This is a genomic window from Pseudomonas sp. PICF141 (assembly GCF_002286815.1).
GTDB lineage: Bacteria > Pseudomonadota > Gammaproteobacteria > Pseudomonadales > Pseudomonadaceae > Aquipseudomonas.
In genome coordinates this window covers 112,721-228,063 of the sequence record NZ_MUNM01000050.1, presented here as the reverse complement: position 1 = coordinate 228,063, position 115,343 = coordinate 112,721, and the positions used below count along the sequence as shown (strand labels likewise).

The following is a 115,343-nucleotide window of genomic DNA, read 5'->3' as shown; positions in this document are numbered from 1 at the left end:
AGGGCTTCTCTTATAGTCGGATCTGCAACCTCGACAACGCTGGCAGAGGCTTGGGCAGGTTCGGCACGATAGCAAATTGTTCAAAAAAGCACATAGAAGCGCGTATTTGACGGTCAAAATGAGAACCGGATGGTCGTCTCGGAGTCTACCGATCGATATACTCGCAACATTGCAACGGTTTGTAAGGGTTGCTGTGCGAAACCGTCGTTGGCACCTGTCAGCCGATTTCGCAGAGTTTCCCTTTAGGCGCCTTAAGAAAAACGTGACGAACGCAGTATGTTCGGGGCTGAATCGTTTTTCCAAGGCTCCAGTGCGCAGGCACTTGCGCGCGGAGCCGTAAGACGGCTATTCAACCTGAAGTACCAATGAAGAGTCACGGGTCAGAGGCACCCCCGGCATGATAGAGCTCGAACAAGAAGATCCAATCCCGCAAGGCGACCTGGCCCTGCAAATCACCGCGCTTCCGCGCGAAACCAACGGCTTTGGCGATATTTTCGGCGGCTGGCTGGTGGCGCAGATGGATTTGGCTGGCACCGCAATGGCCAGCAAGGTGGCGGGTGGTCGCGTGGCCACCGTGGCAATCGATCGCATGGCGTTTCTGGTGCCGGTAGCGGTGGGCGCGCAGCTGTCCTTCTATACCCAGGCCCTGGAAATCGGCCGTAGCTCGATCCAGATGATGGTTGAAGTCTGGAGCGATGACCCACTGTCCAGCGAATGGCGTAAAGTGACCGAAGCCGTGTTCGTGTTCGTCGCCATCGACGGTAGCGGCCGCACTCGCTCGGTTCCGCCTCGGGCCCGTTAAACCGGAGCTTGTAAAAACGGCGCGTTAAACCCCGCGACCGTTTTGCGGTCCATTGAGTCATTGTTCCTGATTGAGAGTTGTCCCATGAGCACGCCCAACGTTGAAGCCGTGAAACTGGATGAACTGAACTGCTGGCGCATCCGCCACGGTCAGGCCGAATTGCTGGTGGCCCAACAAGGTGCGCACATTCTCAGTTATCAAGTGGACGGCCAGCCGCCGCTGATCTGGCTGAACGACAAGGCTGTGTTCAAGGCTGGCAAAAGCATCCGCGCCGGCGTGCCGGTGTGCTGGCCGTGGTTCGGCAACCTGGCGCGCAACCCGCAGAGTGTCCAGGCCATGCGCGTCAGCCAGGAACCGCCGACCGCCCATGGTCTGGTGCGGGCGATGGACTGGGAGCTGCTCGGCATCGAAACCGAGGGCGAAAGCCTGAAGGCGGAATTCAATCTGCCCTACCCCGAAGGCGGCCTGCCAGGCTGGCCACATCAGGTGGACTTGAAGTTGAGCATTCGTCTGGATGAGCAGTTGCACATCAGCCTGACGAGCCAGAACAAGGGCGCTGAACACGTCACCATCAGCCAGGCCCTGCATAGCTATTTCGCGGTCAGCGATGTGCGCAACGTGCATGTCGAAGGGCTGGATGGCTTGAGCTATATCGAAACCCTGGACGACTGGAAAACCGTCACCCAGACCGGTGATTTGCGTTTTAACGGTGAAACCGACCGCATCTATCTCAATACCCCGCCAACGCTGAGTATCGTTGACCCGCATTGGGAACGACGCATCGAACTGACCAGCAGCGGTTCGCGTTCGGCAGTGATCTGGAACCCCTGGATCGATCGCGCGGCAGCGTTCAGCGATATGGCTGACGATGGCTGGCAGCGCATGCTGTGCATTGAAACGGCCAATGTGATGGACGATGTGGTGACGCTGGCACCGGGGGCGAGTCATACCCTGGGCGTCAGTATCGGCACCAAACCGCTCTAGCCATACCGCAATACAAAATGTGGGAGCCAGCCTGCTGGCGATAGCGGTCCGTCAGCTACTTTCAAGTTGACTGACACGACGCCATCGCCAGCAGGCTGGCTCCCACAGTTATTTTCGTTGGCTGCTAGAGATCAGACTCCTGCACCACCCGCACCTGCGCTGCATCCAGAGCATACGCCGCATCCGCCAGGTCATTGTTGACCGTCTCGATCTTCAACGTGCCGGTCACCCACAGCGGCGTGTAGATATCGTTCAGCTTCAAGCCTTTTGGATAACGCACCAGCACCAGTTGGTTTGGCGGCGGTGGTGGCACGTGGATGCAAGCGCCTGGATAGGGCACGAGGAAGAACAACGTGCTGTGGCCCTTGGTGTCGGATTCCAACGGTACCGGATAACCGCCAATGCGAATGTGCTTGTCGTTCATCGACGGCACGGTTTTGGTCGAGTACATCACCGCCGGCAAGCCCTTGCTCTGCTTCATGCCACCCTTTTGGGTAAAGGTGCCGTTGGCTTCCGGTGAGTTGTGATCGATTTCGGGCATGGCCTCGAGGGCCTTCTGGTCCGACTTGGGCATCAGTTCAAGCCAGTCGGTTTCCGGCAGTTCGCCGGCATGGACCAAACCACTGCCCAGGAAGAGAAGAGTCAACAGAAGACGGCGCATGAAAGGGCTCGGCAAAAGAAAGGACGGGGTAGCGCGAGCATTCTAGCCCTCTGCGGCGATGGCGCGCAGAGGGCTTTATCACTTCAATGAGTTCTTTTTTTGATCAGGCCGTAGATCACCAGCAAAACCACCGCGCCCACCAGCGCACCGATGAAACCTGCGCCTTCGCCAGCGCGGTAAATGCCTAGGGCCTGGCCGCCGTAAGTAGCCGCCAGCGAACCGCCGATACCGAGCAGGATGGTCATGATCCAGCCCATGCTGTCATCGCCCGGTTTCAAAAACCGAGCCAGCAGGCCGACAATCAAACCAATAAAGATGGTTCCGATAATTCCCATGGCATTTCCCTCTGAATGATTTGGATATGCCGAAAGCCTAGACAGACTTTTGCATCCTGCCATCAGAGAACGGCGGCCCCTGAAGGTTCCGCCGCCGTCACATGAAACTATTCGGCGATGAGCGCTTCGACTTTGAGGATCTGCGCAGCCAACGCCTCGCGGTCTGCACAGCGCAGAGTGGCGTGACCGACCTTGCGACCGACCTTGAAAGCCTTGCCGTAGTGATGCAAATGGCAATCGTCGATCGCCATCACTTTTTCTACTGGTGGCACCACACCGATGAAGTTGAGCATCGCGCTCTCACCCACCTTGGCCGTCGAACCCAGCGGCAGACCGGCAACGGCCCGCAGGTGGTTTTCGAACTGGCTGCACTCGGCGCCTTCGGTGGTCCAGTGCCCGGAGTTGTGTACGCGCGGGGCGATTTCGTTGGCCTTGAGGCCACCGTCGACTTCGAAGAACTCGAACGCCATCACGCCGACGTACTCCAGCTGCTTGAGTACGCGACTGGAGTAATCTTCAGCCAACGCTTGCAGCGGGTGATCGGTGCTGGCCACGGACAGCTTGAGAATGCCGCTGTCGTGGGTGTTGTGAACCAGTGGGTAGAACCTGGTTTCGCCATCGCGAGCGCGCACTGCGATCAGCGAGACTTCGCCAGTGAACGGCACAAAACCTTCCAGCAGGCAGCCAACGCTGCCCAGCTCGGCGAAGGTGCCGACCACGTCTTCAGGCTTGCGCAGGACTTTCTGGCCCTTGCCGTCGTAACCCAGGGTGCGGGTTTTCAGCACGGCGGGCAGACCGATCGAAGCCACGGCGGCGTCCAGGTCGGCTTGCGACTGGATGTCGGCGAACGCGGGGGTCGGAATCCCCAGGTCCTTGAACATGCTCTTTTCGAACCAGCGGTCACGTGCGATGCGCAGGGCTTCGGCGCTTGGGTAAACCGGAACGAATTGCGACAGGAATGCCACGGTTTCGGCCGGCACGCTTTCGAACTCGAAGGTCACCAGGTCGACTTCATCGGCCAATTGACGCAGGTGATCCTGATCGCCGTAATCGGCACGCAGGTGTTCGCCCAACGCGGCTGCGCAAGCATCTGGCGCCGGGTCGAGGAAAGCGAAATTCATGCCCAGCGGAGTGCCCGCCAGCGCCAACATGCGGCCTAACTGGCCGCCACCGATTACACCGATTTTCATCGTCAACAACCTCAGGCGATGCGTGGGTCTGGATTGTCCAGGACGCTGTCTGTCTGCTCAGCGCGGAATTTCTTCAACACGGTATGAAATTGCGGATGCCTGGCGCCCAGGATGCTCGCCGAGAGCAATGCTGCGTTGATCGCGCCGGCTTTGCCGATGGCCAGGGTGGCAACCGGAATGCCTGCTGGCATTTGCACGATGGACAGCAGCGAATCGACGCCCGAGAGCATCGACGACTGTACGGGGACGCCCAGCACCGGCAGGTGGGTCTTGGCCGCACACATGCCTGGCAGGTGGGCCGCGCCGCCGGCACCGGCGATGATCACCTCGATGCCACGGGCCTCGGCCTCTTCGGCATACTGGAACAGCAGGTCCGGGGTGCGGTGGGCGGAGACCACTTTCACCTCGTAAGGGATGCCGAGCTTTTCCAGCATATCGGCGGTGTGGCTAAGGGTGGACCAATCGGACTTGGAGCCCATGATCACGCCAACCAGTGCACTCATCGTCGTGCCTCTTCTCTCTGGGCGCCCGCGGGCGCGTCAAAAAACAACAAGCCACGCAGAAATGCGTGGCTTGATTGTACGAAAAATGGCCGGACGAACCGGCCGAAGGCCGCGCAGTATACCTCAATGAAGCAGATAAACAGCCCCCGATGCGACCATCTGTCATACGGCGCAACGTGCCGGTTTTATTGACCTCAAGGTCAATCAAATCCACCACAAATCCCTGTGGGAGCTGGCTCGCCTGCGATGAGGCCGGTATAGCAAACAATGATGCTGCCTGACACGCCGCAATCGCGGGCAAGCCCGCTCCCACAGGGTTCTTCGTTGTATTCAAGAACCGGTGGTGGTTTGGGCCGCGCCACCTTCAAGCTTGCGCCAGAGCAACCGCACATTGGCCTTGCGCACCAAAGCGCAGCGGTACAGACGGATCTCCAGTGGCACGTGCCATTGCGGGCCACCGCAGACGACTAACTCACCGCGAGCCAGTTCGGCGCGCACGCTCAGTTGCGGTACCCAGGCGATGCCCAACCCCTCCAGCGCCATGCTTTTCAGGCTGTCGGCCATGGCGGTTTCGTAAATAGTGGTAAACCTGAGGGCGCGCTGGCGCAACAGCATGTTGACCGAGCGCCCGAGAAACGCACCGGCGCTGTAAGCCAACAGTGGCACGCTGGTTTCGCCTTCCAGGTCGAACAACGGCTTGCCGTCGGCATCGGCGGCGCAGACCGGGAGCATTTCGGTATCTCCCAGATGCAGCGAGGGGAAAATCTCCGGGTCCATTTGCATCGCCGAGTCCGGGTCATAGAACGCCAACATCAAATCGCAGCCGCCTTCACGCAATGCATGCACCGCATCGCCAACGTTAGTGGCCACCAGTCGCGTGGCGATGTTCAGCCCCTCGTTACGCAACTGCGCGATCCAGCGCGGGAAGAAACCCAGCGCCAGGGAGTGAGCGGCGGCAACCTGCATCACTTCGCCCTGCCCGCCTTCCAGGTGATGAAGGTGGCGCAGCACTTCACCCAGCTGTTCGACCACGGTTCGCGCGGTAACCAGAAACAGCTGCCCCGCCGCTGTCAGCTCGACCGGCGTGCGGGAGCGATTCACCAGGGTCAGCCCCAGCGCGGCTTCGAGGCTGCGGATTCGGCGACTGAACGCCGGCTGGGTCACGAAGCGTCTTTCTGCCGCTTGGGAAAAACTGCGGGTGGCGGCCAGAGCGCTAAAGTCCTCGAGCCATTTACTTTCCAGATTCATCACACCCTCCGCACACGCACCAAATTGGGTCACACGCTCGCCGCACACGCGGCGTCACACGGGCATTATGCCGAATGTGCATAGGCTAGTGTTTAACAGCATTGGCCCAAAATTCATCACAAGCCTAGCATTTGCAGTGTTCCGGCACAGACCGGGTCCATATCGAGATGATTTCTATCATGTCCTCCGCTGCATCTTTCCGCACAGAAAAAGACCTGCTTGGCGTACTCGAAGTACCTGCTCAAGCGTATTACGGCATCCAGACCCTGCGAGCGGTGAACAATTTCCGCCTCTCTGGCGTTCCGATTTCGCATTACCCGAAACTGGTTGTCGGTCTGGCAATGGTCAAGCAGGCCGCCGCTGACGCCAACCGCGAGTTGGGTCACCTGAGCGAAGCCAAGCACGCTGCTATCAGCGAAGCCTGTGCCCGATTGATCCGCGGTGATTTCCACGAAGAATTCGTGGTGGACATGATTCAAGGCGGCGCTGGCACTTCGACCAACATGAATGCCAACGAAGTCATCGCCAACATCGCGCTGGAGGCCATGGGCCACAGCAAAGGCGAATACCAGTACCTGCACCCGAACAACGACGTCAACATGGCGCAGTCGACCAACGACGCCTACCCGACCGCAATCCGCCTAGGCCTGCTGCTGGGTCACGACGCGCTGCTGGCCAGCCTCGACAGCCTGATCCAGTCGTTTGCCGCCAAAGGTGAAGAGTTCAGCCACGTTTTGAAGATGGGTCGTACCCAGCTGCAAGACGCCGTGCCAATGACCCTGGGCCAGGAATTCCGCGCCTTCGCCACCACATTGGGCGAAGACCTTGCACGCCTGAAGACCCTGGCGCCAGAGCTGCTGACCGAAGTGAACCTGGGCGGCACCGCAATCGGCACCGGCATCAACGCCGACCCGCGCTACCAGCACCTGGCCGTGCAACGCCTGGCGACCATCAGCGGTCACCCACTGGTTCCAGCCGCCGACCTGATCGAAGCCACCTCCGACATGGGCGCCTTCGTGCTGTTCTCCGGCATGCTCAAGCGCACCGCGGTCAAGCTGTCGAAGATCTGCAACGACCTGCGTCTGCTGTCCAGCGGCCCGCGCACCGGCATCAACGAAATCAATCTGCCAGCGCGTCAGCCAGGCAGCTCGATCATGCCAGGCAAGGTCAACCCGGTTATCCCGGAAGCCGTGAACCAGGTCGCGTTCCAGATCATCGGCAACGACCTGGCCTTGACCATCGCAGCCGAAGGCGGCCAGTTGCAACTGAACGTGATGGAGCCGCTGATCGCCTTCAAGATCTTCGACTCGATCCGCCTGCTGCAGCGCGCCATGGACATGCTGCGCGAGCACTGCATCGTCGGCATCACTGCCAACGAAGAGCGCTGCCGTGAACTGGTCGAACACTCGATCGGCCTGGTCACCGCGCTGAACCCGTACATCGGCTATGAAAACGCCACCCGCATTGCCCGTATCGCGCTTGAAAGCGGCCGCGGCGTGCTGGAACTGGTGCGCGAAGAAGGCTTGCTCGACGAAGAAATGCTCGCCGACATCCTGCGCCCGGAAAACATGATTGCTCCGCGTCTGGTGCCTTTGAAGGCTTAACCGAACGCAGGCTCTTTTGAAGAGCACGCTCACCAGGTCGAGGGACTAGACACCTCTCACCTTTTGAGGGCTTGGGGACTTACTCCCTCAAGCCCTTTTTTTTAACTCTTTGGCAGGAAAAACGTCTTTTGTGGGAGCGAGCCTGTTCGCGATAAACGATAACGCGGTGCCTTTGACTGGACCGCAGCGCCTGCATCGCGAGCAGGCTCGCTCCCCCATGAGCCTGACTCGAAAAGTCGGGTATTTAAAAGCTTCGTTTCGTCGCTTGCACCACAATCGTGCAGACGGACGGCACTCTCCTAGGTATAGTGCCGGCCCTCTTCGCGTGAGCGGTCGTCGGTAACGAGGCCCAAACCCATGCGAAACCCGAACTAATAACAACCCGCGATATGGAACCGGAACGAACCTCGATCCACCTGTTATGCCATGCGAAAGCCGGTGTAACTCGATGTGTCCGGCCATCCAGTATTTGCACACACAAAAAATAGCGAGGAATAATCCATGCTCGAAGTCATCAACGACTTCCTCTCAGGGAAAGTACTGATCGTGCTCATTGTCGGGCTCGGTAGCTACTTCACGATCCGCTCGCGTTTCGTTCAGTTCCGCCATTTCTTCCACATGTTCGCGGTGTTCCGCGATAGCCTCAAAAGCAGCGCTGGCCAGCTCAGCTCGTTCCAGGCCCTGATGCTCAGCCTCGCCGGTCGCGTCGGTGCCGGTAACATCGCCGGTGTCGGCATCGCTGTGACCCTCGGTGGCCCCGGTGCCGTGTTCTGGATGTGGGTAACCGCGCTGGTCGGCATGTCCAGCAGCTTCTTCGAATGCTCCCTCGGCCAGCTCTACAAGCGCTGCGACTCCGAAGGCCAGTTCCGTGGCGGCCCGTCCTTTTACATTCAGCACGGCCTGCAGAAACGCTGGCTGGGCATGATCATGGCGTTCCTGCTGTTGATCACCTTCGGCTTTGCCTTCAACGGCCTGCAAGCCCACGCCGTGACCCACTCGCTGAACAACGCCTTCGGCTTCGACACCACTTACACCGGGCTGGCACTGGCGGTATTGCTGGGCCTGGTGTTCATCGGCGGTATCAAGCGGATCGCCAAAGTCGCTGACCTGCTGGTACCGGTGAAAACCCTGGCGTACATCGGCGTGACCCTCTACGTGATCGTGCTGCAGTTCGACCACGTTCCGGGCATGTTGATGACCATCGTCAAAAGCGCCTTCGGTCTGGACCAGGCGTTCGGCGGCCTGATCGGCAGCGCCATCGTCATGGGCGTGAAGCGCGGCGTGTTCGCCAACGAAGCGGGCCTGGGCAGTGCGCCGAACGTGGCCGCTGTGGCCTCGGTCGAGCACCCGGTGTCCCAAGGCGTGGTTCAGGCATTCAGCGTGTTCCTCGACACCTTCGTGATCTGCACCTGCACCGCGTTGCTGATCCTGCTGTCGGGCTTCTACACCCCGGGCTTCGAAGGTGACGGCATTGCCCTGACCCAGAACTCCCTGGCCGCCGTGGTCGGTGACTGGGGCCGGATCTTCATTTCGGTGGCCCTGTCGTTGTTCGTGTTCACCTCGATCCTCTACAACTATTACCTGGGCGAGAACAACCTGCGCTTCATGATGGGTGAAAACCGCAAGGCGCTGATCGGCTATCGCACGCTGGTACTGGTATTGATTTTCTGGGGTGCCATTGAAAACCTCGGCACCGTGTTCGCCTTCGCCGACATCACCATGACGATGCTGGCGTTCGTGAACCTGATTGCGCTGTTCCTGCTGTTCAAGGTCGGCATGCGCATCCTGCGTGACTACGATGACCAGCGCGCTGCCGGCATCAAGACCCCGGTGTTCGATTCGAGCAAATTCCCGGATCTGGACCTGGACCTGAAAGCCTGGCCAGCCAATCCGACAGCCGCCACTCCTACGGCGGCAGCAGAGCCGCAAGGCGTGACCGCAGCGCAACGCTGATCGGTAAAAAACCGGGCGCATCCTCTGCGCCCGGCGTGACACAGCTTGCGACCGGCGTCATGCTCGGTCGCAAGTTGTGGCAGCTTTTTCGAGGCTGCCATTCTGGTTCGAGCTTGAGACCCCATCGCTGCCACCGCGAGCAGGCTCGCTCCCCTATCGTTTTTGGAGAACCTCCATGAATTCCTCGACTTTTCCCGCTGCCCGGCACGTCATGGTGCTCTACACCGGCGGCACCATCGGCATGCAAGCCAGTGCCCACGGCTTGGCCCCGGCGTCCGGTTTCGAAGCGCGGATGCGCGAGTATCTGCACAGCCAGCCTGAACAGGTAGTGCCTCAGTGGCGCTTTCGCGAAATGTCGCCGCTGATCGACAGCGCCAATATGACGCCCGCCTACTGGCAGCAACTGCGTGAAGCGGTGGTCGATGCTGTTGATGTCCAGGGCTGCGACAGCGTGTTGATCCTGCATGGCACCGATACCCTGGCCTACAGCGCCGCCGCCATGAGCTTTCAGCTGCTCGGCCTGCATGCCCGCGTGGTGTTCACCGGCTCCATGTTGCCGGCCGGCGTGACCGACAGTGATGCCTGGGAAAACCTCAGCGGTGCGTTGGTTGCTTTGGGCCAGGGCCTGGCGCCGGGCGTTCATCTGTACTTCCATGGTGAACTGCTCGACCCGACCCGTTGCGCCAAGGTTCGCAGTTTCGGTCGTCATCCGTTCAAGCGGCTGGAGCGTCAGGGCGGCGGCGTGAAAGCGACTTGCGTACCGGCGCAGCTCAATTACAACCAGCCTAAACAGCTGGCGAAGGTCGCGGTGCTGCCGCTGTTCCCGGGCATCGGTGCCGATCAACTGGATGGCGTGCTCAACAGCGGTATTCAGGGGCTGGTGCTGGAATGTTATGGCAGCGGTACCGGGCCAAGCGACAACCCGGACTTTCTCGTCAGCCTGGAGCGGGCGCGGGACCGAGGCGTGGTGGTGGTCGCGGTGACGCAATGTCATGAAGGCGGCGTGCAGCTCGACGTTTACGAGGCGGGCAGCCGCTTGCGTGACGCCGGTGTGTTGTCCGGTGGCGGCATGACTCGCGAGGCGGCGTTTGGCAAGTTGCATGGGCTGTTGGGGGCAGGGCTTGAAACTGCAGAAGTTCGGCGGCTGGTCGAGCTCGACCTGTGCGGCGAACTGAGCTGACACAACACAAAACCCTGTAGAAGCGAGGTTTGCCCGCGAAGCTTTTGGCGCACTTGAGGACGCCTTCGCGGGCAAGCCTCGCTCCTACAGGGGCCATCAGGCATGTAACTTGCTCCCCTTCCGGCACGCCCAACGCTGGAAGCACCCATGCTCCACTCCCATCTCACCACCCTCAATGCCGTCTCCCTGGTGCTTGACACCTTCAAGGCCGAAGGTCTGTCCAGCGAAGCATTATTGGCCGGCAGTGGTATCAGCGCGGCGGATCTGAGCCGGGCGGATACGCGCATCACCACCAACCAGGAGATGCTGGTTTGCGCCAACGCCGTCGCGTTACGCCGCGATATCGGCCTGGAACTGGGCCGGCGGATGCATGTTTCGTCCTACGGCATGCTCGGGTATGCCTTACTCACCAGCGCCACTTTAGGTGACGCTTTGCGGTTGGCGCTGCACTATCCGGCGCTATTGGGAACACTGTTCGAATTGAGCCTGGTGGAAGACGACGAGCGCATCTGGCTCACCGCCGGCGACTATCGGGAAAATCCGGCATTGGCGCCGTTCAATGTCGAGTTTTGCCTGGTCTCGATGAAAGTCACCTGCGAAGACTTGCTCGGCCACGCTCTGCCCTTGCTTGGTGCCCGCTTCGAATACCCGGCGCCGGATTATCAGGCGCGCTATGCCGAGCGTTTCGACTGCCCTTTGCAGTTCGATGCCGTGTCCAATGCCTTTGCTTTCGACAAACGCTGGCTTGAACAACCTCTGCCTCTGGCCGACGCCATTACCCATCAGGCCATGGCCGAGCGTTGTCGCAAACAAAACACTGAGTTCACCGGGCGTCAGGCCTGGCTCGGGCGCATCCGCCAACTCCTCGCTTCGCAGCTCAACGCAGCCCCGGGCCTGGATGGGCTGGCCGAACAGATGAATTGCTCGGCGCGCACGCTGCGCCGACATCTGAAAGACCTTGGCTGCAGTTATCAGGAACTGCTCGATGAATTGCGCTTCGAGCAGGCCAAGCGAATGCTCTGCGAAGATCATCTGCCGATCTATCGGATAGCCGAGGCGCTGGGGTTCAGCGAGACCGCAAGTTTCCGCCATGCGTTTGTGCGCTGGAGCGGCGTGGCGCCGAGTCAGTTCCGGCCACACCGATAATCCCTGTGGGAGCGGGCTTGCCCGCGAAGAGGCCAGTACATTCGACGCATCTCCATTGACTGGACCATCGCTTTCGCGGGCAAGCCTCGCTCCTACAGGGGGCGGATGCGTCATCCTGGGGCACCGGTGTGCCATCAGGGGGCGAATTTCGGTCAAATCTTTTGGCCATATCGATCCCCTTTTGGCCTTTCCTGCCGTTCTCCCAAACGCCGCCCGCCGCAAAACTGTGTGCAACCGAATCAGCCTGCGGAGAACAAGAATGCTGACGATCTACTCACACGATCACCACCTGCATCACGGCCGTTGCGAATTGATGGACGGGCAATTGATGCCCTGCTTCGAAATGCCCTCGCGGGCCGACCATGTGCTGGCACGGGTACAGTCCCGCGATCTGGGCCCGATCGCGGCGCCGCAGGATTTTGGTCTCGAGCCGATCGCGCGCATCCATAGCCGCGACTACCTCGATTTCTTCAAAGGGGCCTGGGCACGCTGGACCGAGTTCAACACCGACGGCGATTTGCTGCCCTACACCTGGCCGGCCCGCACCTTGCGCCGGATCATGCCCACCAGCCTGCACGGTCAGCTCGGCTATTACAGCTTCGACGGCGGCGCACCGATTACCGCCGGCACCTGGCAAGCGGCGTATAGCGCGGCGCAAGTGGCGCTCACAGCCCAAGCGGAGATCCAGCGCGGTGCTCACACTGCCTTCGCCTTGTGCCGTCCACCGGGGCACCATGCCGCCAGCGATTTGATGGGCGGTTATTGCTACCTCAACAACGCCGCCATCGCCGCCCAGGCATTCCTCGATCAAGGCCACAAAAAGGTCGCGATCCTCGACGTCGATTACCACCATGGCAACGGCACCCAATCGATCTTCTACGAGCGCAGCGACGTGCTGTTTACCTCGATCCACGGCCATCCGGAAGCCGAGTTTCCGTTCTTCCTCGGTTACGAAGACGAACACGGTGAAGGACCGGGCGAAGGGTTCAACTTCAACTACCCTTTGCCCGCCGGTTCAGGCTGGGACCGTTGGAGCGCAGCGCTGGAACAGGCCTGCAAAGAGATTGAAAAGTACGGTGCCGACATCATCGTCGTGTCCTTGGGCGTCGATACGTTCAAGGACGACCCGATCTCCCAGTTCAAACTCGACAGCCCGGATTACCTGGCGATGGGCGCGCGCATCGCGGGCCTCGGCAAGCCGACGCTGTTCGTGATGGAAGGCGGTTACGCGGTGGAAGAAATCGGCATCAATGCCGTGAACGTTCTCGAAGGTTTTGAAAGCGCCCAATGAGGAATCAGCACAAATGAATCGACTCACGCGTTTTATCGCCCCAGTGCTATGCGCCACCGTATTCAGTGGTGCCGTTCACGCCCAAGAGCGCACGTTGCGGGTGTACAACTGGTTCGACTACATCACCCCCAAAGCACTGGAAGATTTCAAGACCCAGAATCCCCAGACCAAACTGGTCTACGACATCTTCGACACCAACGAAGCACTGGAGGCCAAGTTGCTGACCGGCAACTCCGGTTACGACGTGGTGGTGCCGTCCAATGTGTTCCTCGCCAAGCAGATCGAAGCCGGCGTATTCCAGCCGCTGGATCGCAGCAAACTGCCGAACTGGAACCACCTCGACCCCAAGCTGATGAAGCTGATCGAAGCCAACGACCCGGGCAATAAATTTGCCGTGCCCTACATGTACGGGACCATTCTGATCGGCTTCAACCCGGACAAGGTCAAGGCGGCTCTGGGCGACAACGCACCGGTGGACAGCTGGGACCTGATCTTCAAGGAAGAGAACATCAGCAAGCTCAAGCAGTGCGGCGTGGCCTTGCTCGACTCACCGTCGGAGATCCTGCCCCTGGCCCTGCAACACCTGGGCCTGGACCCCAACAGCAAGAAGCCGGCGGACTACGCCAAGGCGGAAGCGCTGCTGATGAAGATCCGTCCACACATCACCTATTTCCATTCGTCCAAGTACATGGCCGATATTGCCAATGGTGACATCTGCGTCGCGGTGGGTTACTCCGGCAGCTTCTCCCAGGCCGCCAACCGCGCCAAGGAAGCCAAGAACGGCGTGATCGTCGACATGCGCTTGCCCAAAGAAGGCGCACCAATCTGGTTCGACATGCTGGCGATCCCCAAGGGCGCGAAGAACCCGGAAGACGCCTACACCTTCATCAACTACCTGCTGCAACCTCAGGTCATTGCACCGGTCAGCGACTTCGTCGGCTACCCGAACCCGAACAAGGACGCCACGGAAATGGTCGACCCGGCGATCCGCAACAACCCCAACCTGTACCCGACCGAAGCAGCAATGAGCACGCTCTACACCCTGCAACCGCTGCCGCGTGATGCCGAGCGTGCCCGCACCCGCGCCTGGACCAAGATCAAGTCTGGTACTTGAAGCACCATGAAAACCAAGACCCGCGCCATCGCGGGTCTTTTTTTGCCTGCGGTATTTATCTACCACCTGCCCCGGTTTGCGTCTGGGTACTGTCGGTTCGAAACGGCAGTACCTGCCCCCATTCGCCAACCGGTTCCTGACCATGACTGAAAACATCCGAACAACCGTTTCGCCCCCCATGTTGAATAAAAGTCGCCTGGTGGATCAAGCCAGCGGCGGTCCGTCACTTCATGATGCCGCTGCGCAATTTTTGCAAAATGCCTTGAAGAAATGCTTTCCCGAACAAAACATCGACCCCGACAAAGCCATGCTGGCCACGCCGATATGGCGCTCGCACGGAGACGATCTGGTTAGCCACGGCAACCACTTCGAATCACTGACTTATGCGCTGGCACGTCTGGCCTTTAAAAAAACCACAGCCAACTACATCGAGGGCGAACATTTCCTGACCCTGACGCCCCATGCCCGCGATCCCATCCATTTACCGGTCAGTATGGACGCGATCACCAGCCTGCTGAATGAACATGCCCCATCGCTGTTCCTGGCCTTCGAACAACGTCAGCTGGACTACTGGAATGAAACCGTCGGCCAGCTGCCGCGCTGGCAAACCCTTTCCAATACCTTGCAGGAGGCACTCGATGTTCAGTCGGTTACCGGCTGGGACGCGGATGAGTGCCGCCTCGCACGACTCGTTTCGCAATACCCTGACAAGGCGCTACGTCAGACCACCGACAGTGGGCTGTCTGATGTCCGCGCGTGCCTGCTGGATCTGGATGTCGGCTTCGAAATGGCAGAGGGCAACAGCACCCGACACTTGATGCTACCGGGCGCGCTGGTGCTGAACGCAACCATTGGCACCCGCGAACTGGTCGTGATGTACACCATCAGTAATGGCTACGAATCGTTCGATTCTCTGGAGCAACTGGGCATGGTCCTTCCCCAGCGAATCGACATCGATCTGAGCGGCCAAAGCCTGAAGTGGCGACTCTATGAACCCGAGGAAAACATCTTCGATGCCATGGTCTGGGCGCTGATAGGCATTCAGATTGATTCCATTGAGGCGCTCGATCCGGCCAGTCGCTCGCTGTTGGCCAGATTTTCTCCCCGGCGGGACGAAAGCACTACGATCAATGCCAAAGACAACGCACGCGTCGAACAGCTGGAAAACGCGATCCCCGAATGGCTATTGGCAGGCTCGCTCGACGATATCCAGGCCTACAGCGGCTACCTGACCAATCTGGGCTCTCTCAGAGGTCAGTCCGACAGCGGTGTCTTCAATGCCGAAGACATACCCCTCATCAATACCTACGCCCAGCAAAAAATGTGCGATGCCATCCTCGCCGACAAAACCGGCGAAGATGCAGCGGGCCTGCGCCTGAATGACATTCGGATCACTGTCACCCACAGCTTTGAAGCCGGCGGTTTCACCCTCCCCGACCCGCATAACCGACAGGTCGAAACCCTGGGTGAATTCGCGCTGCAAAATGTTCGACCGTACAGCGCGACAGTCGCCTATGCCGATGGCCAAGCCGCACCCGCCTGGATGACAGTGACGTTCCTGTTGCGTATGGCCAATGAGATCAACATCGGCGAAACCTACCCTCAGCTGATCAAGCGCACACTCATCGACGATCCGGTGCAGGCTCGGCGCCACAAGGCCCGTTACTGTCGTCAGTGGCCATTGCTGCTGCCGTTGCTGGCCCTGGAATACAAGCTCAAGCAACAGGGCGGGGTCGATGATCAGGGTTACCGTCAGGTCTGCCAACTGATGGAGTCGATCGAAACCAACGGGCCACTCGCCGAGTGGCCGGTGCAGATTCGCCCGCTGGCATTCATGCCCCATTATCGTCTTGGCAGTACGCCGGACACCGTCGCGAACATGTACATCATCGCCCCGCGTGCGGGCTCGAGCGGCCCTTGCCTGCTTTATCAACCGTTGCTGGATCAACCATTGCGCCAGTTCCCTTCCGAACAGAACATGCTGTATGCGTTTTATCAGCCCGGCGAACTGCGCGACTCGATTCTGGCCTGGCTGCCCAACAGCACGTTGAGTTTCGAATACGCCCAATATGTGTTTTCCAGCGGTATACCCTCGCCCTGGACCATTACCGAACTGGCTTTCGAACCGTTTATCCATCTCGACCTGACCGCTTCCGTCAACCTGACAAACACGCCGCTGAGCGGCGATATCCTGACGACCCTGTTCAATCGCAATAGCCAGGCAATGGCCGAGCTGGCCGACCGCCAATCGACCTCCAACGCCGAACGTCGCTGGGCGCTGCTGGCTGACAGCGGTTGGGCGATGTTCAGCGTGGCCGCCAATTTTCTCAGCGGTTCGGCGGGCACCGCGGTCTGGGTCTGGCAAAGCATCACCCAGATCCAGCAGGCGCTGGATGCCCATGAGCACGGCAACACGCTCGTCGAGTGGTCTTCGATCGGCGATGTCTTGTTGGCGCTGGGCATTTTGCTCATGCAACGGGTCGCGACGCGGCGCATTCGCTTCTCAAATCCCTTGGACGAAAATGCCTCGCAGCAACAGCCATACATGGACGAGCCTCTATTCACGGCCCCTTCCATCACCAAGCCGCCGACGGTCACCCATGACGCGACCCCGCTGAGTGCCGAACTGCCCGAAACGCACCTCTCCACCCTCGCGCCCGCCACGCTTGGCCGTATCAATGCAGGAGCGCGATTTTTACAGCAGATCAATCGATTCCAGGTCCCGGCGCCGAAGCTGCCCGTGGGTGCACAGGCCAACGCCAACCATCTGCATGAACTCACGGGAAAGCTGTACGCCAAGGTCGGTGAGCGATGGTTTCAGGTCAGCGCCGAAACGGACGAACCGGTATTCATCGTTGATCCGAACGACCCCGAGCGATCCGGTTTCAGTGTGAAATTCGACGAAGGCACAGGTCGATGGCACTGGGACCTGAAGCTACGGTTGCGTGGCGGCGGCCCGAGCGGGCGAATAGAAGCCCTGCGGCGCGAAAAAGCCCGGAAAAAGGACGAAGCATGGACCGCCCTGCATCTGTTCATTGCTCAGGAAGCGGCTGGCAAAGCCCGTTTGGAGGAGGCCTTGCAACACCTGGAGAACAACGACGTATCAGCGACGGAGTCCGATGCAGCCATAACCACTTACACCACAACCGCCAACGAGCTGGCCAATGGATATGCCCAGGCCCTGGAAAACCTGGAAAAATGGCGCGAAGCAGGCGGCGCGGGCGTGTTTTATCAGTCTCAGCTGATGCGCCTCACCATTGAGCAGCATCGCTTCCTCAGCAGCTGGCTGAGAATGAAGATGCGCGAGTATGCAAAAATCGTCGTGCCCCTGGTCAGCCAGTCCGAGCTTGCGAGCAGCCTGCCCCGCGCCACGCAGCTGGAAGCCGCACAGAAAGCCATAGTCATCAGCGATGAAATAATTGATCGCCTCGATCGCCTGCACACCTCGCTGGACACGTTGATGAGCAACACCGGCACGGCCCGCAAGATCGCCGGCGATCTGAAAAAATTACTGCCTTCTTTCTCCCGTTACGACCTTCAAGCCAATGAAATCGGCTTGTCCACCGAGCTTTGCCTGCACGAAGTACCCGACAGCAACATGAGTCAGGTACGTCAGCTTGTCGTGCAGATTTTCGACAGCGCGGCTGACGCGGGACACACCTTGCGCTCCACTGAAGCCGGGGCGCTGAATGTCGATCGGCTCACCACCCTCGTCGATCACCTGGCAGACGCCGAACGGCGCCTGCAAGAGCTCTCCATCACCTGGCCCGATCATTTGGAGCCGGTCCGATTCAAGCGCATTCAAACGTTGGTTGGTCAGTTACATAAAGTGGCGCGTAACCGTCTGCTCGACTCGCTTCCCGAGTCTGAAGAAGTACCGGTCGCAGCAATGAGCCGACTCGAACCGCTGCCCTCCACGTCCCGAGCCATCGGCAAGGCGAACAAATCCCGGCCACGAGGGAGTGAAGCGCCAAAGACACCTTCTACCGAAAATCCCGAGCCTGTCGAAGACATCCCCATCATCAAGGCGGCGACCCGGCGCCCAGTACAACCGGCGGTACTGGACGATGAAGGCATCATCGCCAACGCGATGTCTCAAACCGTTGAACTCGACGGGTTCATCAAACGTCTGCGCACCGACGCTCAGCGCCCCTCGCGCATCCCGGCGGACATGCAAGACCTGTTCGATCAACAGGCGACAAGATTTGAAAAAGCCGCCAATGACGTGGAGGCGGTACTGGCTCGCAGAAGAGCCGATTTCCCGGTGGGCAGCTTGAGCACGGAATTACGCGAGGGAGCCGCAAGGCTGCGACGCGAAGGCATCAATGTCTACAGCACCCTACTGATGGGACGCAAACCCCGGGAGGCCTATCTGAAATGGCTGAACGAACATGACCAGGTAGAGATCGTCAAAGACGAGCGCGGCCGCATCAAGACCAGGCAGCGTAAGGACTACTTCCAGGAATACCGGATTCTGGACAAGACACGCCAGAAAAAACCGTTGTGGGTCGCGCATTTCCATTACGACAACCTGACCGATCCAGATGATTTGTTCACGGCCGCTCATCTCAAATTCGCCGAGGGGTATCTGCAAGAGCTGCCAGCCAGAACACGCCAGGAACTGAATACCTTCGATGCGGTGGATAATGCGTTGCGCCGGATCGGCAATCCGCAGGTTCTGGATCTGTTTCTGAAACTTGAGCCGCAAGCGCCGGCAGGCACTGAAACCTGAAGAAATAGTCAACCGCCCCAGACATTGCGCAAACGGGCCAGAGCCGCTTCGATCGCCGGCTCTGGTACGGCGGCAAAACCCAACACCAACCCGGCTCGCTGATCCAGCGGCGTCTGCGAGTCGGGCAACCAGTAACTGCTTAAACCAATGACCTCGACCCCGACGCTTTCGGCTTGCTCGATCAACTCGCGTTCACGAGCCACGCAGCTCACCGAAACCGTCAAATGCAGCCCCGCGGCCACACTCGGCACACTTGCAATACCCTCAATGTTTGTTGGCCAATGGGCTAACAGACAATTGCGTCGACTCAGGGCAGCCCGGCGCATGCGACGGATATGCCGCTGGAAATGCCCGGCGGCCATGAATTCGGCCATCACCGCTTGGGTGCTCACCTCAGAATGCCGCACATCCACCGCTCGACGCTGGGCAAACGCCTCCACCAATCCGGGGGGCAATACCAGGTAACCCAGTCTTAACGCCGGGAAGGCGACCTTGCCGAAGGTCCCGACATACAGCACCCGCCCCTGTCGATCCAGTGCAGCCAACGGCGCCAGGGGTGCGCCGCTGTAACGGTATTCGCCATCGTAGTCGTCCTCGACAATCCATCCGTGGGTACGTTCGGCCCAGGCCAACAATTCAAGACGCCGCGCCAGACTCATCACCACCCCGGTCGGGTACTGATGCGCGGGAGTGACATAAGCCAGACGACAATCGCCCAGGCTCGCCAATTCGGTGCAGTCGATGCCCTCACTGTCCACCGCTACGCCGTGCAATCGCGCGCCAGCCACCGCAAACGCATGACCCGCCGCCCGGTACCCAGGATTTTCAATACCGACTCTGTCGCCAGGTTCCACCAGCAGCTGTGCACAAAGGCTAATTCCCTGTTGTGCGCCACTGGTGATCACAATTTGCTCAGCCGAGCACTGCATACCCCGTGAACTGCGCAAATAAGCGGCAATCAGGCCGCGCAAGCGCGCGTCTCCCGCCGGATCGCCATAACACAGCCGCTGTAAATCCGGTTTACGCCAGAAAGCCGCGTTCAGCTTGGCCCAGACCTCGAAAGGAAATAGATCAAAGGCCGGAACGCCGACCCGAAATGCCCTAGGTGGACCACTGGGAGGCAAGGCCAAATGGTTCTTTTCAATTCGCCCCAAAGCACCACTGTGGATAACTTCACTGGATGAAACCCCAGGTAAATCCGGCGGATTTGTGGATAAGGCTGTGGGTAACCCTGTTGAAAACCCTGTGGATACTTTTGTGGATAATTTTTTTGCCGGTAACGCGGCTTGAGGCAATAGCGCGACGTAAGTCCCGTCGCCCACACGTCCCTCGATGAAGCCTTCTGCATAAAGCTGATCGTAGGCTCGGACCACGCTGTTCCGGGAAATCGATAACGCCGTCGCCAGATCGCGACTGGCCGGCAGTCGTGTGCCGCTGGCCAGTCGTCCGTCGAGTACGCGCATTCGCAGCGCTTGATAGAGCTGACGACTCAGGCCCTGGCGGCGATCGAGTTCGATACCCGCCGGGTTGAATAATGAGGGAAGCGGCGTATTCGACATGGTAATGGACCTATGAAATTGGTCATTAATGGCTCTTACAACAGACCAATAGCCTGTCTAGGATGCAGGCATTCGCCAAGGAATATCTCCATGTATACGCCCAGCAATTTCGCCATCCATGATTTGAATGAGCTGCATCAGCACATCCTCGGCACTCGCCTTGGGGTTTTGGTCACCCACGGTGAGCAAGGCCTGCAAGCCAGTCATCTGCCGCTGCTGCTGAATGTCGACCACGGCCCGAATGGCACCCTCTACGGCCACTTTGCCAAAGCCAATCCGCAATGGAAGGAACTGCAGAACGGCGCTGAAGCGCTGGTGATATTTGCCGCTGCCGACGCTTATGTGAGCCCGGGGTTTTATCCGGCCAAAGCCGAACACGGCAAAGTGGTGCCAACCTGGAACTATGTGGCCGTACACGCTTATGGCCCGGGCGAAGTGTTCACTGATACCGACCGCCTGCGCGATCTGGTCGGCGCATTGACCGATCGCCATGAAGCCGGTCGTGCCCAGCCATGGAAGGTCGCCGATGCTCCCGCCGACTATATCGACGGCATGCTCAAGGCCATCGTCGGTTTTGCCTTGCCGATCCAGCGGCTGGAGGGCAAACGCAAGCTCAGCCAGAACCGCAATGCCGCAGACATCGCCGGTGTGCGCGAGGGATTGGCCGCCAGCCCTGATGTTCACGACCAGGCCCTCGCTCAATTGATGCAATAAGGAACGAACATGAATCAGATCGACATCCGCCAGGTTACCGCCGACGATCACGCCGCCTGGCTGCCGCTGTGGCAAGCCTACTTGCGCTTCTACAACACCGAATTGCCCGACGCAGTCACCCAAAGCACTTGGCAGCGCCTGCTCGATCCGAGCGAACCGACCCACGGGGCGCTGGCCTGGGCCGATGGCAAAGCGGTGGGCATGGTGCATTTCATCTACCATCGCTCGAACTGGAGCATCGAAAACTCCTGCTACCTGCAAGACTTGCTGGTCACACCCCAAATCCGCGGCACCGGTGTCGGTCGGCAACTGATTGAATTCGTCTACACCACGGCCAAGGCAGATGGCTGCTGCAAGGTTCATTGGCTTACTCACGAAACCAACGCCACCGCGATCCAGCTCTATGAGCGCATCGCCGAACGTCCCGGTTTCATCCAGTTTCGCAAAGCCCTTTAAGGTTCAAGGAGAGCAGCATGTCGACTTCACTCGCCGACTGGAAAGGTGTTCCGCCGCCTTCGGTCCAACTGATCGAAGGGCGTTTCATTCGCCTGGAAAAGCTTGACCCGGCGCGTCATGCCGACGGTTTGTGGGAAGCCCTGGAAGGCCCGGGCGCGGATCCGAAGCTGTGGGACTATTTGCCTTACGGTCCTTTTCCGGAACGCAGCGCTTTCAACGATTGGCTGAACAATCATGCAGCCAACAGCGACCCGTACTTTTTCACGGTGATCGACCGCGCCAGCGGCGACGTGCAAGGTATTCTCAGCCTGATGTCGATTGTCCCGGCTCAGGGCCGCATCGAGATCGGCCATGTGACCTTCGGCGCAGCGATGCAGCGCTCACCGAAAAGTACCGAGGCGATTTACCTGCTGGCCAGGGAATCCTTTGCCTTGGGTTACCGGCGTCTGGAATGGAAATGCAACAACGGCAATGCCCGCTCCAAGTATGCGGCGCAGCGGTTAGGGTTCACTTTTGAAGGGGTGTTCCGCCAGCACATGGTGGTCAAGGGGCAGAACCGTGACACCGCGTGGTATTCGATTCTGGATTCGGAATGGCCGGCGATTGGCGCGGGGTTCGAGCGATGGCTGTCCGATGAGAACCAGACGGCATCGGGGCAGGTGAAAACGTTGACGGAATGTCGTGGGTGATTTTGTGATCGTTCCCACGCGGAGCGTGGGAACGATCTTTCAAACCAGTTTCTGGGCGAGCACCGCAATATGCTCCGGCCCGATTCCGCAGCAACCACCCAAATGGCTGGCGCCGCGCTTCTGCCAATCAGCCGCCCATTGCAGGTAACCCGGCGGGTCGAGATCGTCGCGCAATGGGTCCAGACCATCATTGGCCGTGGCCTCTTTCGGCTGCGGCGGGAAGGCATTGGCGTACGCGCCGATGTGTATTTTCACCCCCAAGCGTTCGAAGGTTTCCCGTGCCGCATCAATGGCGGCGCCGATGACTTCCGGCTGGCTGCAATTGAACAGCAAGGTCTCGACGCCCAACCCAGCCGCCACCGCGGCGGCCTCGGTTACCGGTTCACCAGAACGCAGACGCGGCACTTCGTCGGTGTCTTCATCCTTCAAGGTAAACGACAGCCAGAACGGCTTGCCATCCTTCGGCAGACCGGCATGAATCGCTCGCGCCTCGACAATCGAACTCTGGGTTTCAGCCAGCCACAAGTCGACATGCGGCGCCAGGCCGTTGACCAGCGGGCTCAGCAGCTCAGTGACCCGCGCAGCATCGAACAGGTCCGGGCGATAGGAGCCGAACAACGGCGGCAATGACCCGGCCACGCGCACGGGCTTGCCCGCCGCATCGACCGCACGCCGGGCCAGCTCACCGGCCAACGCCGCGAGGGCCTGAGCCTCAGCGGCAAAACGCTCTTCGCCAATATGGAACGGCACCACCGCATAACTGTTGCTGGTAATCACGTTGGCACCGCTTTCAATATAAGCCGCGTGCACAGCCTCTACCGCTTGCGGTGCTTCGCTCAAAGCCAGCGCCGACCACTCGGGCTGCCTGAACGGCGCCCCTCGGCGTTGCAGCTCACGACCCATGCCGCCATCCAGAATTACCGTGCTGCCTGCGCCCATATGCTTTTCACTCATAAGCTTATGAAAATAACTCACTATCAGAGTCGTTCTTATAACTATTTAATACGCACCGTACCGTTAATAACAACTTCTTTTTTTCAGGGATCAACTGTGAAATTTCAACCACTGCTGGCCCTGGGCCTGACGATTCTGGCGGCCTCCACCCAAGCCCTGGCGGGTGCCACTCTGGACCGCATCGAGCAGAAGAAAGAACTGGTCGGTGTGCTGATGGAAAGCTATCCACCGTTCTCGTTTCTCAACGATCAAAACCAGCTCGACGGTTTTGACGTCGATGTGGCCAAGGCGGTGGCGGACAAACTGGGCGTCAAGCTGCGTCTGGAAACGCCGTCCTGGGACGTGATCGCCGCCGGGCGCTGGAGTGGACGTTACGACATCTGCATCTGCTCGATGACACCGAGCAAGGCCCGCGCCGAAGTCTTTGACTTCCCGGTCGAGTACTACGCCTCCCCTGCCGTGATTGTGGTCAATGCCAAGGACGACAGCATTCACAGCGCCAAGGACCTGAGCGGCAAAAAAGTCGGCCTCACCAGCGCCTCCAGCTATGAAAGCTACCTGAACAAAAACCTGGTGATCGAAGGCGCCGAAGACATCCAATTGCAGTACCCGTTCGAGAATGTGCAAATCGCCCCGTATGACACCGACAACGTCGCCTTCCAGGATTTGGGCCTGGGCGCTGGCGTGCGTCTGGACGCGATTCTCACCAACCTGGTGACCGCGCAACCGCGTCTGAACGAAGACAAACGCTTCAAGCTTGCCGGTGAACCGCTGTATTCGGAGCCGAACTCGGTGGCCATCGAAAAAGGCGATGCGCAATGGGACGCCAAAGTGCGTGATGTGTTTGCCCAGTTGAAACAGGACGGCACCTTGAGCAAGCTGTCGCAAAAATGGATTGGCGCCGACATCAGCAAATGACTTCTTTCCCCAAACCCTCTCAGCCGCCGCAACCGGTGGCTGAGTCAATGCTGCAACGGATTTTCGGTTTCCGCACCCGGCTGTACCTGACCTGGGCGGCGATGTTCGGCTTGTTCGCGAGTTTCTTCCTGAGCTTCGACCTGAAGTTCTCGATCATCCTCGACAAACTGCCGAACCTGATCGGCCTGCATCTGGCGCCCAACGGCTTTGTGCAAGGCGCAGCACTGACGTTGTTTTTGTGCCTGTGTTCAATTGTGGCGTCGTCGCTGCTGGGCTTCATCACGGCTTTGGCTCGGCTGTCGAAAAGCGCGGTGGCGTTCGGTATCGCCAGCTTCTATGCCTCGTTCTTTCGCGGTACACCGCTGCTGATTCAAATTCTGCTGATCTACCTCGGCTTGCCGCAATTGGGCATCGTGCCGGGCGCCATCGCCGCCGGCATCATTGCCCTGTCGCTGAACTACGGCGCGTACCTGAGTGAAATCTTCCGCGCCGGCATCCTCGGCGTCCCCCATGGCCAACGCGAAGCGTCATTGGCCCTGGGCATGCGCGAAACCGTGATTTTCTGGCGCGTTACCCTGCCCCAGGCCATGCGCACCATCATCCCGCCCACCACCAACCAGTTCATCTCCATGCTCAAGGACTCGTCACTGATCTCGGTGATGGGGGTTTGGGAAGTGATGTTCCTGGCGCAATCGTATGGGCGCTCGAGCTATCGCTATATCGAAATGCTCACCACGGCGGCGATTATCTATTGGTTGATGTCGATTGGACTGGAGCTGATTCAGGCGCGGATGGAGCGGCATTATGGGAAGGCGTATTTGAGCCGTAGCCAGGTTTAAAGCAAAAGGATCGCAGCCTTAGTCAGCGCCTGCATCGGGCCGACTCGCACCTGTAGGAGCGGCCCAAGGCTGCGATCTTTTGATCTTTAATATGCGGCGATGCGATAGCCCTCTTGTCTTGATTCATTGTCAGAAAAAGCGTCAGCTCAAACAGATAAAAATAGCCCCCCTCAAATAATTGGCCATTTTCTACACAACCATCTGACACTCCCCGCAAGCCCGTCGGAAGCAGCTGACATCGGCACCTATAGCCTCCCTCCTAGAGTTTGGTCTCATCTCAAAGAGGCTGTACTCGATGCCCATTCAATACAAATTCCGACCACAACATCTGGCGCTGGCCATTACGCTTGCAATGGGTTGCATAGAAACCTCCAGAGCGCAGCAACCGGAACCCCAAGTCACTTCCGATGCGCCGACTCCCAAGTCTCGTAGAAAACCACCTAAGCTAAATAAGCGCATCGTTGATCTTCCGGCGTCCAAGGAGGTCATCGAACCACATAAAAACCCTGATCGGTCCACAGACCGGTTGGATGAAGGACAGGCAACTCCGCCTGTAACAACTAAACCGCCTGCCGTTGAAGAACCCAAAGCCAGTCAAACAGCTCAGACTCCATCCAGCCCCACAAATACCGCCGTCACGCCCCTGCTGGCCTCCACCACCGAAACAGCCTCACCAGCCATCGACCAACTGAACAGCAGCCTGAACGCCAATCTCGCCAAGGCAACTCTGAACAGCGACAGCCCAATCAGCGCGAGCATGCTTTCGGCCATGCGCCAGCTGGATAGCGCCAGTGCCTACAGCAATCCCGGCAGGCGAAACAACACACCACGCTTGGCGGCCGGCGATGAAGCCACTGGCAGGGTCTGGTTACAAGCATTGGGTCATGGCGGCACACTGGATCGCAGTCATGGCAGCAGCGCCTTGCAACACGCCACCAAAGGTCTGGTACTGGGCGCGGATAGGGCGCTCGATGAACAGTGGCGTATAGGCGTGATCGGCGGACAATCGCAGACGCGCCTGGACGGCAGCCAACTGGACGGTGATCTGGACAGCTGGCATCTGGGCGCCTACGCCCTGCGCCAAAGGGGTCAGCTGGCTTTGCGCCTGGGGGCAACTTACGGCAACCATGATGGCAGCACCAAGCGTCGGGTAGCTTTCAACGGTTTCAGCGATCGTCCAAAAGGCAGCTACGACGCCAGCACGCAACAAGCCTTTACAGAGGTCGGTTACAACCTCGGCAGCGGCAACCTCAGCGCCGAGCCTTTTGCCAACCTTGGCTACCAGCGGTATCAGCGCGACAGCTATACCGAAAAAGGCGGTGCGGCGGCACTGCAGGTCCATGGGCAAACGCAGGACAACTTCAGCAGCACCTTCGGTCTGCGCCTTGCCCAGCTCAATACACTCGAAAACGGCATGCAACTGACGCCGCGATTCAGCGCTGGCTGGAAACATACCTACGGTAATGTCGACAGCAAAGCTCAGCAGCGACTGGTTACCGGCGGCAAGAATTACACCGTTGAAGGCGCGGCCCTGGATCGCGACAGCCTGACGCTTGATGCAGGGCTGGAGCTGGCGGTTTCGGCCCGGCATACGTTGGGTGTCGGTTACAACGGCGAGCTCGGCGATAACAGCCGCAGTCATGGCGCAATGGGACAGTGGCGGATGGCATTCTGATAAAGCCACTGACTTGATGCAGAACCTGTGCAAGCGAGCCTATGTGGCGGCGACCCTTGTCGGGAAATGGTATCGCCCCGTCGGATCGTGAAGTGCCCTGCGAAGTTGAACCGCTTTCAAAGGTTAACGACTACTTCGCAGCCGAACCGGGGCGAGCCCCCTCGCCAAGGTCGCTTCCACATCTGGCAGATGGAATAGCGCATAAAAAAAGGGGAGCACATGCCCCCCCGAGGTTTAAAGCGGTCTATCGAGGCTGTTAACTCAGCCTTCGATCTCGATCAGGATTTCGCCCGGGTTTACCCGGTCGCCCTTGGCCACATGGATGGCGGTGACTTTGCCGGCGATGGCCGATTGGACTTCGGTTTCCATCTTCATCGCTTCGGTGATCAGCACGGCCTGGCCGGCTTTCACGGTGTCGCCTTCCTTGACCAGCACATCGACGATATTGCCCGGCATGGTGGTACTGACGTGGCCCGGTGCAGTGGCTTGCTTGCGCTTGCTGCTGCCGCCGCCGACGAATTCGTTGAGCGGTTCGAACACCACTTCTTCCGGCATGCCGTCGATGGACAGATAGAAGTGGCGCTTGCCTTCGGACTTGACGCCGACACCGGTGATGTCAACGCGATAAGTTTCGCCGTGAACGTCAATGACGAACTCGGTCGGCACACCTTCGCCGCCGACCGACGCCACGCCGCCCGCTTCCGGAATAGGCAGCAGCACCTCTGGTACGAGGATGCCGGCAGCACGTTCTTCGAGGAATTTGCGGCCGATGTCCGGGAACATGGCGTAGGTCAGCACGTCTTCTTCAGACTTGGCCACCGCGCCGATTTCGGCACGCAACTTGGTCATTTCCGGCTTGAGCAAATCGGCCGGACGCACGTCGATCACTTCTTCGCTGCCGATCGCCTGACGGCGCAGTTTTTCGTTCACGGTGCCCGGCGCTTTGCCGTAGCCGCCTTGCAGGTAGAGCTTCACTTCATTAGTGATGGTCTTGTAACGCTCGCCGGCCAGCACGTTGAAAAATGCCTGGGTGCCAACGATCTGCGAGGTCGGCGTTACCAGCGGCGGGAAGCCGAGGTCTTCGCGAACGCGAGGGATCTCCGCCAGCACTTCGCTCATGCGGTTCAGCGCGCCCTGCTCTTTCAACTGGTTGGCGAGGTTGGAAATCATCCCGCCCGGAACCTGGTTGACTTGAACGCGGGTATCGACAGCGGTGAATTCGCTTTCGAATTGGTGATACTTCTTGCGCACGGCGTAGAAGTACAGGCCGATCTCCTGCAACAGCTCCAGGTCCAGGCCGGTGTCGTATTCGCTGCCCTTAAGGGCGGCGACCATCGATTCGGTGCCCGGGTGACTGGTGCCGGAAGCGAAGCTGGAAATGGCGGTGTCGATGTGGTCGGCGCCGTTTTCGATGGCCTTGAGTTGGCACATGGTGGCCAGGCCAGCGGTGTCATGGGAGTGAATGAACACAGGCAGCGATTGTTCGGATTTCAACGCTTTGACCAGTTCGCCAGTGGCATACGGGGTCAGCAGGCCGGCCATGTCCTTGATCGCCACGGAATCGCATCCCATGGCTTCCATTTGCCTGGCTTGTGCCACGAACGCGTCAATGGTGTGCACTGGGCTGGTGGTGTAGGCGATGGTGCCCTGAGCATGTTTGCCGGCGGCTTTCACCGCTTCGATGGCGACTCGCAGGTTACGCACGTCATTCATCGCATCAAAAATGCGGAACACATCGATGCCATTGACCGCAGCCTTGGCAACGAAGGCTCTGACCACGTCGTCGCTGTAGTGGCGGTAGCCCAGCAGGTTCTGGCCACGCAGGAGCATTTGCAGACGCGTGTTAGGCAATGCGGCGCGCAGCTGGCGCAGACGCTCCCACGGGTCTTCTTTCAGGAAGCGGACGCAGGCGTCGAAGGTCGCGCCGCCCCAGCATTCCAGCGACCAGTAGCCGACTTTATCGAGCTTGTCGCAGATCGGCAGCATGTCTTCGGTGCGCATGCGGGTGGCGAGCAGCGATTGGTGGGCGTCGCGCAGGATGGTGTCGGTAACAAAGATCTTCTTGGACATTCTTATCTCCTCATAGCGACAAGCTTCAAACTACAAGCCGCAAGAAAAAGCCGATCTGCTTCTACTTGCAGCTTGCTGCTTACAGCTTGCCACTGCATTCAAAGGCCTGCGTGGGCGGCGATGGCGGCGGCGATGGCCAGGGCCAGCTCTTCGGGTTTGCGCTTGATCGAGTAGTTGGTCAGTTCCGGGTGGCTTTCAACGAAGCTGGTGTTGAACTGGCCGCTACGGAATTCCGGATTACGCAAGATTTCCTGGTAATACGCGGCGGTGGTCTTGACCCCTTGCAGACGCATGTCGTCCAAAGCGCGCAAGCCACGGTCCATCGCCTCTTCCCAGGTCAGCGCCCAGACCACCAGTTTCAGACACATGGAATCGTAGAATGGCGGAATGGTGTAGCCGGTATAGATCGCTGTGTCGGTACGTACGCCAGGACCGCCGGGCGCGTAGTAACGAGTGATCTTGCCGAAGCTGGGCAGGAAGTTGTTTTTCGGGTCTTCGGCGTTGATCCGGAACTGCAATGCGAAACCACGGTGCTGGATGTCTTCCTGCTTCACCGAAAGCGGCAGGCCGGAGGCGATGCGAATCTGCTCGCGTACGATGTCGATGCCGGTGATTTCTTCAGTGATGGTGTGTTCCACCTGCACCCGAGTGTTCATTTCCATGAAGTACACCTCGCCCTCGGCGAGCAGGAACTCCACGGTGCCGGCATTCTCATAACCCACGGCTTTGGCAGCGCGCACCGACAGGTCGCCGATATAGGCGCGCTGTTCCGGGGTCAGTTGCGGGCTCGGGGCGATCTCGATCAGCTTCTGGTTGCGACGCTGGATTGAGCAATCACGCTCGAACAGGTGCACCACGTTGCCAAAGCTGTCACCGAGAATCTGCGCTTCGATGTGTTTCGGATTGACGATGCATTTTTCCAGGAACACTTCCGCCGAACCGAACGCCTTGGTGGCTTCGGAAATTACCCGCGGAAAGGCTTGTTCGAGTTCTTCGCGACTGTTGCAGCGACGAATGCCGCGTCCGCCACCCCCTGAGGTGGCCTTGAGCATGACCGGGTAACCGATGCGATCGCCCTCGGTCAGGGCTTCTTCGATACCCGACACGTTGCCTTCAGTGCCCGGAGTGACCGGTACGCCAGCCTTGATCATGCTGCGGCGAGCTTCAGTCTTGTCGCCCATGCGGCGAATCACTTCAGCCGCTGGACCAATGAATTTGATACCGCGTTCGGCGCAGATATCTGCCAGTTCGGCATTTTCCGAAAGAAAGCCGTAGCCGGGGTGCAGCGCATCGCAACCGGTTTCCACTGCCAGGTTCACCAGCTTGCGCGGATTCAGGTAGCCGGCCAGGGGCTCGGCACCAATGCTGTGGGCCTCATCCGCACGCTTGACATGCAAGGCATGGCGGTCGGCGTCGGAATAGATCGCGACCGAGCGAATGCCCATCTCGGCGCAGGCACGCACGATTCGTACGGCAATTTCACCACGGTTGGCGATCAGGATCTTTTTTATCACTTGGAGGTTCCCTTGAGCCGGTGATACCCACGACCTGTCACACCAGGTCGACGCGTGACCAAATGTTTCAATTCGGTCGCAGGTCCACACTAGCTCTCACAAGGGATTAACAAAAATGAATAATAATTGGGTTACACATAAGCAAAGACTTATAGTTAAGGCATCAGCCTTCGCTCAGGGTCTCTAGAAAATGCGTAAGTCATTGATGCGTATGACATTGCGTCAATTGCAGATCTTCAATGAGGTGTGCGACTTAAGGTCCTACAGCCGTGCAGCCGACGAAATGTCTCTCACACAACCTGCCGTGAGCCTACAGATTCGTCAACTCGAAGAGCTGATCGGTCAGCCGTTATTCGACTATGTTGGCAAAAAACTCTACATGACCGAGGCCGCCGAAGCCCTTCAACGTGCCAGCCGAGACATTTTCGGGCGCCTGGAAAACCTCGATATGCAGCTGTCAGACATGCAAGGCTCATTGCAGGGCCAACTGAAACTGGCGGTGGAATCCAGCGCCAAGTATTTCGTACCGCACCTGTTTGCTGCTTTCAAACGCCAGCATCCCGAAGTGAACCTGCACCTGACGGTGGTCAACCGTGGCCAAGTCATCCGGCGCCTGTCGGATAACCGTGATGATCTGGTAATCATGTCGATGGTCCCACAGGACATGGGGCTGGAATTCCTGCCGTTCCTCAATAATCCGATCGTCGCGGTGGCACCGCCGGATCATCCGTTGTGCCACATGGGGCCATTGCGCTTGCAAGATCTGGAACCCTACACGCTACTGTTGCGTGAACCCGGCTCCGGCACACGACTGGCATGCGAAGAGTACTTCAAAGAGAAGCGCGTGCATTTCACCCAGATCCAGGAGGTGGCTTCGGCTGAAGCGCAGCGTGAATGCGTATTGGCGGGTCTGGGCCTGGCGCTGTTGACGCGCCATGCCCTGAACCTTGAATTGGCAACCGGGGGATTGATCGAGTTGCCAGTCGAAGAGCTGCCGCTGTATCGCAGCTGGTGCCTGGTACAGGCCAAGGCCAAACGGCTGTCACCGGTGGCCCACGCCTTCCTTGCATTTATTCGCAGCGAGCGGATACAGATCAGCGCGCTGGTTGAGCGTTTCGACGGGAAGTTGCGGGAGCCGCCTGCCAGTAATTGAGTTCCAGATCGTCAGGAAACTCGCCAATTTCGGCCAGAAGCTGGCGGCGCTCGCTACGATCTTCGATCGCACGACGAAATTCCATGCGGCGCTGATCTTCTTGCTGACGGCGGGTTTTGACGGCGCTGTTGCGTTCTTCGTAGGGCTGAGCCATTTCGAGTCTCCCAAGGCGAGTACGGGAGTTTCAAGATAGGCGCCAGGGATGACGGTTTGGCGGCTTGTAGGTTACAGACTGATGAAATTCATCAAATGTGGCGAGGGGGCTTGCCCCCGTTGGGTCGCGTAGCGGCCCCAAAGTGTTTGCGCCTGCTGCGCAGCCGAACGGGGGCAAGCCCCCTCGCCACAAGGTCCGTGACAGTCTTGAATCAATCGTCCAGCGCTTTCACCGATTTGGGCGACAGCCGCAAGCTGCGAAGGCTGCGTTTGACGCTTTTCAGGTGATTGACCAGGCTCGGACCGCGAGCCATGGCCACGCCCATCGCCAGCACATCGATCACTACCAGGTGCGCAATGCGCGACGTCAGCGGCGTATAGATTTCGGTGTCTTCATGCACATCGATCGCCAGGTTGACGGTCGACAACTCGGCCAACGGAGTCTGGCTCGGGCACAACGTGATCAACGAAGCGCCGCTCTCGCGCACCAGGTTGGCCGTGATCAACAGATCTTTGGAACGTCCGGATTGGGAAATACAAATCGCCACGTCGCTGGGCTTCAGGGTGACCGCCGACATCGCCTGCATATGCGGGTCGGAATACGCCGCTGCCGTCAGCAGCAGACGGAAGAACTTGTGCTGGGCATCCGCCGCCACTGCGCCCGACGCACCGAAGCCATAGAACTCGACACGCTGAGCCTGAGACATCAGCGACACCGCCCTCTGCAACTCCACCGGATCGAGCTTCTCGCGAACCTCCATCAGCGTATGCAGGGTGGTGTCGAAGATTTTCAGGCTGTAATCGGCGACCGAATCGTCTTCATGGATCGCGAACTGCCCGAAGCTCGCGCCAGCCGCCAGGCTCTGCGCCAGTTTCAATTTCAAATCCTGGAACCCGGAGCAACCGATGGCGCGGCAAAACCGCACGATGGTCGGCTCGCTGATGCCCACGCTGTGGGCCAGATCGGCCATGGAACTGTGCATCACCGCCGCAGGGTCAAGCAGCACGTGGTCGGCGACTTTGAGCTCCGACTTGCGTAGCAGGTGGCGGGACTGGGCGATGTGTTGCAGCAGATTCAAGGGGCTGGACTCTTTGTTATAGGCAGGTGCCGGGGATGTAGCACGCTTGTAGTTATACTACATGAATCGGCTTTTTGCCTGCTCAATGCGTAACTCGATGTCCCCATTTCATGCGACATGCGCTCCATGTAGCCCCCTCGGCCCTTGTGGCAGCTGATGAAGCCAGCTGCTACAAAGGATCGGCGTCGCGTCGTAAAAGCTCCACCAGGTTGGCAGCCTCGACCGGCCGACTGATCAAATACCCCTGCACCTCATCGCAGCCCTCGGCTTTCAGAAACTCCAACTGCTCCGGCCGCTCCACACCTTCAGCCACCACTTTAAGTGACAGGCCATGGGCCATGGCGATGATCGCCCGGGTGATCGCCGCATCCTCACTGCTCTCCCCCAGCCCGCGGATAAACGCCTGATCAATCTTCACGTAATCCACCGGAATGCGCTTGAGGTAACTCAAGGACGAATAGCCAGTACCAAAATCGTCGATCGCCAGTTTCACCCCAAGGTCGCGCAACTGCTGGAAGGTCGCAATGATGTGCTCGACGCTGTCCAGCAACTGGCTTTCGGTGAGTTCCAGTTCCAGGTGGTGCGGCGCCAGACCGGTTTCCTCCAGCACCTGGCGCACCAGGCTGACCAGTTTCCCTTGACGCAGTTGATGCACCGACAGGTTGACCGACACCCGAATCGGCTGCAGGCCCTGACGCTGCCACTCGCAGGCTTGCCAACAGGCCTGGCGCAGAACGAACTCGCCAATAGCGCCGATCAACCCGGTCTCCTCGGCCAGACCGATGAAATCCCCCGGTGGTACTTGGCCCAGGGTCGGATGATGCCAGCGTACCAATGCCTCGGCGGCATTGAGCCGGCCGGTGGCGAGGCAGAGTTTCGGTTGATAAAACACTTTCAACTGTTTGTCTTCGATGGCTTTGCGCAGCTGGTTTTCGAGCTGCAAACGCTCAAGCGTGCTGGCTTGCAGGCTGTCGGTATAGAACTGGAAGTTGTTGCCACCCAAGTGCTTGGCGTGCTGCATGGCCATGTTCGACTGGCTCACCAGCGCGGAAATCTCCCGCGCAGTGTCTGGCAACAGGCTGATGCCCATCGACGCGCTCATTACCAGCTCATGCCCGTCGACGGTGATCGGCAAACACAGCTTGGCCGACAAACGGGTTGCCATGCGCGCCAGGCTCGACAGGTTGCCATAGGCATCGAACAGCACCGCAAATTCATCGCCGGACAACCGGGCGATGGTGTCCGCTTCCGGCAGCGCATTGACCAGGCGCCGGGCCATTTTCTGCAACAGCTGATCAGCGATCTCGTGGCCGAGGCTGTCGTTGAGCAGCTTGAATCGATCCAGATTGACGTGCAGCAATGCCAGGCTGCGCCGACCGCCCTGACGCACGCGCTGATGAGCCTCGTGAAGCCGTTCGCGGAACAAGGAGCGGTTGGCCAACCCCGTGAGCTCGTCGTAATGAGCCAGGTAACGCATACGCTCTTCAGACTCACGCCGAGCAGACAGATCGGCGAAGAAGCCAACAATATGGCTTACCTTTCCCCGTGAATCGCGCACGACGTTGAGTTGTAGCCATTGCGGATACAACTCGCCATTCTTGCGCGTTTCGACCAACTCGCCTTGCCAGCTGCCGTGCTGCTCCAGCGCCTGACGAATCGCCACGTAATGCCGGCGTGCGTCACGACTGCAAGGTAACTCGACCACATTGCGCCCGAGCATGTCGTCGATCTCATAGCCAGTCACCCGACTGAAGGCCTGATTGGCGGCTATTAGCGCATAACCAGGATCAAGAATGACGATGCCCTCGCTGGCGGCCTCGAACACCATCGCCGCCAATTGACGCTGTTCTTCCTGTCCCTTGCTGGCACTGATATCGCGTCGGGTGCCGACCATACGGATCACCCGGCCGTTTTCGCTACGCTCGACCGCTCGACCACGGTCTTCGATCCAGACCCAATGGCCATCGCTATGCCGTACCCGATATTCGATCTGATAATCCTCGCTGCGACCTTTCAAATGCTCGACCAGGGCGCGCCTGAGGGACGGCAAGTCTTCGGGATGCAGACGAGGCTTGAGGTGGCTGAGCATCGCCGTGACGTATTCCGGCTCCAGCCCGAACAGCTCTTGCAATTGGGTGTGATGGACTTCGTCTGTCTGCAGGTTCCAGTCCCACAACCCGAGTTCGCTCGCTTTCAACGCCAGCGCCAGTCGTGCCTCGCTCTTGCTCAGGGCCTGGTTGGCGGCGTCCAGCTCCAGACTGCGCTGAGCGACCCGGTTTTCGAGGTCGACCTGGGTTTCACGTAACTCGTCTTCAGCCCGGCCGCGCTGGTCGACTTCCCTGGCCAATTCGTGGTTGAGCTGATCGCTGCGACGTTGCGCCTGCTGCAAATGCTCGATCAGGGCTTGATTTTGAAAGCGCCGCAACAACCCCTGGTTGATCAGCCGATTGACCTGCCAGGCGACCACGCTCAACGAGCCCAGCAAAATCAGCCCGAACCAGCCCCAGCCCTGTTCCTGCTCATCGCCGCCCCAGAACAGATAGCCAATGGCCGGCAAAAGGCAGGGCAAGGTAAAGGATAGAAAGGCCGGCAGGCTCACGGCATAAGCGACGCTGGCCGAGAGTGCCGCGGCACCGATCAGGCCGAACACCCAGGCTTGCTGCATGAAATTGTCCGCGGGCACCAACGCGATGCCGGCACCGGCCAGGGTCAGGCCAGTCATGGCAGAGCCGAGCATGAACATGCGACGCCAGACCGGATGGGCCTGGCGGTGAGGAATCGCCGAATCGAAAGCCGCGACCTGGATCACCCGCAACGCCACCAGTGACAATAACCAGATCAACCAGACGCTGACCACGAAGTAACGCTGGGGGCTCCAGAGCAATCCGACGCACACCAGACCGTTGGTCAGCATGAACAGCGTAGGCAACAGTGAGCCCTGATACAGCAGGCGCGTGCGTTCGACCGCCATCTCCATGGCGTACTGTTTGCGGATAATCCGGGGCTCCACAGAGGGGCCCGACAGGTCGGAGCGGAGGATCATAGGCAATGTTTTTGTTCTTATTAGTGAGCATGCGAGCCCGAATTGTGCACGGAGCATACACAAGCAAATGCCCGGACCAAACAGTCCAAGGTCATAAAATAGACGAAAGTTGGAACCGTCCGTCCCGGTTTAAAAGCCGCCAGACAAGCCCTGCCAACGCTTGCAGCCGGTGACTGACCGGTCGTCATCGGCGCTTCTTTCATCGGCTAATGCAAAGCTCGGTTTGCCCGGGCTGACGGCGCACCCTAGAATGCCCCGATGCGCGATGATCTCTCCCTTCTGCTGAACTCCCTCAACGATGCCCAACGTCAGGCCGTAGCTGCCCCCGTGGGTCGTCAGTTGGTCCTGGCCGGTGCTGGCTCCGGTAAAACCCGAGTACTGGTGCACCGTATCGCCTGGTTGATCCAGGTCGAAAACGCCTCGCCCCACTCCATTCTGTCGGTGACCTTCACCAATAAGGCCGCTGCCGAGATGCGTCACCGCATCGAGCAGCTGATGGGTATCAACCCGGCCGGCATGTGGGTCGGCACCTTCCACGGCCTGGCGCACCGCTTGCTGCGGGCGCACTGGCAGGAAGCCGGCCTGAGCCAGACCTTCCAGATCCTCGACAGCGACGACCAGCAACGGCTGGTCAAGCGGGTGATCCGCGAGCTGGGCCTGGACGAGCAACGCTGGCCGGTCCGACAGGCCCAGTGGTTCATCAACGGGCAGAAAGACGAAGGTCTGCGTCCGCAACATATTCAAGCCAGCGGCGATCTGTTCCTGGCGACCATGCGCAGCATATATGAAGCCTATGAGGCTGCTTGCCTGCGCGCCGGCGTCATCGACTTCTCTGAGTTGCTGCTGCGTGCCCTTGATCTGTGGCGCGATCACCCGGGCCTGCTCGCCCATTATCAGAAGCGCTTCCGGCACATTCTGGTGGACGAATTCCAGGACACCAACGCCGTGCAGTACGCCTGGTTGCGTCTGCTGGCCAAGGGTGGCGACAGCCTGATGGTGGTCGGCGACGACGATCAGTCGATCTATGGCTGGCGTGGCGCGAAAATCGAGAACATTTATCAGTATTCCGACGACTTCCCCGATGCCCAGATCATCCGTCTGGAGCAAAACTACCGCTCTACCGCCGGGATTCTCAAGGCCGCCAACGCCCTGATTGCCAACAATACCGGGCGCATGGGCAAAGAGTTGTGGACCGATGGCGGCGAAGGCGAAGCGATCAATCTGTACGCGGCGTTCAACGAACACGATGAAGCACGCTACGTGGTTGAAACCATCGAAAGCGCGCTGAAAACCGGCTTGGCTCGCAGCGATATCGCGATTTTGTACCGCTCCAACGCCCAATCGCGCGTTTTGGAAGAAGCCTTGCTCCGTGAGCGCATTCCGTATCGCATTTATGGCGGTCAGCGCTTCTTCGAACGGGCAGAAATCAAGAACGCCATGGCGTACCTGCGTTTGCTGGAAGGCCGTGGCAACGATGCGGCCCTGGAGCGTGTGATCAACGTTCCGGCCCGTGGCATTGGCGAAAAAACCGTCGAAGCGATCCGCGATCATGCGCGCCACAGCCATGTGTCAATGTGGGAGGCCATGCGTCAGCTGGTGGCCAACAAAGGTCTGACCGGTCGCGCTGCGGGTGCCATAGGGGCATTTATGGAGCTGATCGAGGACCTCGCCGCCAAGTGCCTGGAAATGCCGCTGCACTTGATGACCCAAACCGTAATCGAGCAGTCGGGGCTGATTGCCTACCATCAGGCGGAAAAAGGCGAGAAAGGCCAGGCCCGGGTAGAAAACCTTGAGGAACTGGTCAGCGCCGCGCGCAACTTCGAAAACCCGGAAGAGGATGAAGAACAGTCGCCACTGTCAGCATTCCTCGGTCACGCCTCGCTGGAGGCCGGAGACACCCAGGCCGACGAACACGAAGACAGCATTCAGTTGATGACCCTGCACAGCGCCAAGGGCCTGGAATTCCCTTACGTGTTCCTGGTGGGCATGGAAGAAGGCCTGTTTCCGCACAAGATGAGCCTGGAGGAACCCGGCCGTCTTGAAGAGGAACGCCGCCTGGCCTACGTCGGTATTACCCGGGCGATGCAGAATCTGGTGCTGACCTATGCTGAAACCCGACGCCTGTACGGCAGCGAGACCTACAACAAGGTGTCGCGTTTCGTACGTGAAGTGCCCAAAGGCCTGATCCAGGAAGTGCGGCTGTCCAACAGCGTCAGCCGTCCGTTCGGCGGTGGCCAGCAGCAGAGCTCCAGCAGCCTGTTCGGCGGCAGCGAGATCCCGGACACCGGGTTCAGCCTTGGTCAGACTGTGCGGCATTCGGTGTTCGGCGATGGGGTGATCCTGAATTTCGAAGGCGCCGGTGCTCAGGCGCGGGTGCAGGTGAACTTCAGCGAAGGCAGCAAGTGGTTGATGCTGGGTTACGCCAAGCTGGAAGCGGTATAACGCTGAAAAGATCGCAGGCTTGGCCAGCTCCTACAAGGAATTCGCGTACCCTGTAGGAGCTGCCGAAGGCTGCGATCTTTTTCCAAGGCCGCCCAGGCATCCTTCCTACAGAACTTATCCACTCGTTCTACAGACCAACGTTAACAAGTCTTATTGCATGATCGGAAGCTGAACACTACCTGTCAGGCAAAAGCCCGAAACACTCTGCCGCTAGCCAGCAACACTTCAGCTGTGCAACATGGCGCGCGTGCCTTCCACAAATGGGAATTCCCTTTATGAAACGTTTTCTTAGCATCGCCATGGCGTTGTGCATTGGCCTGACGATGAGCCTCGACGCCAATGCCGCCAAGCGCTTTGGTGGCGGCAAGAGCTCCGGCGCTGCGCCGACTCACCAGACCAGCCAGATGGCTCCTTCTTCTCCTGCTGGCGGCGCTGCTGCCACTGCGGGCGCGGCCGGTGCTGCTGGCGCCGCCACCAAGGCCAGCGGTGCTTCGCGCTGGCTCGGCCCTCTGGCCGGTATCGCCGCCGGTGGCCTGCTGGCCTCCATGTTCATGGGCGATGGCTTCCAGGGCATGCAGATCTTCGACATCCTGATCATGGCGGTTATCGCCTTCCTGGTCTTCCGTTTCATCGCCGCCCGTCGTCGCAAGCAGCAGGAGCACATGGCTCCAGCCGGCGCGCCGATGCAGCGTGAAATGTTCGAACAGAAACCAGCAGCCATGGGTTCGATCTTTGGCGGTTCGGCAGCACCGGTTGCCGCTCGTCCGGTGATCAACGCGCCAGCCTGGTTCAACGAAAACAACTTCATCGAAGCGGCCCGCAACCATTTCCAGTCCCTGCAGCAGCATTGGGACGCCAACGAAATGGACAAGATTGCCGAGTTCGTGACTCCGCAACTGCTGGAGTTCCTCAAGCGCGAACGTGCCGATCTGGGCGACGGCTTCCAGTCGACCTACATCGATAACCTCCAGGTACAACTGGATGGCGTTGATGATCGTGCGGACAAGACCATCGCCACCCTGACCTTCAGCGGCGTGTCGAAGTCCTCGCGCTTTGATCAGGGCGAAGTATTCAGCGAAAGCTGGAACATGGAACGTGCACAAGGCGAAAACCAGCCTTGGCTGGTGGCCGGTATCCGCCAGAACGGCTGATCACTTCCCGCGTTTCACCTGTTGTAATAAAACCCCGGCCCCGGCCGGGGTTTTCTATTTCGCGGTTGCATCTATAGCGAGCTACTGTATAAACCGCCCCAACTAAACCGCGCCATCAAGCAAGAGGATCCCGGACGTGGAAGAAATCATCGAACAACTGCGTGAAGCCAACGAACCGGTACCGGTCCCCTTGGAGTTGCCCGACGAAGATCAGATTGTGGAAATCGAAGAGCAATTGTTCATCGACATCCCGTTCGTCTTCAGAGAATTTTTGCTGACCGTCAGCGACGTGGTCTATGGCAGCCTGGAGCCAGTGACCGTCACCGATCCGCAGTCCCACACCTACCTGCCAGACGTTGCCGCCAACGCCTGGGACGCCGGCGTTGATCGCAGCCTGATTCCGATCTGCCAGGACGGCGATAACTACTACTGCGTTGAAGAAGATGGCACCGTGGTGCTGTGGCTGGCCGAAGAAGAGTTGCTCGCCGAAGAAACCTGGGAATCGGTATGGCACTGGGCGCGGGACGTCTGGCTGGAAAGCTGATTTACCCTGCACCACTTTTTTGTAGCAGCTGGCGCAGCCTGCGTCCGGCTGCGAAGCAGTCGGAAATACCTGCGACTCGGTTAACCTGAAAAAACCTCGGCGCCTGACTTGCGACTGCTGCGCAGCCGAACGCAGCCTTTGGCAGTTGCTACAAGTGCAAGGTGCTACAAGTGCAACGTCAGTGCCTTGATGAATCGTTGTGATTGTCCAGCGTTTCCAGCAAGGCCGCCTGCATTCGCGCATGCACGCGGATGAACCAGCGCCAGAGCAGCGCCGCCACCGCCGCCGCGACTATGACGATCAGCACCAGCAACTTGTTGGTCGGCAGAATACTGGCCGACAAGGCTGCCAGCAGCAGGAAAATCATTAACAACGAGAGGATCGGAATCACTTCGGCGATCACCCGACGCACTCGCTGCGTGTGGCGGCCGGCCATTTCCGGCTTCACACCCATCTCTGCCAGCAGCATCGACAGCGCCTTGAGCTTGCGATAAGCGGCGATGAGGAACGGCTGCGACAACAGTAACGCCCCGCCCCAGATCAACGCTTTCTGCCAGCTCGGCTCGCTTATCCAACCTTGCAGGTAAACAGACATGCGTTCGGCAAAGAACGCGCCCGAGAGAAAGATTGCGATCACCAGCGCCAGATTGATCCCTACCTGCAACAGAACCCGCCGAATCATCGACGCCAACAGCGCGCGCTCGCCCTGAGGCTGAATACTGCGCAGCCATTCGCCGTACATCCCCAACACACGACCCAGGCGTTGCGGCATCACCGCAGCAAGCCTGATCGACAGCGGATCGGCCGCGCGAATCAGATACGGCGTTAACAGCGTGGTGATCACCGAGACGGCCACCGCCACCGGGTAGAGAAAACTGCTGGTGACCTGCAGCGTCATGCCCAATGTGGCGATGATGAAAGAGAATTCGCCAATCTGTGAAAGCCCCATCCCCACGCGCAACGAGGTGCGTCCATCATTGCCGGCAATAAAGGCACCGAGGCCGCAGGACAACATCTTTCCCAGCACCACAGCCACCGTGATCACTGCGATCGGCCAGGCGTATTGCAACAGGATCATCGGGTCGAGCATCAGGCCGATGGCGACGAAGAAAATGGCACTGAACAGGTCGCGAACCGGCTCGATCAGCTGCTCTATCTTCAGCAGTTGCCGCGATTCAGCCATGATCGCGCCAATCAGGAACGCGCCGAGGACCATGCTGTATTCAAGTTTGACCACCAACAGGCAGAAGCCGAAACACAGGCCCAGCACAGTAATCAGCAGCATCTCGTTGCTGTCGAATTTCGCCACGTAGGCCAGCAGTCGCGGCACCAGCAGAATGCCAATAACCAGTGCGACAATCATGAACAGTGACAGCTTGCCGACCGTGGAAAAGACCTCGCCGGAACTGACTGTGCCGCTGACCGCGATGCTCGACAGCAACGCGATGATGCCGATGCCGAGGATGTCTTCGACGATCAGCACGCCGAAGATCAATTGGGCAAAACGTTCGTTCTTCATCTTCAGGTCGTTGAGCGCCTTGACGATGATGGTGGTCGAGGAAATCGCCAGGATTGCGCCCAGGAACAGCGAATCCATGGTATTCCAGTCGAACCAGCGGCCGATTTCGTAGCCGATCCAGATCATCAGGACGATTTCCAGGAAGGCCGCTATAAACGCCGTGGCGCCAACCTTGAACAGCTTGCGCAAGCTGAACTCCAGGCCCAGGCAGAACATCAGGAAAATCACCCCCAGCTCCGCGAGGGTCTTGATGGTGGCTTCATCGTGGATCAGGCTGAACGGCGGCGTATGCGGGCCGATGATGAAGCCGGCGACGATGTAACCGAGCACCACGGGTTGTTTGAGGCGATGAAAAAGCACGGTCACCACACCCGCGATCAACATGATCACTGCCAGATCCTGAATGAAACTGATGGCGTGCATGGCATGTGGCTCCTTGGGGTAGGCTTTTGAAGGGTAACATCGCGACTTCCGACGGGAAGACGGTGCAATATATGGAAACAGATAGATTCGGGCGTGACGGCGACCTCCCGCCCGGCGTCCCGATAACTGTTGGTTTGAAAAACCAAGCACCCGCAGAGGTGTAACCCCGAATCCTGCCTTGAACCCGTGAGTACGTTATGGAACCCGGAAACGCCCAGCTGTCGATGACGGTATTGATGACACCCGACATGGCCAACTTCTCTGGCAATGTCCACGGCGGCACCCTGCTCAAATACCTCGATGAAGTGGCCTACGCCTGCGCCAGCCGTTATGCCGGCCGCTATGTGGTGACCCTGTCGGTGGATCAGGTGATTTTCCGCGAGCCGATTCACGTCGGTGAACTGGTGACCTTTCTGGCCTCGGTCAACTACACCGGCAACACCTCGATGGAGGTGGGCATCAAAGTCGTGACCGAGAACATCCGCGAGCGCTCGGTGCGCCACACCAACAGCTGCTTCTTCACCATGGTCGCGGTGGATGACCAGCGCAAACCGGCTGCAGTCCCACCGCTGCAACCGCAGAACAGTGAAGACAAGCGTCGGTACATGCAGGCGCAGCAGCGTCGGCAGATTCGTCAGGAACTGGAAAAGCGCTATCAGGACATCAAGGGCGACGCCTGACGTGTTCGGTCTTTAGATCGCTTCGCGGGCAAGCCTCGCTCCTACGGGTAATGCGCCATCCCGGTGTAGGAGCGAGGCTTGCCCGCGAAGCTTTTAAAGGCTGATCGCCGTCGCTTCAAACCGCACCCGCGGATGGGCAATCCGGTCCTGCGCACGCACCAGTTCCAGCTCATAGCTGGCGCAGGCCTGGGTTTCCAGCAGCACTTCATGCACCGCCGCCGCGGTGAATTCGAAGGCAGTCACCAGATTGTCACCCTGCAGCACGCGCGCCAGGAACAACCCGGAAGTCAGATCGCCAACGCCCACCGGCTGACGCGGAAACGCCAGCAGCGGCCGACGCAGGTGCCAGCTGCCTTCGGCGGTCACCAGCAGCATCTCGAAGCCGTCCGCCAATTTGCCGGGATAGTCCAGATGCTTGACCAGCACCGCCTTCGGACCGCGCGCCAGCAGCGCTCGCGCCATGGCCAGGCAATCGAACAATGACTGTGCCTTGCGTCCCGAAAAGCTGTTCAGCTCCAACTGGTTCGGGCACATGAAGTCGGCCACCGCTGCCGCCTCTTCCAGTAGAAAATCGCTGACCTCGGCCGGAACGGTGCAGCCCTTCTCCGGATGGCCCATTACCGGGTCGCAGAGGTATACCGCTTTGGGATTGGTCGATTTGATTCGATCCACGCCCGCGAGAATCGCTCGGCCCTGGGCCGCGCTGCCGAGGTAGCCGGACAACACGGCATCGCAATTGCCCAGCTCGCCAATCGCAGCGATACCTTCTACCAATTCCGGAATCTGATGCGGAGCCAGCACTTCCCCGGCCCATTGACCATATTGCGTATGGTTGGAGAACTGCACGGTATTGAGCGGCCACACGTTCACCCCGACCCGCTGCATCGGGAAAACCGCGGCGCTGTTGCCAGCGTGGCCGAACACCACGTGGGACTGGATGGCGAGCACATGGGGCGTACGTTTCATGCGGTGAGTTTTCCATCAAACGATTGAAATTCGAGCCGCGCAGTATGCGACTAAACGCAGCCTGTACGACAGACCGGCGACGCAGTTAAGCTGACGCTATCTTGTTGGAGCAACCTGTTGATGCTGACCCTCGGAAATATCCTCGTGTTGATGCTGCTCGCCACCGGTGGCGCGTGGTTGTGGCACAACCACGGCCTGCGCGAACGTGCGCTGGAACGGGTCATGCAGCATTGCGCCAAGCTTCGGATCGAGCTGCTGGACGGCAACGTAGCCTTGAAGAAGATCGCATTCATTAAAGACGCCAACGGCCGTCGGCGCCTGGCCCGTGTGTATAACTTCGAATTCACCGTAACCGGCGAAACCCGCCACACCGGCACCATCACCCAATTTGGCGCCCATAGCGCACAGATCGAGCTGGCGCCTTACCCGATGCCGTTCGACGACACACCGCCCGTGGCCGATATCACGAAGCCCAGAGCCGAGGTGATTGAACTGAGCCAGTGGCGGCAAGAACACACGAAATGGCGTCCGTGAGTCGGATGTCAGTCAGTTAAAACCAATCGCGGGCAAGCCCGCTCCCACAAGTTTCACACTGTACCTGTGGGAGCGGGCTTGCCCGCGATGAGGCCTTCAAAAACGACACAAAAACTCGCTAATTTGCCTAAGTGCGGCACCCCGCCAAACCTTCCTGCAGTTCTGGGACAGCCTGCTGCTCACTGAAAATCAACTCAATACGCGAATCCCGACGCCATTCACTGATCTGCCAATTCAGTGACGAGTTATCCAGCGCATTCGCCGACACCCATCCCTCGGCGCTGTGGATAACCAGCTTCGCCCGCCGCCATTCAAGATGCGCAAGCCACTTTTCGATCAATCCGGCATCGAATATCTGACTCGGATGCCACCGCCATCCAACGCTCCAGCCACCCTCCTGCACCTGACTCAAGCAAATCGGCAACGTGGGATCGGTCCAGATGGCTGGCATCTGCGCCAATCCTTTGGGCGCGACAAAGTTATCCACACCCCCGACAGCCTGAGCCGCGATCCCCGGCAACTTGCCCAACGGCAAGGCGGCTTGCTGCGTCCAGTACAAGGGAAGCGTTGGCAACTGTGCGGCGATTCGTTGGCGATCGCTGTCGTTGAGGTTTTCTGCCTTGTTCAGCAACAGCAACCCGGCACTGTCCAAGGCTTGCTGTTGCGCCGCCGGTAACGGTTTTCCGGCCGCGAGCGCCTGAGCATCCAGCACCAGCACGCACGGCTGCACCGCCAGGACGCCTTGCCACGGAACCTCACTCAATTGCCGAAGTAACTGCGCCGGATGTCCCAGTCCGGAGGGTTCGATGAACAGTCGATCCGGTCGCGCCTTGCGCAGCAATCGCCCCAGGCCGATCTGAAACGGCGCACCATTGACGCAACACAAACAGCCCCCGGCCACTTCCCCCAGTGCGATACCATCGGCATCCTGAGTCAAAAGCGCGGCATCCAGACCGATCTGGCCGAACTCGTTGATCAACACCGCCCAGCGCTCACCCGCGGGCCGTTGCGCCAGCAGGTGCTTGATCAGGCTGGTCTTGCCGGCACCTAGTGGGCCAGCAATGACGTGGGTGGGAATGTTCTGCAACATGGTCGAGGTTTCTGAGGAGGTAAAGGATGCGGTTGATGGGATGGTCGTTGCTGCTGGCGCTCACGTCGGGCGAAGCGCTGGCCCAGGCTTGCGTGGTACACAGCACGGCTGAGCGGCTCGATGTGAAGGTCTGCCAGCAAAACCGCAACATCCCGGAAAAACTGTTCGCCGATGGTTTCTGCCAGCCGAATTTGCCCGGACAGACAGTCGAGGTGCAGTACGTCGACCAATGCCCCACCGGCGCGTTCGGAGTGTGCAACAACGCTCAAGTCGCCAATATGCCTTACCGGCAGGATATTCACTATTACGGCGTGGCCTCCGATGCGGCATATTTGAAGCCGTTTTGCGAAGCCCAGAGCCAGGGAACCTGGCTCAAACCTTGAGCGGCTAGCTCAGCCAGTCAAGGGTCAGGATCAAACGACGCTCACCCGGCGCCGGCTGCGGCGAGCGGTGGATCAAACCGAAGCCTTCGTTGCCGTGCCACTTCTCCCCTTTAAGCAACGCCACTTCGCCGCTGGTGATTTGCTGGATCAGCGAATTGTTCTGCGGTTCGGCCTCAGGTTTGCCTAATTGCCGGCGATCCATCGCCCCTTCTTTGAGCCATTGGCTGCCGATACCTGCGTAGGTGGTGATCAACCGCACCGGCACATGATCGACGTGGAAACGCGGGCACATGGCGGTGTCCAGAACCCGCAGGCGCAGGCCGATACGCTGGGCGCCCAACAGGCAGGCGAAGGCGCTGACCAGCCAGGAAACATCGGCGATAAAGCCTTCGTAGCCTTCAAGGTCACTGAAGCCTGAGGCTAAACCGTGGAGATTGGGATCGGCATCATCGCCGGGCAGTTCCAGGGACAGCGACTCGGCCAGCGGCTCATTCAGGGACAACAACAAACGAGCGAAATCGGCAATGTGCACCGGGAGCTGGCGTTGCCAGAGGGCCAGGTTCACGCCGTCGTCCAGAATTCCGGTCAGCACTTTTGGCGTATCACCTTGGACCTGACGAATGACCGGTCGCAGCTTCAGACTGGGCGCCAACATCAGGCAGCCGCCTCTTCGTGCCAAGGACCGAACGGATCGGGCAGTAACTGCCAACCCTCGACACCCAAGGCCATTTCAGCATCCGTCAGCAGGCAGTTGTCGAGTTCGGCGGCGAGTTGCGCAAAGTCGATGTTCTGGCCGATAAACACCAGTTCCTGGCGGCAATCGCCGGTGGCGGCGGTCCAGTTTTCCATGATCCCGGCGGTACTTTCTTCGTCTTGCGGCCACTGGTTTTTTGGCACGAAACGCCACCAGCGCCCGGCAAAACCGTGACGCATCAAGCCCCCAGCCTGGGACCAACTGCCAGCGTCCCGGTGTTTGCTGGCCAACCAGAAAAAGCCTTTGGAACGCAGCAATTTGCCGTTCACCCACGGACGGTCGATGAAGCTGAAGAAACGCTGTGGATGAAAGGGTCGCCGCGCCCGATAGGCCGTGGAGGCGATGCCATATTCCTCCGTTTCCGGCACGTGCTCACCGCGCAATTCCTGCAACCATCCCGGCGCCTGAGCGGCTTTTTCGAAGTCGAAGCGCCCGGTGTTGAGGATTTTCTTGAGCGGCACTTCGCCCATGACCATCGGAATGATTTCTGCCTGGGCATTGAGCCGTTCAAGGATTGCAATCAACTCCTGGCGCTCGCGGTTGCTGATCAAATCGATCTTGCTGATCAGGATCACGTCGGCGAATTCGATTTGCTCGATCAACAGGTCAGTGATCGAGCGTTCGTCCTCCTCGCCCAGGGTTTCGCCACGGGAAGCGAGGCTTTCGGCGGCCTGATAGTCGAGCAGGAAGTTCATGCCGTCGACCACGGTGACCATGGTGTCGAGCCGTGCGAGGTCCGCCAGGCTCTGCCCTTCTTCATCGCGAAACGTGAAGGTTTCGGCCACGGGCAGAGGCTCGGAAATGCCTGTGGACTCGATCAACAGGTAATCGAAACGACCGTCCTTGGCGAGTTTGCCGACTTCTTCGAGCAAATCTTCCCGCAAGGTGCAGCAGATGCAGCCGTTGCTCATTTCCACGAGCTTTTCTTCGGCACGGTTCAGACTGACATCGCGCTGAACTTCGCTGCCATCAATGTTGATCTCACTCATGTCATTGACGATCACCGCGACCCGCAAATTTTCGCGATTACGTAATACGTAATTAAGAAGTGTACTTTTTCCGGCACCGAGAAAGCCCGAAAGGACGGTCACGGGAAGACGATTAGGCATCAGGTATTCCTCATCAGGATATGGCCGGTCAAATCGCCCGTTGATGGCGTTCGCGCAGCTCTTCACGTTCTTTGGCTTCAATACACAGAGTGGCGGTGGGTCGCAGCAGCAGGCGCTTGAGACCAATCGGCTCACCGGTTTCGCGACACCAGCCGTACTCACCGCGGGCCAGGTGTTCGAGGGCTTCGTCAATCTTGTCCAGGAGCTTCTTTTCCCGCTCCAGCAGGCGCAGTTGCCACTGGCGCTGTTCTTCGGCGCTACCGATGTCAGCGGGATCGCTGTGGGGTTCCTGCTCGCGTAACGCGTCGAACTCGCCGGCAATGCGTTCCTGCAGCTCGCCACGAGCCAGCAACAGCTCGCGAAAGAAGCCTTGCTGGGCGTCGTTCATGTAATCGGCGGCGGGTTGAGCGAGGAGTTCTTGCTTAGTCATGGCGATGGATCATCAGAGCGGGTGTATTTTTATGTTATAGTATAACAATACAAACAAGCCACTCCCTCTTGCGCGTCCCGTCCGCCTCTTTGAGAAATGCCATGGGAAACACTCTGAAATTCTCGCTATTGAGCCTTTCGTTGCTGATTGCGGTTGATGCCTGGGGACAAATCCAGAACCTGGCCAACTGCACGCGCAGCGCCAATTTGCTGGCCTGCGTGGATGCCGACGGTAATGCCTATAGCGTTAACACCGTCGGCAGCACGATTTATCTGCGCGGCTTCGAACAGGCCGGCAAACGCCAATGGGCACAAACCAACAGCCGCTATGGGCAACTGACGTTCTTCACGGGCATCGCTTCTGATGGCGAAGCCTGGGTCGGCTACAACCACCGGGTTGGCTGGACAACCATCAATCGGTTTTCCAGTTCCGGCGGCAGCAGTGGCAAGTTCACGTGCAGCCGCATGACCGGCTGCTAGGCCTGCGCCTTCTGTTCCTGCTGCCAAGCGAGGTCGTTGTTCATCGGTGGTTTTTTTGAAATAGCGCTGCGGCCCTTCGCCGAAAGCCCGCCCACGAAAAAGGCATCGTCGATTTCACTGTTATAATATAACATGCCAAATCAACTCCCACGATGGACCTGCTCATGAATGCGCTGACTCTGCCGGATATCGCCGCGCAGGCTTCACGCCAAGCCCTGCCACTCGATTGGGTGGGCATGTGCGGCATTGCTCTTCCGGTTTTATTCGATGGCCAGCGACTGAGCGCAAAGGTCGACGCTGGCGTTAGCCTTGACGATGGAGAGGCGCGCGGCATCCATATGTCGCGGCTGTATCTAGCGTTGGAAATGCTTGAGCGGAAAAACCTTTCGCCTGCCTTATTGCGGCGAGTCTTGCAGAATTTTCTCGAAACCCATGAAGAGCTTTCCCACAACGCTTACCTGAAAATTCACACCGAACTATTGCTCAAAAGACCTGCGCTCGTCAGTCCATTGGCCGGCTGGAAAACATATCCGGTGAGCATCGAAGCCAGTTTGAAAAAAGCGATGTTCCACGTGGAACTAAAAATCGACGTTGCTTATTCCTCAACCTGCCCGTGCTCAGCAGCGCTTTCGCGGCAGTTGATTCAGCAACAATTCGTGGATGACTTCGCCAACAAATCACTGCAACACGCCGATGTTCTGGCTTGGCTCGGCTCTACGAAAGGTATCGTTGCGACGCCGCATAGCCAACGCAGCAATGCGCAATTGCAACTGCGTCTGGACGGTCGTTTGGATGAGCTGCCGCTGATCGACGCGATCAATGATGCGGAAGCAGCCCTCGGCACAGCGGTGCAAACCGCCGTGAAGCGCGCCGACGAACAAGCTTTCGCCCTCGCCAACGGCCAGAATCTGATGTTCTGCGAAGACGCCGCTCGACGCTTGAACCTGGCCCTGAAACGTTCCGCCGGGATCAACGCCTTTCACGTGCGAGTCGTTCACGCCGAAAGTCTTCATGCCCACGATGCTGTCGCTGAAAGTCGCTGGAATTGGGAGGCCGCATGATCCAATGCCAAGCCTTGCGCTGGGGCGCTCCCGGTCAACCGCTCACGCCATCGGTGGATTTCCAGTTAGCCAAAGGCAGTTTGACCGCGGTCATCGGTGCCAATGGATCGGGTAAAACCAGCCTGCTGAAAGTCATCGCCGGTCTGCAAAAGCCACTGGCAGGAAAAGTCATCATTGATGTTCCACGCAAAGGCGGCCTTTCGTTTCTGCCTCAGCAACAACACCTGGACCGGCAGTTCCCCATCAGCCTGCAAGAGTTGGTGGCCGCAGGTTTCTGGGGCAGCAAGCAAACTCCGGAGATTCGTCGCCAACGTCTCAAGTCTGCACTGCAAGACTGGTGTTTGAGCGGCCTGGAACATCGCCCATTGATGGCCCTCTCCGGAGGCGAATTGCAGCGAGCCTTGCTCGCCCGGTTGAGTCTTGCCGAAGCCCCTTTGTTGTTGCTCGACGAACCCCACGCCGCGCTCGATGAACTCGGACAGGCGCTACTGTGGAAACACATCCACGCCTGGCATGCCGAAGGCCGAACCCTGGTCGTGGTGTGTCATGACCTGGCCGCCGTGCGCCAATACATCCCACAAGCCCTATTGATCAAAAGCAGCGGCTGCGTGCTAGGCCTCAGTACCGATCTGATTCGCCAACAACCTCAGACGCAGGTGGCTTGATGATCGCTGCCGCTCAGCTCTGGCAACCGTTCCACGAATTCGTATTCATGCGCCGTGCGTTGCTCGGTGCTCTCGTTCTGGCGTGCAGCACGGCACCGCTTGGGGTGTTTCTGATCCTGCGGCGCATGAGCCTGATCGGCGACGCGGTGGCTCACGGCATCTTGCCCGGCGCCGCATTGGGCTTCTGGTTCGCCGGGTTGAGTCTGCCCGCACTGACCATCGGTGGCCTCGGTGCCGGCTTGAGCATGGCCGGACTGGCCGCCTGGATCACCCGCCGCACCGGCCTGCGAGAAGACGCGAGTCTGGCCGCGATCTATCCGATTTCGCTGGCCAGCGGCGTGCTGATCCTCGGCATCGCCGGCAAGCGACTGGACCTGTTGCACCTGTTATTTGGCTCGGCGCTGGCAGTCGACGGGCCGACTTTGACCGGCATGATTTGGGTCTCGGGCTTCAGCCTGATCGCCATGGCCCTCATCTACAAACCCCTGTTGCTGGACACCCTCGACCCGCTCTTTCTGCAAACCGTCAGCCGCCTCGGGCCACTGGCTCATGGGGTATTTCTGACGCTGGTGGTGCTGAACCTGGTGATCGGTTTCCAGGCTATCGGTGCCCTGATGGTGGTCGGTTTGATGATGCTGCCAGCCGCGGCTTCTCGCTTCTGGAGTCGCCGCTTGCCAGTACTGATGATCATCGCCGCGCTGCTCGGCTGCCTCTCGGTCTGGCTCGGCTTGTTGCTGTCGTTTTACTACTCGCTGCCCAGCGGCCCGGCGATCGTGCTGACGGCTGGCGGTTTGTATTTGCTGTCCGTGGTCTTCGGTCCGGTGCACGGTTTGCTGCGCCGCCCGCCTTTGCTCACATCCCAATGAGGTGTTGCCCGATGCGCGCTTTACTCGTGCTGTTCAGTCTGATGCTGACGATGTCGTTGTCTGCCGCGGAAAAACTCCAGGTCGTCACCAGCTTCAGCATCCTCGCCGACATGACCCATCAAATCGGCGGCGACCATATCCAGATCACCAACATGGTCGGGCCGGACGCCGATGCCCATACCTATGAACCGACCCCGGACGATGCCAAGGCGCTGCTCAAGGCCAGGCTGATCATCAAAAACGGGTTAGGTTTCGAGCCATGGCTGGATCGTCTGCTGACCAGCACCGAGGCCAAAGCTACGGTCATCAGTGCCAGCCACGGTGTCATTCCACGCTCGCTGGAAGAAGATGGCGAAACCATTCCCGACCCCCATGCCTGGCATAACCTGGCAAATAGCGAGCTGTACATCAGCAACATCACCAAAGCGCTGATCGCCGCCGACCCTGCCAACAAAGCCGACTACGAACACAACAGCCAGGCCTACCTGAAAAAGATCTATGCCTTGCTCGCCGAGGCCAAAGCCAAGCTCGGTTCGCTGCCGCCGGGTAATCGCAAAATCGTGACCTCCCATGACGCCTTCGGCTATCTCGGTCAGGCGTACGGCATCGACTTCATGGCGCCACAAGGTCTGTCCACCGAACGTGAACCGTCGGCGGCCGAAGTCGCTGCGCTGATCACCCAGATTCGTCAGGCCCAGGTCAAAGCGGTGTTCATGGAAAACATCAAGGATGCACGCCTGCTCAAGCAAATCGCTGATGAAAGCGGCGCGCGTATCGGCGGCACGCTTTACTCTGACGCTCTTGCGGCGACGGGCCCGGCCAGCACCTTCGCCGGGTTGTTCGAATACAACCTCAACACCCTGTACAACGCGATGAGCAAGCCATGATCCGCAAGAATCCTTCCGGCGATCTGCCGTCGATTGCTGAGTCCGCGTATGTGGATAAAACCGCCATCATCTGCGGCAAAGTGGTGATCGGCGAGAACGTATTCGTCGGCCCGTACGCGGTGATTCGCGCCGATGAAGTGGATGACTCGGGCGAAATGGAAGCGATCACCATCGGCGCCAATTCGAATATCCAGGACGGTGTGGTGATTCACTCCAAGTCTGGCGCGGCGGTGACCATCGGCGAGTTCAGCTCTATCGCCCACCGTTCCATCGTGCACGGTCCCTGCACCGTCGGTAACCGCGTGTTCATCGGATTCAACAGCGTGCTGTTCAACTGCGCGGTGGGCGACGGTTGCGTGGTGCGGCATAACTCAGTGGTCGACGGTCGTGACTTGCCCGAGGACTTCTACGTGCCCTCCACCACGCGCATCGGGCCCAATACTGACCTGTCGCAATTCCCACCGGTGAGCGTCAGCGCCTCGGAGTTTTCCGAGGATGTGGCACGCACCAACGTCGATCTGGTGCGCGGCTACAAAGCCCTGCAAAACGAATTCTGACCATGAGCAGCGTGTCGTGACTGGCTGGTAAGTCATGGTCGCATCATCAAGATGCGACCGCAGTATTGAAGGTGAAACGAACGCCGTGGCAATCCGGTTGCACGTTTTGCATTTGACCACGGGCAGGGTTTAGCCCTACGGTTTATGCCTAGCACGCGTTATCGAAAACATTCGAGAACACGATCATGATCCATATCACCCTGCCCGATGGTTCATTGCGTGAGTACGATCAGCCACTGTCTGTATATGAAGTCGCTGCGAGCATCAGTTTCGGGTTGGCCAACGCGGCGGTGGCCGGTCGGGTCGACGGCGTGTTGGTCGATTGTGGATTCCTGATCAAGGGCGATGCCCGGGTAAGCATCGTCACGCCTCAAGAGCCCGATGGCCTGGAAATCCTTCGCCGTTCCTGTGCGCTGATGTTGGCCATGGCCGTCAAACAGCTTTATCCGCACGCGCAATTGCGCACAGGCTCGTCGCTGGGTGACGGTTTCTTTTATGAGTTTGCTTTACGGCATTCTTTAACGCTGGCCGAGTTGCCCCTGATTGAAACGCGCATGCGTGCATTGGCGGCAACCAACCATTCGATCCGCCGGGAAACGGCTTCCCGGGCAACGCCAACTGGACGGTTATCGCTGTATCGCTTGGGCGATTTTGAAAGTTTTGCCGCAGGCCCGCATGTACCCACCACCAAGGTATTACAGGCCTTCGCGCTGGATCATATTGGCGGCACCTCTGAGCAACGGATCTACGGCACGTGCTGGTCCAGCCAACAGGAACTGGACACCTGGCGAGCGCCGTCGCAGGTAATGGTCGTGAACATTGATGAACGTCAGAGTGCTTATGCGCACTCGGTGACCGAGACACTGCGCCGCCGCGGATTGCGCGCCAACTCGGACCTGCGTAACGAGAAAATCAGCCACAAGATTCGCCAGCACAGCCAGAAAGTGCCGTATCTGTTGGTAGTGGGCGAGAAGGAAAAGCAAGGCGGGTTTGTCAGTATGCGCAGCGGCAGCGGAGAAGACTTCGGAGAGAAAGGGATTGAGGCGGTATGTGAATTGTTGAATCCGCTCCGGACTTGAGGTGCCCGAGCGGACGCCTTCGCGGGCAAGCCTCGCTCCTACAGCATCTGGGTCGTTCGCACGATCGACATTGATACCCCGTAGGAGCGAGGCTTGCCCGCGAAGCTTTTAGGCCCGAGGTTTAACGGTCCCGCAATCCTGGCCCAACCACACAGCACGAGTATCGAGGCTGCCCTTCTGCTGAATGCCGGTGGCGTTGAAGGTGCCGTTGACCTTGGTGGTGAACTCGCGATCGCTGAGGAATGTGGCGACACCCGCGCCTTGCGCTTTCGGACAGCTGAAGCGGAATTTCCACTGGTTACCGGTACGCTCGGTGATTTCCTGCTTGCAGCCCGACTGTGGGTCCGTCAGCGGAATGTCGTTGGTCTTCACTTGCTCAGGCGTGAGGCACGCACGAATTCCTTTACCACCCATGGTGATGCCCTGTTTCTCCAGCTGCGCACGCTGCTCAGGGGTCATCTGACTCTGTATCTGGCCGAGGATCAGTTGCAGATCGGGCAGATTCTGATCATCGACCTTCATGTTGCTTGAAGTCATTTCCCACAAGCCTGGCTGCAACATCTGCGCCTGAGCAGCCACAGAAAATGTCAAACCAAACGCTATGGCCAAACCCAGCAGACGAACGTTCATCGAGTAACTCCTGATCATTAGTGGCCGTTAGACGTCAGCCACGGACTTCGGTTCATGGGCCAATTAAATAGCGACATTCTGCCCGGAACATGGTCTTTTAAGCATTGAATCTTCAGGAGCAAGGCTGCCCCATGGATTATTTCGGACCGCATGTGTTCGGTTATCTGATCGCTCTGTTGCACGCGCTGGGCTCGATTGCCGCCATTCATGCCGTATTGACCGTTCGGACCGCCCAAGGCTCGATCGCCTGGGCTCTGTCACTGCTGTTCATTCCCTACCTCACGCTTATTCCTTACCTGGTCTTCGGCCGTAGCACCTTCGATGGCTACATCAAGGCCCGACGGCAAGCCAACGAGGAAATGCGCAAGGCCATCTCCGAGCTGAACTGGCGCCCTTGGGTAGAAGAGGCACTGGCCGCTCGTGCCTCCAGCGCCTACGCGTCGTTGAGAGCCATGCCCAAACTGGGACACATGCCGTGTCTGGCGAACAACGAAGTGCGCTTGCTGATCGACGGCCAAGCCACCTTCGATGCAATTTTCGATGCCATCAGCAATGCCCGGCAAGCGGTGCTGATCCAGTTCTTCATCATTCACGATGACCGCCTCGGCCAACGCCTGCACACCTTGCTGACGAAAAAAGCGGCCGAAGGCGTGGCCATTTACCTGCTCTACGACCGCATCGGCAGCCACTCATTGCCCCACGGTTATGTGCAACCGTTGCGCGACGCCGGTATCGAGGTCAAAGCCTTCGCCACCCGCAGTGGCTGGCTCAACCGTTTCCAGGTCAATTTCCGCAACCACCGCAAGATCGTCGTGGTCGACGGGATTGTCGGTTTTGTCGGCGGGCTCAACGTTGGCGACGAATACATGGGCGAAAAACCGCCCCTGGCGCCATGGCGTGACACCCACGTACAAGTACGCGGGCCGGTAGTGGCCTGCATGCAGGAGTCCTTCGCCGAAGACTGGTTCTGGGCGGCCCGTTCGCTTCCACCCTTGATCCTGCCGCAGGTCTATCCCGATGACGGCGTGCTCTGCCAATTACTGGCCACCGGCCCTGCGGATTCCTGCGAAACCTGTTCGCTATTCTTCGTCGAAGCCATCCATGCGGCGACGGAACGGGTGTGGATCACCACGCCTTATTTCATCCCTGACGAAGCGGTGTTCGCCGCGTTACGACTGGCGGTATTGCGTGGTGTGGATGTACGGATTTTGTTGCCGTCGCGGGCGGATCACCGGATCGTCTATGCCGCATCCAGCCTCTACGCTTTCGAAGCAGTACGTGCGGGCGTGCGCTTGTACCGTTACCAACCGGGGTTCATGCATCAGAAAGTGGTGCTGATCGACAGCGAAATCAGCGCCATTGGCAGCGCCAACATGGACAACCGTTCGTTCCGGCTGAATTTCGAAGTGATGTTGCTGACGGTCGACAGCGTATTTGCCGCCAAAGTGGAACACATGCTCAATGATGACTTCGCCCAGGCTCACGAAATCGCCAAAGAAGAAAGCCGGCAGACCCACCGCCTGCAACAGATCGGCATGCGGGTCGCACGGCTTATTTCACCGATTCTTTAAGGGTTGTATATGTCGTCGCGGGTCCAGGGCAGTTCATGGCTGCCATCGGGATGGGTTTTCACCGCGAGAATTTGATGCAGGTTGATCCAGCCTCGGGCAAAGGCATAGGCGCACCCTGCCAGGTACAACCGCCAGATCCGTAAAGCCTGTTCCGGCACCAGTTTGCTGGCGGCTTCCAGATTGTCTTCCAGGCGTTCGCTCCAGTGGTCCAGGGTTCGCGCGTAATGCAGGCGCAGGCTCTCGACATCGACGATTTCCAGCCCCGCTTCGCTGATCTCGGCGGAGATCATCGCCAGGTGCGGCAGCTCGCCATTGGGGAATACGTACTTCTCAATGAACTCGCCGGCGCCGCGCCCAACCGGCCGGCCGTCGGTGTGCTTGGCGGTGATCCCGTGATTCATCACCAGACCGCCCTCCTTCACTGCACTGAACAAGATTTTGCAGTACTCGGCCAAATTGGCGTGGCCGACGTGTTCGAACATGCCAACGCTGACCACCTTGTCAAAGCGACCGTCCTGCGGCAGATCGCGGTAATCGAGCAGTTGCAGTTCGATCTGATCCTCCAGGCCTTCGGCTTTCACCCGTTCGCGGGCCAGTGCCAATTGCTCTTTACTCAGCGTGATTCCGAACACTTTCGCGCCGAACTCCCGAGCCGCATAGCGCGCCAACCCGCCCCAGCCGCAACCGACATCCAGCAGATATTCGCCTGGCTGCAAGCGCAACTTGCGGCACAGGTGGCGAAACTTGGCTTGCTGGGCTTGTTCGAGGGTTTCACTGCCGGTCTCGAAATAGGCGCAGGAATACGCCATGTCGCTGTCGAGCCACAATTGATAAAACGCGTTGGAAAGGTCGTAGTGGTAGGAGATGGCCTGGGCGTCGGTTTCCTTGTCATGGACGGTGCGCACAGGCTGATTGCCTTCCTCACCGTTCAACAACGCCTGGCTCCATTCATCGCAGACACGAATCACGTCGCTGATGGAGCCTTCCAGCTCCAGCTTGCCCTCGACGAACGCCGCCCCCAACGCATCGAGGCTGGGATGGGTGAACTGGGTAACCATGTGGGGGTCCTTGACCACAATGGTGACGCTGGGCGCCGGCCCCAGATTGAATTCATGACCATCCCAGAGTCGCAAGCGAAGCGGTAATTGCAGATTCTGTAAGGCCGGTGGAAGTTGCGCGAGCATGAAAAGTCCCCCTTGTTTCAGACGCCAAATCTGAGGGTAGACCATCCCTGAAAAATAGCAGGCTATCGATTAATAGCCCACTTTCTGATCCCGGTGTTGCCATCAACGGTGAAACCCAGCCAACGGTCGGCTCCTTGTGAGTGACCGCCTTACCCTAGATGACTACAAATCCGGCACACAGTTCTGAAAAGTTGTAGACACTTACACCTCATCCTTAAGTTTGAGTAGGGGTTCCTGAAAGCGTAGCAAACGCCCGGCATTCCCGAGCACCAATAACGTGCTCAAGTTGTGCAGCAGCGCGGCAATCATCGCCCCTGCCGCGCCGAGCCAGCCAAATGCGGCAAACGCGACGATGGCCAGGGTCCAGCCCAACCCGATGATCACGTTGACCTGCAAGGTCTGGCGGCATTGGCGACTCAAGCGCACACAGGTTCCGAGCCGGCGCAGATCGCTGCCGATCAGCACGATATCGGCCGAGGCCAGCGCGATGTCCGCGCCGCCCGCGCCCATGGCCACGCCGACCACACCGGCCTTGAGCGCCAGGGAATCGTTGATACCGTCGCCCACCACCATTGGCCGGAACCCGCTGCCGATTTCTTTCATTACGCGGTTGAGCTTGTCTTCGGGCAAGGCCTGGGCTTCGACATCACTGATGCCCACATCGCGGGCCAGCGTATGCGCAACGCTTTGCCGATCCCCGGTGAGCAACAGCTGACGACCCAAACCCAATTCACGCAACTCGCTCAGGGCAAACCGCGCCTCGGGTTTTACACTGTCGGCGAGCAACAGCCAGGCGAGAAATTCACCGTTGAGTGCCAGCCCGGCAATCGGGCCGTCGTGTTCGGGCACAGCGGATGTGGCGATGCCCAGTTGCGCGAACAGCTCCGGACGGCCGAGGGCCGCTTCGCCCTGCTCTGTCATCGCCACGACACCCAGCCCCTGACGCTCGTGAATGTCAGAGAGCAGCAGAAAGTGTTCCTGGGTGACTAACCCGGCCAAGGCGCGGCTGACCGGGTGACTGCTGGCGGAACCGAGGCTGGCGGCAAGTTTCAGCACGTAGCTGCGATCCTCCAGCGGACTGTCGATGGATTGCAGGCGCAAGGTGCCAAACGTCAGGGTTCCGGTCTTGTCGACCACCAACGAGGTCAGGTCAGCCAACTCTTCGAGGAACGCCGAGCTGCGAATCAGAATGCCGTGCCGAGCCGCCACCGCCACTCCGGCAATGGCCGTGGCCGGTGCCGACAACACCAGCGCGCAAGGGCACGCTGCGACCAACACTGCGAGCATCGCTTGCGCATCGTTGGTCACGAACCAGGTCACGGCAGCCAGCAGCAACACCAATACCATGTAGCTGCCGGCGTAGCGTTCGAGCAAACGGGTGATCGGCGGCTTGGAACGTTCAGCGCTTTGCATCAGCGCAATGACTTTACCCAGGGTCGATTCGTTACCGGTGCGGGTCACTTCAATGCGCAGCAGGCCATCGAGGTTGATCGCCCCACCGAACACCGGCATGCCTACGACAGTTTCTATCGGCACTGACTCACCGGTGATCGAAGCGGTGTCCAGGCTTGCCTGACCCGACAATACCCGGCCATCCGCCGGCACTCGATCACCGGCACGCACCTCCACCAGATCGCCAGCCTTGAGCGTGCCGTTGTCGACTTCAACAACGCTGCCATCAGCCTGAATTTTACGTGCATGGCTGCGAGTCAGTTTGCCCAGAGCATGAATCGCTTCCTGGGAACCGATCACGCTGCGCTCTTCCAGTACGTGGCCGAAGATCATGATGATCGGCAATAGCGCAGCGGTCAGCAGATCGCCCGTGGCCCAGGCGCCGAGCATGGCCAGGGCGATCAGTTGATCGGTAATCCCGTGCAGGCTCGGATAACGCAGGCTGAACCACGCCGAGCGCATGACCGGCACGGCCACCAGCAACGAAGCGAAACCCAGCAGCAATTGGCTCACCCCGGTCTGCTGTGGTAACAACCAGCGCCAGATCAGCCCCAGCGCAAGCAAGCCCAATGCAAGCATGGCCAGGGTCAACTGGCGCGCGGCGCTACGTTGTTCAGCCGAAGACAACATGCTCGGCGCGGCGGCGGTTTGGGCAGTCATTGCGCAGCTCCCTGAATGATCAGGCGGGAATCGTCTTTGGGATCGACCGTGGTCACCGAGCCGGCCTGGCCGAGAATCTTCGGCAGCCGCTCACGGTAAATCCGCAGCAGCATTTGCGGGTCGGTGCCTTGCTGCTGCGCCTTGGCCAAACTCAGCACTGTGGCGGTGTCGGCAGAGGCTTTGGCCAGGCGTTCGCTGGCTTGGGCGTGAGCCACTTGCAGCGTGCGGTCGGCTTGTTCGTTGGCGGACTGAGTCAACTTCTCGGCTTCGGTGCGCGCGTTGGCCACGGCTTTGTCGGCTTGCTGGCTGGCGGTTAACACTGCGTTGAACGCATTCACCGCCGGCCCGGGAAGACTCGATTGCACATCGACCCGCTCCACTTCAATGCCCAACCCCTGCCCGGTCGCCGTCAATTCGGCCAAGCGTTGATTGATGCCCCGCACCAGATCGCCACGTAGACGTTCGCGGCGCTCAGCGGCCTGATTGTCGGCGCCGATCAGTTCCGGTCGAGCCACCAGAATGGTGTCCAGGTCGCGCGCGGCAGTAAGCGCAACGGCACTGCGCGTCACCAGCCGATCCAGCGCCGGCAGCACATGTTCACCCTGAAGAACGAAGGCATAGGGTTCGGTGACCTTGTAGAACACCCGCACATCCAGTTGTACCACGCCCGCATCACCGGTCAGCAGATAACCGGAGCCGGCAAGCGCATCGCTGATGGGCGTGGCGAAACTCGCGACTCGATCGGCCTGCAACGCGGCATCCGAGCGCAGCAGATTATCCACCCGACGCTCGATCACCCGATCCGCTGCCGGCAACGTGATGACCTGCTCGAACGGGCGCGGCCATGCCAATAGCAAACCGGCATTTTGAAGGCGATCCAGTGCGCCGAAGTGCAGCACCACAGCACGATTTTGCGGGTCGATCTGCCGCACATTGGAAAATGCCCATGCCAACGCAGCCAGCACGGTCACGGCGTACAGCGCCAGAAAAGCCAAGCGCCCGGCCTGAATCCACGGGCTGCTCAACTCATGTGTTCCACGTGGAACTTTTAAATTCATGGCTGCGACCCGGACTTGTTATCGAGAGTCGGCGGTCCCTCAACCAACACCCGAAATGGCGCAGCATCGGTACGCAAAATCAGTTTGGTGCCCGGCGTGACGATGGTGCCCAAGGTGTCGAGAGAGCGCAGCACGTTGTAGAGCTGCGGCGAACCGGCGTAGGCACGGCCGTAAATCTGCGCGGCTTCGACGCGGGATTGGGCTTCGATGTCCGCGGCTTTCACTGTTGCATCGGCTTGTACGATTCGCGCGTCACGCTCGGCCGCGGAGCGAATTTGCGCCGCTTCACGCTTGCCGATGGCCGTGCGTTCAGTGGCGATGGTTTCACGCTCGGCACGCATACGATCGACAGTCGCAGTGAGCGTCACCGATGGCAAGGTCAAACGCTCGATGCCGACTTGCAGCACGCGCACGCCATAGGTGGTGAGTAACTGCTGATCAATCTGCTGACGCAGTTGCGCTTCAAAATCGGCGATGCGCACTTGATTGGCATCGGTGTTCACCAGGTTGGCCAGATCAAAACTGCTGGCGGTGGTTTCCAACGCGGAGCCGACAAAAGTGCGAATCTGCCGCGCGGCTTCGTCCGGCTGGTTCTGCACGGCGCGCATAAAGCGTTGCACGTTGTCTGGATCACCCGGCACCTGCCAGGCCACGTAGGCTTGCACGATGATGCGCAGACCATCGCGCGTGCCCACATCCTGCAAGCCGCTGGAGGTGGTGCGCAGCCGCAGATCCACCGGAATCGCCGCCTCGAACGGTGCCGGCCAACGCCAGCCAAGTCCCGGCTCCAGCAACACCCGCGATGGATTGCCGAAGCGAGTGATAACCGTGGCCTCTCCCGAACGCACCTGCACCAGGCTCGCCGCCGCAATGGCAAACGCCACCAGCAGCGCCGCCCAACCCATTCGCCGCCACGGGAACGGGCCCGCTTCGTGTGGATCGCCGTGGTGATGATGGTGATGGCCGTGGTGATGTCCGCCATGGCCGTGATCGTGGTCAGCGTGGTCATCGTGACCGCGATTGTGTGTAGGCGTCGGCTGGTTCAATGGGCGGCTCCTGGCTGAGCGGAATTACGCGGCGGCGCAGGCTCAGCCGGCAGCGTGAAGGTACGTAGGTCGATGGTCGGCGCATTGCTGGTGCCGCCCAGGCGATGATCAAGAACCAGTAGCCTGGCGTTGGCCAAACCTTGGGTCAGCTGGCTGAGGTATTGCTCCAGCACGAAGGCCTGGCCGGCGCTGGAAAAAGCCTTTCGCTCGGCGGCAAATTTCAACTCGGCGGCCTGAGCGGTCGCGCTGATTTCATGAGCATTGGCCGTCGCGCGATCGTGAGCGATGCTGGCGTGCAGTTGCGCCTGGTGGGTCGCTTCGGCCGCAGCTCCGCGCTCACGGGAAATCGATGCCTGAGCGGCAATCTGCGCCGCTTGCACACCGTGATAAGCATTGGCCGCACCCGCTGGCGGGTGGATGGCCTCAATTACCGTGGCAAGAATTTCCACGCCGCTGTCGAGTTTTTGCAGGTCAGCCTGCACGGCGCGGCCGATCTCTTCAGCGAGCCCTACCCTGTCCTCGCCGAGCAAACCATCGAGGGTTCGCGAGGCGAAATCGTGCACCAGAATCCGGCTGGCGGTGCTGCGGATCAACGTTGGCACATCGGCGCTGTTGTACGTCGCGGCTAATGCCGCCTGATTGCTCAAGCCGATTCGATAGACGAAGCGCACGTCCATGTTGACGATCTGGAAGCTCTGTTTGTCGTCGCGGCTGCTGGCGATGACCTGGGATTTGTCGTTCACATGACTGGCGTCCCACAAGCGATTGGCAATCGCCGGTGCCGGGCCTTCGGCAGGTTCGGCCGCGACCGGCGCCGACGTGTCGCCCACGCTGGTGGCCAACTCGTGAACCACGCCGTTCTCGACGCTCAGCACCCGGCCCAGCGGCCATGGCAAACCGACGTGCAAACCAGGGCCGAACACCTCCACCGGTTTGCCGAAACGCTCATAGATACCGCGCCCTTGCAGGGGAATTTCGTGAACACCGGTGAGCGACCAACCGACGATAGCCACCACCGCCAGCACCGGCAAAAACGCCCGGCGCATGTAGGTGAAGGCCCAGATTTGTCGCAGGTCGATACCAAAGCGATTGTGCAATTCGTGCTGCAATGCGAGCAAAGGTTGCGGCGGCCAGCGCAGCATGTCGGCGACGAAGCTTCGCGCCAGCAAGGCCGGCTCCAGCTGTTCACGACGAGGGCTGAACAGCGCCAACACGGCCCGCAGCAGCAACTCGACGGCGACCAACCCCGGCAGCAAGCCGATCAGCACTGCCAGACGCACCGGCCAGACCGATGTTTCATTGCCGAACAACACACACAGTGCGCTGAGCACCAGGCAAATAATCGCGACCCGTGTCAGTTGCGCCAACGGCCCTGCTTCGGGCCACTGGGCGACGTTTTCCTGTGCCAGTTGCCGCTCCAGCACCAGCAAACCGAAAGCCAGCAGCAACGACAGCGTGGCGCCGACACTGGCCGACATCCCCAACGCGGCGGGCGGCAAGGTCAGATTCCAGACGTGCCCGATACTGTACAACGTCAATAACGCCCAGCCCGCTAACCATAGCGTTGGCGCACCGATCTGCCCCAGCAAGCGCAACCACCGTTGGCTGATGCGGTCCAGCAACCGCTCGTACCAGCCTTCAGCGCCAACGACCTCCTCAGCGACAACCACCGGCACCGACAATGCAGGGTCCATCGCCCGTGCGCGCCACTGCGTTACCCACCAGGCCGATTGCAGGCCGGCGACCAGCACCAGCAAACCGGCGCTCTGATTGACCAGCAACGCCGGCCAAAGCGACTGCGGCGCAAACAGCCCGACAAAAAACGCCAGCACCAGCCCCGCGCCAGCCAAGGCCGCCAAACCGATCGCGAAGGGCCGCAATCGACGTCCTTGAACCACCGCCTGCTGAAAGCGCGGCAGCGCTGCTATTTGTGCCTCATCGTCATCGAGATCGACTTGCATACCACCCCAGCCTTCGCTTGCATCACATTTCGTTACGATATAACGAAAGTAGTGAAATATTCGTCGTAAATCGCTTCATCTAAAAGCGCCGGACCTGAAGCCTTGACCGAAATGGCTCGAAACGCACATATTACGCTCGTAATTTTTATCCAAGGCTACGTTTATCGACCCTGTCCCCTTCACCAGGAGTACCACCATGAGCACCTATGACGTCGTTATTCTGGGCGCAGGCCCCGGCGGCTATAACGCAGCGATCCGCGCTGGCCAGCTGGGTCTTAAAGCAGCCTGCGTGGAAGGACGCGCCACTCTGGGCGGAACGTGCCTGAATGTCGGCTGCATGCCGTCCAAGGCGCTGCTGCATGCCTCCGAACTCTACGACGCGGCCATGGGAGCGGAATTCGCCAACCTGGGGATTGAGGTCAAACCTGTCCTCAACCTGGCTCAAATGATGAAACAGAAAGATGAAAGCGTTACCGGGCTGACCAAGGGCATCGAGTTTCTGTTTCGCAAAAACAAAGTCGACTGGATCAAGGGCTGGGGCCGCATCGACGGGCCGGGCAAAGTCACGGTGACCGACAACCAGGGCACCAAGACCGAACTGAGTGCCAAAGACATCATTATCGCCACCGGTTCCGAACCCACTCCCCTGCCCGGCGTGGACATCGACAACAAACGCATTCTCGACTCCACCGGCGCATTGTCGCTGGCTGAAGTACCGAAGCATTTGGTGGTGATCGGTGCCGGGGTGATCGGCCTGGAGTTGGGCTCGGTATGGCGGCGCCTGGGTGCTCAGGTGACGGTGGTCGAATTTCTCGATCGGATCTGCCCCGGCGTGGATGGCGAAGCGGGCAAGAGCCTTCAACGCTCGTTGAGCAAGCAAGGCATCCGCTTCAAGTTGAGCTCGAAAGTCACCAGTGCCACGACGTCGGCGAGCGGTGTTCAGCTCAGCGTCGAACCGGCCGCGGGTGGCACCGCCGAGTTGCTTGAAGCCGATTATGTGTTGGTAGCCATTGGTCGGCGCCCTTATACCCAAGGCCTGGGGCTGGAAAACGTCGGCCTCGCCACGGACAAGCGCGGCATGCTCGCCAATAAGGGCCACCGCACCGAGGCCGCTGGCATCTGGGTGGTCGGTGATGTCACGTCGGGGCCGATGCTCGCCCACAAGGCCGAAGACGAAGCCATGGCCTGCATCGAGCAAATCGTCGGCAAGGCCGGCGAGGTCAATTACGACCTGATCCCCAGCGTGATCTACACCAAACCGGAGTTGGCCAGCGTCGGCAAGACCGAAGAACAACTGAAGGCCGAAGGTCGCGCTTATAAGGTTGGCAAGTTTCCCTTCACGGCCAACAGCCGGGCGAAGATCAATCACGAAACCGAAGGCTTCGCCAAAGTATTGGCCGATGAGCGCACCGACGAAGTCCTCGGTGTGCACCTTGTGGGCCCCAGCGTGAGTGAATTGATTGGCGAATATTGCGTGGCGATGGAGTTCAGCGCCTCGGCCGAAGACATCGCCCTGACTTGTCACCCACACCCGACTCGCTCCGAAGCCTTGCGCCAGGCGGCAATGGATGTGGAGGGGATGGCGACGCAGATGTAAGCCCGGAGACTGAACTACCGCTATCGCGAGCAGGCTCGCTTCCACATTTGATCTGTGGCGTTCACACAGCCAATGGGGGGGAGCGAGCCGGCTCGCGATGCAGTCAACGCGGTCTAAAGCGGCAAATGCTCCAACGGCAATGCCCCCGGGGTCTTTACCGTGTGAATCGCAAAGTTGCTGCGGATATCGCTCACACCCGGCAGTTTCAACAGGCGGCCGGTGAGGAAACGGTCATAGGCGCGCAAATCCGGCACCACCACTTGCAACAGAAAATCGGACTCCCCTGATACCAGGAACGCCGAAATCACCTCAGGCAATGCCGTCACGGCCAGGCGAAAAGCTTCAGCCTGTTCATCGTTGTGTCGTTCGACTTTGACCCCGACAAACACCGTCAGCCCAAGGCCCACTTCATCTCGATCCAGATTGGCCTGATAGCCGCGAATCACGCCCGCCTCTTCCAGCATCCGTACCCGACGCAAACAGGGCGAGGCAGACAAACCGATTTCGTCAGCCAATTGCACGTTGCTCAGGCGACCGTCCCGTTGCAACGCGGCGAGAATCTTGCGGTCGTAGGCGTCCAGTTTCATGGTTTGGCAGATCCCGATGGTTCGATCATCATAAAGTGGCAGGTTATGCCAAATATCGGGTCTTTAGAAGCTGACTACGCAACCACCTGCCCTGCCCCTCGGACTTAGACTGATCTCCACCAGATCGACAACCAATGGGGTGCAACATGGCAGGACTCTGGCTGTTTTTCATGGCGCTGGCGGTGGTGTACCTGTTGCCGGGCCCGGACATGATCCTGCTGTTGCAGACCGGCGCGCGTCAGGGCAAAGGCGCGGCGCTGGCCACGGCGTTGGGGCTCGGTGTGGCACGTGGTTGTCATGTGGCCTTGGCGGCGTTGGGTTTGGCGGCGCTGTTCAAGACGGCGCCCTGGACCTTCGACGTGGTGCGCCTGGCTGGGGCTGCGTACCTGCTGTGGATCGGCATTCAGTGCCTGCGCACCACGATGCTGCCGAGCTTGAATGGTACAAACGCAACTACTGAAAAACCGCATTGGCGCGAGACCGTCCAGCGCGGTTTGCTGACCAACCTGCTCAACCCCAAGGCGCTATTGTTTTGCTCGGTGCTGTTGCCGCAGTTCATTGATCCGCACGCCGGGCCGGTGCTCACGCAATTTGCGACGCTGGGCGTAATGCTGGTCGGTGTCGGGTTACTGTTCGACAGCGCCTACGCGTTGGTCGGCGCCGCGCTGGGCCGCTGGCTGCAACGCAGTCCATCAGCCCAGCGGGTGCAGCAATGGTTGTTCGGCAGCTTGCTGATCGGCTTCGCGGTGCGGCTGACCTTTGTGCAGCAGGGATGATTACTGCCGCGCCTTGCGCTGGCGTCGATTGATCAGCACCAGCGCTACCGCTGTAAACGCTACAACACTCCCCACTTGCAGCCACTTTTTGTAAGGCCGTAGTGCCGAACGGATGGGAGCCACAGCCTGGGTTATGTAACGTTTATCTGCATTCTGAAAATCCGGGGTAAGACATTGTTCGCCGAAGGAGATGGCCCAATCCACATAAGGGCCTTCTTTGATGTAGCGTTGATAGAAGGCTCTTGCTTCTTCGCGACTGGTGTTCCAACCCGCCGCCTCACACAGCACGGCTGCAAAGGCTTGGCTAGTGTGGGGCAAATTGTCGGCTGCACGACTGGCTAAAGCTGTGGCGACATAACGATAGTGATAGCGCTGATCCGGCTTGGCGGCGCTGGATTGCTGGCGTTGGACTTCCTCTTCAGCCATGAGAGGTCCGACCTTGAGTTCGCTGCTCTCGAGGCGGTAATTGCCACCAAACGTCGCGTAATCCGGGGACATCTCATAGCCCAACAACTCCATTCCATCGTAGCGGGCCAGTGTCGCGGCATAGTAATAAGCGAATGCCCGTTGGGTCGGCCACCACTTTGATTCGGCGTCGTTGCGCAACTCCCCATACCACTTGGCTTTGGCCTGCAAAACAGCATGATCGAAATACCCTGGCGCTTCGTCATAACGCCCTTCACGCAACAACCGCCGCCCCAGCAGATTTCGCAGGCTGGCGGCAACCGGCAACGGCACATAATTGTCGCGATCCTGCTGACTGAGCGGTGGCGGTGCGGGCACCTGAGTGTCGACGTAATGCTTGAGTTCATCGAGGGTCAGCACCCGCTCGGCAACCGTGGCCGCGTCGTACCAGTAAATGCGTTGGCTGCGATAGAGTTGATCAAAGGCTTGCAGATAATCCCCGCGTTGCAGGGCCAGGATCGCGCTTTCGCCCTCGACCCGGCACTTGGGCTGAACTGTTTCGTAATCCCAGTCCGGGGTCCGTCGTTCACCCCAGGACTCGTTCTGCGGGAAGGCTTGGGCTGCCTTGGCGTAAGCCGCAGCGGCAGCGTCTTTGTCGCCATCACGCAACGCCAGTTTCGCCCGCAGCCACCATGCAAGGCCGCCATCACCGGCCTGTTCGAGAAAGGCTTTGGCACTGGCGTAATCGCCCTGTTGATAGTTCATCGCCGCCAGGCGATCCGCGTTATCCAGGCTGCCTCGGGTGCTGTTTTGCAGCAGCTTGATCAGTTTTTGTTCGTTCGGCGGTTGATCACCGAATGACCAGCCCAGTCGACTGATCAACGACGCCGTCACCAGTTGCTGCACCGCTTTGCCCTTGAGCAATACCGTCAGTCGGTCATCGGGCATTGCCATCAGATCGGCCATCAACCATTTCAACGAGCTGTAGCCCACCGCCGAACCGTGGAGGTTCTGCGTGGCGTAGAGTTCGATGGCGCTGTCCCAGTCGCCAGCGGTGCGGGCCACTCGCGCTTCTTCGCCGAGGCTCGCAACACCCAGTTCCAAGGGGTCGCTGAAGCCGTCGATGCTCAGCTGACGCGTTTGTTCGAAGGCTTTTCGGGATTGAGCCAACAGGTCGGGCCCCGCGCCCGCCCCTGAACTCATGGCAAACAGTGCCCGCCCCAACGAGTAAGCCGCCCAGGTACTGCGCAACGCACGTTGATCCGCCGGCAGCGCCAGCACTTTATGAAAATATTCAGCGGCCAAACCATGGTCACCCGCGTTGAACGCCACCGCGCCCGCCAGGTACAACCTGTGCTCGGCCGGCAGGCTCGCGCCTTGCTCTTCAACCTGACGGGCATCGGTCAGGCTGCGCAGCTGTTGCACCAGTGCTTGCTGCTCAGGCGTCAAACCAGCCTGTTCGGCGGTGTTGCGCTGACCCGCGTAATCCGGCCCATCGCCGTAACCGTCCCCCGGAATGTTGGTGGCAGCCGTGACATTTTTCAGTCCAGCGATGGCATGCCCGAGGCGACTGATCTCAACGTTGAAGTTGCCTTCCGGCAGTTCCGCCAGCGACTGGCCACGGTTGTCCAGCAGGCGCATGGGGAAGTCCGGCCCGCAGGCCAACGCTGAACCCAACGGCAGGCTGAGGCTCAGGCAAAGCACATGGCGGGGCCAGTTACGGGTGAACATTCGAACCTCCTTGATCAATAGTTGCGCAGCGTGCCCAGCCGATGGCGCGCTGCCCGCCCGCCGGTATTCGACCCTCGCGCAGGCGGGTGAAGGTAAGCAGATCCGGACGTTGTTGCAACGCATAACCGGCCAATGCATCGGCGCCGTCGCAGCCCTGCACCGCCAATGTCAGGCGTTCGGGCCAGGCGCTATCGAGGTTGCCTTGGTTGCTGACGCTGATGTCGTAGAGGCCGTCCTGCGCCGAGAGCTTCAGCCCCACGCGGCTGTCGAGTGTATCGCCGCGCGCCACGGCGATGAGCGTCGTCAAGCTCCAGGCCCTGCGATCATTGGCCAGCGGCAGGCGAAACCAGATCAGCCCGGCCAGATGATCCGGTGGATCGGCGCGCAACTCGGCGCCGAGTTTGCTCAGTTGCAGCGGATCCGCCAGTAATTCCCGGCGTTCGCCGCCCCGCTCGATGGGCACTTCACTTTCCACGACCGGCGCGCCACCGTCCCCCGGCAACAACGCCACGCCATAAGCCGGCAATGCCAGATAAAACGGTTTCGAGGTGATACGGCTCCAGGCTTTGGCCCATTGCCGTGCCTGATTGGGGTCGAACAGCCCACGCCGTGGATCGCTCACCGCGTGCACCTGCAAAACGCTGCTGTCGACAGTTGCCAGCAACGCCGGCAATTCAGGGCTGTCGAGCCAGGCCGGCAACGCGGTGATGCTCAACGGCAAGGAAGCGGGCAGAACGGTGCGTAAATGCGTAAGGAATTCGCGATAGGCCGGTAGCCGGGCGTTGCCCGCATCGTGGTCGATTTCCACGCCGGAGAGGATCAGCCCCTGCCCTTGCCAATCGCTGAGCACTTGCTGGATTTGTGCGGTGACCTGCTCTTGATCCAGGCCCGGGAGCTGGCCATCCAGACGAATCACCGCAATCAGCGGTCGGCCATCACGCTTGAGCAGCACCGGATCGACTCGCGCCCGGCTCCAGCCAGCCTGCGCAAACGCCTGCAAGGCCAGTACGCGCAAGGTCGAGAAGTCGGCACGGCTGTCGCGCAGCGCGGCGTCATGGGCCGGCGTCCATTGGCGTTGCCAGACATAGAGTTGCTGATCGAGCGGCGGCGCGCTCTGTTGCTCGCAACCGTTGAGCAACAGCAATGCGGCAAGCAAGGCCGACAGACGAGCGAGAAAATACATGAAGACCCTTGGGCGGCTTGACCCCAACCGCATTATTCGTAGCAGCTGCCGAAGGCTGCGTTCGGCTGCGAAGCAGCCGCCATTCAGACACCCGCAGTCTTCAGAGAAACTGTGCAGGTTTCACGACTGCTACGCAGCCGAACGCAGCCTTCGGCAGCTGCTACAAAGGATACAGCGACTGTTACGCTTCAGGCTTGCGGGCAATGATCACCTGACTTTTCGCCACCACCGCATCCAGCGCCTGTTTGATCTGCGCCCCCCGTGGCGAGGACAGAACGGCTTGCCAGGTGTCGGCCCAATGGTTGAGCAATGGATGGTCGGCATTGCTGAAATCGACCTTGGCTTCCCAGAACAACAGCATCCACATCGACCAATAGAACCCGTACTGGCTGTGGCTGATGATGTCCAGGCCAGCATCGCTGACCATCGCCTTGAACTGCTCTTCGCTGATGATGCGAATGTGGTTGGGCTTCTGGAAATACTCCGGCGCGGCGATGTCTTTTTGCAGGTCTTCGGAACTGGGGTGCGGAACACTGAGCAAATACAGCGCCCCGGGCTTGCCGACCCGCACCAGTTCGGCGAGGAACTGCGCCGGATCGTCGACGTGTTCGATAACTTCGGTGGACACGACTCGGGTCGCGGTCGCGTCGGCAATCGGCAGCGGATTGCAGTCCGTGACGTGGCACTCGATGCCCCGTGCCGGCGTGTCGCTCAGGCGCTGACGAGTCGCTTCGACCTTGGCGGCGTCGATGTCGGCAATGATGATCTTCGCCCCGCGCATACCGCAGAAATGCACGTTGCCTCCGTCGCCGCAGCCCACATCCAGCAGCGTATCCTCGGGGCTGACCGGGAAACCGGTGAACAGCTCACCGGTTTGCTGGTTGAACCAGCCGCTGAGCATCGCGTCGTGCAGGCCGAGCATGTAGGGGTCGACCTTGTCGGCGACCGAGGATGCCGGCGTCAGCGGCTGCGCGGTAGCGGACGTGCCCGCCGTGAGTTTCTTCAAAAGGCTCAGCATGAGGTGGCTCCAGAGGATGCATGGGCTGATCGGGACAGGCGCAAATGATGTACCAGACGGACACCCCGGTTGCGCATGGGTAGCTCGATGAATCGGTAGTTGAGTTCACTCAGCAGCACGATCAGGGTCATGGCGCAAAACAGCGCCAGTGCCGGCTGCATCGCCACGTCCTGCCAACCGGCGGGCGCGAAACGAAACCAGCTTTCGCGCACGACAAAGAACGCCGGAATGTGAATCAGGTAAATGCCGTAGGAACGGGCGCCCAGCCAGACCAGTACTTGCTTGAGCTTGCCCGTGGGCAGCAGGTAATCGCGATTGTAGGAAGCGATCCAGACCAGCAGCGCGCACAACAAGGCAATCGCGGCGACCCGATAGCTCGCCAGATTGAAAGGTGTGCTCGCCAGCACGCTCAGTGCAGCGCCCAGGCCAATCAGGATCAACAGGCCTGACCAACGACGGCGCAACCATCGTGGTTCCCAGGTCAGATAGCTCGGCCTCGAGCTCCACATCGCCAGTAACACGCCCAATGCCAGGGCATCGGTCCTGAAACTCATCAACAGCGCTGAACGCCAAGTGAACAGTTGCACGGCAACCAAGGCCAGCAACACCCACACCAACCGCTTGCGGCAGACGAGGATCAGTAAGGGCAGCAGCAGGTAGAACTGCTCTTCAAGGGACAGGCTCCAATAAACGAAACTGGCACCGTATTCGAAGCGCATGAAGCTTTCGGCAAAGCGCAAATTGGCAAATTGCAGAAAGCCCGCCAGCGTCGCCTGCAGATTGGCCTGCACCGTGCCAAAGGCGCCCGAATGATTGAAAAACAGTGCGCCCGCTAACATCAGCAACAGCCACAACCAGGCGGATGGCAACAGACGAAAGGCCCGGCGAATCCAGAAATCGCGGGTTTCCAGCCAGAAGGCCTGCGGTGTCTGGCAACCCCGCAGCAGCGGAATCAAGCCTCGGGCGATGACAAACCCGGAGATGACAAAAAACAGGTCCACGCCCCACCAGAATTGCCCGTGGGCCGTACCCGATTCGAAACCCGGCAACTGGCCCGGAAACGGCATGGTTTGCAGGTGATGCACCAGCACACCAAGCACAGCGATCCCGCGCAACAACTCGATGTCGAGAATCCGTCGACTGCTCATGGCGCAGTCCCGGCCTTTGAGTCGGTCGCCATCGGTTTACGTGCAATGATCACCTGACTCTTGGGCATGAACTGATCGAGCATCTGCTTGATCGCCAGTCCATTGGGTTGCGCCAGCAGGTCTTGCCAGGTTTTCGCCCAGCTCTCCATCAGCGGCGGATAGGGCGCTTGAATCCGGTCACGTACCGCGCCGCCCAAGTCGCGCCCGGCCGCGCGCTCGCTGGCCCAGAAAAAGATCATGCCCATCACCCAGAAAAACCCGGTGGCCTGACGATGCTCGATCACCAGGCCGGCGTCCTCCACCAGGGCGGCGAAACGTTCCGGGGTAAAAATCTGCACGTGATTGGGTGACTGAAAATAACTGGCAGGGGCGATGCCCTGCTGCAAATGCTCGCCCACCGGCGCCGGTACGCTGAGCAGATACTGCGCACCCGGACGGCCCATGCGCACCAGCTCGGCCATGAAGGGTTCGGGTTGATCGATGTGCTCAAGCACTTCCATACACACGATTTTGTTTGCGCAGCCATCGGCGAGCGGCAACGGCAGGCTATTGCTGACCAATCCCAGGTGGGGCTTGTCCGTCTGCGCGTCCACTTGCCGGGCCAGATCACGGACCTTGTCGTGCTCACTGTCGGTGAAAATAACCGAGGCGCCCTGCCGCACCGCAAACAACGTCGCAACGCCTTCACCGCAACCGACGTCCAGCAAAGTGTCGTGCGCCGTGATTGCAAAACCCTTGAGCAATTCGCCGCTGTCGTTCAAAAACCAGCCATCGAGGATGGCGTCGTGCAAGCCGACATCGCGCGGTGACACACTGCCTTGCGCAACCGGCGCAGGCACAGCTTTGGGTTGCGCCATCGGACGCAGCCGCCTCATCAATGCGCGGATCATGCCTGAGGGGTTTCCATGGCAGCCGCAGCGCGGGTTTCGAACAGCCGGGCGAGGAATTCTTTCAGACGCTGTTCAGCGGTTGCCTGGCTGCAAAAGTTTTGCAGGCTGGTCACCGCGTGGGCGGACATCCTTGCATAGCGTTGCGGATCATCCATGGCCACCGCGTAGCTGGCCTGATAAGCCGTGCACAGCGAGGCCCAGTTGGTGATGTAACGCAGGGTGCGAAACGCCTTTCGCGGGTCGTGGGGCCAGGCCGTCAGCTCATCCGTGGAATCGATGAGGAAAGCATTGTCCGCGTCCAGATAATCAATCATCGCCGTGGTGCGCGGCGCCACTGCCGGCTTGCCGCAGGACATGAACTCCATCAGCGGCAGGCACTGGCCTTCGCCATAGGACGTATTCACCACGTAACTCGTGGCCTGCACCAGACGCTCGTAATCCGCATCCGCGAGGTAGCCATAAATCAACACGATACGGCAGCGGTAGGGCTGGTTTTTGTACAGGTGATGAAGGATATCGGTCAGCGCTTCTTCGGCATCGTGATGCGTCAGTTTGAGCACCAGCGTGGCATCTTCTACCTCGCGGAAGGTCACGCAAAAAGCACTCAGCATGTCTTCCCAATTCTTGCGCCCGTCGCCGGGGTTGAACACCGAGGTGTAGATCACACCATCGAGCACCAGCGCCTGTTCACGAGCGGGCGCCTGAAAGTCGATGCCCTTGCCGGCACGCAAATGCACAGGACCAAAGGCCCGCAGATCAAGTTGACGACTGTCCGCCAGCAAGCCTTTGATCTTCAATCGCACCTGCCGGGCCTTCGGCTGACGCTGCAATTGCGCACCCCGTGCGGCAAAGCGATCCCACACCGGCGCCGGCACCGCGATGATCGGATAGTCGGCGCCCATGGCTTCGCGCACGGCATTGACGGTGTAGCTGGAATGGGTGATCGCAGCACCGCTCGCGCGCAATACCGTACGCCAGTCGTTACGCGGTTCACCGGCGAACGGCTCGTTGGGAATGGTGCTGAATTCCCACGCAAACACCGCCAGGGTCGGACAGGCGAAATGCACCGGCGTGCGATGGGGCGGCGAGAACGACAGGAACACGCAGTCTTCGCCACGGGACAGACAGTCGAGGTACAAAGCATCGACTTCAGCCTGCGGGTCGCTGACTTCCACCACCCGTCCCAGTCGCTCCAGCACCGGTCGATACTCTTTGAGCACGAAGTAGTAGCTGTATTCCGAACGGCCCAGGTTCTGGGCAATGGTGCGCTGATTGGTTTCCGAATGAATGATGATCAGCATGAGGCGTCATCCGTTACGGCCGTTGCTGGCACAACGTGTGGCGCCAGCCCGAAAAAGTCCGCCAGGCGCTGTTGCACTGGAGTGAAGGCGCAGTAATCGTGCATGCGCTCGACCGCGGCATGAGCCATCTGCTGATACTCCAACGGCTGTTCCTTGGCGATCCGGTAGCTGTTTTCGTAGGCCGTTTTCAACGACCCCCAGTCCGGTCGATAACGCAGGGTCCGATAGATGATGCGGGTGTCCTGAGGCCAGATGGTCAGCTCTTCGCTGGACTTGACCACAAACGCCACGCGCTCATCGATGTAATCCTCCATGGCCGTGTGATCCGGGGCGATCACCGGTTTGCCACTGGCCATGAACTCCATCAGCGGCAGACACAAGCCTTCGCAGCGCGAGGCGTTGACGTAATAACTCGCCGCCTCATAGAGCCGGGCATATTGCGGATCGTCCAGGAAACCGTGCATCACCACCACCCGGCAGGCGAACGGGGACAGTTGCGCCAGCAAGGTCATCAACTCGGTGTAATAGGACGACAGATCGCTCTGGGTAATCTTCAGTACCAGTGTGGCGTCCGCGGTGTCACGGAACGCCCAGCAGAATGCGCTGATCAGTTGATGCCAATTCTTGCGCCCGTCCTTGGGATTGAACACGGTGACGTAGACCACGCCGTCGACATGGGTCTGCACCTGCTCCGTAGTGTCCGGAAGGTCCACGGCTGCGGGTACATGGACCGGCACCGACTGTGGACCGGCAATGCCCGGGAAGTATTTTGCGAGCCTGGAATGAGCCGGGTCAGACAACAGATCGCGAATGCCCTCCCAGTACCACTGGCTCAAAAAGTGAGTGCGATGGACCGGCACCGGTTGCGCCTTGCCCAGGTCCAGCGCCCACAGGCGCAAGTAGTGCCTGGCGATGACGAAGCGGCGCTTCAGGGTCAGCGGCGGCGGGCGCGAGGCCTCGAGCTCCGCCTGTTGCTCAGCGGTCAGCGGCGGAGGAATCAGCGAGTCGGCGGACAACCCCAGCGTACGGTTATCAAGGATGCAGCCCTTGATGTCGAGTGTCGAACCGGCATTGACCGGCACACTGGTATGACGGCTACGAATGGCGGCGAAGTTTTCCCACAACGGAGTCGGCAAGACCAACACCGGAAATGCTTCGCCCATGGCCCTACGGATCGCCCGGGCCGTATGACTGGAGAGCGTAATCACCCGGCCCTGGCGCGCCAGCATGCGCGTCCAGTCCTGGCGTGGATCGTTGTCCCACTGCTCATCGGGAATCGAATCGAACTCCCAGGCCACCACGCACATGGTCGGGCACTCAAGGTCGCTCGGGGTTTTCTGCGGCGGGGTGAAAGACAGGAACAAGCCGTCTTCGCCGGCGGCACGCAGCTGCCTGTAGAGAGGATCGACTTCGGCGGTGGAGGACACCACATGCACCCGCCCAAGGCTTTCGAGCACAGGGCGATAAGCCTTGAGCACGAAGTAATAACTGTATTCGGGACGACCGAGGCTCTGGCTGATGGAACTGTCGTTGACGTCCGAGTAAAGAATGAAATTCATGGCATCCCACGATGAAGCCGCCATCCCGGCGACCTCACTCTATGACGGCAAAGCCACGGATCGAGTCGGTGTGTCGTCCTCGTCTATAGTCTTCATGCCCGTCTACGTTCTTGTTTTAGTGGTCAGTTTCGCGGCATTGCAGAACAACCCTGCCGAACCCTGGGCGATCGTGACGAGGGGCATTCTAAACACATCCATTAAGGGTTCGTGAACCGCTCGGCGAGAATAAAAAGGCCTGCAAAAACGAGAACTGATCAGTCACGGTGGGACTTATTGAAATTGCTGCGCAATTGGCACAGATTGGCTACCAAACAATTACAACAACGACTTCGCCTGTCTTCCTACGAAGGTTTTTCTTCGGTCTGACAGACTTTTCCTAAAGCCTGTGGGAAGTGGCAGAAGTTCAGCATTGAGGGGACCGCTGATTGAAAAAGCGTCTGTTCGTAACGGGTCTGAGTGGATTCGTAGGACAACATATCCAATCTCGTCTGAAGGCTGATGCCTCGGAATGGGCACTGCTGCCCGCCCCTTCCCGTTACGATCTTGCGCAGCCAGAAAGCCTTGAAGGCCTGTGGCCGCAGATGCCCGATGCGGTCATTCATCTGGCCGGCCAGACTTTCGTCCCCGAAGCCTTTCGTGATCCGGCACGCACGCTGAATATCAACCTGCTGGGCACCCTCAACCTGCTTCAAGCCCTCAAGGCCCGTGGTTTCACCGGTACCTTCCTGTACGTCAGCTCCGGTGATGTCTATGGCCAGGTCAACGAAGCCGATCTGCCCATCACCGAAGGCCAGCCACCCTGCCCGCGCAACCCTTACGCCGTGAGCAAACTCTCGGCCGAATTCCTGAGCCTGCAATGGGGCCTGAGCGAGGGCTGGCCCGTAATGGTCGCGCGCCCGTTCAACCACATCGGCACCGGGCAGAAAGACAGCTTCGCCATCGCCAGCGCTGCGCGGCAGATCAGCCGAATCAAACAAGGCCTGCAAGCAGCGCAACTGGAAGTCGGTGACATCGACGTCACTCGCGATTTCCTCGATGTGGGCGACGTGGTGTCGGCCTACTTCGCCTTGCTGGAAAAAGGCGAGTCAGGACAGGTCTACAACATTTGCTCGGGGCGCGAGCAGAGCATTCGCAGCTTGATCGAACAGCTGGGGGATCTCGCCCGGGTCGATATGCAACTGGTTCAGGACCCGGCGCGTCTTCGCCGGGCGGATCAGCGTCGCGTTTGTGGCAGCCATGCCAAGCTTGCCCAGACCACCGGATGGACGCCTGAAATCACAACACAACAATCCCTGCGGGCGATCCTGTCCGACTGGGAGAAGCGAGTACGACAAGAATGACAAAAAGTGCATTGATCACAGGGATCACCGGTCAGGACGGCGCGTATCTGGCCAAACTGTTGCTCGACAAGGGTTACAAAGTCCACGGCCTGGTGGCGCGGCGCAGCAGCGATTCGCGTTGGCGACTGCGCGAGACCGGGATCGAGGGCGATATCGTCTATCTGGATGGCGACATGGCCGATGCTTGCTCGGTGCAGCGAGCGGTGATCAAGTCAGCGCCGGATGAAATCTATAATCTGGCGGCGCAAAGTTTTGTCGCCGCCTCCTGGGATCAACCGGTGACCACCGGCATCGTCGACGGCCTGGGCGTGACTCACCTGCTCGAAGCGATCCGTCAGTTCAGTCCGCACACCCGTTTCTATCAAGCGTCCACCAGCGAAATGTTCGGTTTGATTCAGGCCGAGCAGCAGGACGAAAGCACACCGTTTTATCCGCGCAGCCCTTACGGCGTGGCCAAGCTCTATGGCCACTGGATCACGGTGAACTATCGCGAAAGTTTCAACCTGCACGCCAGCAGCGGAATCCTGTTCAACCACGAATCACCGCTGCGCGGCATCGAGTTCGTGACCCGTAAAGTCACCGACGCCGCCGCTCGCATCAAACAAGGCAAACAGCAGGAGCTGCGCCTGGGCAACATCGACGCCAAACGCGATTGGGGCTTCGCTGGCGACTATGTCGAAGCCATGTGGCTGATGCTGCAACAGGACACGCCTGACGATTATGTGGTCGCCACCGGCGTAACCACCACCGTGCGCGAAATGTGCCGCATCGCCTTTGAACACATTGGCCTCAACTACCGCGACTACGTGAAGATCGACCCGGCGTTTTTCCGCCCGGCCGAGGTAGAAGTGCTGCTTGGTAACCCGGCCAAGGCCCAGCGCGTACTGGGCTGGAAGCCAAAAACCGATCTGGACACCTTGATCCGCATGATGATGGATGCGGACATGAAACGCGTTGCCAAGGAGTAGGCCATGCTGATTCCCGTGATTCTCTCCGGCGGTGCCGGCACCCGATTGTGGCCGGTGTCTCGCGAAGGCCATCCCAAGCCGTTCATGACCCTGCCCGACGGTCATTCACTGCTGAGTAAAACTTATCGGCGTGCGGCCGGTTTGCTCGATGGCTGGGGCGATATCGTCACGGTGACCAACCGCGACTATTACTTCCAGAGCAAGGATCACTATCAGGAGGCGCGCCTGGAGCGCCATCGCGGGCATTTTCTGCTCGAGCCGACGGGCCGCAACACAGCCCCGGCCATCGCGGCGGCCGCCCTTTCGCTACAAGCCCTGCACGGTGATGAAGCGATCATGGTGGTGATGCCCGCCGACCATCTGATTCTCGATGAAGATGCATTGAAGAGCGCGGTCGAGCATGCCATGACGCTGGCCAAGGCCGGTCATCTGGTGACCTTCGGCGTCGTGCCGACAGCCCCGGAAACCGGCTTCGGCTACATCGAAACCGGTGCCCCGCTGGACGACAAAGGCGCCGCCAAGGTGCAGCGCTTCGTCGAGAAACCCGACCTGCAAACCGCCACGCATTATCTGGAGAGCGGTAATTTCCTGTGGAATTCGGGGATGTTCTGCTTCTCGATCGCCACGCTGCTGGCCGAGTTGCACCTTCACGCCCCCGCATTGCTGGAACAGGCTCGGGCCTGCATGGCGGCCAGTGCGCCGGTGGAAACCGGCGGTTGCCTGCAACAGGAACTGTCACCCACGCACTTCGCCGAAATCACCGACATCTCCATCGACTACGCCTTGATGGAGCGCTCCGACAAGGTGGTCGTGGTGCCAGCCTCTTTCGACTGGAGCGACATTGGTTCCTGGGGCGCCGTGGCGGCATTGGTGCCGGCCGATGCACAGCACAATCGCGCCAGCGGCGAAGCGATCTTCATCGACAGCCACAACAACTTCGTCCAGAGCGAAGACCGATTGGTCGCCGCCGTGGGTGTGGATAACCTGATCATCATCGACACTGCCGATGCCGTGCTGGTGGCCCACGCCGACCGCGCCCAGGATGTGCGGCGGGTGGCCCGGCAACTCAAGGACAAAAAACACGAAGCCTATCGCCTGCACCGCACAGTCAGCCGACCGTGGGGCACGTACACCGTGCTCGAGGAAGGTCCGCGCTTCAAGATCAAACGTATCGTGGTCAAACCCGGGGCCAAGTTGTCGTTGCAGATGCACCACCACCGCAACGAACACTGGGTGGTGGTCGAAGGCATGGCCAAGGTCACCAACAACGGTTCCGGGTCGCACCTGGTAGCCAAAAACGAATCGACGTTCATTGCCGCCGGGCACCGGCACCGTCTGGAAAACCCCGGCGTGATCGACCTGGTGATCATCGAAGTGCAAAGCGGTGAATACCTGGGGGAGGACGATATCGTTCGCTTCGAAGACCAATACGGCAGGACGGTTTGAATGTTGCTTTCCCTGTATCGCTCGCTGTGGAGCTATCGAGGTTTCATCCTCGGTAGCGTCAAGCGAGAGTTTCAAGCGCGTTATCGCAATTCGCTGTTCGGTGCCTTGTGGACCGTGCTCAACCCGCTGTCGATGATCGTCGTCTACACGGTGATTTTTTCCCACATCATGCGCGCACGCTTGCCGGGTGTGGATGATGGCATGGCCTACAGCATCTACCTCTGCGCCGGGTTGCTGACCTGGGGTCTGTTCTCGGAAATCACCCTGCGCAGCCAGAACATGTTTCTGGAAAACGCCAACCTGCTGAAGAAAATCAGCTTCCCCAGAATCTGCCTGCCGGTGATCGTGCTGTTCAATGCCGGCATCAACTTCGCGATCATCATCGCGCTGTTCCTGGGCTTTCTGCTGATCACCGGGCGCTTGCCGGGCATGGCCCTGCTGGCGTTGCTGCCGCTGATGGCATTGCAAGTGATGTTCTGCGCCGGGCTGGGAATGATCCTTGGCGTGCTGAACGTGTTCTTTCGCGATGTCGGGCAACTGTTCGCCATCTGCCTGCAATTCTGGTTCTGGCTGACCCCGATTGTGTACCCGCTGAGCATCCTGCCCGAGTGGGTCCAGCGGCTGTTGCAACTCAACCCGCTGACGAACCTGATGGGCAGTTACCAGAACCTGTTCCTCTACGGCCAATGGCCGGTCTGGAGTTCGCTGCTGCCGATTTTCGTGATCGGCGTGCTGTTCTGCGTGATCGGTCTGCGACTGTTTCGTCAGCGGGTCGGCGAAATGGTGGATGAACTCTGATGGGGCACATATGCGTAACCGGCCTGGGCAAGGCCTACAAGCAATACCCCACACGCTGGAGCCGACTGGCTGAGTGGCTGATTCCGTTTTCGCCGATCCGCCATCGCCAGCACTGGGTGCTGCAAGACGTAGCGTTCGAGATTGCGCCCGGTGAAGCGGTGGGCATTGTCGGGGTCAACGGTGCCGGCAAAAGTACCTTGCTGAAGATGATCACCGGCACCACCCAACCTACCTGTGGGCAGATCCAGCTCGAAGGCCGCGTCGCCGCCCTGCTGGAACTGGGCATGGGGTTTCACCCGGAGTTCACTGGTCGGCAAAACGCGATCATGGCCGGGCAATTGCTGGGTATGCAGGTCGAAGAAATCGAAGCCTTGATGCCCCAGATCGAACATTTCGCGGAAATCGGCGAAGCCATCGACCACCCGGTGCGCACCTACTCCAGCGGCATGCAGATGCGCCTGGCGTTCAGCGTGGCCACCGCGCGGCGCCCGGACATCCTGATCGTCGACGAAGCGCTGTCGGTGGGCGACGCCTACTTCCAGCACAAGAGCTTCGAACGCATCCGCAGTTTTCGCAGGGCCGGCACCACCTTGCTGATCGTGTCCCACGACCGCTCGGCGATTCAGTCGATCTGCGATTCGGCAATTCTTCTGGAGAACGGCCGCATGGCCATGCACGGCAAGCCCGAAGCCGTCATGGACTACTACAACGCCCTGCTCGCCGAGCGCGAAGGCCAGACGGTGCGTCAGGAAATGCTCGCGGATGGCCAGGTGCAAACCGTTTCCGGCACCGGTGAAGCCGGGATTCTCAGCGTGCGCCTGCTCGATGAGCGCGAACGTGCCATCGATGCCGCCGAAGTCGGCCAGCCGGTCGTGCTTGAGGTGCAAGTCGAAGTGCGTCAGGACATCGAACGCCTGGTGCTGGGTTTCATGATCAAGGATCGCCTGGGCCAGGCCATGTACGGCATCAACACCCATCGTCAGGACCTCGCCCTCACCGATCTGCAGGCCGGCGAGCGGCTGACCTACCGCTTCGCCTTCGTCATGGGCCTGGGCAAAGGCAATTATTCCGTGGCCCTGAGCCTGTCGCGACTGGACTCGCACCTGGACCGCAATTTCGAGTGGCGCGACTACGGCCTGGTGTTCCATGTGATCAACAACCGACACGAAGACTTCGTCGGCTGTTCGTGGCTGGGGGCGAAAACCACCATCACTCGCGCGGCTGAATCGATTGTTTCGGAGAACACGCCATGACCCGTCTCCTGGTGGAATGCACGTACGTATTCCAGCACCCCAAGGTCAATTCGGGCATTCAGCGAGTGGTGCGCAACGTCATCAACCAGTTGCCTGAACGCGTCGATGGCGTTGAGTGCATCCCGGTGGTGATGCTCAAGGGCAAGCTCTACCGGGTGCTGAAACTGAGCCCTTCGGGCATCCCCTTTTTCAATGGGCTGATGGAATTCGGTGGGCGTCTTGAGCGATTGGCCCATCGTTTCTGGCAACTGCACCAGCGTCTCGACAAACGCTGCACCTCGCGATGGACCCGGCGCGCGCTGTACGCGGCTTACCGCCTCACGGCGCTGGCGGGTTTCAGCGTACCGCTGCGCCTGATTGACCGGATCAATCACTATTACCTACCCAAACGATGCTCGCCGCTGCAGCATCAACCGGGCGACCAACTGGTGTTGCTGGATTCGTCCTGGCACGCCGATTTCTTCCCGCTGGCCGAACAACTCAAACGCGAAGGCGTGGGCATTGTCTCGGTGATCTACGACCTGATTCCCCTGACCCACCCGCAGTTCTACGACACGCGACTGGTGCAGATTTTCAACGAATGGTTCGACTGGATCGCCAAAACCGCCGACGGCTACGTGGCGATTTCTGCCACGGTGCGCGATCAGGTGCGCGATGAATTGCATCGTCGCGTCGGCCCTGCCAAAGCCGACACCTTGTGGTTCGACTACTTCCATCTGGGCTCCGAACTGGACCTGCGTGAAGAAACCGCCGCTGTCGAAACACGCCTGACCCGGCTGTTCGATACCCCGGAACCGGTGTTCCTGATGGTCAGCACCATCGAGCCGCGCAAGAACCACGACTACTTGCTGGACGCCTTCGAACTCGCCTGGGCCGCAGGTTCCACTGCCCGACTGTGCATCGCCGGGCGCATTGGCTGGAAATGCGATGCCCTGCTCGCCCGGGTACGCAATCACCCGCAGCTGAACAAGCGCCTGTTCATGTTTAACGACCTGAGCGACACCAGCCTCGAACATGCCTATTCCCACGCCAGCGCGCTGGTGTTTCCGTCCTACGTCGAAGGCTTCGGCTTGCCACTGGTGGAAGCCATGCAACGCGGTTTGCCGGCCATGGGCAGCGACATTCCGGTCTTCCGTGAAATAGGCGGCGAATTCATGGCCTACTTCGACCTGGCCGAACCACAGAACCTGGCCGATCTGGTTGCCCGATTCGAGAGCAGCAAACAATTCCCGGCCGCCCGCGATGTGGCGGACTGGCGCTGGATCGGCTGGCGGGAAGCCAGTGCGCAACTGGCCGAGCGAACCCTGCGCAACCTGGTGGAAACACCCGCAGAGCAAGAGAGGCAACATGCGAATTGCCCTTAATGCCCGAATCCTCCAGGCCCCGCGCACCGGTATCGGCCATTACGTCGCCGAACTGGTGAATGCCCTGGCCGGCGAGCCGGATGTCGAGTTGTCGCTGTTCCATGGCTGGGGCTGGAGTTCTTCGCTACCCGAGGCCGCCATGCCGGGCTACTCGCGACTGACGCCATTGCTGCGGCAGATACCGGGGGCGTATCAGGCTCGACGCTGGCTGGCGCAGAAGCGCTTTGATCAAGGCCGCACGCAGGCAATCGACCTTTATCACGAACCCAGTCTGTGGCCGTTGTCGTTCGACGGCCCGACGGTCATCACCTTGCATGACCTGACGCACCTGCACTATCCCGAGACGCAACCACCGGCACGCCTGCGAGAAATCGAGCGGCGACTGGCCGATGGCGTGCAACAGGCGCAGCTGATTCTTACCGACTCGCAGTACATTGCCGACGAGGCTCAAGCCTGTTTCGCACTGCCGGCCGAGCGTTTTGTAGTCGCCCCGCTGGGCGTGGCGGCACGTTTCCACCCACGCGAGCCTGAGGCCATCGATGCGATGCTCAAGGCCCACGGGGTCGAGATGCGGGATTATTTTCTCTGCGTAGGCACCCTGGAACCCCGCAAGAACCTGACGCTGGCCCTGCGCGCCCACGCCCAACTTCCGGAAGCATTGCGTCAGCGCTTTCCACTGTTGATCGTGGGCATGGCTGGCTGGCAGCGCGAACACTTCAACGATGAGCTGCACCAGGCATTGGCCAATGGTCATGTGTGTTTGCTCGGTTACCTGCCCGACGAGCAGGTCGCGCAGCTGTTGGCCGGCGCCCGGGCGCTGATTTTCCCGTCGCGCTATGAAGGCTTCGGCCTACCCGTGCTGGAGGCCATGGCCAGCGGCACGCCGGTCATCCTGACCCGACGTTCGGCCATGCCTGAAGTCGCAGGCGTTGCGGGCAACTATATTGAACCCGACGATCCAGACGGCCTGCGCGATGCCATGCGCCGGCTGATCGACGATCAAACACATTGGCAGGCATGCCGAAAAGCCGGATTGCAGCAGGCAAGGCTTTTTTCCTGGGAGCGTTGCGCGAAGATCACTGCTCGCGCCTACCGCCAGGCCATGGGAGGTTGAATGCGAGTTCTTCATTTTTTCAAGACGTACCTGCCTGACTCCGTCGGCGGGATCGAGCAAGTGATCTTCCAGTTGTGTGAAAGCGGCGCCCAGCATGGCATTGAAAGTCAGGTGCTGACCCTCAGTGCCGATCCGACACCGCCGGTGGTGCAACTCGGGCAGCACGAAGTCCATCGGGCCAAACTCGACATTCAGTTCGCCTCCACAGGCTTTTCTTACAGCGTCTTCAAACAATTTCGCGAAATGGCTGCTGAGGCTGACGTGGTCAATTACCACTTCCCGTGGCCGTTCATGGACCTGGTGCATTTTTCTGCCGCCACAAACAAACCCAGCGTAGTCACCTACCACTCGGACATCATTCGTCAAAAGCACCTGCTCAAACTTTACCGGCCTCTGATGAACCGCTTCCTTGCCAGCGCTGACCGGATCGTCGCCGCATCCCCCAACTATCTGCACACCAGTGATGTGTTGCAGCAGTTTCGGGACAAGACCCGCGTCATTCCCTATGGCCTGAACAAAGCCGGTTATCCACAGGCCGATAACGAACGCATGAACCATTGGCGGCAAACACTTGGGGATAAGTTTTTTCTGTTTGTGGGCGTGATGCGCTATTACAAAGGCCTGCACATTCTGCTCGACGCCTTGAAAGACGTGGATTACCCGGTGGTAATCGTTGGTGCCGGGCCGCTGGAAGCCGAACTGCACGCCCAGGCCGCAGCGTTGGGTTTGCGCAATATTCACTTTCTGGGGCGTCTTGGCGACGAAGACAAAGTCGCGCTGCTGCAACTGAGTTACGCCATCGTATTTCCCTCGCACCTGCGCTCCGAAGCGTTCGGCATCTCGCTGCTCGAAGGTGCGATGTACGGCAAACCGATGATCTCCAGCGAAATCGGCACCGGCACCAGCTACATCAACATCCACAACGAAACCGGGCTGGTGGTGCCGCCGAGTCATCCACAGGCGTTCCGTGAAGCCATGCGCACTCTGTGGGAAAACCCGACGCTTGCGGCCGAAATGGGCGTGAAGGCAGAGGCGCGTTATCGGCAGTTGTTCACGGCGGAAGAAATGGGCCGCAAGTGGACGACGTTGTACGAAGAACTGCTGGAAGAAAAATCCCTGTCCTACGCCTGAACCTGCGGGCCCGGGCTTTTGTGGGGAGGGGGCTTGTCGGAGCGCCGCATCGCCCCGTTGGGCTGCGAAGCGGCCCCAAAATCTCTGATGTACCAAAGATTTTGTGAGTGCTACGCACTCAAACGGGGGCAAGCCCCCTCGCCACAGGTCGCTCCTACAGTGGATTTTCTGGGTTACCGCTCCGGCTTGGGCTTCGCAGGCGTGCATTCGCCTGCGCCCAGGTCCCGGTCAGCAAACTGGTGGGTGACACGCCGTCAAAGCGCCAGCGCAAGGCCAGCGCCGCGGGCCGTCGCACCATGCACTGCACCTCGAATGTCCACAACCGCTCGGCCCCTTGGAAGGCTTCGACTTGCGGGCCTTCGAGGATGATTTGCGTGCGACCGGTGAGGTGCAGCAAGTCACCGGAATCGAAATCGATGAACAGCAATCCGGCTCGAGGATTGACCAGCAGATTGCCCAACGTATTGAAGAACAGGTTGCCGGCGAAGTCCGGGATGGTCAGTCGATTGCCCTCTACCTGGACGAAACCGGCCTGGCCGCCCCGATGAGAAACGTCCACCGAGCGTTGGCCATCGACGTCCACATAACTGGCGACAAAGAAGGTGTCAGCGCCGGCGATCATGGCTTTGGCCGCCTCATCCAGCCCGTTGAGGTGCTGCGCGACACGGGCCGACGGATCCGCCAAGGGCACCGAGTGAAACTGGCGCAATTGAATGTATTTCGGGCAATTGCCGAAAGATTGCTGCACCGTCACTTCGAAGCCGCTCGCCGTCATAGCGCCAACTCGGCCATTGAGACGGTTGCGACGTCGCGTGTGCAGCTCAATACCGAGCAGACCGATCGCCATTCCGTCTTGCAATGGCGCAGGGTCGTCGTGACCAGGCAGGCTGGCGAACTGCAACAGCGCAGGCTCTGGAGACTGGGCAAAACCTGGCGCGCCTTCCAGAATGCTGGCCCAAGGGTTGCCGTCAGCATCCACCGCGCCGTACAGCATGAACGGCAGTTGCTGATAGAAGGTGCGGTGCTGATCCGGCATCTCGCTGCGAATCACCCTACGACCTAATTCGTCCATGCGCTCGGCGACACCCACACGAGCCTGCAACTGTTTCTCGCCTGCGTGCCAAGGTGAACGCTCCATAACGGCTTCTCCCCTGCGCTGATCGCGCATCAAGAACAGCCCGAATCAATCGGGCCGTGAACATCAGGCAGTTGTTTGCAAACCGGCGACGGTGCGTGGCATGCCGACAAACCCCGGCAAGGCTTCAACCCGTGTCAGCCAGGCACGGATGTTGGGGTAGTCATCCAGCGACACATTGCCTTCCGGGGCATGGGCGATGTAGCTGTACGCAGCGATGTCGGCGATAGTCGGCTCGCCACTGGCCAGATAGGGCGTTGCGCCCAGTTCCTGATCGATCACTTTGAGCCAGCTGTGGGCGTAAGCGATCACCTCTTGCGCGTTGTAAAGCGCACCAAATACGGTGATCAGCCTTGCCCTGCCCGGCCCGAAAGCAATTGGCCCGGCGGCGACCGACAACCAGCGTTGAACCTTGGCCGCACCGACCGGGTCGGTTGGCAGCCAGCGACCCTCGCCGTATTTCAGCGCAAGGTAGACCAGGATCGCGTTGGAATCGGCCAGCACCACGCCTTGATCATCAATCACTGGCACCTGCCCAAACGGGTTGAGCGTCAGAAAATCCGCTTGCTTGTGGGCGCCCTTGGCCAAATCGACGAAGATCAGCTCGGTCGGCAGTTGCAACAAAGACAGCATCAGCTCCACACGGTGAGCGTGGCCAGAGCGGGGGAAGTTGTAGAGTTTGATCGCTTGCATGGTCGACTCCGCTGGGTGGTGGCGCCGTCCAGGAAGATCAGCGCCGATAGGGGGCCATCTTCCATCCGCAACCAAAACAACAGAATAACCAGCAAACGCAATCCATTATTTCAGCCCGTGCAATAACCCTTCAGCCAAGCAGGCCCGGGTGTTCGCGCAGTACGTTCACCGCGAAGTCCACAAAACTACGGACCCGCGCCGGGGCTTTGCGCCCACCCTGGTAGACCACATGAATGGGCAATGGCGGCAGTTCGAAGTCAGCCAGAACGATTTCCAGCTCACCGGCCGCGACTTTGCTCGCCACTTGATACGACAGCACTCGGGTCAGTCCCAGCCCCATGGCGGCAGCCGTGATAGCCGCCTGATTGGCAGTGACCACAAGACGCGGTTCCAGACGAACACTGATCGGCTCTCCCGCGTCAATGAACGGCCAGCTTCTGTGCTGACCGATGGACGAGGTCGCGATGATCGGGCCTGCGCTTAAATCTGCAGGATGCCGGGGCCGACCATGATCGCCCAGGAATCCAGGGGAGGCGCAGATCACCCGCCGCACTTCGCCCACGCGAATTGCATGTTGATTGCTGTCCGGTAACTCACCGATGCGCACAGCCACATCAATGCCCTCCTCGACCATGCTCACCACCCGGTCGACCAGTAGAGCGTTGATGCTGACTTCAGGAAATTGAGACAAGTAACCGACCATGAGCGGCGTAACGAACAAATCACCGAACAACACCGGCGCCGTGATCGTCAATTGCCCACGGGGTTGGGCGTGGCTCCCGGCCGCCGAATCCTCCGCTTCCTGCACCTCGGTGAGAATTCTCCGACAATCCTCCAGATAACGCTGACCCGCCTCACTCAAATGCACACTGCGGGTGGTACGTGTCAGCAGTTGAGTGCCAATGCGTTTTTCCAGCGCCGCCACAGCGCGGGTGACACTGGCCGCCGACATTCCCAAACGCCGCGCCGCCGTCGAGAAGCCTTGTTCCTGGGCGACGGTAGCGAAGACTTGCATTTCCTGGAAGCGGTCCATGGATTAACTCCTGAGCACTGAAAAACGCGAGGCCGATGTTTCCCGATTGGACCTGGATATCGCTGGAAGAGGATGAGCCGTGCAGTTTTAATGGCATTCTGATTATTGTGACGTATAACCCTGAACGTTCACGCTTTCAATTGCTGAGACCGTATCCAGATGCCCTCCATCTACCAACTTAAACCTGCCTTCCAGAATCTGTTGCGACCGCTGGTTCAGCGACTGTTCGATAACGGCACCACCGCCAATCAAATTACCGTGCTGGCCGGCGTCATTTCGGTTGTGACGGGCGTCGGGATTGCTTGCTTCGCCCATCACCTGTGGGTTTTTCTGCTGATTCCCGTGTGGATGATCCTGCGGATGGCGCTGAACGCCATCGACGGCATGCTGGCCCGGGAATTCGGCCAACAGTCGCGCCTCGGCGCCTATCTTAATGAACTGTGCGATATCGTTGCCGACAGCGCGCTGATCCTGCCTTTCGCCCTGATTCCCGACGTGAGCGTGTTGATTGTGCTGTTGGTCACGCTGCTGGCATTGTTCAGCGAATACAGCGGCGTCCTCGGGCCGATGGTCGGCGCATCGCGGCGATATGACGGCCCGATGGGCAAGAGCGATCGCGCGTTTGCACTGGGCGCCTTGGCCACCGGCATTGCCATCGGCTGGATCAACGCGTTGTGGATTAACGTTGTGTTTGCGGTGGTCGCCGTCCTGCTGGCTTACACCTTGGTCAACCGGGTCCGCCTGGGCCTGAAAGAAGTGCAGGAAAACGCTCCCTCGGCATAAAGCCTCAGCGTAAGGCTCCTCAAGCATAAGGAAAGTGCAATGCGTGAAACTCAGAATAAGACCTTCACTACCCACGACGGCGTTGAACTGTTCTACCGCCATTGGCCGGCCACGGCGGGTAATTCGGGCGAACCGCGCAAGGCAGTGCTGCTGTTTCATCGCGGCCATGAACACTCGGGGCGTATCGCTCACTTGGTGGATGAACTGGACCTGCCAGCGTTCGACTTCTTTGCCTGGGACGCCCGCGGTCATGGTCAATCGCCGGGCGCTCGCGGCGACAGCCCGAGTTTCGCCACCAGCGTGCGGGACGTGCAGACCTTTTGCGATCACCTGAACGCGACCCACCAGATCGATGAAGAGAACATGGCCGTGATCGCCCAGAGCGTCGGCGCGGTGATTGCCTCGACCTGGGTCCACGACTATGCACCGCGCATCCGCTCGCTGGTGCTCGCGTCGCCCGCATTCAAGGTCAAGCTATACGTCCCTTTCGCTCGTCCGGGCCTGGCGCTGATGCGCAAGTTTCGCGGCAACTTTTTCGTCAACAGCTACGTCAAGGCCAAGTTCCTCAGCCACGACCCGGAACGCGTCGCCTCTTACGATAGCGATCCGCTGATCACCAAGGCGATTTCAGTGAATGTGCTGCTCGGCTTGTATGAAGCCGCCGACCGTGTGGTGGCCGATGCGCAGGCGATTCAAGTGCCGACCCAACTGCTGATTTCCGGCTCGGACTTTGTGGTCCACCGCAAACCCCAGGAACAGTTTTTCGAACGCTTGGGCAGCCTGAAAAAGGAAAAACACATTCTCCCGGGTTTCTACCACGACACGCTTGGGGAACGTGATCGCGCCGTGGCCGTAGCCAGCGCCAAACGCTTTATCCTGCAAAACTTTGAATACCCGCTGGACCGCGCCTCGCTGCTCAATGCCGACAAGATCGGCCTAACCTGCGCGGAATCCGAATCCCTCGCTGCCCCGCTGCCGCACAACTCGATGCGCGACCTGTACTGGCGCATGACCCGCGCCAGCATGCGCCTGGGCAGCCGACTGTCCGACGGGGTAAAGCTGGGCTTCGACACCGGTTTCGACTCCGGCAGCACTCTGGATTACGTGTACCGCAACCAGCCCACCGGCAAGGGCGGGCTCGGGCGGATGATTGATCAAAATTACCTGAATTCCATTGGCTGGCGCGGCATTCGCCAGCGCAAACTCAACGTCGAAGAGTTGCTGCGCCTGACCATGGCCAAGCTGCGTGAAGAAGGCCGACCGGTGCGCATCGTCGACATCGCCGCCGGTCACGGCCGCTACATTCTTGAAGCCTTGCAAGGCGTCAGCCCGCTACCGGAATCGATACTGTTGCGCGATTACAGCGACATCAATGTGCGTGACGGTGGTGCGCTGATTCGTGATAAGGGCCTTGGAGACATCGCGCAGTTCGTGAAAGGCGACGCGTTCGACCGCGCCGACCTGGCGGCACTGGACCCAAAGCCGACACTGGCGGTTGTGTCCGGGTTGTATGAACTGTTTGCCGACAATGCACTGGTCGGCGGCTCTCTGGCGGGCCTGGCGGAGGCCGTGGAGCCCGGTGGCTATCTGGTCTACACCGGTCAACCCTGGCACCCGCAACTGGAACTGATCGCCCGCGTCCTCACCAGCCACCGTCAAGGCCAGGCGTGGGTGATGCGTCGGCGCAGCCAGGCGGAAATGGATCAACTGGTGGAAGCAGCGGGTTTTCGCAAAATCACCCAGCGAGTGGATGAATGGGGGATCTTCACCGTGTCCCTCGCGCAACGGGTGCAATGATGGGGGCTGCCCCGAGAGAGCCGGGTTTGCTGAAGCCCGCCGTGCTCTGGTTGCTGGTGCTGGCACCGCTGTTTTTCGCCAGCTACGGCTTTGCCACGTGGGTCACGGCCCAGCGCAGCGATGTCGCCACCTTCGTTTTCGATTGGGAAAGCGCCATGCCCTTCTGGGCCTGGACCATCGTCCCCTACTGGACGATTGATCTGCTGTACGGTTTTTCGCTGCTGCTGCCCGATAGTCGCCATGAACTCAAGCGCCACGCCTTGCGCCTGCTGAGTGCTCAAGTGATCTCTATCAGTTGTTTCCTGTTATGGCCGCTGCGCTTCACCTTCGAACGGCCTGAACTGGATGGAGTGTTCGGCTGGCTGTTCGCGGTGCTGGCCGGGTTCGACAAGCCGTTCAATCAGGCGCCGTCGCTGCACATCGCCCTGCTGGTGATTTTGTGGGTCATGTACCAACGGCACTCTCAAGGGCTGTGGCGCTGGCTGGTACACGGCTGGTTCGCATTGATCGGGATTTCGGTGCTGACCACTTATCAACATCACTTTATCGACTTACCTACAGGCGCCCTCGCCGGCTGGCTGTGCGTGTGGTTGTGGCCACTGGATCGGCCTAGCCCCTTGAGTAGCCTGCGGTTGGCCAAGGACCCGAAACGCTGGCGCCTGGCCCTGCGTTATGGCATCGGCGCGGCGATATTCGCCATTCCAGCCTTTGGCCTGGGCGGCGGATGGCTGTGGCTGATCTGGCCCTCCGTGGCGTTGCTGTTGGTGGCGCTCAACTACACGCTGCTGGACGCCGCCGGGTTTCAGAAACGCGCTGACGGCCGCCTTAGCCCGGCCGCCCGTTGGTTATTTGCGCCCTACGTGGCAGCGGCGTGGATCAACTCACGGCTTTGGACCCGTAAACATCCGCAACCCAATGAGGTTGTGGATAACGTTTGGCTCGGCAGGCTTCCCGACGCTGAGCAATTGGCGCCGTTCAAAGCTGTGGTTGATCTATGCGCTGAGCTGCCGCTCAACCCGAGAGGCCGCGCCTATCAAAGCGTTCCGATACTCGACCTAACCACACCCAGCGCGGAGCAATGTCTTGCCGCCGCTCAGGCCATTGAACATCTGCGCAAGCAAGGTCCCTTGCTGGTCTGCTGCGCTTTGGGCTATTCACGCAGCGCCACCGCTATCGCGGCCTGGTTGCTGCACAGCGGTCGAGCGGCCACTGTCGATGCCGCCGTGGCGATGATCCAGGCCGCACGCCCGCAAGTGGTGCTACATCCGGCCCATCGCCAAGCCTTGGAGAACGCCTATGCCGGTTGATATGGAACTGCACGTGGTCGCCAGCCTGCTGCGCCAGGGCCGCGCCCTAGATCAGTTATCCACAGGGCTGACCTTGCTGGGGGTGTTGTTCGGCCTGCTGCAACTGCTGCTGATCACCCCGACGGCGCCGTTCTTGATCCTCAGCGCCTGGCTGATCATCCTCGGGCTATGGCAAAAATACTGGGCGCTGCGGGTGGCCTTCGACGCTGACCTGTTTACTCTGATAGCCCGCGACGCTGACGCTTTGTCAGATCGCACTCAAGCCCTCGATCAGGCCCTGCAAAACCTCAGCCTGCAACCGGCCAGCCGTGCCGGTCGGCCCTGGACCGAACGTCAGCGCGGGGGGCTTAAACTGCTGCGCAAACAGGCGGTCCTGCTGGCCGCCCAAGTGCTGGCACCCTTGGCTGTCATTCTGGCCAGTCCTTGGCTGCCCTTCGCTGGATAAGGAAATCATTAATGTTCGAACCTTTGGTCGCCTTCCTCATCACCTCCATAGCCCGAACCGTTACTGGCGCTCGCAGCCTGTGGATGGGTTGCGCGCCGAATCCCGTGCAGCGCATTTATTTTGCCAACCACAGCAGCCACGGCGACTTCGTGCTGCTTTGGGCCTCGCTGCCTTCCACCCTGCGCAAACTTACACGACCGGTGGCCGGCAGCGACTATTGGAATAAGAGCGCCTTACGCCGTTACATCATCAGCCGGGTGTTCAACGGCGTGCTAATCGACCGCGAGCGCAAGAACCCTGTGGATAACCCTTTGCAGCCCATGCTCGATGCCCTGGAGAACGGTTATTCGTTGATCATCTTTCCTGAAGGCACGCGCAATCTGGAAGAGGGTTTGCTGCCGTTCAAAAGCGGCCTGTACCACTTGGCAAAACGTTACCCACAGGCCCAGGTGATTCCGGTGTGGATCGCCAACCTCAATCGAGTCATGCCCAAGGGACGAGTGCTGCCACTGCCGCTGTTGTGTACCACCAGTTTCGGCGCGCCCCTGCACCTGACCGAAGGCGAGAGCAAAGAGCAGTTCCTTTCACGCAGCCGCGACGCACTGCTGGCCCTCGCCCCGGAGCATTCCTGACATGGATAGACAAACCCTGATGCTGTTCGGCGGGATCGGCATGATCCTGGTGCTGGCCTCACTGATTGGCCTGATTCTCAAACTGCGCACCCGGGGCACGCCCAATGCAGTCATCGAGAACCTCAACGCCCGCATCAACGCCTGGTGGGTGATGGTGGTGGTGATCGGCGTCGCTTTTTGGCTGGGCACCGGCGCGGTGATCCTGCTGTTTTACGCAGTATCGTTCTATGCGCTACGCGAATTCCTCACCCTCATGCCCACCCGACGCAGCGACTACCCGGCGCTGGTAGCCGCGTTTTATCTGGCATTGCCACTGCAATATCTGCTGATCTATTCCGATTGGTACGGACTTTTCTCGATCTTTATTCCGGTGTACGTATTTTTGCTCCTGCCAATTCTTGCGTCTCTCGGTGGCGACAGCACGCACTTCCTCGAGCGGGCGTCGAAAGTGCAATGGGGCTTAATGATCGCGGTGTTCTGCGTGTCGTTCGTGCCCGCTCTGCTGACCCTGGACATCGTCGGTTACGAAGGCCGAAACCTGCTGCTGATCGCGTATCTGGTGATCGTGGTGCAGCTGTCAGACGTGCTGCAGTACGTCTGCGGCAAGTTGTTCGGCAAACACAAGATCGCGCCTACTTTGTCGCCATCGAAAACCGTTGAGGGCTTTGTTGGCGGCGTTCTGCTGTCCTCGCTGATTGGTGCAGCCTTGTGGTGGACCACGCCATTCAACCCGTGGCAGTCGTTCTTTATTGCGCTGCTGATCAACCTGCTGGGGTTTGCCGGCGGCATCGTGATGTCGGCAATCAAGCGTGACCGGGGCGTGAAGGATTGGGGACACATGATCGAAGGCCACGGCGGGATGCTGGATCGATTGGATTCAGTGTGTTTTGCGGCACCGATCTTCTTTCATCTTGTGCGGTATTGGTGGACTTGAAATAGCTGACCTTTTTCAAAAAAAGACCGCAGCCAAGGCTGCGGTCTTTTCATTCATCATTTCATCGCTTGTGGATAACTTATTCCACCGTCACCGACTTCGCCAGGTTACGTGGCTGGTCCACGTCAGTACCCTTCAAAACCGCCACATAGTACGAAAGCAGCTGCAACGGAATGGTGTAGAGGATCGGCGACAGGATGTTGTGGATGTGCGGCATCTGGACGACATGAGTGCCTTCGCCGTTGGTCATGCCCGCCTGTTCGTCGGCGAAGACGATCAGTTCACCGCCACGGGCGCGGACTTCCTGAAGGTTGGATTTCAGCTTCTCCAGCAATTCGTTGTTTGGCGCCACGGTGACCACTGGCATGTCGTTATCCACAAGCGCCAACGGGCCATGTTTCAGTTCGCCCGCCGGATAAGCTTCCGCGTGAATGTAGGAGATTTCCTTGAGCTTGAGGGCCCCTTCCATCGCTACCGGGAATTGTGCGCCGCGACCGAGGAACAGGGTGTGGTTCTTCTCGGCGAACAGCTCGGCGATTTTTTCCACGGTGCTGTCCATCGCCAGGGCTTCGCCCAAACGGGTCGGCAGGCGACGCAGTTCTTCAACCAGTGTGGCTTCGACACCTTCGGCCAACGTACTGCGAACCTGACCCAGGGACAGGGTCAGCAACAGCAGGCCAACCAGTTGAGTGGTGAAGGCTTTGGTCGAGGCCACGCCGATTTCGCGACCGGCCTGGGTCAACAGCGTCAGGTCCGACTCACGCACCAGAGAGCTGATGCCGACGTTGCAGATTGCCAGGCTGGCGAGGAAACCGAGCTCCTTGGCATTGCGCAGCGCGGCCAAGGTGTCGGCGGTTTCACCGGACTGGGAGATGCTCACGAACAGGGTATCTGGCTGCACCACTACCTTGCGATAGCGGAATTCGCTGGCGACTTCGACCTGACACGGAATACCCGCCAGTTCTTCGAGCCAGTAACGGGCAACCATGCCGGCGTGATAGCTGGTGCCGCAGGCGACGATCTGTACATTGCGTACCTTGGCAAACAGCTCGGTAGCTTCGGGGCCGAATGCTTCGACCAGCACCTTGTTTTGGCTCAGGCGACCTTCGAGGGTGCGCTGTACCACGACCGGTTGCTCATGAATTTCCTTGAGCATGTAATGGCGGAATTCGCCCTTGTCAGCCGCTTCGGCACCGTCGCGGTACTGCACGCTTTCACGCTGGACGAGCGCACCATCGATGTCCCAGATCTGCACGCTGTCGCGGCGAATTTCGGCGATGTCGCCTTCTTCCAGGTACATGAAACGGTCGGTGACCTGACGCAGCGCCAATTGGTCGGAAGCCAGGAAATTCTCCCCCATACCCAGACCGATCACCAATGGGCTGCCACTGCGGGCCGCCACCAGACGATCCGGTTGCAGGGCGCTGATCACCGCCAAACCGTAAGCACCGTGCAGCTCTTTCACGGTCGCTTTCAGGGCGATTGTCAGGTCGGGTTGCAGCTTGAGTTTTTCGTGCAGCAGATGCGCGATGACTTCAGTGTCAGTGTCCGAGGAGAACACGTGGCCCAACGCCTGGAGTTGCTGGCGCAGGGCGTCATGGTTCTCGATGATGCCGTTGTGCACCACCGCCAGATCGCCGGAAAAATGCGGGTGAGCATTACGCTCACACGGCGCGCCGTGGGTCGCCCAGCGGGTATGGGCAATGCCCAGACGGCCGACCAGGGGTTCTTCGATCAGCGCCTGTTCCAGTTCGCTGACCTTGCCCGGACGACGGGTGCGCAAGAGTTTTTCATCATTGGTGTACACCGCCACACCAGCGCTGTCATACCCACGGTATTCCAGACGCTTGAGGCCTTCGAGCAGGATGGCGGTAACGTTACGTTCTGCGACTGCACCGACAATTCCACACATGCTAGTTCTCCTGACTGACGGCGGCGCAAATCAAATTAATGCCGCGGGCCTGAATCTGATCGCGTGCCTCAACTGGCAGACGATCATCGGTAATGAGGGTATGGACGCTGCTCCATGGCAGCTCCAGATTGGGAATTTTGCGGCCGATCTTGTCGGCCTCGACCATCACGATCACTTCGCGGGCAACCTCGGCCATGACACGGCTCAAGCCCAGCAATTCATTGAAGGTGGTGGTCCCGCGCACCAGATCGATGCCATCGGCACCGATAAATAGCTGATCAAAGTCATATGAGCGTAGTACTTGCTCGGCCACCTGACCCTGGAAGGACTCGGAATGCGGGTCCCAGGTCCCGCCGGTCATCAGCAGCACCGGCTCGTGCTCGAGTTCGCTTAAAGCGTTGGCGACATACAGGGAATTGGTCATCACCACCAAACCCGGTTGTTGGCCGAGTTCCGGGATCATCGCGGCGGTGGTGCTGCCGCTGTCGATGATGATTCGCGCATGCTCGCGGATCCGCGTGACGGCGGCGCGAGCAATGGCCTGCTTGTATTTGGAAACCGGCTGGCCGATATCGGCGACCAGCTCCTGAGGCATGGTGACCGCCCCGCCATAGCGACGCAGCAACAGACCGTTGCTTTCAAGCGCGGCCAAGTCCTTGCGAATCGTAACTTCCGAGGTTTCGAAGCGCTTGGCCAGCTCATCCACACTGACTTCACCCTGCTCATTGAGCAGGGCAAGGATGTTATGGCGACGTTGGGGCGTGTTGCGCTTTGACATGGACTGGTAAGTTTCGATTCGAAAGATAACGTAAGCAATCAAAACCCATTAGCGAAACTTCGTCAAGCGGGACACGATAAAAATGATCTGTGGATAAAAAGTTTCGCGGGCAAGCCTCGCTCCTACAGACGGTGATTATTCCGTAGGAGCGAGGCTTGCCCGCGAAAGCGACCTCATGAGCACCACGTTGTGCTGTGGATAACTCAGCTCTTCTTGATCTTCTCCGGCCGTTTCCAGCCATCGATGTTTTTCTGCCGAGCCCGACCCACCGCCAACTGAGCCTTATCCACATTCTGGGTAATGGTCGAACCCGCCGCCGTGGTTGCACCCGCTGAGATATCCACAGGCGCGACCAACGAATTGTTGGAGCCGATGAATACATCTTCGCCCAACACGGTTTTCCACTTGTTCGCCCCATCGTAGTTACAGGTGATGGTGCCTGCGCCGATGTTGGTGCGCGCACCGATCTGGGCATCGCCCAGATACGTCAAGTGACCGGCCTTGGCGCCTTCGCCCATGTGGGCGTTCTTCAGTTCAACGAAGTTACCCACATGCGCACGAGCTTCCAGCACCGTGCCGGGACGCAAACGAGCGAATGGGCCGGCATCGCTGCCTTCACCGAGTATTGCGCCCTCGATATGGCTGTTGGCCTTGATCATTACGCCTTTGCGCAGGGTGCTGTCTTTGATCACGCAGTTCGGACCAATCACCACGTCGTCCTCGATGACGACTTTGCCTTCGAGGATCACGTTGATGTCGATCAGCACATCGCGACCAACGGTAACTTCGCCACGCACATCGAAACGCGCCGGGTCGCGCAACGTCACGCCTTGAGCCATCAAATGACGCGCCATGCGCAACTGATAATGACGCTCAAGTTCGGCCAGCTGCTTGCGATCGTTGGCGCCCTGCACTTCCATGGTGTCATGAGGGTGTTCAGTGGCCACCACCAGACCATCACTGACCGCCATGGCGATAACGTCGGTCAGGTAGTACTCACCTTGGGCATTGTTATTGGAGAGGCGACTCACCCAATCACCCAAACGTTCGAAAGGCAGCGCCAGAATGCCGGTATTGCCTTCGGTGATCGCACGTTCAATCTCGTTGGTGTCTTTATGCTCGACGATGGCGGCAACCTTACCGGCGGCATCGCGAACGATGCGGCCGTAACCCGTCGGGTCATCCAGCTCGACAGTCAACAAGCCCAATTGCTGCGGTTGAGCCAGTTTGAGCAGACGTTGCAGGGTTTCCACTTCAATCAACGGTACGTCACCGTACAGAATCAGCACGGTGTCGGACTTGATGAACGGGACGGCCTGGGCCACCGCATGTCCGGTACCCAGCTGTTGATCCTGCAGGACGAAATTCAGGTCATCGGCGCCCAGACGCTCGCGCACCACTTCAGCGCCATGGCCGATCACCACATGAATGCGTTGTGGATCAAGTTGCCGGGCGGTGTGGATAACATGGCCAAGCATTGAGTTACCGGCAACCGGGTGCAGAACTTTTGGCAAGGCCGAACGCATGCGCGTGCCTTGGCCGGCAGCGAGGATAACGATTTCAAGAGACATGACAGGCTACTAATCCTGGGGGTCAGCGGCTGCGACCGGGTGATAAAAGTCAGAAAAGAAAAAAGGGTAGCCGAGGCTACCCTTTTTAATCAATCGCGCAATAAGTCGATGGCCGATTAGTGGCCGAACTTCTTGCGGATCTGCTGGACGGTGCGCAGCTGAGCTGCAGCCTCGGCCAGACGTGCGGCAGCAGCTCCGTAATCGAACTCTGCGCCTTTGTCATGCAGGGCCTTCTCGGCAGCCTGAACTGCTTCCCGAGCGGAGGCTTCATCCAGGTCGGCAGCACGTTGCACGGTGTCGGCAAGAACCTTGACCATGTTCGGCTGAACCTCGAGGAAACCACCGGAGATGTAATACACCTCCTCTTCCCCGCCCTGCTTGATCAGTCGGATCGGGCCCGGCTTGAGATTGGTGATCAGCGGCGCGTGACCCAGAGCGATACCAAGATCACCCAGTGCACCGTGCGCAACCACCATCTCGACCAGGCCGGAAAATATTTCCCCTTCCGCGCTGACGATATCGCAATGGACTGTCATAGCCATCTGATTGCCTCAACCTAAATTAGCGCCCGTTGCCGGGCGCCGGGATTACAGTTTCTTGGCTTTCTCGATCGCTTCTTCGATGCCGCCGACCATGTAGAACGCTTGTTCTGGCAGGTGGTCGTAGTCACCGTTGAGGATGCCTTTGAAGCCAGCAATGGTGTCTTTCAGGGAAACGTATTTACCCGAAGCACCGGTGAAGACTTCAGCCACGAAGAACGGCTGCGACAAGAAACGCTGGATCTTACGAGCACGGTTTACCAACTGCTTGTCGGCTTCCGACAGCTCGTCCATACCCAGGATCGCAATGATGTCCTTCAGTTCTTTGTAACGCTGCAGCACGTACTGAACACCGCGAGCGGTTTCGTAGTGGTCGTTGCCGATCACGTTCGGGTCCAGCTGACGCGAAGTCGAGTCCAGTGGATCTACCGCCGGGTAGATACCCAGGGAAGCGATGTCACGGGACAGAACGACGGTGGCGTCCAAGTGGGCGAAGGTGGTCGCTGGCGACGGGTCGGTCAAGTCGTCCGCTGGTACGTATACCGCCTGGATCGAAGTAATCGAACCTTGCTTGGTCGAAGTGATGCGCTCTTGCAGCACGCCCATCTCTTCAGCCAGGGTCGGCTGGTAACCTACTGCCGAAGGCATACGGCCCAGCAGTGCGGATACTTCAGTACCGGCCAGGGTGTAACGATAGATGTTGTCGACGAACAGCAGAACGTCGTTACCTTCGTCACGGAACTTCTCGGCCATGGTCAGGCCGGTCAGTGCTACGCGCAGACGGTTTCCCGGCGGCTCGTTCATCTGACCGTAAACCAGTGCCACTTTGTCCAGAACGTTGGAATCCTTCATCTCGTGGTAGAAGTCGTTACCCTCACGAGTACGCTCACCCACACCGGCGAACACGGAATAACCGCTGTGCTCGATGGCGATGTTACGGATCAGTTCCATCATGTTCACGGTCTTGCCTACACCGGCACCACCGAACAGACCGACTTTACCGCCCTTGGCGAACGGGCAAACCAGGTCGATAACCTTGATGCCTGTTTCCAGCAGCTCGTTGCCACCGGCTTGTTCAGCGAAGGTTGGCGCAGGGCGGTGAATGCCCCAACGCTCTTCTTCGCCGATCGGGCCAGCTTCGTCGATCGGGTTGCCCAGTACGTCCATGATCCGGCCCAGGGTCGCTTTACCGACCGGTACGGAAATGGCTGCGCCAGTGTTGTTGACGTCCAGACCGCGCTTCAAGCCTTCGGTGGAGCCCATCGCAATGGTACGAACCACGCCGTCGCCCAGCTGCTGCTGAACTTCCAGAGTGGTTTCGGCACCTTGAACTTTCAAGGCGTCGTAGATGCTCGGTACGCTGTCGCGTGGAAATTCCACGTCGATAACGGCGCCGATGATTTGAACGATACGTCCGCTACTCATAGCTGGATCCTCTGAATATTTGAACCGTTAAACCGCGGCAGCGCCGCCGACGATTTCCGAGATCTCTTGGGTGATCGCAGCCTGACGCGCCTTGTTGTAGACCAGCTGCAAATCGCTGATCAAATCACCGGCGTTGTCGGTAGCGTTCTTCATTGCGATCATCCGCGCAGCTTGTTCAGCCGCGTTGTTCTCGACCACCGCCTGGTAGACCTGCGACTCAACGTAACGGACCATCAAGCCATCGAGCAGCTCCTTGGCATCCGGTTCGTAGAGATAGTCCCAGTGGTGCTTGAGTTCTTGATCCGGGGTTGCCACCAGTGGAATCAACTGCTCCACGGTAGGCTGTTGCGTCATGGTGTTGATGAACTTGTTGGACACCACGGACAGGCGGTCAATCCGGCCGTCCAGGTAGGCATCCAGCATCACCTTGACGCTGCCGATCAGATCATTGATCGACGGCTCTTCACCCAGGTGGCTGATAGCTGCAACGACGTTACCGCCGAAGTTGCGGAAGAAAGCCGCACCCTTGCTACCAACGACACACAGATCGATCTCGACGCCGTTTTCGCGGTTTACCGCCATGTCCTTGACCAAAGCCTTGAACAGGTTGGTGTTCAAGCCACCACACAGACCACGGTCACTGCTCACAACGACATAACCGACGCGCTTTACTTCACGGTCGATCATGAACGGGTGGCGATATTCCGGGTTAGCGTTGGCCAGATGGCCAATAACCTGGCGGATGCGCTCCGCATAAGGACGGCTAGCAGCCATGCGCATTTGTGCCTTGCGCATTTTGCTGACCGCCACTTTTTCCATGGCGCTGGTAATTTTTTGCGTGCTTTTGATGCTCGCAATCTTACTGCGAATCTCTTTTGCGCCTGCCATGTAACACCTATCAGGTTAGCAAGCGGGAGCCGCTAGGCTCCCGCTGCGGCTTACCAGGTTTGGGTGGCCTTGAACTTCTCGATACCGGCTTTCAGGCCGCCATCGATTTCGTCATTGAAGTCACCCTTCACGTTGATCTTCGCCATCAAGTCGGCGTGATCGCGGTTGAAGTAAGCAATCAGCGCTTGTTCGAAGCTGCCGATCTTGGCGATTTCAACGTCGGTCAGGAACCCACGCTCAGCGGCATACAGCGACAGCGACATGTCGGCGATCGACATTGGCGCGTATTGCTTCTGCTTCATCAGCTCGGTAACGCGCTGACCATGCTCAAGTTGCTTACGGGTCGCTTCGTCCAGGTCAGAAGCGAACTGGGCGAATGCCGCCAGTTCACGGTACTGAGCCAGAGCGGTACGGATACCACCGGAGAGCTTCTTGATGATCTTGGTCTGAGCGGCACCACCCACACGGGATACCGAAACACCGGCGTTCACTGCAGGACGGATGCCCGAGTTGAACATGGCCGATTCCAGGAAGATCTGACCGTCGGTGATGGAAATCACGTTGGTCGGAACGAACGCGGAAACGTCGCCAGCCTGGGTTTCGATGATCGGCAATGCGGTCAGGGAACCGGTTTTGCCGGTCACTGCGCCGTTAGTGAACTTCTCTACGTACTCTTCCGAAACGCGGGATGCGCGCTCCAGCAGACGGGAGTGGAGATAGAACACGTCGCCTGGGTAAGCTTCACGGCCTGGTGGACGGCGCAGCAGCAGGGAAATCTGGCGGTAAGCCACTGCTTGCTTGGACAGATCGTCATAAACGATCAGCGCGTCTTCACCGCGGTCGCGGAAGTATTCGCCCATGGTGCAACCGGAGTACGGTGCCAGGAACTGCAGTGCTGCAGATTCCGAAGCGCTCGCCGCTACGATGATGGTGTTAGCCAGTGCACCGTTTTCTTCCAGCTTGCGAACCACGTTAGCGATGGTCGATTGTTTCTGACCGATGGCTACGTAGACGCAGAAAATGCCGCTGTCTTTCTGGTTGATGATCGCGTCGATCGCCAGAGCGGTTTTACCGATCTGACGGTCACCGATGATCAGCTCACGCTGGCCACGGCCGACAGGGATCATGGCATCGACAGCCTTGTAGCCAGTCTGTACAGGCTGGTCTACCGATTTACGCCAGATCACGCCTGGAGCAACTTTCTCGACCGCGTCGGTCTCGGTGTTGTTCAGCGGACCCTTGCCGTCAACTGGGTTACCCAGTGCGTCGACTACGCGACCCAGCAGTTCCTTACCAACCGGAACTTCCAGGATGCGGCCGGTGCACTTGGCGCTCATGCCTTCAGCCAGAGTCTGGTATGCGCCCAATACTACGGCACCTACAGAGTCTTGCTCCAGGTTGAGGGCCATGCCGAAGACGCCGCCCGGAAACTCGATCATCTCGCCGTACATGACGTCGGCCAGACCGTGAATCCGCACGATGCCGTCAGATACGCTGACGACAGTGCCTTCGTTACGGGCTTGGGAGGTCACATCGAGCTTGTCGATGCGGCCCTTGATAATTTCACTTATTTCGGAAGGATTGAGTTGCTGCATTGCTCTGCTGCCCCTTCAAACTCAAGATTTCAATGCTTCGGCAAGTTTCGCGATTTTGCCGCGAATCGAGCCATCGATAACCAGGTCGCCGGCGCGGATGACAACACCCCCAATAAGGGATGAGTCTTCCTCGACTTGCAGGCGCACTTCCCGGTTGAGTCGTGCACTGAGAACCTTGGCGAGTTTGTCTTGCTGTTCTTGGTTCAATGCGAAAGCACTGGTGACTTCAACGTCTACCGATTTCTCTTGTTCTGCCTTGTACAGGTCGAACAGAGCGGCGATCTCCGGCAACAGCGGGAGACGGTCGTTTTCGGCAACGACGTTGATGAAGTTCTGTGCCTTGACATCAAACTTGTCGCCGCACACGTCAATAAACGTGGCGGCCTTTTCTGCGCTCGTCAGTCGCGGGGCCTTGAGCACGCGCTGCATGATGTCGTCTTCCGACACCGCTGCAGCCAGGCCGAGCATGGCTGACCAATTGGCCAGTTGCTGGTGGGCCTGAGCGTGCTCGAAGGCCGCCTTAGCGTAAGGTCGGGCCAACGTGGTCAGTTCTGCCATGATCGCCCTCGCTTAGATTTCAGCAGCCAGTTGGTTAACCAGCTCTGCGTGCGCGTTTTGATCGATTGTGGCACCCAGGATCTTCGAAGCACCGCCAACGGCCAGGCTACCCACTTGGGCGCGCAGCGCGTCTTTGACGCTGTTCAGTTCCTGTTCGATCTCGGCTTGAGCCTGAGCCTTCACACGGTCAGCTTCGACGCGAGCCTGTTCACGGGCTTCGTCGACAATCTGGGTACCGCGTTTCTTGGCTTGCTCGATGATTTCAGCTGCCTGAGCTTTCGCTTCGCGCAGTTGCTGACCCGCTTTCTCTTGGGCCAACTCCAGGTCGCGAGCTGCACGGCTGGCAGCGTCCAGACCATCAGCGATCTTCTTTTGACGTTCGTGCAGAGCCGTAATGACCGGAGGCCATACGAACTTCATGCAGAACAGTACAAAAATCAGGAACGCAACGGACTGGCCAATCAGGGTCGCATTAATGTTCACGCCAACACCTCGCAGTTACGTTGTCCATCACACCAAATTACCCGGAAGATCCGAGTAATTAGCCAGCGATCTGACCAACGAACGGGTTCGCAAAGGTGAAGAACAGAGCGATACCAACACCGATCATGGTTACGGCGTCGAGCAGACCGGCAACGATGAACATTTTGACTTGCAGCATTGGAACCATTTCTGGCTGACGCGCAGCGCCTTCCAGGAACTTGCCGCCCAACAGGCCGAAACCAATTGCGGTACCCAGTGCGCCCAGGCCGATCAACAGTGCAACAGCGATAGCGGTTAGACCAACTACAGTTTCCATCTTTCCTCCCGACTTTTACGTCGTATGGTTTAGGTTTTTTAGATTTTAAAGCGGGTAAAACAAATCGTTTCATAGCCCTGTTCGGGCACCCACCCGTGTTACCGGGTGGGACATCAGACCAGCCTGAGACTGGTCTTAATGGTTCTGTTCGTGCGCCATCGACAGGTAAACGATGGTCAGCATCATGAAGATAAACGCCTGCAGGGTGATGATCAGGATGTGGAACACAGCCCACGCCCACTGCAGAACTACGCCCAGGCCGCTGAGCCAGAGCAGACCGCTGCCGAACATCACAGCAATCAGAATGAAGACCAGTTCACCGGCATACATGTTGCCGAACAGACGCAGTGCCAACGAGATCGGCTTGGCAATCAGAGTCACGAATTCAAGCAGGAAGTTCACCGGAATCAGCAGGGCTTGAACGAAGATGTTCTTGCTGCCGAACGGGTGCAGGGTCAGTTCGCCGATGAAACCGCCGATGCCCTTGACCTTGATGCTGTAGAAAATGATCAACGCGAATACCGACAGGGCCATGCCCAGGGTAGCGTTCGGGTCGGTGGTCGATACGGCGCGGAACGGAATGTGCGAATCGCCGGAGATCAACATGGCCACTTGAGGAATCCAGTCAACCGGAATCAGGTCGACGGCGTTCATCAGGAAGACCCAGACGAAGATGGTCAGCGCCAACGGTGCAATCACCGGGCTACGGCCATGGAAGCTGTCTTTCACGCTGCCATCGACGAATTCGACCAATACTTCAACGAAGTTCTGCAAAGCACCAGGCTGACCGGAAGTCGCCTTCTTTGCCGCCATGCGGAAAAGAAAAACGAAAATCAGACCCAATGCGACCGACCAGCCGAGTGTATCGACGTGGAAAGCCCAGAAGCCCATTTCTTTGGCTTCTGCTGCGGTGTGGGCAAAACCCCACCCGCCGGTTGGGTGCTGACCGAAGGTCAGGTTCTGCAAGTGGTGCTGGATATAGCCCGAAGCGGTTGTCTCTGCCATGGTTGCCTCAAACGCCCTAAGGTCTCGAAAGTCTTGTTCTCATTAGCAGGGGAGCGAACCAGCTAACCAGTTGGGTCAGCACGAAGACGCCGAATACTGCTAACGGCGCCAATGGCTTCACACCTGCGAACGTCAATGCAAACAGCACTGCCGTCAAAATCAGTTTGCCCGCCTCGCCGGCATAAAAAGACCGGACGATGGCTTGAGCTGCTCGGGCACCGGAAAACCGGAATGCCCTGTGAGCGAAATAAATATTGGGAAGCAAGGCTATCAGGCCTCCGCAGAGTCCCGAGTACCCGGCACCGACTCCATGCCATTGCCAGAGCGCCAAAGCAGCGATCAGCAAAACGACAAATTGAGCCATTAACACCGGAAAAACTGCCAGGCGATGGAACGGCAAGCGGTCTGGCGTGCGGTTTTCCATCTCTTTTGCTCCCCAATGGTCGGCTGCCAGAATTCAATAACTTGGCATAATTTGTGCCGACAAAATGCGCGCAGAGTATAGGGGCGGTTCTGCCCCTATTCAACTGTCAGGTAGTGATTTCCGACTTCACGCTACATGAGGAATTGTTTCAGCGGATGTGTGCGAGCACACCTTGAAGTTCATCAAGAGAGTTGTAGCCGATCACCAGCTGCCCCTTACCCTTCTTTCCATGGCGGATCTGCACCGCAGAGCCTAGGCGCTCGGCCAGACGCTGCTCGAGCCGGGCGATATCCGGGTCCGGTTTTGCAGGTTCAACAGGCTCCGGTTTGTCACTCAACCACTGGCGAACCAGTGCTTCAGTCTGGCGTACGGTCAGCCCCCGTGCGACAACGTGTCGCGCCCCTTCAACTTGTTGATTTTCCGGCAAACCAAGCAAGGCTCGGGCATGACCCATTTCCAGATCGCCGTGAGACAGCATGGTTTTGATGACTTCCGGCAGCGTAATCAGACGCAACAGATTGGCGACGGTGACGCGGGATTTACCCACAGCCTCGGCCACTTGTTGTTGAGTCAGCTGGAATTCCTGCTGCAAACGCTGCAAGGCCACCGCTTCTTCGATCGGATTGAGGTCTTCGCGCTGGATGTTTTCGATCAGCGCCATGGCGATGGCGGTTTCATCCGGCACATCGCGAACCATCGCCGGGATGGTTTCCTGGCCAGCCTGCTGGCTGGCGCGCCAGCGGCGTTCGCCGGCGATGATTTCGAAGCGCCCGCTGCCGATCGGGCGAACCACAATCGGCTGCATCACGCCCTGGGCCCTGATCGACTGCGCCAGCTCCTCCAGCGCTTGCGGATCCATGTCCCGACGCGGCTGGTACTTGCCACGCTGGATCAGGTCCAGGGGCAGGTGCTGCAGCTCACGCTGGTCGGCTTGTACCGCTTGCTCTTCCAGCGAGCTGACGGTCGGACCACTCAGCAGTGCATCCAGTCCACGTCCGAGACCTCGTTTCTTGACGGCCATGGGGATTCCTTAAGTTGCCTGAGCAGCGGCGGTGCGTGAGTTTTTGCGCTGACGGCGAACCATCTCGCCCGCCAATGCCAGATAGGCAATCGCGCCCCGCGATGATTTGTCATACGCCAGCGCCGGCATGCCATAGCTGGGCGCTTCGGCCAGACGGATGTTGCGTGGAATGACGGTGTCATAGAGCTGATCGCCGAAGTGTTCCTTGAGCTGCGCCGATACGTCGTTCATCAGGCTCAGGCGCGGGTCGTACATGGTCCGCAACAGGCCTTCGACTTTCAGGTTCGGGTTTAGCAGTTCGGCGATGCGCTTGATGTTATCCACAAGGTCGCTCAACCCTTCGAGCGCGAAGTACTCGCACTGCATGGGGATAATCACCCCGTCGGCGGCAACCAGCGCATTGAGCGTCAACATCGACAGCGACGGCGGGCAGTCGATCAAAATGTAATCGTAGTTTTCCCGGATCGGCGCCAACGCACTGCGCAGACGGCTTTCCTTCATCTGCATTTCCAGCAGAACCACTTCGGCCGCCGTCAGGTCGCGGTTGGCCGGCAGCAACTGGTAACCACCGTGTTCGGAATAGTGCATGGCCTGGGCCAGATCGCATTCTCCGATCAGCAGGTCGTAGACCGAATTTTCCAGGCCGTGTTTATCCACACCGCTACCCATGGTGGCGTTGCCCTGTGGATCAAGATCGATCAACAGCACCCGACGCTTGGTAGCGACCAGGGAAGCTGCGAGGTTGATGCAGGTGGTGGTCTTGCCCACACCACCCTTCTGGTTCGCTATCGCGAATACCTTAGCCATTCTTGCTTGTGTTCCCAATCATGCCCTGCGGCGCAGTATCAGCAGATGGCGTTGGCCTTGGCAACCGGGTACGGCCAGGGCGTGTTCGCTATCGAGGTGGAAGTCTGCCGGCAATGCTACCAGCTCATCAGCAGGATGAACGCCCTTCATTGCCAGCCAACGTGTTTCGGTATCGCCCAAATGGCGTGTCCAGTTGCTGAAGTTCTCCATGCTGCTGAACGCACGGGAAATAATCCCGTTGAATGGCTGTTCAGGCTGGAAGGCTTCAACGCGACTGTGGATAACTTGCAGGTTATCCAGTTTGAGTTCGAGTTTGACCTGGGTCAGGAAGCGGGTTTTCTTGCCGTTACTGTCCAGGCAGGTCACTTGCGACTCGGGAAACAGGATCGCCAGGGGAATCCCGGGCATGCCGCCGCCACTGCCCACATCCAGCCAGCGGCCGTTTTCGATGAAGGACATGACGCTGAGGCTATCGAGCAAATGTCGGGAAACCATTTCGTCCGGATCACGCACGGCCGTGAGGTTGTAGGCCTTGTTCCATTTTATCAACAGGGCCAGATAACCCAGCAGCTGTGCATGCTGGGCGTCCGTCAGGTTGACACCGAGCTGGCGAGCACCTGTGGATAACTCTTCGGCGTGTTGCGAGGTGACCAACGAACTCAAGCGCTTTGCTCCAACTGACGGCCCGCGCCGCGTTTTTTCAAATGAATCATCAACAGCGAAATCGCTGCCGGGGTCACGCCCGGAATACGCGACGCCTGGCCCAGGGTCTCTGGACGGGTCGCGCCGAGCTTGCTCTGGATCTCTTTCGAGAGACCGGAGATGTTCGTGTAATCGATATCCACAGGCAATTTGGTGTCTTCGCTGGCCCGCAGGCGCACGATTTCATCCTGTTGACGATCAATGTAACCGGCGTATTTGGTCTTGATTTCGACCTGTTCGGCGACTTGTGGGTCTTCTGCGCCCCCACCGGTCACGGCGATCAGACCAGCGTAGTCGATTTCCGGACGGCTCAGCAGGTTGAGCAAATTGTATTCGTGGGTCAGCGGCGTGCCGAACTTCTCGGAAATCGCATCGCCCTGCTCGGTGCCCGGGCGAACCCAGGTACTTTTCAGGCGTTGCTCTTCCAGATCGATGCTTTCGCGTTTCTTGCAGAACGCAGCCCAACGCACGTCATCCACCAGACCCAATTCGCGACCTTTTTCGGTCAGGCGCAGGTCGGCGTTGTCTTCGCGCAGGATCAAACGGTATTCGGCGCGGGACGTGAACATCCGGTACGGTTCCTGGGTTCCCAGGGTAATCAGGTCATCGACCAGAACGCCGATGTACGCTTCGTCGCGACGCGGGCACCAGGCATCTTTGCCCTGAGCACGCAGGGCGGCGTTGGCTCCGGCCAGCAAACCTTGGGCGCCAGCTTCTTCGTAACCGGTGGTGCCGTTGATTTGCCCGGCGAAGAACAGACCGCCAATCACTTTGGTTTCCAGGCTGTACTTCAGGTCACGCGGGTCGAAGTAGTCGTATTCGATGGCGTAGCCCGGACGAACGATGTGTGCGTTTTCCATGCCGCGGATCGATTGCACGATCTGCAATTGCACGTCGAACGGCAGGGATGTGGATATCCCGTTCGGGTACAGCTCATGGGTGGTCAAACCTTCCGGCTCGATGAAGACCTGGTGACTTTCCTTGTCAGCAAAACGGTGGATCTTGTCTTCGATCGATGGGCAATAACGCGGACCGATGCCTTCGATCAACCCCGCATCGGAATACATCGGCGAACGATCAAGGTTCGAAGCAATGATTTCGTGGGTACGGGCGTTGGTGTGGGTAATCCAGCAGCTGACCTGTTGCGGATGCTGCTCTTTGGAGCCCATGAACGACATCACCGGAATCGGCGTATCCCCCGCTTGCTCGGTCATCACCGAGAAATCCACAGTGCGACCGTCGATACGTGGCGGTGTACCGGTTTTCAGGCGACCGACACGCAATGGCAGTTCACGCAGACGATGCGCGAGGGCAATCGATGGCGGATCACCGGCGCGACCGCCGGAATAATTCTGCATGCCGATGTGGATAAGTCCACCAAGGAAGGTACCGGTGGTCAACACCACGGAATCGGCGAAGAAACGCAGACCCATTTGGGTGACAACACCACGCACTTGTTCCTGCTCGACAATCAGATCATCCGCAGCTTGTTGAAATATCCACAGGTTCGGCTGGTTTTCCAGAGCTTCGCGGACAGCGGCCTTGTACAAAACCCGATCGGCCTGAGCGCGGGTTGCACGCACGGCAGGGCCTTTGCGGCTGTTCAATACGCGAAACTGAATACCACCTTTATCGGTAGCCATGGCCATCGCGCCGCCGAGGGCATCGATTTCTTTAACCAGATGGCTTTTGCCGATCCCGCCAATGGCGGGGTTGCAACTCATGGCACCGAGGGTTTCCACGTTATGCGTCAGCAACAGGGTTTTTGCCCCCATACGTGCTGATGCAAGTGCTGCCTCGGTACCGGCATGACCGCCGCCGATGACGATCACTTCAAAACGGGAAGGGAAATCCACCACGCACCTCGTGCCTGCTTCAGTCAGGTAATCCGGAAATAGTTTGATCTCAGGTTTTTGGACCTGGTCGGCAAGTATAGGGACTTCGCCCTTCCTAAAGAACCCTTTGCACAAAATTTAACCAGCTGTGGAGAAGTCGAGGTTATAGAAATTAAAAAGAGAGAAATTTATTAAATCTTTGTTTTTATGTTTATTTCTACTGAACCACCTTTCTGTGGATAGATTGATACAGCCCTTTATTTTCAATATGTACAGAGATTCAAAACCCTGTGGTCATGTGCCAATGAGGCCCTTGGATAACCGGTGTAAGCCTGTGGATGAAAGGGGTGGTTATCCACAGAGGCGGTTATCTTCAGTTTTGAGGCCCTGTTATCAACTGCCCTTAGCGACACTTATTCACAGGGCTTAATCCACAGGAAAGCCGCCGAACGGGCAAATTCCGGGCAAGGGAAATCCGCTCAAGCAAAGAATCTGCTCGGCACTGAAGGAAAATTTCAGAAAAGGAGAGGACAGACAGGCCTCAATGGCCTGTCTGTGAACAGCTGAAGGAGCTATTTACCGATACAGAAGCTGGAAAAGATCCTTCCCAGCAGATCATCGGAGCTGAATGCGCCGGTGATTTCGCCCAAAGAGTGCTGCGCCTGCCGTAAATCTTCGGCCAGCAGTTCACCGGCACCCGCTAATGTCAGTTGCGCACGACCGTGCTCAAGCGACGCGCTCGCATGACGCAGTGCCTCAAGGTGACGCCTGCGAGCACTGAAGCTGCTTTCGGAGGTCTGCTCGTAACCCATGCAGGCCTTGAGATGTTCGCGTAACAGTTCCAATCCCATGCCGGCAGATTTGGCACTGAGACTGATGGTGACGTGGCCATCGCCACTGACTTCCAGAGCGATGGCTTCCCCTGTCAGATCAGCCTTGTTGCGGATAAGGGTAACTTTTGCCGGGTCCGGGCGGGTTTCGAGAAATTCAGGCCACAAGGCAAAGGGATCAAGAGCCTCGGGAGCCGTGGCATCGACCACCAGCAAGACCCGATCGGCCTCACCGATGGCTTTCAATGCCCGTTCGACGCCAATTTTTTCCACCTGATCATCGGTATCGCGCAAGCCGGCAGTGTCGACCACGTGCAACGGCATGCCATCGATGTGGATATGTTCGCGAAGAATATCCCGGGTCGTACCGGCAATCTCAGTCACGATTGCGGCTTCACGCCCGGCCAAGGCATTCAGCAGGCTGGACTTGCCGGCATTCGGCCGGCCGGCGATCACCACGGTCATGCCGTCACGCAACAAGGCCCCCTGCCCGGCCTCACGCAGCACTGTGGATAATTCGTCGCGCACTTTGTCGAGCATGCTCAGGACATGGCCATCGGCGAGGAAGTCGATTTCTTCTTCCGGGAAGTCGATGGCTGCTTCGACGTAAATACGCAGGCCTATCAGTTGCTCAGTGAGGTTATGCACACGCTGGGAAAACGCACCTTGCAACGAACGCAGGGCGTTTCGTGCCGCCTGCGCGGAACTTGCCTCGATCAGGTCGGCAATGGCTTCGGCCTGAGCCAGATCGAGCTTGTCGTTAAGGAACGCGCGCTCGCTGAATTCCCCCGGCCGGGCCAGGCGACAGCCCAGTTCCAGGCAACGCTTGAGCAACATATCCAGAACGATCGGCCCGCCGTGACCCTGCAGTTCAAGCACATCTTCGCCGGTGAACGAGTTTGGCCCCGGAAAATAAAGCGCGATGCCTTCGTCCAGCACCTCTTCGTTTGCACTGAAAAATGGGCCGTAATGGGCAAACCGCGGTTTCAGTTCGCGACCGCTGATGGCCTTGGCCGCCAGACTCGCCAGCGGCCCGGAAATACGGACAATGCCCACACCCCCGCGACCTTGAGCGGTGGCGACGGCGGCGATGGTTTCGCGAGGAACGCTCATAAACCGGTATCCAGACAAAAGTGACAGATAGCAAAACGCCCCACTAGGGGGCGTTTTGAGTGGTTATCCACAGAGTAAGTTACGCCTCGGCTTTTTTGGTAGCCGCTTCGATCTTACGCGTGATGTACCACTGTTGGGCGATCGACAATACGTTGTTCACTACCCAGTACAGCACCAGACCTGCCGGGAACCACAGGAAGAAGAAAGTGAAGATGATTGGCATCATTTTCATGACCTTCGCCTGCATCGGATCCGGAGGAGTCGGGTTCAACTGCTGCTGGATGAACATGGTTGCGCCCATGATGATCGGCAGAATGAAGAACGGATCCTTGATCGACAGGTCAGTAATCCACAGCATGAACGGCGCCTGGCGCATTTCCACGCTTTCCAGCAGAACCCAGTACAGCGAAAGGAAAACCGGCATCTGCACCAGGATTGGCAAGCAGCCACCCAGCGGATTGATCTTCTCTTTCTTGTACAGCTCCATCATGGCTTGCGACATTTTCTGCCGGTCGTCGCCATGTTGCTCTTTCAGCGCAGCCAGTTTCGGTGCCACTGCACGCATGCGCGCCATGGATTTGTAGCTGGCAGCCGACAGAGGGAAGAAAATCCCCTTGATCAGCATGGTCAGGAAGATGATCGACCAGCCCCAGTTACCGACCAGCGCGTGGATATGTTGCAGCAACCAGAAGATTGGCTGGGCAATGAACCACAGAATGCCGTAATCGACGGTCAGTTCCAGACCTGGGGACAACTCTTTCAGGACAGCCTGGCTTTTCGGACCTGCGTACAGAACGGCGCTGGTTTCGGCTTTTGCACCTGGCGCGACAGTCATTGCCGGGGCGGTGTAGCCGATGATGTAGTTGCCTTTGCTGTCTTTACGGGTCTGGACGATGTTGTTTTCGCCCTTGACCGGAATCCATGCAGTCACAAAGTAGTGTTGCAACCAGGCAACCCAACCACCTGTAACGGTTTCTTTCAGCTGAGCCTTGTCCATGTCGCTCATCGACACTTTCTTGTACGGCTCGTTACTTGTCCACAGGGCGGCGCCCAGGTAAGTCGCGGTGCCGGTGGCGGTGCTGGAAGAAGGATCGGAGCTGGCATCACGCTTCAATTGCGCGAACATGGCACCGGACCAGGGCTGAGCGCTCTGGTTGTCGATCAAGTAGGAAACGGTTACGTCGTACAGGCCACGTTTGAGCGTGAAACGCTTGATGTAGTTGACGCCGTCCTTGCTGAACTTCAGGTCTACGACCAATTGGTCCTGACCGTCAGCCAGTTGATAAACCTTCTTCTCGGAGGAATAAACCGGACGACCGGCAGGACTTGCGTCCGGACCGTTGGTGCCAATCAGCCCGCTCTGAGCCAGATACGTCCGCTCGTTGCCATTATCAAACAGCTGGAATGGAATATCCGGATGATCCTGGCGACGTGGATACAGCGGCAACGTCAACTGGGCAACATCACCACCTTGTGGATCGATTGCCAGGTTGAGCACATCCGTTTTGATCTGGATGAGGTCTTTGCTTGCAGCTACTGGTGTTTCAGCAGGTGCAGTTGCACTGGTATCGCTTGTGGCGCGTGGAATGTCGTCACTGACAGAAGCATTATTGCCAGTCGCCGTATCCGGTAGACCCGGTGCGGTAGTACTGGAAGCAACATTCTGAGTCGGCAGGGCAGCCTGGCCATAGTCCTGGTTCCATTTAAGAACCATAACGTAGGACACGATTGCCAGGGCGACGATCAGGATCGTGCGTTTGATATCCATGATTACTCGGCCATCGAAGAAGAACGGGAGGTAGGGATAGATGGAACCGGGTCATAACCACCGGGATTCCACGGATGACAGCGACCTAAACGACGAAAGGTCAGCCAGCCACCGCGCAGAAGGCCATGATTTTCTATGGCTTCATACGCGTAGCAGGAACAACTGGGGTAGAAACGACAGTGACTGGCCATCAGGGGACTGATGGCATAGCGATAAAACTGGATCGGAACGAGTGCCAGTTTACGCATCGGTGCTGTCTACCCCTGCAGTTTCGGTTTTGACTGCTGGTACCGGCTTGCTGCGTGCCAGACGTTTCCAGAGTTTGTCGAAATGCTGAATCAATTCGGGGCTTTCTACGTCACCCAAACCTTTGCGCGCGACGATAACGATGTCCCAACCGACCAGTAAATCCTGGTTCAGGCGAAACGATTCGCGCATCAGACGTTTGAGGCGATTGCGCTCGACGGAGAGCTTTACGCTCTTTTTCCCGATAACCAGCCCGAGACGGGGGTGATCAAGATCGTTATTGCGCGCAAGGAGCAGGAGATTTTTCCCCGGAACCTTGCCGGTAGGGGAGTCAAAGACTGCCTTGAAATGCCGGGGGGTCAGCAGACGCTTTTCCCGACTGAAGTCCTGACTCACCTCCAGTGCCGGATTATCAAACTGCCAGACGCGCACGACCTTTGGCGCGACGACGCGACAGGACGGCACGACCGTTCTTGGTAGCCATGCGAGCACGGAAACCGTGGGTACGAGCGCGTTTGATAGTGCTTGGTTGGAAAGTACGTTTCATTGTCGTGTTACCTGGTTCGTCCACAACGGGCCGGAATGGCCCCCGTTTTAAGAGACCGGGGATTCTAGAGAAAGCAAGCCTCTAGGTCAATTTCCAACCAGCGTTTCCTTATAAATAGATCTCCAGACGATTTGCTCGGCCAAGGTCGTTCGCCAAATATAAAAATAAAGAAGGGAATTATTTAAAGCTTTTCTGTAAAGCTTATAAAAGCTAGAGGCACGATCATCTGTGGATAACTTCATTTAGCCCTTATAAACCGTGATGTACAGAGAATGACAACTACAGTGGAAAACGGTGATCAGCCTGTGCTGCGCTGTCGGAAAAGCTGTGGGTGGAAAGGTCAGTTATCCACAGGCAGGTTATCCACCGAGTTTCGCCCCCACTTGTCCAGTGTCCTCAAGGGCGGTTATCCACAGAGCTTATGCACATACCGTTGGTCTTCTTTTCGAGGGTTAACGCGTTGATAAATCATGTGCTGTGCGCAACCTGCATGTGGATAAGTGGACGTCTGGTCGCTACAATGACCGCTTGTTTTTGCCTCACCGGCTTTCAACTTAGGGGATATCCGTGTCAGTGGAACTTTGGCAGCAGTGCGTAGAGCTTTTGCGCGATGAGCTGCCTGCCCAACAATTCAACACTTGGATCCGTCCACTACAGGTCGAAGCCGAAGGCGACGAGCTGCGTGTCTACGCGCCGAATCGTTTTGTTCTCGACTGGGTCAATGAAAAGTACCTGGGCCGCGTCCTTGAACTGCTCGATGAGCATGGCAATGGCCTGGCGCCGGCGCTTTCCTTATTAATAGGCAGCAAACGCAGTTCGGCACCGCGTGCGGCACCGAACGCACCGTTGGCCGCCGCGGCGTCCCAGGCTCAGGCCGCTCAGGCGCCTGTCAGTGCTCCGGCGCCAGCCCCGGCACCCGCCTCGACCAAGCGTGCGACCCAAAAAGTAGCTGAGGTCAGTGAAGAGCCGTCCCGCGACAGCTTCGATCCAATGGCCGGCGCCAGTTCGCAGCAGGCTCCGGTTCGCGCCGAACAGCGTACGGTGCAGGTCGAAGGCGCGCTCAAGCACACCAGCTACCTGAACCGCACCTTTACCTTCGAGAACTTCGTCGAAGGCAAGTCCAACCAACTGGCCCGGGCTGCGGCCTGGCAAGTGGCAGACAACCCCAAGCACGGCTATAACCCGCTTTTTCTTTACGGCGGTGTCGGCTTGGGTAAAACCCACTTGATGCACGCGGTGGGTAACCACCTGTTAAAGAAGAATCCGAATGCCAAGGTTGTGTACCTGCATTCCGAGCGTTTCGTGGCGGACATGGTCAAGGCCTTGCAGCTGAATGCGATCAACGAGTTCAAGCGTTTCTACCGCTCGGTGGATGCATTGCTGATCGATGACATTCAATTCTTCGCTCGCAAGGAGCGTTCCCAGGAAGAATTTTTCCACACCTTCAACGCGCTGCTTGAAGGTGGTCAGCAGGTCATTCTTACCAGTGACCGCTATCCAAAAGAAATCGAAGGTCTTGAAGAACGCCTGAAGTCACGTTTCGGCTGGGGCCTGACGGTTGCCGTCGAGCCGCCAGAGCTGGAAACCCGCGTGGCGATCCTGATGAAAAAGGCCGACCAGGCCAAAGTCGAGCTGCCCCATGATGCAGCGTTCTTCATTGCCCAGCGTATTCGCTCCAACGTTCGCGAACTGGAAGGCGCGCTCAAACGCGTGATCGCCCACTCGCACTTCATGGGCCGCGATATCACCATTGAGCTGATTCGCGAATCCCTGAAAGATTTGTTGGCGCTGCAAGACAAACTGGTGTCTGTGGATAACATCCAACGCACCGTCGCCGAGTATTACAAGATCAAGATCTCCGACTTGCTGTCC

The 115,343-nt window shown here is 59.1% G+C and carries 101 protein-coding genes and 3 pseudogenes (1 of these 104 cut by a window edge); 48 read left to right on the top strand and 56 right to left on the bottom strand.

Features of this window, described 5'->3' with window-relative positions; all coding sequences use genetic code 11:
• The first annotated feature begins 397 nt into the window (after window positions 1-397).
• A complete protein-coding gene (locus tag BZL43_RS14005; RefSeq protein ID WP_007896491.1) occupies window positions 398-802 on the top strand; it encodes an acyl-CoA thioesterase in 405 nt (134 codons plus the stop codon).
• Window positions 803-886: 84 nt separating this feature from the next.
• Window positions 887-1,786: a D-hexose-6-phosphate mutarotase gene (locus tag BZL43_RS14000; protein ID WP_095632854.1), complete on the top strand. Its 900-nt coding sequence runs from the start codon at window positions 887-889 to the stop codon at window positions 1,784-1,786.
• 124 nt (window positions 1,787-1,910) lie between these two features.
• Here BZL43_RS14000 and BZL43_RS13995 read toward each other — a convergent pair whose 3' ends face one another.
• The 5 genes from BZL43_RS13995 to BZL43_RS13975 all read right to left on the bottom strand — a co-directional run bounded on the left by BZL43_RS13995 (window position 1,911) and on the right by BZL43_RS13975 (window position 5,723).
• Window positions 1,911-2,447, bottom strand: coding sequence for a DUF3299 domain-containing protein (locus BZL43_RS13995; protein WP_095632853.1), 537 nt, complete (start codon window positions 2,445-2,447; stop codon window positions 1,911-1,913).
• Between the two features lie 83 nt (window positions 2,448-2,530).
• Window positions 2,531-2,782, bottom strand: a complete 252-nt coding sequence (locus tag BZL43_RS13990) for a GlsB/YeaQ/YmgE family stress response membrane protein (RefSeq protein WP_095632852.1) — start codon at window positions 2,780-2,782, stop codon at window positions 2,531-2,533.
• Between the two features lie 107 nt (window positions 2,783-2,889).
• Window positions 2,890-3,972 carry a 5-(carboxyamino)imidazole ribonucleotide synthase gene (locus BZL43_RS13985; RefSeq protein WP_095632851.1) on the bottom strand — a complete coding sequence of 361 codons (1,083 nt, stop codon included), beginning with the start codon at window positions 3,970-3,972 and terminating at the stop codon, window positions 2,890-2,892.
• 11 nt (window positions 3,973-3,983) lie between these two features.
• Complete coding sequence (gene purE, locus BZL43_RS13980) at window positions 3,984-4,475, bottom strand: 5-(carboxyamino)imidazole ribonucleotide mutase (protein WP_095632850.1); 492 nt, start codon at window positions 4,473-4,475, stop codon at window positions 3,984-3,986.
• Window positions 4,476-4,805: 330 nt separating this feature from the next.
• Window positions 4,806-5,723, bottom strand: a complete 918-nt coding sequence (locus BZL43_RS13975) for a LysR substrate-binding domain-containing protein (protein WP_095632849.1) — start codon at window positions 5,721-5,723, stop codon at window positions 4,806-4,808.
• A 179-nt stretch (window positions 5,724-5,902) separates the two neighbouring features.
• On the opposite strand from BZL43_RS13975, the gene aspA reads away from it, so the two are divergent.
• From aspA to BZL43_RS13940, 7 genes are all read left to right on the top strand, one after another.
• Window positions 5,903-7,327 carry an aspartate ammonia-lyase gene (gene aspA / locus BZL43_RS13970; RefSeq protein WP_095632848.1) on the top strand — a complete coding sequence of 475 codons (1,425 nt, stop codon included), beginning with the start codon at window positions 5,903-5,905 and terminating at the stop codon, window positions 7,325-7,327.
• A gap of 501 nt (window positions 7,328-7,828) precedes the next feature.
• Window positions 7,829-9,280 (top strand): sodium:alanine symporter family protein, encoded by a 1,452-nt coding sequence (locus tag BZL43_RS13965; RefSeq protein ID WP_095632847.1) that lies wholly within the window; start codon window positions 7,829-7,831, stop codon window positions 9,278-9,280.
• A 175-nt stretch (window positions 9,281-9,455) separates the two neighbouring features.
• Window positions 9,456-10,460, top strand: a complete 1,005-nt coding sequence (locus BZL43_RS13960) for an asparaginase (protein ID WP_095632846.1) — start codon at window positions 9,456-9,458, stop codon at window positions 10,458-10,460.
• A 147-nt stretch (window positions 10,461-10,607) separates the two neighbouring features.
• A complete protein-coding gene (locus tag BZL43_RS13955; RefSeq protein ID WP_095632845.1) occupies window positions 10,608-11,606 on the top strand; it encodes an AraC family transcriptional regulator in 999 nt (332 codons plus the stop codon).
• Between the two features lie 259 nt (window positions 11,607-11,865).
• On the top strand, window positions 11,866-12,897 hold the full coding sequence (locus BZL43_RS13950) for a histone deacetylase family protein (protein ID WP_095632844.1): 1,032 nt from the start codon (window positions 11,866-11,868) through the stop codon (window positions 12,895-12,897).
• 13 nt (window positions 12,898-12,910) lie between these two features.
• Window positions 12,911-14,011, top strand: a complete 1,101-nt coding sequence (locus BZL43_RS13945) for a polyamine ABC transporter substrate-binding protein (RefSeq protein ID WP_095632843.1) — start codon at window positions 12,911-12,913, stop codon at window positions 14,009-14,011.
• A 178-nt stretch (window positions 14,012-14,189) separates the two neighbouring features.
• On the top strand, window positions 14,190-18,743 hold the full coding sequence (locus tag BZL43_RS13940) for a dermonecrotic toxin domain-containing protein (protein WP_256582843.1): 4,554 nt from the start codon (window positions 14,190-14,192) through the stop codon (window positions 18,741-18,743).
• Window positions 18,744-18,751: 8 nt separating this feature from the next.
• Here BZL43_RS13940 and BZL43_RS13935 read toward each other — a convergent pair whose 3' ends face one another.
• A complete protein-coding gene (locus tag BZL43_RS13935; protein WP_095632841.1) occupies window positions 18,752-20,302 on the bottom strand; it encodes a PLP-dependent aminotransferase family protein in 1,551 nt (516 codons plus the stop codon).
• Window positions 20,303-20,392: 90 nt separating this feature from the next.
• Between BZL43_RS13935 and BZL43_RS13930 the strand changes: the two genes are divergently transcribed.
• Genes BZL43_RS13930 through BZL43_RS13920 form a run of 3 tightly spaced genes read left to right on the top strand, consistent with a single transcriptional unit; the run spans window position 20,393 to window position 22,161 of the window.
• Window positions 20,393-21,016, top strand: a complete 624-nt coding sequence (locus BZL43_RS13930; RefSeq protein ID WP_095632840.1) for an FMN-binding negative transcriptional regulator — start codon at window positions 20,393-20,395, stop codon at window positions 21,014-21,016.
• Between the two features lie 9 nt (window positions 21,017-21,025).
• Complete coding sequence (locus BZL43_RS13925; RefSeq protein WP_095632839.1) at window positions 21,026-21,472, top strand: GNAT family N-acetyltransferase; 447 nt, start codon at window positions 21,026-21,028, stop codon at window positions 21,470-21,472.
• Window positions 21,473-21,489: 17 nt separating this feature from the next.
• On the top strand, window positions 21,490-22,161 hold the full coding sequence (locus tag BZL43_RS13920; protein ID WP_095632838.1) for a GNAT family N-acetyltransferase: 672 nt from the start codon (window positions 21,490-21,492) through the stop codon (window positions 22,159-22,161).
• A 39-nt stretch (window positions 22,162-22,200) separates the two neighbouring features.
• On the opposite strand, the gene BZL43_RS13915 is transcribed toward BZL43_RS13920, so the two are convergent.
• On the bottom strand, window positions 22,201-23,100 hold the full coding sequence (locus tag BZL43_RS13915; protein ID WP_095632837.1) for a homocysteine S-methyltransferase family protein: 900 nt from the start codon (window positions 23,098-23,100) through the stop codon (window positions 22,201-22,203).
• Between the two features lie 111 nt (window positions 23,101-23,211).
• Between BZL43_RS13915 and BZL43_RS13910 the strand changes: the two genes are divergently transcribed.
• The 3 genes and pseudogenes from BZL43_RS13910 to BZL43_RS13900 form a co-directional block, all read left to right on the top strand.
• Window positions 23,212-24,033 carry an ABC transporter substrate-binding protein gene (locus BZL43_RS13910; protein WP_095632836.1) on the top strand — a complete coding sequence of 274 codons (822 nt, stop codon included), beginning with the start codon at window positions 23,212-23,214 and terminating at the stop codon, window positions 24,031-24,033.
• On the top strand, window positions 24,030-24,872 hold the full coding sequence (locus tag BZL43_RS13905; RefSeq protein WP_095632835.1) for an amino acid ABC transporter permease: 843 nt from the start codon (window positions 24,030-24,032) through the stop codon (window positions 24,870-24,872). The genes BZL43_RS13910 and BZL43_RS13905 overlap by 4 nt, the downstream gene beginning before the upstream one ends.
• 571 nt (window positions 24,873-25,443) lie before the next feature.
• A pseudogene (locus BZL43_RS13900) lies at window positions 25,444-26,547 on the top strand (autotransporter domain-containing protein); the annotation flags it as partial.
• 261 nt (window positions 26,548-26,808) lie between these two features.
• Here the strand turns inward: BZL43_RS13900 and oadA are convergent.
• Together oadA and BZL43_RS13890 are read right to left on the bottom strand one after the other, a co-directional pair.
• Entirely contained in the window at window positions 26,809-28,617 is a 1,809-nt protein-coding gene (gene oadA / locus BZL43_RS13895; RefSeq protein WP_095632833.1) for a sodium-extruding oxaloacetate decarboxylase subunit alpha, read from the bottom strand.
• Window positions 28,618-28,715: 98 nt separating this feature from the next.
• Complete coding sequence (locus BZL43_RS13890) at window positions 28,716-30,131, bottom strand: acetyl-CoA carboxylase biotin carboxylase subunit (RefSeq protein ID WP_095632832.1); 1,416 nt, start codon at window positions 30,129-30,131, stop codon at window positions 28,716-28,718.
• Window positions 30,132-30,336: 205 nt separating this feature from the next.
• Between BZL43_RS13890 and BZL43_RS13885 the strand changes: the two genes are divergently transcribed.
• The gene (locus BZL43_RS13885; RefSeq protein ID WP_168185092.1) at window positions 30,337-31,284 is read left to right on the top strand and encodes a LysR family transcriptional regulator; all 948 of its coding nucleotides are present in this window, start codon (window positions 30,337-30,339) and stop codon (window positions 31,282-31,284) included.
• Here BZL43_RS13885 and BZL43_RS13880 read toward each other — a convergent pair.
• From BZL43_RS13880 to BZL43_RS13870, 3 genes are all read right to left on the bottom strand, one after another.
• The gene (locus tag BZL43_RS13880) at window positions 31,226-31,438 is read right to left on the bottom strand and encodes a PA3496 family putative envelope integrity protein (protein ID WP_095632830.1); all 213 of its coding nucleotides are present in this window, start codon (window positions 31,436-31,438) and stop codon (window positions 31,226-31,228) included. The genes BZL43_RS13885 and BZL43_RS13880 overlap by 59 nt on opposite strands.
• A gap of 211 nt (window positions 31,439-31,649) precedes the next feature.
• Window positions 31,650-32,516, bottom strand: coding sequence for a transcriptional regulator HexR (gene hexR, locus BZL43_RS13875; protein WP_007896526.1), 867 nt, complete (start codon window positions 32,514-32,516; stop codon window positions 31,650-31,652).
• A 169-nt stretch (window positions 32,517-32,685) separates the two neighbouring features.
• Window positions 32,686-35,559, bottom strand: coding sequence for an EAL domain-containing protein (locus tag BZL43_RS13870; RefSeq protein WP_095632829.1), 2,874 nt, complete (start codon window positions 35,557-35,559; stop codon window positions 32,686-32,688).
• A 258-nt stretch (window positions 35,560-35,817) separates the two neighbouring features.
• Between BZL43_RS13870 and uvrD the strand changes: the two genes are divergently transcribed.
• From uvrD to BZL43_RS13855, 3 genes are all read left to right on the top strand, one after another.
• Window positions 35,818-38,001: a DNA helicase II gene (uvrD, locus tag BZL43_RS13865; protein ID WP_095632828.1), complete on the top strand. Its 2,184-nt coding sequence runs from the start codon at window positions 35,818-35,820 to the stop codon at window positions 37,999-38,001.
• A gap of 275 nt (window positions 38,002-38,276) precedes the next feature.
• Entirely contained in the window at window positions 38,277-39,152 is an 876-nt protein-coding gene (locus BZL43_RS13860) for a Tim44 domain-containing protein (RefSeq protein ID WP_095632827.1), read from the top strand.
• Between the two features lie 136 nt (window positions 39,153-39,288).
• Window positions 39,289-39,696 carry an SMI1/KNR4 family protein gene (locus BZL43_RS13855; RefSeq protein ID WP_007896531.1) on the top strand — a complete coding sequence of 136 codons (408 nt, stop codon included), beginning with the start codon at window positions 39,289-39,291 and terminating at the stop codon, window positions 39,694-39,696.
• A 178-nt stretch (window positions 39,697-39,874) separates the two neighbouring features.
• On the opposite strand, the gene BZL43_RS13850 is transcribed toward BZL43_RS13855, so the two are convergent.
• Complete coding sequence (locus tag BZL43_RS13850) at window positions 39,875-41,638, bottom strand: cation:proton antiporter (protein ID WP_095632826.1); 1,764 nt, start codon at window positions 41,636-41,638, stop codon at window positions 39,875-39,877.
• A 197-nt stretch (window positions 41,639-41,835) separates the two neighbouring features.
• Here BZL43_RS13850 and BZL43_RS13845 point away from each other — a divergent pair, with 197 nt between their 5' ends.
• On the top strand, window positions 41,836-42,318 hold the full coding sequence (locus BZL43_RS13845; protein WP_007896533.1) for an acyl-CoA thioesterase: 483 nt from the start codon (window positions 41,836-41,838) through the stop codon (window positions 42,316-42,318).
• Between the two features lie 93 nt (window positions 42,319-42,411).
• Here the strand turns inward: BZL43_RS13845 and pdxY are convergent, their stop codons facing one another.
• Entirely contained in the window at window positions 42,412-43,284 is an 873-nt protein-coding gene (gene pdxY / locus BZL43_RS13840) for a pyridoxal kinase PdxY (protein ID WP_095632825.1), read from the bottom strand.
• A gap of 120 nt (window positions 43,285-43,404) precedes the next feature.
• On the opposite strand from pdxY, the gene BZL43_RS13835 reads away from it, so the two are divergent.
• Window positions 43,405-43,818, top strand: a complete 414-nt coding sequence (locus BZL43_RS13835) for a DUF3301 domain-containing protein (protein WP_095632824.1) — start codon at window positions 43,405-43,407, stop codon at window positions 43,816-43,818.
• Between the two features lie 127 nt (window positions 43,819-43,945).
• On the opposite strand, the gene BZL43_RS13830 is transcribed toward BZL43_RS13835, so the two are convergent.
• On the bottom strand, window positions 43,946-44,908 hold the full coding sequence (locus tag BZL43_RS13830) for a GTP-binding protein (protein ID WP_095632823.1): 963 nt from the start codon (window positions 44,906-44,908) through the stop codon (window positions 43,946-43,948).
• 26 nt (window positions 44,909-44,934) lie between these two features.
• On the opposite strand from BZL43_RS13830, the gene BZL43_RS13825 reads away from it, so the two are divergent.
• The gene (locus tag BZL43_RS13825; RefSeq protein WP_095632822.1) at window positions 44,935-45,291 is read left to right on the top strand and encodes an NADH:ubiquinone oxidoreductase; all 357 of its coding nucleotides are present in this window, start codon (window positions 44,935-44,937) and stop codon (window positions 45,289-45,291) included.
• Between the two features lie 4 nt (window positions 45,292-45,295).
• Here BZL43_RS13825 and BZL43_RS13820 read toward each other — a convergent pair whose 3' ends face one another.
• The 3 genes from BZL43_RS13820 to dksA are packed head-to-tail and all read right to left on the bottom strand — an operon-like array spanning window position 45,296 to window position 47,584.
• Window positions 45,296-45,946: a DUF1826 domain-containing protein gene (locus BZL43_RS13820; protein ID WP_095632821.1), complete on the bottom strand. Its 651-nt coding sequence runs from the start codon at window positions 45,944-45,946 to the stop codon at window positions 45,296-45,298.
• Window positions 45,946-47,154 (bottom strand): zinc metallochaperone GTPase ZigA, encoded by a 1,209-nt coding sequence (gene zigA / locus BZL43_RS13815; RefSeq protein ID WP_095632820.1) that lies wholly within the window; start codon window positions 47,152-47,154, stop codon window positions 45,946-45,948. Before zigA ends, BZL43_RS13820 begins: the two co-directional genes overlap by 1 nt.
• 28 nt (window positions 47,155-47,182) lie before the next feature.
• Window positions 47,183-47,584 (bottom strand): RNA polymerase-binding protein DksA, encoded by a 402-nt coding sequence (dksA, locus tag BZL43_RS13810; protein WP_095632819.1) that lies wholly within the window; start codon window positions 47,582-47,584, stop codon window positions 47,183-47,185.
• Window positions 47,585-47,685: 101 nt separating this feature from the next.
• Here dksA and BZL43_RS13805 point away from each other — a divergent pair, with 101 nt between their 5' ends.
• From BZL43_RS13805 to BZL43_RS13775, 7 genes are all read left to right on the top strand, one after another.
• A complete protein-coding gene (locus tag BZL43_RS13805; RefSeq protein ID WP_095632818.1) occupies window positions 47,686-48,063 on the top strand; it encodes a glutamine synthetase in 378 nt (125 codons plus the stop codon).
• A gap of 164 nt (window positions 48,064-48,227) precedes the next feature.
• Entirely contained in the window at window positions 48,228-49,124 is an 897-nt protein-coding gene (gene folE2, locus BZL43_RS13800; protein ID WP_095632817.1) for a GTP cyclohydrolase FolE2, read from the top strand.
• Window positions 49,121-49,789 (top strand): metal ABC transporter ATP-binding protein, encoded by a 669-nt coding sequence (locus BZL43_RS13795; RefSeq protein ID WP_095632816.1) that lies wholly within the window; start codon window positions 49,121-49,123, stop codon window positions 49,787-49,789. Before folE2 ends, BZL43_RS13795 begins: the two co-directional genes overlap by 4 nt.
• Entirely contained in the window at window positions 49,789-50,655 is an 867-nt protein-coding gene (locus tag BZL43_RS13790) for a metal ABC transporter permease (RefSeq protein ID WP_095632815.1), read from the top strand. The genes BZL43_RS13795 and BZL43_RS13790 overlap by 1 nt, the downstream gene beginning before the upstream one ends.
• A gap of 11 nt (window positions 50,656-50,666) precedes the next feature.
• Window positions 50,667-51,542: a metal ABC transporter substrate-binding protein gene (locus BZL43_RS13785; protein WP_095632814.1), complete on the top strand. Its 876-nt coding sequence runs from the start codon at window positions 50,667-50,669 to the stop codon at window positions 51,540-51,542.
• Complete coding sequence (locus BZL43_RS13780; protein WP_095632813.1) at window positions 51,539-52,099, top strand: DapH/DapD/GlmU-related protein; 561 nt, start codon at window positions 51,539-51,541, stop codon at window positions 52,097-52,099. Before BZL43_RS13785 ends, BZL43_RS13780 begins: the two co-directional genes overlap by 4 nt.
• 185 nt (window positions 52,100-52,284) lie before the next feature.
• Window positions 52,285-53,178 (top strand): His/Gly/Thr/Pro-type tRNA ligase C-terminal domain-containing protein, encoded by an 894-nt coding sequence (locus BZL43_RS13775; RefSeq protein ID WP_095632812.1) that lies wholly within the window; start codon window positions 52,285-52,287, stop codon window positions 53,176-53,178.
• Between the two features lie 108 nt (window positions 53,179-53,286).
• Here BZL43_RS13775 and BZL43_RS13770 read toward each other — a convergent pair whose 3' ends face one another.
• On the bottom strand, window positions 53,287-53,808 hold the full coding sequence (locus tag BZL43_RS13770) for a DUF3617 domain-containing protein (RefSeq protein ID WP_095632811.1): 522 nt from the start codon (window positions 53,806-53,808) through the stop codon (window positions 53,287-53,289).
• Window positions 53,809-53,835: 27 nt separating this feature from the next.
• On the opposite strand from BZL43_RS13770, the pseudogene BZL43_RS28825 reads away from it, so the two are divergent.
• Both BZL43_RS28825 and cls read left to right on the top strand, forming a co-directional pair.
• Window positions 53,836-53,916 (top strand): annotated as a pseudogene (locus BZL43_RS28825) (CRISPR-associated DxTHG motif protein); the annotation flags it as partial.
• 23 nt (window positions 53,917-53,939) lie between these two features.
• A complete protein-coding gene (gene cls / locus BZL43_RS13760) occupies window positions 53,940-55,379 on the top strand; it encodes a cardiolipin synthase (protein ID WP_095632810.1) in 1,440 nt (479 codons plus the stop codon).
• Here the strand turns inward: cls and cfaB are convergent.
• The 5 genes from cfaB to hflK (BZL43_RS13735) all read right to left on the bottom strand — a co-directional run bounded on the left by cfaB (window position 55,376) and on the right by hflK (BZL43_RS13735) (window position 62,740).
• Entirely contained in the window at window positions 55,376-56,563 is a 1,188-nt protein-coding gene (gene cfaB / locus BZL43_RS13755) for a C17 cyclopropane fatty acid synthase CfaB (RefSeq protein WP_095632809.1), read from the bottom strand. The genes cls and cfaB overlap by 4 nt on opposite strands.
• A gap of 201 nt (window positions 56,564-56,764) precedes the next feature.
• A complete protein-coding gene (locus tag BZL43_RS13750) occupies window positions 56,765-58,675 on the bottom strand; it encodes a heavy metal translocating P-type ATPase (RefSeq protein WP_095632808.1) in 1,911 nt (636 codons plus the stop codon).
• Window positions 58,672-59,733 (bottom strand): protease modulator HflK, encoded by a 1,062-nt coding sequence (hflK, locus tag BZL43_RS13745; protein WP_095632807.1) that lies wholly within the window; start codon window positions 59,731-59,733, stop codon window positions 58,672-58,674. Before hflK (BZL43_RS13745) ends, BZL43_RS13750 begins: the two co-directional genes overlap by 4 nt.
• Entirely contained in the window at window positions 59,730-60,779 is a 1,050-nt protein-coding gene (hflC, locus tag BZL43_RS13740; RefSeq protein ID WP_095632806.1) for a protease modulator HflC, read from the bottom strand. The genes hflK (BZL43_RS13745) and hflC overlap by 4 nt, the downstream gene beginning before the upstream one ends.
• On the bottom strand, window positions 60,776-62,740 hold the full coding sequence (gene hflK, locus BZL43_RS13735; RefSeq protein ID WP_095632805.1) for a protease modulator HflK: 1,965 nt from the start codon (window positions 62,738-62,740) through the stop codon (window positions 60,776-60,778). Before hflK (BZL43_RS13735) ends, hflC begins: the two co-directional genes overlap by 4 nt.
• Window positions 62,741-62,936: 196 nt before the next feature.
• Between hflK (BZL43_RS13735) and lpdA the strand changes: the two genes are divergently transcribed.
• Entirely contained in the window at window positions 62,937-64,337 is a 1,401-nt protein-coding gene (lpdA, locus tag BZL43_RS13730) for a dihydrolipoyl dehydrogenase (RefSeq protein WP_095632804.1), read from the top strand.
• A 113-nt stretch (window positions 64,338-64,450) separates the two neighbouring features.
• On the opposite strand, the gene BZL43_RS13725 is transcribed toward lpdA, so the two are convergent.
• Complete coding sequence (locus BZL43_RS13725; RefSeq protein ID WP_038980472.1) at window positions 64,451-64,924, bottom strand: Lrp/AsnC family transcriptional regulator; 474 nt, start codon at window positions 64,922-64,924, stop codon at window positions 64,451-64,453.
• A 146-nt stretch (window positions 64,925-65,070) separates the two neighbouring features.
• Between BZL43_RS13725 and BZL43_RS13720 the strand changes: the two genes are divergently transcribed.
• Entirely contained in the window at window positions 65,071-65,700 is a 630-nt protein-coding gene (locus tag BZL43_RS13720; protein WP_095632803.1) for a LysE family translocator, read from the top strand.
• On the opposite strand, the gene BZL43_RS13715 is transcribed toward BZL43_RS13720, so the two are convergent.
• From BZL43_RS13715 to BZL43_RS13685, 7 genes are all read right to left on the bottom strand, one after another.
• A complete protein-coding gene (locus BZL43_RS13715) occupies window positions 65,701-67,836 on the bottom strand; it encodes a hypothetical protein (RefSeq protein ID WP_095632802.1) in 2,136 nt (711 codons plus the stop codon).
• On the bottom strand, window positions 67,823-69,019 hold the full coding sequence (locus tag BZL43_RS13710) for a DUF3142 domain-containing protein (protein ID WP_095632801.1): 1,197 nt from the start codon (window positions 69,017-69,019) through the stop codon (window positions 67,823-67,825). Before BZL43_RS13710 ends, BZL43_RS13715 begins: the two co-directional genes overlap by 14 nt.
• A 181-nt stretch (window positions 69,020-69,200) precedes the next feature.
• Window positions 69,201-70,037: a class I SAM-dependent methyltransferase gene (locus tag BZL43_RS13705; protein WP_095632800.1), complete on the bottom strand. Its 837-nt coding sequence runs from the start codon at window positions 70,035-70,037 to the stop codon at window positions 69,201-69,203.
• Entirely contained in the window at window positions 70,031-71,185 is a 1,155-nt protein-coding gene (locus BZL43_RS13700) for an acyltransferase (RefSeq protein WP_095632799.1), read from the bottom strand. The genes BZL43_RS13705 and BZL43_RS13700 overlap by 7 nt, the downstream gene beginning before the upstream one ends.
• Window positions 71,182-72,075, bottom strand: a complete 894-nt coding sequence (locus BZL43_RS13695) for a bifunctional 2-polyprenyl-6-hydroxyphenol methylase/3-demethylubiquinol 3-O-methyltransferase UbiG (protein WP_095632798.1) — start codon at window positions 72,073-72,075, stop codon at window positions 71,182-71,184. Before BZL43_RS13695 ends, BZL43_RS13700 begins: the two co-directional genes overlap by 4 nt.
• Window positions 72,072-73,376, bottom strand: a complete 1,305-nt coding sequence (locus tag BZL43_RS13690) for a glycosyltransferase (protein WP_095632797.1) — start codon at window positions 73,374-73,376, stop codon at window positions 72,072-72,074. Before BZL43_RS13690 ends, BZL43_RS13695 begins: the two co-directional genes overlap by 4 nt.
• Window positions 73,370-74,935: a glycosyltransferase gene (locus BZL43_RS13685; protein WP_256582842.1), complete on the bottom strand. Its 1,566-nt coding sequence runs from the start codon at window positions 74,933-74,935 to the stop codon at window positions 73,370-73,372. Before BZL43_RS13685 ends, BZL43_RS13690 begins: the two co-directional genes overlap by 7 nt.
• 425 nt (window positions 74,936-75,360) lie before the next feature.
• Here BZL43_RS13685 and BZL43_RS13675 point away from each other — a divergent pair, with 425 nt between their 5' ends.
• The 8 genes from BZL43_RS13675 to BZL43_RS13640 are packed head-to-tail and all read left to right on the top strand — an operon-like array spanning window position 75,361 to window position 84,349.
• The gene (locus BZL43_RS13675) at window positions 75,361-76,275 is read left to right on the top strand and encodes a GDP-mannose 4,6-dehydratase (protein ID WP_095632794.1); all 915 of its coding nucleotides are present in this window, start codon (window positions 75,361-75,363) and stop codon (window positions 76,273-76,275) included.
• Window positions 76,272-77,243 (top strand): GDP-mannose 4,6-dehydratase, encoded by a 972-nt coding sequence (gene gmd, locus BZL43_RS13670; protein ID WP_095632793.1) that lies wholly within the window; start codon window positions 76,272-76,274, stop codon window positions 77,241-77,243. Before BZL43_RS13675 ends, gmd begins: the two co-directional genes overlap by 4 nt.
• Before the next feature lie 3 nt (window positions 77,244-77,246).
• Window positions 77,247-78,689, top strand: coding sequence for a mannose-1-phosphate guanylyltransferase/mannose-6-phosphate isomerase (locus BZL43_RS13665; RefSeq protein ID WP_095632792.1), 1,443 nt, complete (start codon window positions 77,247-77,249; stop codon window positions 78,687-78,689).
• Window positions 78,690-79,487: an ABC transporter permease gene (locus tag BZL43_RS13660; RefSeq protein WP_095632791.1), complete on the top strand. Its 798-nt coding sequence runs from the start codon at window positions 78,690-78,692 to the stop codon at window positions 79,485-79,487.
• Window positions 79,487-80,740 carry an ABC transporter ATP-binding protein gene (locus tag BZL43_RS13655; RefSeq protein WP_095632790.1) on the top strand — a complete coding sequence of 418 codons (1,254 nt, stop codon included), beginning with the start codon at window positions 79,487-79,489 and terminating at the stop codon, window positions 80,738-80,740. Before BZL43_RS13660 ends, BZL43_RS13655 begins: the two co-directional genes overlap by 1 nt.
• A complete protein-coding gene (locus tag BZL43_RS13650; RefSeq protein ID WP_095632789.1) occupies window positions 80,737-82,104 on the top strand; it encodes a glycosyltransferase family 1 protein in 1,368 nt (455 codons plus the stop codon). The genes BZL43_RS13655 and BZL43_RS13650 overlap by 4 nt, the downstream gene beginning before the upstream one ends.
• Window positions 82,088-83,218, top strand: coding sequence for a glycosyltransferase family 1 protein (locus BZL43_RS13645; protein WP_095632788.1), 1,131 nt, complete (start codon window positions 82,088-82,090; stop codon window positions 83,216-83,218). The genes BZL43_RS13650 and BZL43_RS13645 overlap by 17 nt, the downstream gene beginning before the upstream one ends.
• Complete coding sequence (locus BZL43_RS13640) at window positions 83,219-84,349, top strand: glycosyltransferase family 4 protein (protein ID WP_095632787.1); 1,131 nt, start codon at window positions 83,219-83,221, stop codon at window positions 84,347-84,349. It begins immediately after the preceding gene.
• Between the two features lie 190 nt (window positions 84,350-84,539).
• Here BZL43_RS13640 and BZL43_RS13635 read toward each other — a convergent pair.
• The 3 genes and pseudogenes from BZL43_RS13635 to BZL43_RS13625 all read right to left on the bottom strand — a co-directional run.
• A pseudogene (locus BZL43_RS13635) lies at window positions 84,540-85,487 on the bottom strand (pyridoxamine 5'-phosphate oxidase family protein); the annotation flags it as partial.
• 63 nt (window positions 85,488-85,550) lie between these two features.
• Complete coding sequence (locus BZL43_RS13630; RefSeq protein ID WP_095632785.1) at window positions 85,551-86,177, bottom strand: glutathione S-transferase family protein; 627 nt, start codon at window positions 86,175-86,177, stop codon at window positions 85,551-85,553.
• A gap of 130 nt (window positions 86,178-86,307) precedes the next feature.
• On the bottom strand, window positions 86,308-87,210 hold the full coding sequence (locus BZL43_RS13625; RefSeq protein WP_095632784.1) for a LysR family transcriptional regulator: 903 nt from the start codon (window positions 87,208-87,210) through the stop codon (window positions 86,308-86,310).
• A gap of 159 nt (window positions 87,211-87,369) precedes the next feature.
• Here BZL43_RS13625 and BZL43_RS13620 point away from each other — a divergent pair, with 159 nt between their 5' ends.
• From BZL43_RS13620 to BZL43_RS13595, 6 genes are read left to right on the top strand one after another with little or no spacing between them, the layout of a single operon-like run.
• The gene (locus BZL43_RS13620) at window positions 87,370-87,993 is read left to right on the top strand and encodes a CDP-alcohol phosphatidyltransferase family protein (protein ID WP_095632783.1); all 624 of its coding nucleotides are present in this window, start codon (window positions 87,370-87,372) and stop codon (window positions 87,991-87,993) included.
• Window positions 87,994-88,032: 39 nt separating this feature from the next.
• On the top strand, window positions 88,033-89,790 hold the full coding sequence (locus BZL43_RS13615) for a bifunctional alpha/beta hydrolase/class I SAM-dependent methyltransferase (RefSeq protein ID WP_095632782.1): 1,758 nt from the start codon (window positions 88,033-88,035) through the stop codon (window positions 89,788-89,790).
• A complete protein-coding gene (locus BZL43_RS13610) occupies window positions 89,787-91,097 on the top strand; it encodes a phosphatase PAP2/dual specificity phosphatase family protein (RefSeq protein WP_095632781.1) in 1,311 nt (436 codons plus the stop codon). The genes BZL43_RS13615 and BZL43_RS13610 overlap by 4 nt, the downstream gene beginning before the upstream one ends.
• Window positions 91,087-91,542 (top strand): hypothetical protein, encoded by a 456-nt coding sequence (locus tag BZL43_RS13605; protein ID WP_095632780.1) that lies wholly within the window; start codon window positions 91,087-91,089, stop codon window positions 91,540-91,542. Before BZL43_RS13610 ends, BZL43_RS13605 begins: the two co-directional genes overlap by 11 nt.
• 11 nt (window positions 91,543-91,553) lie before the next feature.
• Window positions 91,554-92,174, top strand: coding sequence for a 1-acyl-sn-glycerol-3-phosphate acyltransferase (locus BZL43_RS13600; protein ID WP_095632779.1), 621 nt, complete (start codon window positions 91,554-91,556; stop codon window positions 92,172-92,174).
• Window position 92,175: 1 nt separating this feature from the next.
• Window positions 92,176-93,108, top strand: coding sequence for a phosphatidate cytidylyltransferase (locus BZL43_RS13595; RefSeq protein WP_095632778.1), 933 nt, complete (start codon window positions 92,176-92,178; stop codon window positions 93,106-93,108).
• A 79-nt stretch (window positions 93,109-93,187) separates the two neighbouring features.
• Here BZL43_RS13595 and glmS read toward each other — a convergent pair whose 3' ends face one another.
• The 21 genes from glmS to rpmH all read right to left on the bottom strand — a co-directional run bounded on the left by glmS (window position 93,188) and on the right by rpmH (window position 113,471).
• Window positions 93,188-95,020, bottom strand: a complete 1,833-nt coding sequence (gene glmS / locus BZL43_RS13590) for a glutamine--fructose-6-phosphate transaminase (isomerizing) (RefSeq protein WP_095632777.1) — start codon at window positions 95,018-95,020, stop codon at window positions 93,188-93,190.
• A 1-nt stretch (window position 95,021) separates the two neighbouring features.
• On the bottom strand, window positions 95,022-95,798 hold the full coding sequence (locus BZL43_RS13585) for a DeoR/GlpR family DNA-binding transcription regulator (RefSeq protein ID WP_095632776.1): 777 nt from the start codon (window positions 95,796-95,798) through the stop codon (window positions 95,022-95,024).
• Between the two features lie 203 nt (window positions 95,799-96,001).
• On the bottom strand, window positions 96,002-97,369 hold the full coding sequence (glmU, locus tag BZL43_RS13580; protein WP_095632775.1) for a bifunctional UDP-N-acetylglucosamine diphosphorylase/glucosamine-1-phosphate N-acetyltransferase GlmU: 1,368 nt from the start codon (window positions 97,367-97,369) through the stop codon (window positions 96,002-96,004).
• Window positions 97,370-97,485: 116 nt separating this feature from the next.
• Window positions 97,486-97,911, bottom strand: coding sequence for a F0F1 ATP synthase subunit epsilon (locus tag BZL43_RS13575; protein WP_007903037.1), 426 nt, complete (start codon window positions 97,909-97,911; stop codon window positions 97,486-97,488).
• A gap of 45 nt (window positions 97,912-97,956) precedes the next feature.
• Window positions 97,957-99,333, bottom strand: a complete 1,377-nt coding sequence (atpD, locus tag BZL43_RS13570) for a F0F1 ATP synthase subunit beta (protein ID WP_007969907.1) — start codon at window positions 99,331-99,333, stop codon at window positions 97,957-97,959.
• A 27-nt stretch (window positions 99,334-99,360) separates the two neighbouring features.
• Window positions 99,361-100,221: a F0F1 ATP synthase subunit gamma gene (gene atpG, locus BZL43_RS13565; RefSeq protein ID WP_007934344.1), complete on the bottom strand. Its 861-nt coding sequence runs from the start codon at window positions 100,219-100,221 to the stop codon at window positions 99,361-99,363.
• A 50-nt stretch (window positions 100,222-100,271) separates the two neighbouring features.
• Entirely contained in the window at window positions 100,272-101,816 is a 1,545-nt protein-coding gene (atpA, locus tag BZL43_RS13560) for a F0F1 ATP synthase subunit alpha (protein ID WP_007969905.1), read from the bottom strand.
• A gap of 21 nt (window positions 101,817-101,837) precedes the next feature.
• Complete coding sequence (locus tag BZL43_RS13555; RefSeq protein ID WP_095632774.1) at window positions 101,838-102,374, bottom strand: F0F1 ATP synthase subunit delta; 537 nt, start codon at window positions 102,372-102,374, stop codon at window positions 101,838-101,840.
• A gap of 12 nt (window positions 102,375-102,386) precedes the next feature.
• A complete protein-coding gene (locus BZL43_RS13550) occupies window positions 102,387-102,857 on the bottom strand; it encodes a F0F1 ATP synthase subunit B (protein WP_095632773.1) in 471 nt (156 codons plus the stop codon).
• A gap of 58 nt (window positions 102,858-102,915) precedes the next feature.
• Window positions 102,916-103,173: a F0F1 ATP synthase subunit C gene (atpE, locus tag BZL43_RS13545; protein WP_003097235.1), complete on the bottom strand. Its 258-nt coding sequence runs from the start codon at window positions 103,171-103,173 to the stop codon at window positions 102,916-102,918.
• 135 nt (window positions 103,174-103,308) lie between these two features.
• Window positions 103,309-104,178 carry a F0F1 ATP synthase subunit A gene (atpB, locus tag BZL43_RS13540; RefSeq protein ID WP_095632772.1) on the bottom strand — a complete coding sequence of 290 codons (870 nt, stop codon included), beginning with the start codon at window positions 104,176-104,178 and terminating at the stop codon, window positions 103,309-103,311.
• A gap of 16 nt (window positions 104,179-104,194) precedes the next feature.
• The gene (locus BZL43_RS13535) at window positions 104,195-104,602 is read right to left on the bottom strand and encodes a F0F1 ATP synthase subunit I (RefSeq protein ID WP_095632771.1); all 408 of its coding nucleotides are present in this window, start codon (window positions 104,600-104,602) and stop codon (window positions 104,195-104,197) included.
• 148 nt (window positions 104,603-104,750) lie between these two features.
• Window positions 104,751-105,623, bottom strand: coding sequence for a ParB/RepB/Spo0J family partition protein (locus tag BZL43_RS13530; protein WP_095632770.1), 873 nt, complete (start codon window positions 105,621-105,623; stop codon window positions 104,751-104,753).
• Between the two features lie 9 nt (window positions 105,624-105,632).
• Window positions 105,633-106,430: a ParA family protein gene (locus tag BZL43_RS13525; protein WP_007934331.1), complete on the bottom strand. Its 798-nt coding sequence runs from the start codon at window positions 106,428-106,430 to the stop codon at window positions 105,633-105,635.
• A gap of 18 nt (window positions 106,431-106,448) precedes the next feature.
• Window positions 106,449-107,093, bottom strand: a complete 645-nt coding sequence (gene rsmG, locus BZL43_RS13520; RefSeq protein WP_095632769.1) for a 16S rRNA (guanine(527)-N(7))-methyltransferase RsmG — start codon at window positions 107,091-107,093, stop codon at window positions 106,449-106,451.
• A complete protein-coding gene (mnmG, locus tag BZL43_RS13515; protein WP_095632768.1) occupies window positions 107,090-108,988 on the bottom strand; it encodes a tRNA uridine-5-carboxymethylaminomethyl(34) synthesis enzyme MnmG in 1,899 nt (632 codons plus the stop codon). The genes rsmG and mnmG overlap by 4 nt, the downstream gene beginning before the upstream one ends.
• A gap of 551 nt (window positions 108,989-109,539) precedes the next feature.
• A complete protein-coding gene (gene mnmE, locus BZL43_RS13505) occupies window positions 109,540-110,910 on the bottom strand; it encodes a tRNA uridine-5-carboxymethylaminomethyl(34) synthesis GTPase MnmE (RefSeq protein ID WP_095632767.1) in 1,371 nt (456 codons plus the stop codon).
• Window positions 110,911-110,989: 79 nt separating this feature from the next.
• Entirely contained in the window at window positions 110,990-112,678 is a 1,689-nt protein-coding gene (gene yidC / locus BZL43_RS13500; RefSeq protein ID WP_095632766.1) for a membrane protein insertase YidC, read from the bottom strand.
• 2 nt (window positions 112,679-112,680) lie between these two features.
• Complete coding sequence (gene yidD / locus BZL43_RS13495) at window positions 112,681-112,926, bottom strand: membrane protein insertion efficiency factor YidD (RefSeq protein ID WP_052966011.1); 246 nt, start codon at window positions 112,924-112,926, stop codon at window positions 112,681-112,683.
• Window positions 112,919-113,320 (bottom strand): ribonuclease P protein component, encoded by a 402-nt coding sequence (gene rnpA, locus BZL43_RS13490; protein WP_218228034.1) that lies wholly within the window; start codon window positions 113,318-113,320, stop codon window positions 112,919-112,921. Before rnpA ends, yidD begins: the two co-directional genes overlap by 8 nt.
• Before the next feature lie 16 nt (window positions 113,321-113,336).
• The gene (gene rpmH / locus BZL43_RS13485; RefSeq protein ID WP_003213577.1) at window positions 113,337-113,471 is read right to left on the bottom strand and encodes a 50S ribosomal protein L34; all 135 of its coding nucleotides are present in this window, start codon (window positions 113,469-113,471) and stop codon (window positions 113,337-113,339) included.
• Window positions 113,472-114,038: 567 nt separating this feature from the next.
• Here rpmH and dnaA point away from each other — a divergent pair.
• On the top strand, window positions 114,039-115,343 hold the 5' portion of the coding sequence (gene dnaA / locus BZL43_RS13480) for a chromosomal replication initiator protein DnaA (RefSeq protein ID WP_095632764.1). The gene runs 216 nt beyond the window's last position; only the first 1,305 of its 1,521 coding nucleotides appear in the window; it begins with the start codon at window positions 114,039-114,041; its stop codon lies off the right edge, out of view.

What these genes read in the sequence shown, in the direction of transcription:
- BZL43_RS14005 (WP_007896491.1), top strand. Translation starts at nt 398, where the DNA reads ATGATAGAGCTCGAACAAGAAGATCCAATCCCGCAAGGCGACCTGGCC.
- BZL43_RS14000 (WP_095632854.1), top strand. Translation starts at nt 887, where the DNA reads ATGAGCACGCCCAACGTTGAAGCCGTGAAACTGGATGAACTGAACTGC.
- BZL43_RS13995 (WP_095632853.1), bottom strand. Translation starts at nt 2,447, where the DNA reads ATGCGCCGTCTTCTGTTGACTCTTCTCTTCCTGGGCAGTGGTTTGGTC.
- BZL43_RS13990 (WP_095632852.1), bottom strand. Translation starts at nt 2,782, where the DNA reads ATGGGAATTATCGGAACCATCTTTATTGGTTTGATTGTCGGCCTGCTG.
- BZL43_RS13985 (WP_095632851.1), bottom strand. Translation starts at nt 3,972, where the DNA reads ATGAAAATCGGTGTAATCGGTGGCGGCCAGTTAGGCCGCATGTTGGCG.
- purE (WP_095632850.1), bottom strand. Translation starts at nt 4,475, where the DNA reads ATGAGTGCACTGGTTGGCGTGATCATGGGCTCCAAGTCCGATTGGTCC.
- BZL43_RS13975 (WP_095632849.1), bottom strand. Translation starts at nt 5,723, where the DNA reads ATGAATCTGGAAAGTAAATGGCTCGAGGACTTTAGCGCTCTGGCCGCC.
- aspA (WP_095632848.1), top strand. Translation starts at nt 5,903, where the DNA reads ATGTCCTCCGCTGCATCTTTCCGCACAGAAAAAGACCTGCTTGGCGTA.
- BZL43_RS13965 (WP_095632847.1), top strand. Translation starts at nt 7,829, where the DNA reads ATGCTCGAAGTCATCAACGACTTCCTCTCAGGGAAAGTACTGATCGTG.
- BZL43_RS13960 (WP_095632846.1), top strand. Translation starts at nt 9,456, where the DNA reads ATGAATTCCTCGACTTTTCCCGCTGCCCGGCACGTCATGGTGCTCTAC.
- BZL43_RS13955 (WP_095632845.1), top strand. Translation starts at nt 10,608, where the DNA reads ATGCTCCACTCCCATCTCACCACCCTCAATGCCGTCTCCCTGGTGCTT.
- BZL43_RS13950 (WP_095632844.1), top strand. Translation starts at nt 11,866, where the DNA reads ATGCTGACGATCTACTCACACGATCACCACCTGCATCACGGCCGTTGC.
- BZL43_RS13945 (WP_095632843.1), top strand. Translation starts at nt 12,911, where the DNA reads ATGAATCGACTCACGCGTTTTATCGCCCCAGTGCTATGCGCCACCGTA.
- BZL43_RS13940 (WP_256582843.1), top strand. Translation starts at nt 14,190, where the DNA reads ATGTTGAATAAAAGTCGCCTGGTGGATCAAGCCAGCGGCGGTCCGTCA.
- BZL43_RS13935 (WP_095632841.1), bottom strand. Translation starts at nt 20,302, where the DNA reads ATGTCGAATACGCCGCTTCCCTCATTATTCAACCCGGCGGGTATCGAA.
- BZL43_RS13930 (WP_095632840.1), top strand. Translation starts at nt 20,393, where the DNA reads ATGTATACGCCCAGCAATTTCGCCATCCATGATTTGAATGAGCTGCAT.
- BZL43_RS13925 (WP_095632839.1), top strand. Translation starts at nt 21,026, where the DNA reads ATGAATCAGATCGACATCCGCCAGGTTACCGCCGACGATCACGCCGCC.
- BZL43_RS13920 (WP_095632838.1), top strand. Translation starts at nt 21,490, where the DNA reads ATGTCGACTTCACTCGCCGACTGGAAAGGTGTTCCGCCGCCTTCGGTC.
- BZL43_RS13915 (WP_095632837.1), bottom strand. Translation starts at nt 23,100, where the DNA reads ATGGGCGCAGGCAGCACGGTAATTCTGGATGGCGGCATGGGTCGTGAG.
- BZL43_RS13905 (WP_095632835.1), top strand. Translation starts at nt 24,030, where the DNA reads ATGACTTCTTTCCCCAAACCCTCTCAGCCGCCGCAACCGGTGGCTGAG.
- oadA (WP_095632833.1), bottom strand. Translation starts at nt 28,617, where the DNA reads ATGTCCAAGAAGATCTTTGTTACCGACACCATCCTGCGCGACGCCCAC.
- BZL43_RS13885 (WP_168185092.1), top strand. Translation starts at nt 30,337, where the DNA reads ATGCGTATGACATTGCGTCAATTGCAGATCTTCAATGAGGTGTGCGAC.
- BZL43_RS13880 (WP_095632830.1), bottom strand. Translation starts at nt 31,438, where the DNA reads ATGGCTCAGCCCTACGAAGAACGCAACAGCGCCGTCAAAACCCGCCGT.
- BZL43_RS13870 (WP_095632829.1), bottom strand. Translation starts at nt 35,559, where the DNA reads ATGATCCTCCGCTCCGACCTGTCGGGCCCCTCTGTGGAGCCCCGGATT.
- uvrD (WP_095632828.1), top strand. Translation starts at nt 35,818, where the DNA reads ATGCGCGATGATCTCTCCCTTCTGCTGAACTCCCTCAACGATGCCCAA.
- BZL43_RS13860 (WP_095632827.1), top strand. Translation starts at nt 38,277, where the DNA reads ATGAAACGTTTTCTTAGCATCGCCATGGCGTTGTGCATTGGCCTGACG.
- BZL43_RS13850 (WP_095632826.1), bottom strand. Translation starts at nt 41,638, where the DNA reads ATGCACGCCATCAGTTTCATTCAGGATCTGGCAGTGATCATGTTGATC.
- BZL43_RS13845 (WP_007896533.1), top strand. Translation starts at nt 41,836, where the DNA reads ATGGAACCCGGAAACGCCCAGCTGTCGATGACGGTATTGATGACACCC.
- pdxY (WP_095632825.1), bottom strand. Translation starts at nt 43,284, where the DNA reads ATGAAACGTACGCCCCATGTGCTCGCCATCCAGTCCCACGTGGTGTTC.
- BZL43_RS13835 (WP_095632824.1), top strand. Translation starts at nt 43,405, where the DNA reads ATGCTGACCCTCGGAAATATCCTCGTGTTGATGCTGCTCGCCACCGGT.
- BZL43_RS13830 (WP_095632823.1), bottom strand. Translation starts at nt 44,908, where the DNA reads ATGTTGCAGAACATTCCCACCCACGTCATTGCTGGCCCACTAGGTGCC.
- BZL43_RS13825 (WP_095632822.1), top strand. Translation starts at nt 44,935, where the DNA reads ATGCGGTTGATGGGATGGTCGTTGCTGCTGGCGCTCACGTCGGGCGAA.
- BZL43_RS13820 (WP_095632821.1), bottom strand. Translation starts at nt 45,946, where the DNA reads ATGTTGGCGCCCAGTCTGAAGCTGCGACCGGTCATTCGTCAGGTCCAA.
- zigA (WP_095632820.1), bottom strand. Translation starts at nt 47,154, where the DNA reads ATGCCTAATCGTCTTCCCGTGACCGTCCTTTCGGGCTTTCTCGGTGCC.
- dksA (WP_095632819.1), bottom strand. Translation starts at nt 47,584, where the DNA reads ATGACTAAGCAAGAACTCCTCGCTCAACCCGCCGCCGATTACATGAAC.
- BZL43_RS13805 (WP_095632818.1), top strand. Translation starts at nt 47,686, where the DNA reads ATGGGAAACACTCTGAAATTCTCGCTATTGAGCCTTTCGTTGCTGATT.
- folE2 (WP_095632817.1), top strand. Translation starts at nt 48,228, where the DNA reads ATGAATGCGCTGACTCTGCCGGATATCGCCGCGCAGGCTTCACGCCAA.
- BZL43_RS13795 (WP_095632816.1), top strand. Translation starts at nt 49,121, where the DNA reads ATGATCCAATGCCAAGCCTTGCGCTGGGGCGCTCCCGGTCAACCGCTC.
- BZL43_RS13790 (WP_095632815.1), top strand. Translation starts at nt 49,789, where the DNA reads ATGATCGCTGCCGCTCAGCTCTGGCAACCGTTCCACGAATTCGTATTC.
- BZL43_RS13785 (WP_095632814.1), top strand. Translation starts at nt 50,667, where the DNA reads ATGCGCGCTTTACTCGTGCTGTTCAGTCTGATGCTGACGATGTCGTTG.
- BZL43_RS13780 (WP_095632813.1), top strand. Translation starts at nt 51,539, where the DNA reads ATGATCCGCAAGAATCCTTCCGGCGATCTGCCGTCGATTGCTGAGTCC.
- BZL43_RS13775 (WP_095632812.1), top strand. Translation starts at nt 52,285, where the DNA reads ATGATCCATATCACCCTGCCCGATGGTTCATTGCGTGAGTACGATCAG.
- BZL43_RS13770 (WP_095632811.1), bottom strand. Translation starts at nt 53,808, where the DNA reads ATGAACGTTCGTCTGCTGGGTTTGGCCATAGCGTTTGGTTTGACATTT.
- cls (WP_095632810.1), top strand. Translation starts at nt 53,940, where the DNA reads ATGGATTATTTCGGACCGCATGTGTTCGGTTATCTGATCGCTCTGTTG.
- cfaB (WP_095632809.1), bottom strand. Translation starts at nt 56,563, where the DNA reads ATGCTCGCGCAACTTCCACCGGCCTTACAGAATCTGCAATTACCGCTT.
- BZL43_RS13750 (WP_095632808.1), bottom strand. Translation starts at nt 58,675, where the DNA reads ATGACTGCCCAAACCGCCGCCGCGCCGAGCATGTTGTCTTCGGCTGAA.
- hflK (WP_095632807.1), bottom strand. Translation starts at nt 59,733, where the DNA reads ATGAATTTAAAAGTTCCACGTGGAACACATGAGTTGAGCAGCCCGTGG.
- hflK (WP_095632805.1), bottom strand. Translation starts at nt 62,740, where the DNA reads ATGCAAGTCGATCTCGATGACGATGAGGCACAAATAGCAGCGCTGCCG.
- lpdA (WP_095632804.1), top strand. Translation starts at nt 62,937, where the DNA reads ATGAGCACCTATGACGTCGTTATTCTGGGCGCAGGCCCCGGCGGCTAT.
- BZL43_RS13725 (WP_038980472.1), bottom strand. Translation starts at nt 64,924, where the DNA reads ATGAAACTGGACGCCTACGACCGCAAGATTCTCGCCGCGTTGCAACGG.
- BZL43_RS13720 (WP_095632803.1), top strand. Translation starts at nt 65,071, where the DNA reads ATGGCAGGACTCTGGCTGTTTTTCATGGCGCTGGCGGTGGTGTACCTG.
- BZL43_RS13715 (WP_095632802.1), bottom strand. Translation starts at nt 67,836, where the DNA reads ATGTTCACCCGTAACTGGCCCCGCCATGTGCTTTGCCTGAGCCTCAGC.
- BZL43_RS13710 (WP_095632801.1), bottom strand. Translation starts at nt 69,019, where the DNA reads ATGTATTTTCTCGCTCGTCTGTCGGCCTTGCTTGCCGCATTGCTGTTG.
- BZL43_RS13705 (WP_095632800.1), bottom strand. Translation starts at nt 70,037, where the DNA reads ATGCTGAGCCTTTTGAAGAAACTCACGGCGGGCACGTCCGCTACCGCG.
- BZL43_RS13700 (WP_095632799.1), bottom strand. Translation starts at nt 71,185, where the DNA reads ATGAGCAGTCGACGGATTCTCGACATCGAGTTGTTGCGCGGGATCGCT.
- BZL43_RS13695 (WP_095632798.1), bottom strand. Translation starts at nt 72,075, where the DNA reads ATGATCCGCGCATTGATGAGGCGGCTGCGTCCGATGGCGCAACCCAAA.
- BZL43_RS13690 (WP_095632797.1), bottom strand. Translation starts at nt 73,376, where the DNA reads ATGCTGATCATCATTCATTCGGAAACCAATCAGCGCACCATTGCCCAG.
- BZL43_RS13685 (WP_256582842.1), bottom strand. Translation starts at nt 74,935, where the DNA reads ATGAATTTCATTCTTTACTCGGACGTCAACGACAGTTCCATCAGCCAG.
- gmd (WP_095632793.1), top strand. Translation starts at nt 76,272, where the DNA reads ATGACAAAAAGTGCATTGATCACAGGGATCACCGGTCAGGACGGCGCG.
- BZL43_RS13665 (WP_095632792.1), top strand. Translation starts at nt 77,247, where the DNA reads ATGCTGATTCCCGTGATTCTCTCCGGCGGTGCCGGCACCCGATTGTGG.
- BZL43_RS13660 (WP_095632791.1), top strand. Translation starts at nt 78,690, where the DNA reads ATGTTGCTTTCCCTGTATCGCTCGCTGTGGAGCTATCGAGGTTTCATC.
- BZL43_RS13655 (WP_095632790.1), top strand. Translation starts at nt 79,487, where the DNA reads ATGGGGCACATATGCGTAACCGGCCTGGGCAAGGCCTACAAGCAATAC.
- BZL43_RS13650 (WP_095632789.1), top strand. Translation starts at nt 80,737, where the DNA reads ATGACCCGTCTCCTGGTGGAATGCACGTACGTATTCCAGCACCCCAAG.
- BZL43_RS13645 (WP_095632788.1), top strand. Translation starts at nt 82,088, where the DNA reads ATGCGAATTGCCCTTAATGCCCGAATCCTCCAGGCCCCGCGCACCGGT.
- BZL43_RS13640 (WP_095632787.1), top strand. Translation starts at nt 83,219, where the DNA reads ATGCGAGTTCTTCATTTTTTCAAGACGTACCTGCCTGACTCCGTCGGC.
- BZL43_RS13630 (WP_095632785.1), bottom strand. Translation starts at nt 86,177, where the DNA reads ATGCAAGCGATCAAACTCTACAACTTCCCCCGCTCTGGCCACGCTCAC.
- BZL43_RS13625 (WP_095632784.1), bottom strand. Translation starts at nt 87,210, where the DNA reads ATGGACCGCTTCCAGGAAATGCAAGTCTTCGCTACCGTCGCCCAGGAA.
- BZL43_RS13620 (WP_095632783.1), top strand. Translation starts at nt 87,370, where the DNA reads ATGCCCTCCATCTACCAACTTAAACCTGCCTTCCAGAATCTGTTGCGA.
- BZL43_RS13615 (WP_095632782.1), top strand. Translation starts at nt 88,033, where the DNA reads ATGCGTGAAACTCAGAATAAGACCTTCACTACCCACGACGGCGTTGAA.
- BZL43_RS13610 (WP_095632781.1), top strand. Translation starts at nt 89,787, where the DNA reads ATGATGGGGGCTGCCCCGAGAGAGCCGGGTTTGCTGAAGCCCGCCGTG.
- BZL43_RS13605 (WP_095632780.1), top strand. Translation starts at nt 91,087, where the DNA reads ATGCCGGTTGATATGGAACTGCACGTGGTCGCCAGCCTGCTGCGCCAG.
- BZL43_RS13600 (WP_095632779.1), top strand. Translation starts at nt 91,554, where the DNA reads ATGTTCGAACCTTTGGTCGCCTTCCTCATCACCTCCATAGCCCGAACC.
- BZL43_RS13595 (WP_095632778.1), top strand. Translation starts at nt 92,176, where the DNA reads ATGGATAGACAAACCCTGATGCTGTTCGGCGGGATCGGCATGATCCTG.
- glmS (WP_095632777.1), bottom strand. Translation starts at nt 95,020, where the DNA reads ATGTGTGGAATTGTCGGTGCAGTCGCAGAACGTAACGTTACCGCCATC.
- BZL43_RS13585 (WP_095632776.1), bottom strand. Translation starts at nt 95,798, where the DNA reads ATGTCAAAGCGCAACACGCCCCAACGTCGCCATAACATCCTTGCCCTG.
- glmU (WP_095632775.1), bottom strand. Translation starts at nt 97,369, where the DNA reads ATGTCTCTTGAAATCGTTATCCTCGCTGCCGGCCAAGGCACGCGCATG.
- BZL43_RS13575 (WP_007903037.1), bottom strand. Translation starts at nt 97,911, where the DNA reads ATGGCTATGACAGTCCATTGCGATATCGTCAGCGCGGAAGGGGAAATA.
- atpD (WP_007969907.1), bottom strand. Translation starts at nt 99,333, where the DNA reads ATGAGTAGCGGACGTATCGTTCAAATCATCGGCGCCGTTATCGACGTG.
- atpG (WP_007934344.1), bottom strand. Translation starts at nt 100,221, where the DNA reads ATGGCAGGCGCAAAAGAGATTCGCAGTAAGATTGCGAGCATCAAAAGC.
- atpA (WP_007969905.1), bottom strand. Translation starts at nt 101,816, where the DNA reads ATGCAGCAACTCAATCCTTCCGAAATAAGTGAAATTATCAAGGGCCGC.
- BZL43_RS13555 (WP_095632774.1), bottom strand. Translation starts at nt 102,374, where the DNA reads ATGGCAGAACTGACCACGTTGGCCCGACCTTACGCTAAGGCGGCCTTC.
- atpE (WP_003097235.1), bottom strand. Translation starts at nt 103,173, where the DNA reads ATGGAAACTGTAGTTGGTCTAACCGCTATCGCTGTTGCACTGTTGATC.
- atpB (WP_095632772.1), bottom strand. Translation starts at nt 104,178, where the DNA reads ATGGCAGAGACAACCGCTTCGGGCTATATCCAGCACCACTTGCAGAAC.
- BZL43_RS13535 (WP_095632771.1), bottom strand. Translation starts at nt 104,602, where the DNA reads ATGGAAAACCGCACGCCAGACCGCTTGCCGTTCCATCGCCTGGCAGTT.
- BZL43_RS13530 (WP_095632770.1), bottom strand. Translation starts at nt 105,623, where the DNA reads ATGGCCGTCAAGAAACGAGGTCTCGGACGTGGACTGGATGCACTGCTG.
- BZL43_RS13525 (WP_007934331.1), bottom strand. Translation starts at nt 106,430, where the DNA reads ATGGCTAAGGTATTCGCGATAGCGAACCAGAAGGGTGGTGTGGGCAAG.
- mnmE (WP_095632767.1), bottom strand. Translation starts at nt 110,910, where the DNA reads ATGAGCGTTCCTCGCGAAACCATCGCCGCCGTCGCCACCGCTCAAGGT.
- yidC (WP_095632766.1), bottom strand. Translation starts at nt 112,678, where the DNA reads ATGGATATCAAACGCACGATCCTGATCGTCGCCCTGGCAATCGTGTCC.
- yidD (WP_052966011.1), bottom strand. Translation starts at nt 112,926, where the DNA reads ATGCGTAAACTGGCACTCGTTCCGATCCAGTTTTATCGCTATGCCATC.
- rpmH (WP_003213577.1), bottom strand. Translation starts at nt 113,471, where the DNA reads ATGAAACGTACTTTCCAACCAAGCACTATCAAACGCGCTCGTACCCAC.